Annotated in this window: 87 protein-coding genes and 2 pseudogenes; 59 read left to right on the forward strand and 30 right to left on the reverse strand. The window is 68.9% G+C overall.

Annotated features, from left to right (window positions below; all coding sequences use genetic code 11):
• The first annotated feature begins 57 nt into the window (after positions 1 to 57).
• Positions 58 to 912 (forward strand): hypothetical protein, encoded by an 855-nt coding sequence (locus DK459_RS19985; protein WP_024068980.1) that lies wholly within the window; start codon positions 58 to 60, stop codon positions 910 to 912.
• Between the two features lie 19 nt (positions 913 to 931).
• Here the strand turns inward: DK459_RS19985 and DK459_RS19990 are convergent, their stop codons facing one another.
• Positions 932 to 2,182, reverse strand: coding sequence for an NnrS family protein (locus DK459_RS19990; protein WP_054447673.1), 1,251 nt, complete (start codon positions 2,180 to 2,182; stop codon positions 932 to 934).
• A 241-nt stretch (positions 2,183 to 2,423) separates the two neighbouring features.
• On the opposite strand from DK459_RS19990, the gene DK459_RS19995 reads away from it, so the two are divergent.
• From DK459_RS19995 to DK459_RS20065, 15 genes are all read left to right on the forward strand, one after another.
• Positions 2,424 to 3,683, forward strand: coding sequence for a nitrate/nitrite transporter (locus DK459_RS19995; protein WP_058207323.1), 1,260 nt, complete (start codon positions 2,424 to 2,426; stop codon positions 3,681 to 3,683).
• Positions 3,684 to 3,702: 19 nt separating this feature from the next.
• Positions 3,703 to 5,088: a NarK family nitrate/nitrite MFS transporter gene (locus DK459_RS20000; protein WP_024068977.1), complete on the forward strand. Its 1,386-nt coding sequence runs from the start codon at positions 3,703 to 3,705 to the stop codon at positions 5,086 to 5,088.
• A gap of 149 nt (positions 5,089 to 5,237) precedes the next feature.
• Positions 5,238 to 8,993, forward strand: a complete 3,756-nt coding sequence (locus tag DK459_RS20005) for a nitrate reductase subunit alpha (RefSeq protein WP_110135017.1) — start codon at positions 5,238 to 5,240, stop codon at positions 8,991 to 8,993.
• Entirely contained in the window at positions 8,990 to 10,552 is a 1,563-nt protein-coding gene (gene narH / locus DK459_RS20010; RefSeq protein ID WP_020927845.1) for a nitrate reductase subunit beta, read from the forward strand. Before DK459_RS20005 ends, narH begins: the two co-directional genes overlap by 4 nt.
• A 14-nt stretch (positions 10,553 to 10,566) precedes the next feature.
• Positions 10,567 to 11,214 (forward strand): nitrate reductase molybdenum cofactor assembly chaperone, encoded by a 648-nt coding sequence (gene narJ, locus DK459_RS20015; RefSeq protein WP_020927844.1) that lies wholly within the window; start codon positions 10,567 to 10,569, stop codon positions 11,212 to 11,214.
• 17 nt (positions 11,215 to 11,231) lie between these two features.
• Complete coding sequence (narI, locus tag DK459_RS20020; protein WP_054447510.1) at positions 11,232 to 11,915, forward strand: respiratory nitrate reductase subunit gamma; 684 nt, start codon at positions 11,232 to 11,234, stop codon at positions 11,913 to 11,915.
• A gap of 17 nt (positions 11,916 to 11,932) precedes the next feature.
• Positions 11,933 to 12,691 carry a peptidylprolyl isomerase gene (locus DK459_RS20025; RefSeq protein ID WP_054447511.1) on the forward strand — a complete coding sequence of 253 codons (759 nt, stop codon included), beginning with the start codon at positions 11,933 to 11,935 and terminating at the stop codon, positions 12,689 to 12,691.
• Entirely contained in the window at positions 12,688 to 13,734 is a 1,047-nt protein-coding gene (gene moaA, locus DK459_RS20030) for a GTP 3',8-cyclase MoaA (protein WP_233256838.1), read from the forward strand. Before DK459_RS20025 ends, moaA begins: the two co-directional genes overlap by 4 nt.
• 3 nt (positions 13,735 to 13,737) lie before the next feature.
• Positions 13,738 to 14,394 (forward strand): carbonic anhydrase, encoded by a 657-nt coding sequence (locus tag DK459_RS20035; protein ID WP_053500338.1) that lies wholly within the window; start codon positions 13,738 to 13,740, stop codon positions 14,392 to 14,394.
• Entirely contained in the window at positions 14,391 to 14,888 is a 498-nt protein-coding gene (gene mobB, locus DK459_RS20040; protein ID WP_026384272.1) for a molybdopterin-guanine dinucleotide biosynthesis protein B, read from the forward strand. Before DK459_RS20035 ends, mobB begins: the two co-directional genes overlap by 4 nt.
• A gap of 100 nt (positions 14,889 to 14,988) precedes the next feature.
• The gene (locus tag DK459_RS20045; RefSeq protein WP_024068970.1) at positions 14,989 to 16,926 is read left to right on the forward strand and encodes a type IV pili methyl-accepting chemotaxis transducer N-terminal domain-containing protein; all 1,938 of its coding nucleotides are present in this window, start codon (positions 14,989 to 14,991) and stop codon (positions 16,924 to 16,926) included.
• A 13-nt stretch (positions 16,927 to 16,939) separates the two neighbouring features.
• The gene (locus DK459_RS20050) at positions 16,940 to 17,611 is read left to right on the forward strand and encodes a response regulator transcription factor (protein WP_006386087.1); all 672 of its coding nucleotides are present in this window, start codon (positions 16,940 to 16,942) and stop codon (positions 17,609 to 17,611) included.
• Between the two features lie 83 nt (positions 17,612 to 17,694).
• Positions 17,695 to 18,711, forward strand: a complete 1,017-nt coding sequence (locus tag DK459_RS20055; protein WP_024068969.1) for a peptidase U32 family protein — start codon at positions 17,695 to 17,697, stop codon at positions 18,709 to 18,711.
• The gene (locus DK459_RS20060) at positions 18,708 to 19,598 is read left to right on the forward strand and encodes a U32 family peptidase (protein WP_045953553.1); all 891 of its coding nucleotides are present in this window, start codon (positions 18,708 to 18,710) and stop codon (positions 19,596 to 19,598) included. Before DK459_RS20055 ends, DK459_RS20060 begins: the two co-directional genes overlap by 4 nt.
• On the forward strand, positions 19,595 to 20,029 hold the full coding sequence (locus tag DK459_RS20065) for an SCP2 domain-containing protein (protein ID WP_024068968.1): 435 nt from the start codon (positions 19,595 to 19,597) through the stop codon (positions 20,027 to 20,029). Before DK459_RS20060 ends, DK459_RS20065 begins: the two co-directional genes overlap by 4 nt.
• A 41-nt stretch (positions 20,030 to 20,070) precedes the next feature.
• On the opposite strand, the gene DK459_RS20070 is transcribed toward DK459_RS20065, so the two are convergent.
• On the reverse strand, positions 20,071 to 22,224 hold the full coding sequence (locus DK459_RS20070) for an ABC transporter permease subunit (RefSeq protein WP_110135018.1): 2,154 nt from the start codon (positions 22,222 to 22,224) through the stop codon (positions 20,071 to 20,073).
• A 95-nt stretch (positions 22,225 to 22,319) separates the two neighbouring features.
• Positions 22,320 to 23,345, reverse strand: a complete 1,026-nt coding sequence (locus DK459_RS20075; protein ID WP_006386082.1) for an amino acid ABC transporter substrate-binding protein — start codon at positions 23,343 to 23,345, stop codon at positions 22,320 to 22,322.
• 169 nt (positions 23,346 to 23,514) lie between these two features.
• Between DK459_RS20075 and DK459_RS20080 the strand changes: the two genes are divergently transcribed.
• The 3 genes from DK459_RS20080 to DK459_RS20090 are packed head-to-tail and all read left to right on the forward strand — an operon-like array spanning position 23,515 to position 26,845.
• Positions 23,515 to 24,654 carry an aminotransferase class V-fold PLP-dependent enzyme gene (locus DK459_RS20080; protein ID WP_054472346.1) on the forward strand — a complete coding sequence of 380 codons (1,140 nt, stop codon included), beginning with the start codon at positions 23,515 to 23,517 and terminating at the stop codon, positions 24,652 to 24,654.
• 35 nt (positions 24,655 to 24,689) lie between these two features.
• Positions 24,690 to 25,985, forward strand: coding sequence for an O-acetylhomoserine aminocarboxypropyltransferase/cysteine synthase family protein (locus tag DK459_RS20085; protein WP_024068964.1), 1,296 nt, complete (start codon positions 24,690 to 24,692; stop codon positions 25,983 to 25,985).
• 5 nt (positions 25,986 to 25,990) lie between these two features.
• The gene (locus tag DK459_RS20090) at positions 25,991 to 26,845 is read left to right on the forward strand and encodes an alpha/beta fold hydrolase (RefSeq protein ID WP_233256839.1); all 855 of its coding nucleotides are present in this window, start codon (positions 25,991 to 25,993) and stop codon (positions 26,843 to 26,845) included.
• 51 nt (positions 26,846 to 26,896) lie between these two features.
• On the opposite strand, the gene DK459_RS20095 is transcribed toward DK459_RS20090, so the two are convergent.
• Entirely contained in the window at positions 26,897 to 27,838 is a 942-nt protein-coding gene (locus DK459_RS20095; RefSeq protein ID WP_110135019.1) for an AraC family transcriptional regulator, read from the reverse strand.
• Positions 27,839 to 28,041: 203 nt separating this feature from the next.
• On the opposite strand from DK459_RS20095, the gene DK459_RS20100 reads away from it, so the two are divergent.
• The 5 genes from DK459_RS20100 to DK459_RS20120 are packed head-to-tail and all read left to right on the forward strand — an operon-like array spanning position 28,042 to position 32,518.
• Positions 28,042 to 28,599, forward strand: a complete 558-nt coding sequence (locus DK459_RS20100; RefSeq protein ID WP_110135020.1) for a carboxymuconolactone decarboxylase family protein — start codon at positions 28,042 to 28,044, stop codon at positions 28,597 to 28,599.
• Entirely contained in the window at positions 28,596 to 29,708 is a 1,113-nt protein-coding gene (locus tag DK459_RS20105) for an acyl-CoA dehydrogenase family protein (RefSeq protein WP_020927829.1), read from the forward strand. The genes DK459_RS20100 and DK459_RS20105 overlap by 4 nt, the downstream gene beginning before the upstream one ends.
• On the forward strand, positions 29,705 to 30,517 hold the full coding sequence (locus tag DK459_RS20110; RefSeq protein ID WP_006385334.1) for an ABC transporter ATP-binding protein: 813 nt from the start codon (positions 29,705 to 29,707) through the stop codon (positions 30,515 to 30,517). Before DK459_RS20105 ends, DK459_RS20110 begins: the two co-directional genes overlap by 4 nt.
• A complete protein-coding gene (locus DK459_RS20115) occupies positions 30,507 to 31,697 on the forward strand; it encodes an ABC transporter substrate-binding protein (RefSeq protein ID WP_054481476.1) in 1,191 nt (396 codons plus the stop codon). Before DK459_RS20110 ends, DK459_RS20115 begins: the two co-directional genes overlap by 11 nt.
• A complete protein-coding gene (locus tag DK459_RS20120; protein ID WP_081398483.1) occupies positions 31,694 to 32,518 on the forward strand; it encodes an ABC transporter permease in 825 nt (274 codons plus the stop codon). Before DK459_RS20115 ends, DK459_RS20120 begins: the two co-directional genes overlap by 4 nt.
• Before the next feature lie 77 nt (positions 32,519 to 32,595).
• Here DK459_RS20120 and DK459_RS20125 read toward each other — a convergent pair whose 3' ends face one another.
• Complete coding sequence (locus DK459_RS20125; protein WP_024068959.1) at positions 32,596 to 33,183, reverse strand: surface-adhesin E family protein; 588 nt, start codon at positions 33,181 to 33,183, stop codon at positions 32,596 to 32,598.
• 168 nt (positions 33,184 to 33,351) lie between these two features.
• Between DK459_RS20125 and DK459_RS20130 the strand changes: the two genes are divergently transcribed.
• Positions 33,352 to 34,725 (forward strand): hypothetical protein, encoded by a 1,374-nt coding sequence (locus tag DK459_RS20130; protein WP_053499273.1) that lies wholly within the window; start codon positions 33,352 to 33,354, stop codon positions 34,723 to 34,725.
• Here DK459_RS20130 and DK459_RS20135 read toward each other — a convergent pair.
• Complete coding sequence (locus DK459_RS20135; RefSeq protein ID WP_006385337.1) at positions 34,710 to 35,411, reverse strand: GntR family transcriptional regulator; 702 nt, start codon at positions 35,409 to 35,411, stop codon at positions 34,710 to 34,712. The two genes, DK459_RS20130 and DK459_RS20135, sit on opposite strands and share 16 nt — an antisense overlap.
• Positions 35,412 to 35,605: 194 nt before the next feature.
• Here DK459_RS20135 and araD point away from each other — a divergent pair, with 194 nt between their 5' ends.
• The 3 genes from araD to DK459_RS20150 all read left to right on the forward strand — a co-directional run bounded on the left by araD (position 35,606) and on the right by DK459_RS20150 (position 39,148).
• Complete coding sequence (gene araD / locus DK459_RS20140) at positions 35,606 to 37,336, forward strand: L-arabinonate dehydratase (RefSeq protein ID WP_006385339.1); 1,731 nt, start codon at positions 35,606 to 35,608, stop codon at positions 37,334 to 37,336.
• A gap of 47 nt (positions 37,337 to 37,383) precedes the next feature.
• Positions 37,384 to 38,094, forward strand: coding sequence for a ribonuclease activity regulator RraA (locus DK459_RS20145; protein WP_054443338.1), 711 nt, complete (start codon positions 37,384 to 37,386; stop codon positions 38,092 to 38,094).
• Positions 38,095 to 38,158: 64 nt separating this feature from the next.
• Positions 38,159 to 39,148, forward strand: coding sequence for a tripartite tricarboxylate transporter substrate binding protein (locus DK459_RS20150; RefSeq protein ID WP_024068956.1), 990 nt, complete (start codon positions 38,159 to 38,161; stop codon positions 39,146 to 39,148).
• Between the two features lie 12 nt (positions 39,149 to 39,160).
• Here the strand turns inward: DK459_RS20150 and DK459_RS20155 are convergent, their stop codons facing one another.
• Positions 39,161 to 40,135 carry a tripartite tricarboxylate transporter substrate binding protein gene (locus DK459_RS20155; RefSeq protein ID WP_110135021.1) on the reverse strand — a complete coding sequence of 325 codons (975 nt, stop codon included), beginning with the start codon at positions 40,133 to 40,135 and terminating at the stop codon, positions 39,161 to 39,163.
• 13 nt (positions 40,136 to 40,148) lie between these two features.
• Positions 40,149 to 41,051: a dihydrodipicolinate synthase family protein gene (locus DK459_RS20160; RefSeq protein ID WP_026383114.1), complete on the reverse strand. Its 903-nt coding sequence runs from the start codon at positions 41,049 to 41,051 to the stop codon at positions 40,149 to 40,151.
• Between the two features lie 277 nt (positions 41,052 to 41,328).
• Here DK459_RS20160 and DK459_RS20165 point away from each other — a divergent pair, with 277 nt between their 5' ends.
• Positions 41,329 to 42,051 carry a GntR family transcriptional regulator gene (locus DK459_RS20165; protein WP_370445610.1) on the forward strand — a complete coding sequence of 241 codons (723 nt, stop codon included), beginning with the start codon at positions 41,329 to 41,331 and terminating at the stop codon, positions 42,049 to 42,051.
• A 93-nt stretch (positions 42,052 to 42,144) separates the two neighbouring features.
• On the opposite strand, the gene DK459_RS20170 is transcribed toward DK459_RS20165, so the two are convergent.
• Both DK459_RS20170 and DK459_RS20175 read right to left on the reverse strand, forming a co-directional pair.
• Positions 42,145 to 43,131, reverse strand: a complete 987-nt coding sequence (locus DK459_RS20170; protein ID WP_024068954.1) for a tripartite tricarboxylate transporter substrate binding protein — start codon at positions 43,129 to 43,131, stop codon at positions 42,145 to 42,147.
• 82 nt (positions 43,132 to 43,213) lie between these two features.
• Positions 43,214 to 44,338, reverse strand: coding sequence for a muconate/chloromuconate family cycloisomerase (locus DK459_RS20175; RefSeq protein ID WP_006385347.1), 1,125 nt, complete (start codon positions 44,336 to 44,338; stop codon positions 43,214 to 43,216).
• Between the two features lie 106 nt (positions 44,339 to 44,444).
• Between DK459_RS20175 and DK459_RS20180 the strand changes: the two genes are divergently transcribed.
• Both DK459_RS20180 and DK459_RS20185 read left to right on the forward strand, forming a co-directional pair.
• Positions 44,445 to 45,329, forward strand: a complete 885-nt coding sequence (locus tag DK459_RS20180) for a LysR family transcriptional regulator (RefSeq protein WP_054498890.1) — start codon at positions 44,445 to 44,447, stop codon at positions 45,327 to 45,329.
• 99 nt (positions 45,330 to 45,428) lie between these two features.
• Positions 45,429 to 45,926: a hypothetical protein gene (locus DK459_RS20185; RefSeq protein ID WP_006385349.1), complete on the forward strand. Its 498-nt coding sequence runs from the start codon at positions 45,429 to 45,431 to the stop codon at positions 45,924 to 45,926.
• Positions 45,927 to 45,945: 19 nt separating this feature from the next.
• On the opposite strand, the gene DK459_RS20190 is transcribed toward DK459_RS20185, so the two are convergent.
• Positions 45,946 to 46,614 (reverse strand): class I SAM-dependent methyltransferase, encoded by a 669-nt coding sequence (locus DK459_RS20190; protein WP_006385350.1) that lies wholly within the window; start codon positions 46,612 to 46,614, stop codon positions 45,946 to 45,948.
• Positions 46,615 to 46,715: 101 nt separating this feature from the next.
• Positions 46,716 to 47,873 (reverse strand): hypothetical protein, encoded by a 1,158-nt coding sequence (locus DK459_RS20195; RefSeq protein ID WP_054498891.1) that lies wholly within the window; start codon positions 47,871 to 47,873, stop codon positions 46,716 to 46,718.
• Between the two features lie 302 nt (positions 47,874 to 48,175).
• On the opposite strand from DK459_RS20195, the gene DK459_RS20200 reads away from it, so the two are divergent.
• Positions 48,176 to 48,784 carry a class I SAM-dependent methyltransferase gene (locus tag DK459_RS20200; RefSeq protein WP_053501122.1) on the forward strand — a complete coding sequence of 203 codons (609 nt, stop codon included), beginning with the start codon at positions 48,176 to 48,178 and terminating at the stop codon, positions 48,782 to 48,784.
• A gap of 26 nt (positions 48,785 to 48,810) precedes the next feature.
• Here the strand turns inward: DK459_RS20200 and DK459_RS20205 are convergent, their stop codons facing one another.
• Both DK459_RS20205 and DK459_RS20210 read right to left on the reverse strand, forming a co-directional pair.
• Positions 48,811 to 49,386: a hypothetical protein gene (locus DK459_RS20205; RefSeq protein WP_006385353.1), complete on the reverse strand. Its 576-nt coding sequence runs from the start codon at positions 49,384 to 49,386 to the stop codon at positions 48,811 to 48,813.
• Between the two features lie 319 nt (positions 49,387 to 49,705).
• On the reverse strand, positions 49,706 to 50,644 hold the full coding sequence (locus DK459_RS20210) for a LysR family transcriptional regulator (RefSeq protein ID WP_006385354.1): 939 nt from the start codon (positions 50,642 to 50,644) through the stop codon (positions 49,706 to 49,708).
• Positions 50,645 to 50,783: 139 nt separating this feature from the next.
• Here DK459_RS20210 and DK459_RS20215 point away from each other — a divergent pair, with 139 nt between their 5' ends.
• Complete coding sequence (locus DK459_RS20215; protein WP_006385355.1) at positions 50,784 to 51,182, forward strand: RidA family protein; 399 nt, start codon at positions 50,784 to 50,786, stop codon at positions 51,180 to 51,182.
• An 81-nt stretch (positions 51,183 to 51,263) separates the two neighbouring features.
• On the opposite strand, the gene DK459_RS20220 is transcribed toward DK459_RS20215, so the two are convergent.
• Both DK459_RS20220 and DK459_RS20225 read right to left on the reverse strand, forming a co-directional pair.
• Entirely contained in the window at positions 51,264 to 52,805 is a 1,542-nt protein-coding gene (locus tag DK459_RS20220; protein ID WP_053499387.1) for a hypothetical protein, read from the reverse strand.
• A gap of 249 nt (positions 52,806 to 53,054) precedes the next feature.
• A complete protein-coding gene (locus DK459_RS20225) occupies positions 53,055 to 53,621 on the reverse strand; it encodes a hypothetical protein (protein ID WP_006385357.1) in 567 nt (188 codons plus the stop codon).
• A gap of 304 nt (positions 53,622 to 53,925) precedes the next feature.
• Here DK459_RS20225 and DK459_RS20230 point away from each other — a divergent pair, with 304 nt between their 5' ends.
• Positions 53,926 to 54,759 carry a DUF4189 domain-containing protein gene (locus tag DK459_RS20230; protein WP_006385358.1) on the forward strand — a complete coding sequence of 278 codons (834 nt, stop codon included), beginning with the start codon at positions 53,926 to 53,928 and terminating at the stop codon, positions 54,757 to 54,759.
• Between the two features lie 83 nt (positions 54,760 to 54,842).
• Here the strand turns inward: DK459_RS20230 and DK459_RS20235 are convergent, their stop codons facing one another.
• On the reverse strand, positions 54,843 to 55,769 hold the full coding sequence (locus DK459_RS20235; protein ID WP_038503604.1) for a LysR family transcriptional regulator: 927 nt from the start codon (positions 55,767 to 55,769) through the stop codon (positions 54,843 to 54,845).
• 93 nt (positions 55,770 to 55,862) lie between these two features.
• Here DK459_RS20235 and pcp point away from each other — a divergent pair, with 93 nt between their 5' ends.
• The 16 genes from pcp (at position 55,863) to DK459_RS20315 (ending at position 72,203) form a co-directional block, all read left to right on the forward strand.
• Entirely contained in the window at positions 55,863 to 56,510 is a 648-nt protein-coding gene (gene pcp / locus DK459_RS20240) for a pyroglutamyl-peptidase I (protein ID WP_006385360.1), read from the forward strand.
• A gap of 13 nt (positions 56,511 to 56,523) precedes the next feature.
• On the forward strand, positions 56,524 to 57,411 hold the full coding sequence (locus DK459_RS20245; protein WP_026383102.1) for an alpha/beta fold hydrolase: 888 nt from the start codon (positions 56,524 to 56,526) through the stop codon (positions 57,409 to 57,411).
• Between the two features lie 150 nt (positions 57,412 to 57,561).
• A complete protein-coding gene (locus tag DK459_RS20250) occupies positions 57,562 to 58,587 on the forward strand; it encodes a tripartite tricarboxylate transporter substrate binding protein (RefSeq protein ID WP_083301349.1) in 1,026 nt (341 codons plus the stop codon).
• Between the two features lie 105 nt (positions 58,588 to 58,692).
• The gene (locus DK459_RS20255; protein ID WP_024068942.1) at positions 58,693 to 59,532 is read left to right on the forward strand and encodes a transporter substrate-binding domain-containing protein; all 840 of its coding nucleotides are present in this window, start codon (positions 58,693 to 58,695) and stop codon (positions 59,530 to 59,532) included.
• A 31-nt stretch (positions 59,533 to 59,563) separates the two neighbouring features.
• Positions 59,564 to 60,424 (forward strand): transporter substrate-binding domain-containing protein, encoded by an 861-nt coding sequence (locus DK459_RS20260; protein ID WP_006385364.1) that lies wholly within the window; start codon positions 59,564 to 59,566, stop codon positions 60,422 to 60,424.
• A gap of 61 nt (positions 60,425 to 60,485) precedes the next feature.
• Entirely contained in the window at positions 60,486 to 61,730 is a 1,245-nt protein-coding gene (locus DK459_RS20265; RefSeq protein ID WP_110135022.1) for an aminotransferase class I/II-fold pyridoxal phosphate-dependent enzyme, read from the forward strand.
• Complete coding sequence (locus DK459_RS20270; protein ID WP_054498895.1) at positions 61,727 to 62,464, forward strand: amino acid ABC transporter permease; 738 nt, start codon at positions 61,727 to 61,729, stop codon at positions 62,462 to 62,464. Before DK459_RS20265 ends, DK459_RS20270 begins: the two co-directional genes overlap by 4 nt.
• Positions 62,454 to 63,272 (forward strand): amino acid ABC transporter permease, encoded by an 819-nt coding sequence (locus DK459_RS20275; RefSeq protein WP_054443344.1) that lies wholly within the window; start codon positions 62,454 to 62,456, stop codon positions 63,270 to 63,272. Before DK459_RS20270 ends, DK459_RS20275 begins: the two co-directional genes overlap by 11 nt.
• Positions 63,259 to 64,107 carry an amino acid ABC transporter ATP-binding protein gene (locus DK459_RS20280; protein WP_024068938.1) on the forward strand — a complete coding sequence of 283 codons (849 nt, stop codon included), beginning with the start codon at positions 63,259 to 63,261 and terminating at the stop codon, positions 64,105 to 64,107. The genes DK459_RS20275 and DK459_RS20280 overlap by 14 nt, the downstream gene beginning before the upstream one ends.
• 26 nt (positions 64,108 to 64,133) lie before the next feature.
• On the forward strand, positions 64,134 to 64,760 hold the full coding sequence (locus DK459_RS20285) for a cysteine dioxygenase family protein (RefSeq protein WP_024068937.1): 627 nt from the start codon (positions 64,134 to 64,136) through the stop codon (positions 64,758 to 64,760).
• Complete coding sequence (gene metC, locus DK459_RS20290) at positions 64,757 to 65,962, forward strand: cystathionine beta-lyase (RefSeq protein WP_110135023.1); 1,206 nt, start codon at positions 64,757 to 64,759, stop codon at positions 65,960 to 65,962. Before DK459_RS20285 ends, metC begins: the two co-directional genes overlap by 4 nt.
• Positions 65,963 to 66,084: 122 nt before the next feature.
• Entirely contained in the window at positions 66,085 to 66,432 is a 348-nt protein-coding gene (locus tag DK459_RS20295; RefSeq protein WP_006385371.1) for a VOC family protein, read from the forward strand.
• A 13-nt stretch (positions 66,433 to 66,445) separates the two neighbouring features.
• Complete coding sequence (locus DK459_RS20300) at positions 66,446 to 67,375, forward strand: CysB family HTH-type transcriptional regulator (protein ID WP_006385372.1); 930 nt, start codon at positions 66,446 to 66,448, stop codon at positions 67,373 to 67,375.
• A gap of 178 nt (positions 67,376 to 67,553) precedes the next feature.
• A complete protein-coding gene (locus DK459_RS20305; RefSeq protein WP_070540381.1) occupies positions 67,554 to 69,761 on the forward strand; it encodes a rhodanese-like domain-containing protein in 2,208 nt (735 codons plus the stop codon).
• A 249-nt stretch (positions 69,762 to 70,010) separates the two neighbouring features.
• Positions 70,011 to 70,886 carry a sulfurtransferase gene (locus DK459_RS20310; protein ID WP_223308532.1) on the forward strand — a complete coding sequence of 292 codons (876 nt, stop codon included), beginning with the start codon at positions 70,011 to 70,013 and terminating at the stop codon, positions 70,884 to 70,886.
• An 81-nt stretch (positions 70,887 to 70,967) separates the two neighbouring features.
• Positions 70,968 to 72,203, forward strand: coding sequence for a YeeE/YedE family protein (locus DK459_RS20315; RefSeq protein ID WP_110135244.1), 1,236 nt, complete (start codon positions 70,968 to 70,970; stop codon positions 72,201 to 72,203).
• 146 nt (positions 72,204 to 72,349) lie between these two features.
• Here DK459_RS20315 and DK459_RS20320 read toward each other — a convergent pair whose 3' ends face one another.
• Entirely contained in the window at positions 72,350 to 73,540 is a 1,191-nt protein-coding gene (locus tag DK459_RS20320) for a hypothetical protein (RefSeq protein WP_233256841.1), read from the reverse strand.
• Between the two features lie 179 nt (positions 73,541 to 73,719).
• On the opposite strand from DK459_RS20320, the gene DK459_RS20325 reads away from it, so the two are divergent.
• Positions 73,720 to 75,000 carry a hypothetical protein gene (locus tag DK459_RS20325; protein ID WP_233256842.1) on the forward strand — a complete coding sequence of 427 codons (1,281 nt, stop codon included), beginning with the start codon at positions 73,720 to 73,722 and terminating at the stop codon, positions 74,998 to 75,000.
• 150 nt (positions 75,001 to 75,150) lie between these two features.
• Positions 75,151 to 76,494 (forward strand): hypothetical protein, encoded by a 1,344-nt coding sequence (locus tag DK459_RS20330; protein ID WP_146221914.1) that lies wholly within the window; start codon positions 75,151 to 75,153, stop codon positions 76,492 to 76,494.
• Positions 76,495 to 76,513: 19 nt separating this feature from the next.
• Here the strand turns inward: DK459_RS20330 and DK459_RS20335 are convergent, their stop codons facing one another.
• The 5 genes from DK459_RS20335 to DK459_RS20355 form a co-directional block, all read right to left on the reverse strand.
• Positions 76,514 to 77,002, reverse strand: coding sequence for a heme-binding protein (locus DK459_RS20335; RefSeq protein WP_006385378.1), 489 nt, complete (start codon positions 77,000 to 77,002; stop codon positions 76,514 to 76,516).
• Between the two features lie 122 nt (positions 77,003 to 77,124).
• Positions 77,125 to 77,739, reverse strand: coding sequence for a response regulator transcription factor (locus tag DK459_RS20340; RefSeq protein ID WP_110135025.1), 615 nt, complete (start codon positions 77,737 to 77,739; stop codon positions 77,125 to 77,127).
• Positions 77,736 to 79,175 (reverse strand): sensor histidine kinase, encoded by a 1,440-nt coding sequence (locus DK459_RS20345; RefSeq protein WP_110135026.1) that lies wholly within the window; start codon positions 79,173 to 79,175, stop codon positions 77,736 to 77,738. Before DK459_RS20345 ends, DK459_RS20340 begins: the two co-directional genes overlap by 4 nt.
• 68 nt (positions 79,176 to 79,243) lie before the next feature.
• On the reverse strand, positions 79,244 to 80,410 hold the full coding sequence (locus DK459_RS20350; protein ID WP_020927788.1) for an HPP family protein: 1,167 nt from the start codon (positions 80,408 to 80,410) through the stop codon (positions 79,244 to 79,246).
• A gap of 106 nt (positions 80,411 to 80,516) precedes the next feature.
• A complete protein-coding gene (locus tag DK459_RS20355; protein ID WP_006385383.1) occupies positions 80,517 to 80,969 on the reverse strand; it encodes a MarR family winged helix-turn-helix transcriptional regulator in 453 nt (150 codons plus the stop codon).
• A gap of 97 nt (positions 80,970 to 81,066) precedes the next feature.
• Between DK459_RS20355 and DK459_RS20360 the strand changes: the two genes are divergently transcribed.
• On the forward strand, positions 81,067 to 82,851 hold the full coding sequence (locus tag DK459_RS20360; protein WP_060720236.1) for a chloride channel protein: 1,785 nt from the start codon (positions 81,067 to 81,069) through the stop codon (positions 82,849 to 82,851).
• Positions 82,852 to 82,924: 73 nt separating this feature from the next.
• Here DK459_RS20360 and DK459_RS20365 read toward each other — a convergent pair whose 3' ends face one another.
• Entirely contained in the window at positions 82,925 to 83,821 is an 897-nt protein-coding gene (locus tag DK459_RS20365; RefSeq protein ID WP_020927786.1) for a LysR family transcriptional regulator, read from the reverse strand.
• Positions 83,822 to 83,954: 133 nt separating this feature from the next.
• On the opposite strand from DK459_RS20365, the gene argC reads away from it, so the two are divergent.
• Positions 83,955 to 84,899 carry an N-acetyl-gamma-glutamyl-phosphate reductase gene (argC, locus tag DK459_RS20370; RefSeq protein WP_110135246.1) on the forward strand — a complete coding sequence of 315 codons (945 nt, stop codon included), beginning with the start codon at positions 83,955 to 83,957 and terminating at the stop codon, positions 84,897 to 84,899.
• A 77-nt stretch (positions 84,900 to 84,976) separates the two neighbouring features.
• Here the strand turns inward: argC and DK459_RS20375 are convergent, their stop codons facing one another.
• Positions 84,977 to 85,858, reverse strand: a complete 882-nt coding sequence (locus DK459_RS20375) for an MBL fold metallo-hydrolase (RefSeq protein WP_110135027.1) — start codon at positions 85,856 to 85,858, stop codon at positions 84,977 to 84,979.
• A gap of 96 nt (positions 85,859 to 85,954) precedes the next feature.
• Positions 85,955 to 86,878: a LysR family transcriptional regulator gene (locus DK459_RS20380; RefSeq protein WP_110135028.1), complete on the reverse strand. Its 924-nt coding sequence runs from the start codon at positions 86,876 to 86,878 to the stop codon at positions 85,955 to 85,957.
• 126 nt (positions 86,879 to 87,004) lie between these two features.
• Here DK459_RS20380 and DK459_RS20385 point away from each other — a divergent pair.
• From DK459_RS20385 to DK459_RS20400, 4 genes and pseudogenes are all read left to right on the forward strand, one after another.
• Positions 87,005 to 88,600, forward strand: a pseudogene (locus DK459_RS20385) (ATP-dependent acyl-CoA ligase); the annotation flags it as partial.
• A 33-nt stretch (positions 88,601 to 88,633) separates the two neighbouring features.
• A complete protein-coding gene (locus DK459_RS20390) occupies positions 88,634 to 89,947 on the forward strand; it encodes an MFS transporter (protein WP_020927781.1) in 1,314 nt (437 codons plus the stop codon).
• The gene (locus DK459_RS20395; protein ID WP_038503588.1) at positions 89,944 to 91,086 is read left to right on the forward strand and encodes a thiolase family protein; all 1,143 of its coding nucleotides are present in this window, start codon (positions 89,944 to 89,946) and stop codon (positions 91,084 to 91,086) included. The genes DK459_RS20390 and DK459_RS20395 overlap by 4 nt, the downstream gene beginning before the upstream one ends.
• Positions 91,083 to 91,424, forward strand: coding sequence for a hypothetical protein (locus DK459_RS20400; protein WP_020927779.1), 342 nt, complete (start codon positions 91,083 to 91,085; stop codon positions 91,422 to 91,424). The genes DK459_RS20395 and DK459_RS20400 overlap by 4 nt, the downstream gene beginning before the upstream one ends.
• 51 nt (positions 91,425 to 91,475) lie before the next feature.
• Here the strand turns inward: DK459_RS20400 and DK459_RS20405 are convergent, their stop codons facing one another.
• On the reverse strand, positions 91,476 to 92,300 hold the full coding sequence (locus DK459_RS20405) for a TlpA disulfide reductase family protein (RefSeq protein ID WP_054437957.1): 825 nt from the start codon (positions 92,298 to 92,300) through the stop codon (positions 91,476 to 91,478).
• Between the two features lie 142 nt (positions 92,301 to 92,442).
• Here DK459_RS20405 and DK459_RS20410 point away from each other — a divergent pair, with 142 nt between their 5' ends.
• On the forward strand, positions 92,443 to 93,516 hold the full coding sequence (locus tag DK459_RS20410) for a nitronate monooxygenase family protein (protein WP_024068924.1): 1,074 nt from the start codon (positions 92,443 to 92,445) through the stop codon (positions 93,514 to 93,516).
• Positions 93,517 to 93,674: 158 nt separating this feature from the next.
• On the opposite strand, the gene DK459_RS20415 is transcribed toward DK459_RS20410, so the two are convergent.
• From DK459_RS20415 to artA, 3 genes and pseudogenes are all read right to left on the reverse strand, one after another.
• The gene (locus DK459_RS20415) at positions 93,675 to 95,657 is read right to left on the reverse strand and encodes a LapD/MoxY N-terminal periplasmic domain-containing protein (RefSeq protein WP_024068377.1); all 1,983 of its coding nucleotides are present in this window, start codon (positions 95,655 to 95,657) and stop codon (positions 93,675 to 93,677) included.
• A gap of 17 nt (positions 95,658 to 95,674) precedes the next feature.
• Entirely contained in the window at positions 95,675 to 96,358 is a 684-nt protein-coding gene (locus tag DK459_RS20420; protein WP_085941773.1) for a transglutaminase-like cysteine peptidase, read from the reverse strand.
• A 134-nt stretch (positions 96,359 to 96,492) separates the two neighbouring features.
• Positions 96,493 to 99,390: pseudogene (gene artA, locus DK459_RS31035) on the reverse strand (RTX adhesin); the annotation flags it as partial.

A 99,390-nucleotide genomic window follows, 5' to 3' on the forward strand; every position in this document is an offset into this window, starting at 1 on the left:
GTTTTCCGACCAGGTACCGGCGCGCTTCGCGCCGGGCCGCTCGATAGGGTTTCATCCATGCAAGAGAACACGTCCGCCGCGTCCCGACCGCCGGCGCCGGGCTCATCGTCGCCCAGCCAGACCTGCGCCGCGCTGATCGACGCGCTGCGCACCGACCGCGCCGCGTTGCAGTTGTGGCAAACCGTGGCGCGCCAATACCAGGACAAGCATGCCGAGGTGCTGGCGCCGCTGGAGGTCACCGAGATCGAGCTCAAGGCCAAGTTGGTGTTCTGCTTCGACCATGCCGCCAAGCAGAAGGAGCTGACCAAGGCGGAACGCCAGCTGGTGTCCGAGATTGCCGCGCAATTGGGGCAGGAGACGCTGTTCTCGATCCTGCTGGACGGCACGCCGGCCGAATGCGACATGGAGCGCCTGAAGGCGGTCTACCGCAAGCACAGCGATTCCGACATCGACGCCGAAGTGGCCGAGGAACGCGAGGCCGAGGCGGCCGACAGGGCTGCCTCGGCGCAGGCGCCGGCAGACGAACCGGCCACCGCCGTGACGTTCGCGCCTGACGCGCTGGCGCAGGCCGAGGCCTTGCTGGCCCTGGGGCCGGACGGGTTGGACGGCGTCGCCGAAGACAAGCTGGCGCTGGCCATCCCGGTGCTGCAGGAACGACTGGCCGCCTTGAACCGCGAGCTGGCCGCGTTCGAGCGCGATTTCAAGGCCGAATACCGCTTCGACCCGGAACAGCCGATCGACCCGGCCGACCTGATGGAAGACCTGGATGCCGAAATCGCCGACGTCCAGGACTACATCGGCGAACTGGAGTTCGAGCTGTCGCAGTTCGTCGACATGCAGCAGCTCAAGGCCTGGCTCAAGGCCATGAAGAAGCAGCTGGAAGCGACCCGCCGGCGCGAGGCGCGCGGCTGAGGCCGGGGCCGCCCGTATTTCAGGGCGCCCGGCGCGGTCCGGCGGGCACGATCTTCATCATCGGCGCGGCGGGCTTGGCCACGGCGTCCGCGCGCGGCCGGATCATCCACGGGAAGAAGCGCCACAGGTACAGGCCGAATCCCAGCGCCCAGGCGCCGGCCGAGGCATGCAGCAGGCCCAGCGTGGCGCTGGTGGGCAGCAGGGCAGCCAGCCGCAGCAGCGCCGCCAGGATCACCAGCGCATAGCTCAACACCATGCTGCGGTCGGCGCGCAGCGGCCGGCCCAGGTGGCCCATGGCGGTGCGCGTGGCCATGCCGATGATCAGCACCGAGAACCCGGCTATGCCGATGACGTGCGCCGGCCAGGCGGGCCGCGCCACGTAGCCGGTCAGTTGCGCCGCGCCCACCAGCAGGCCGAGGCCCAGGCCCAGATAACCCGCATACAGGATCCACAGCAGAGGCACGCGGCGCGCGGCCCACGGCTTCCAGGCCAGCCACTGCACCAGCGCCAGGACGCCGGTCACCGCGAGCAGCAGCGCCGCGGCGCGAGGCGCGCCGGCCAGCAGGCAGGCGATGGCCAGCACGCCGGCGCCCAACTGCCAATGGCCGCTGCGGGTGTGGGGCGGAATCTCCAGGCCGGCGACGGCGCGCTTGGCGAAGAACGGCAGCACGCGGCGCGCGATCAGCAGCGTCAGCACCGCCATCACCAAAAGGCCGGTGTTGAAGTAGCGCATCAGCGCCAGGTAATCGCCCGCCAGCGCGGCGCGCAGATACAGCGCGTGGGCCGCGGCCAGCGCCAGCAGCAGCAATGGCACGCCGTAGTTGCGGCGATTGCGCGTGATCCAGACGGCGCGCGCCAGGGCAATGGCGGCGCACAGGAAGAACAGCAGGTCGGCCACGGCGGCGACGGTGAACGCCGTCATGCCGGGCGCCAGGTAGGCGCCGCGCGCCACCAGCCAGACCACACACAGCGCCGCCAGGGGAGCGCCGCGCAACGGATTGCGGCCGGTCCAGTTGGCGCCGGCGGTCATCAGGAAACCGACCGCGATGGTGGCCACGAAGCCCCACAGCATCTCGTGCGCGTGCCAGGGCATGGCGCTCAGCACGCCCGTCAGCCGGGCTGGCGCGAACACCCACAGCAGCACCGAGGCCAGCGCCCAGAAACAGCCGGCCAGGTAGAGGGGGCGAAAGCCCATTTCGGTGAAGGCGCGCCAGTTCGGCCGCGCGGCGCCGTCGGCGGCGGGTTCTTCCAGGGTGAGCAGGGTGGACATGTTGGCCTTTGCGCGGATGGCCGGCGGAGCGGCCTTGAATGTGTATTTGAAATACATATTAACGCCGCCGGACGCTTTCGGCCCATCGCGCGGATTTGATCCCGCGCAAACGCGGCGGCTTTTCCGGGGTGACTAGTCACATCGGCGGCGCCGATATGGTCGGCCGGCGAATGGTGGCGGCGGGCGCGGATGCCTAGGCTTGGGGCTGTCGTATTCCGTGTGCAAAAAAGCGAGAACCACCATGGCATCAACCCACCCCTCGGCCAGCGTGCCCATGCGGGTCCTGGTATCCAGCACCTTCGCCTTCACCATCTGCTTCGCGGTATGGATGATCTTCGCGGTGCTGGGCATTCCCATCAAGACGCAGCTCGGCCTGTCCGAGACCGAATTCGGCCTGCTGGCCGCCATGCCGGTGCTGACCGGCTCCCTGGTGCGCGTGCCGCTGGGCATCTGGACCGACCGCTACGGCGGCCGGCCGGTGTTCTTCGTGCTGATGCTGCTGGCGGTGGTGCCGATCTGGCTGCTGTCCTACGCCACCGAGTACTGGCAATTCCTGGTGCTGGCGCTGTTCGTGGGCCTGACCGGCGGCTCGTTCTCGGTCGGCACGCCCTACGTGGCGCGCTGGTTCCCGCGCAACAAGCAGGGCCTGGCCATGGGCGTGTTCGGCGCCGGCAATTCGGGTTCGGCCATCACCAAGTTCGTGGCGCCGGCGCTGATCGCCGCCGCCGGCGGCGCCTGGGTGATCGTGCCGCAGGTGTACGCGGTGGCGCTCCTGGTGACGGCGATCCTGTTCTGGCTGTTCTCGGCCTCGGATCCGTCGCACCGGGTGGCCGGCGGCGCCAGCCTGAAGGCGCAATTCGCGATGCTGAAGGATCCGCGCGTGTGGCGCTACTGCCAGTACTACTCGGTGGTGTTCGGCGGCTACGTGGCGCTGGCGCTCTGGATGACCAAGTACTACATCGGCGAGTATGGCTTCGACATGAAGCTGGCGGCGCTGCTGGCCGCGTGCTTCTCGCTGCCGGGCGGCGTGCTGCGCGCCATGGGCGGCTGGATCTCGGACCGCTACGGCGCCTACAAGACCACCTGGTGGGTGATGTGGGTGTGCTGGGTGGCGTTCTTCATCCTCAGCTATCCGCAGACCCACTTCACGGTCATGACCACCGGCGGCCCGCGCCAGTTCGACATCGCCCTGGGGCCGACCAGCTTCACCATCCTGCTGTTCATCGTCGGCATCGCCATGGCCATCGGCAAGGCCTCGGTCTTCAAGTTCATCTCGGATGAATTCGGCCAGAACATCGGCGCGGTCTCGGGCATCGTCGGCCTGGCCGGCGGCCTGGGCGGCTTCATCCTGCCGATCCTGTTCGGCGTGCTGCTGGACCTGACCGGCGTGCGTTCCAGCGCCTTCATGCTGCTGTACGGCACGGTCTGCGTCTCGCTCATCTTCATGCATTTCAGTTTCCGGCCCGAAAGCGCCGCCACCGCGCGGCGCCAAGCCGCCTGACCCCAACCGGAGAACACCTATGACTTCCCATGTCCTGGCGCGCTGGGAGCCGGAAAACCCCGGCTTCTGGAAACAGACCGGCGCCCGCATCGCCAACCGCAACCTGTGGATTTCCATTCCCGCGCTGATGCTGGCGTTCAGCATCTGGATGCTGTGGAGCGTGGTGGTGGTCAACCTCGACCGCGCCGGCTTCATGCTGTCCAAGAACCAGATGTTCTGGCTGACCGCGCTGCCGGCCCTGTCGGGCGCCACGCTGCGCATCTTCTATTCGTTCCTGGTGCCGGTGTTCGGCGGCCGCAAGTGGACCGCGATCTCGACCGCCTCGCTGCTGATCCCGGCGCTGGGCATGGGCTTTGCGTTGCGCGACCCGACCACCTCGTTCCCGACGCTGCTGATCCTGGCGCTGCTGTGCGGCCTGGGCGGCGGCAACTTCAGCTCCAGCATGGCCAACATCAGCTTCTTCTTTCCCAAGGACAAGAAAGGCCTGGCCACGGGCCTTAACGCCGGCATCGGCAACCTCGGCGTGTCGCTGGTGCAGTTCGTGGTGCCGGTGGTGATCTCGATGGGCGTGTTCGGCGCCCTCGGCGGCGAGCCGCAGACGATTACCGCCGGCGACGCACAGCGCAGCCTGTGGCTGCAGAACGCCGGCTTCATCTGGGTCATTCCCATCGCGCTGGCCTCGCTGGCGGCATGGTTCGGCATGAACGACATCGCCGATGCGCGCGCCTCGTTCGCCGACCAGGCGGTGATCTTCAAGCGCAAGCACAACTGGCTGATGTGCTGGCTGTATGTCGGCACCTTCGGCTCGTTCATCGGCTTTTCGGCCGGCTTCGCCATGCTGACCAAGACGCTGTTCCCGCAGGTCGATCCGACCACCTACGCCTTCCTGGGGCCGCTGGTCGGCTCGCTGACGCGGCCGGTGGGCGGCTGGGTCTCGGACAAGCTGGGCGGGGCGCGCGTCACGCTGTTCACCTTCATCGGCATGATCGCCGCGGTGCTGGGCGTGGTGATGTTCCTGCCGCTGAACGGGCAGGGCGGCGACTTCAACGGCTTCCTGGCCATGTTCATCGTGCTGTTCGCGCTGACCGGCGTGGGCAACGGCTCGACCTTCCGCATGATTCCGGTGATCTTCCTGCGCGAGCGCACCCAGGCCGCGCACGGCAAGGGCGAGGCCGCGCAGAAGCAGGCCCTGACCGACGCGGCGCGCGAATCGGCCGCGGTGCTGGGCTTTTCCGGCGCGATCGGCGCCTATGGCGGCTTTTTCATCCCGCGCAGCTTCGGCACCTCGCTGGAGCTGACCGGCAGCGCCCAGGCGGCCCTGTATTGCTTCATCGGCTTCTACGCCACCTGCGTGCTGATCACCTGGTGGTACTACGCGCGCCGCAACGCGCCCGTGCCCTGCTGACGGCAGGGTTGGCCGGGGTGACTAGTCACTCTGCCGCGCCCGCCCTGTGCCACCGGCGAATGGTCGGCGGGGCGGGCGACCACTAAAGTGATTTTGACAGCACAGATTGCAGTACGCGCCGGCCGGGCCGGCGCTCTTGGAGAAACGCAATGAGTCATTTTCTGGACCGGTTGAAGTTCATGTCGCGGGTGAAATCCACCTACGCGGACGGTCACGGCGAAGTGGTCAACGAAGACCGCAAGTGGGAAAACGCCTATCGCGCCCGCTGGCAGCACGACAAGGTGGTGCGCTCGACCCACGGGGTCAACTGCACCGGCTCTTGCTCGTGGAAGGTGTACGTCAAGAACGGCCTGATCACCTGGGAAACCCAGCAGACCGACTACCCGCGCACCCGCCCGGACCTGCCCAACCACGAGCCGCGCGGCTGTCCGCGTGGCGCGTCCTACAGCTGGTACGTCTATTCGGCGCAGCGCGTGAAGTACCCGATGATGCGCGGCCGCCTGATGGAAATGTGGCGCGAGGCGCGCAAGACCATGGACCCGATCGCGGCCTGGGAATGGATCAGCCAGGATCCGGCGCGCGCCAGGCGCTACAAGTCGGTGCGCGGCCTGGGCGGCTTCGTGCGCACGGACTGGGACACGGCGACCGAGATGATCGCCGCCGCCAACGCCTACACCATCAAGAAGTTCGGCCCCGACCGCCTCATCGGCTTTTCGCCGATTCCCGCCATGTCGATGGTCAGCTACGCCGCCGGCGCCCGCTACCTGAGCCTGCTGGGCGGCGCCTGCCTGAGCTTCTACGACTGGTACTGCGACCTGCCGCCGGCCAGCCCGCAGATCTGGGGCGAACAGACCGACGTGCCGGAATCGGCCGACTGGTACAACTCGACCTACCTGATGGTGTGGGGCTCGAACGTGCCCCAGACCCGCACCCCGGACGCCCACTTCTACACCGAGGTCCGCTACAAGGGCACCAAGACGGTGGCCGTGTCCAGCGACTTCGGCGAAATGGTCAAGTTCGGCGACATCTGGCTGGCGCCCAAGCAGGGCACCGACGCCGCGCTGGCGATGGCCATGGGCCACGTCATCCTCAAGGAATTCCACCTGTCGGGCGCCTCGGCCTATTTCCGCGACTACGTGCGGCGCTACACCGACATGCCGATGCTGGTGCTGCTCAAGGAGCGCGACGGCTTTTACGCGCCCGATCACTTCCTGCGCGCCTCGCAGCTGGACGGCGCGCTGGGCGAACAGAACAACCCCGACTGGAAGACGCTGGTGTTCGACGAAACCAGCGGCGACCTGGTGGCCCCCAACGGCAGCATCGGCTTTCGCTGGGGCGAGGGTGCGGTCAACGGCGGCGAGAAGGTCGGCCGCTGGAACCTGGAAGCGCGCGACGGCGGCAGCGGCCGCGCGATCGAGCCGCGTCTGAGCCTGGTCGATGGCGCCGACGCCGTGGTCGGCGTGGGTTTCCCGTACTTCGGCGCCGAGCACGACGAGGTGCTGGTGCGCAACGTGCCGGTGCGCCGCATCCGCCTGGCCGATGGCAGCGAGGCCCTGGCGGCCACGGTGTACGACCTGCAGATGGCCAACTACGGCCTGGATCGCGGCCTGGGCGGCGGCAACGTGGCCACGTCCTATGACGACGACGTGCCCTATACCCCGGCCTGGCAGGAAAAGCACACCGGCGTGCCGCGCGCGCAGGTGATCCAGGTGGCGCGCGAGTTCGCCCAGAACGCCCACGATACCGAAGGCAAGTCGATGGTCATCGTCGGCGCCGGCCTGAACCACTGGTATCACATGGACATGATCTACCGCGGCATCATCAACATGCTGATGATGTGCGGCTGCGTCGGCAAGAGCGGCGGCGGCTGGGCCCATTACGTGGGCCAGGAAAAGCTGCGTCCGCAGTTCGGCTGGGCGCCGCTGGCGTTCGCTTCCGACTGGGTGCGTCCGCCGCGCCAGATGAACGGCACCTCGTTCTTCTACGCCCATACCAGCCAGTGGCGCCATGAAAAGCTGAACGTGCAGGAAGTGCTGGGCCCGACCGCCGACCGCGGCCGCTATGGCGACCTCAGCATGATCGACCTGAACGCCCGCGCCGAGCGCATGGGCTGGCTGCCGTCGGCGCCGCAGCTGCGCACCAATCCGCTGGACCTGACCGCGCAGGCCGAAGCCGCCGGCAAGGACCCGGTGGCCCACGCCGTCGAGCAGCTCAAGTCCGGCGAATTGCGCATGTCCTGCGAAGACCCGGACGATCCCGCCAACTTCCCGCGCAACATGTTCGTGTGGCGCTCGAATATCCTGGGCTCCAGCGGCAAGGGCCACGAGTATTTCCTGAAGTACCTGCTGGGCACGCAGAACGCCGTGTTCGGCGACGAGGCCGACGCCATCAAGCCGGTCGAAGTCAACTACCAGGAAGACGCGGCCGAGGGCAAGCTCGACCTGTTGACGGTGCTGGATTTCCGCATGAGCACCACCTGCCTGTACGGTGACATCGTGCTGCCGACGGCCACCTGGTACGAGAAGGACGACCTCAACACGTCCGACATGCACCCCTTCATCCATCCCTTGAGCGAAGCCGTGCAGCCGCTCTGGGAAAGCAAGACCGACTGGGAGATCTACAAGCTGCTGGCCAGGAAGTTCAGCGACATCGGCGGCCCCTACCTGGGCAAGCGCCGCGACCTGGTGCTGACGCCGCTGATGCACGACACCCCGGGGGAACTGGGGCAGGCCTTCGAGCCCAAGGACTGGAAGCTGGGCGAATGCGACCTGGTGCCGGGCAAGACCGCGCCCAACATGACCGTGGTCGAGCGCGACTACAACGACATCTACCGCAAGTTCACCTCGGTCGGTCCGCTGCTGGACAAGCTGGGCAACGGCGGCAAGGGCATCAACTGGAACACCGAGCACGAAGTGGGCGAACTGGCCGGCATCAACGAGCGCGTCGAAGAACCCGGCGTGAGCCAGGGCCGGCCGCGGCTGGACACCGCCATCGACGCCGCCGAAATGATCCTGACCTTCGCGCCCGAGACCAACGGCCACGTGTCGGTCAAGGCCTGGGAAGCGCTGGGCAAGGTCACCGGCCGCGACCACACCCACCTGGCGGTGGGCCGCGAGCACGACAAGATCCGCTTCCGCGACATCCAGGCGCAGCCGCGCAAGATCATCTCGGCGCCGACCTGGTCGGGCCTGGAAAGCGAAGAGGTCAGCTACAACGCCGGCTACACCAACGTGCACGAGCTGATCCCATGGCGCACCCTGACCGGCCGCCAGCAGTTCTACCAGGACCACCGCTGGATGCTGGATTTCGGCGAGGGTTCGTGCGTCTACAAACCGGCCATCGACACCAAGACCGTGGCGCCGATGCTGGGCCGCTATCCCAACGGCGAAAAGGAATTGGTGCTGAACTGGATCACGCCGCACCAGAAGTGGGGCATCCACAGCACCTATTCCGACAACCTGCGCATGCTGACGCTGAGCCGCGGCGGTCCCCACGTGTGGATCTCCGAGGCCGAGGCCAGGCAGGCCGGGCTGGTCGACAACGACTGGGTCGAGGTGTTCAACGTCAACGGCACGCTGACCGCGCGCGTCGTGGTGAGCCAGCGCGTGCCGGTCGGCATGTGCCTGATGTACCACGCGCAGGAAAAGATCGTGAACGTGCCGGGCGCGGAGACCAGCGGCAAGCGCGGCGGCATCCACAACTCGGTGACGCGCACCGTGCTCAAGCCGACCCACATGATCGGCGGCTACGCCCAGCAGGCCTACGGCTTCAACTACTACGGCACCGTGGGCGCCAACCGCGACGAATTCGTGGTGCTGCGCAAGATGAAGAAAGTGGACTGGCCGGAAGGCCCGCTGGTCGAAGATCCCGCCGTCCAAACGCAACAGGAAGAGAAGCAATCATGAGGATACGCGCCCAAATCGGCATGGTGCTGAATCTGGACAAGTGCATCGGCTGCCACACTTGCTCGGTCACCTGCAAGAACGTCTGGACCAGCCGCGACGGCGTCGAGTACGCCTGGTTCAACAACGTCGAGACCAAGCCCGGCATCGGCTATCCCAAGGAATGGGAGAACCAGGAGAAGTGGAAGGGCGGCTGGCGCCGCACGGCGGCCGGCAAGCTGGAACCGCGCCAGGGCGGCAAGCTGCGCATCCTGGCCAACCTGTTCGCCAACCCCAACCTGCCGCAGATCGACGACTACTACGAGCCGTTCACCTTCGACTACGAGCACCTGAAGAACGCGCCGCTGTCGCAGACGCCGCCCACCGCGCGCCCGGTGTCGGTGCTGACCGGCAAGAAGATGGACAAGATCGAATGGGGCCCCAACTGGGAAGACGACCTGGGCGGCGAATTCGCCGCGCGCAGCCGCGACGCCCTGTTCGAGGGCGTGCAGAAGGAGATGTACTCGACCTTCGAGAACACCTTCATGATGTACCTGCCGCGCCTGTGCGAACACTGCCTGAACCCGGCCTGTGTCGCCAGCTGCCCGTCGGGCTCGATCTACAAGCGCGAGGACGACGGCATCGTGCTGGTCGACCAGGACAAGTGCCGCGGCTGGCGCATGTGCATCTCGGGCTGCCCGTACAAGAAGATCTACTACAACTGGCACAGCGGCAAGGCCGAGAAGTGCACCTTCTGCTATCCGCGCATCGAGGCCGGCCAGCCGACCGTGTGCTCGGAAACTTGCGTCGGCCGCATCCGCTACCTGGGCGTCATGCTGTACGACGCCGACCAGATCGAGCGCGCCGCCGCCGTCGGCAACGAGCAGGACCTGTACGAATCGCAGCTGGACCTGTTCCTGGATCCGCACTCGCCCGAGGTGATCGCCGCGGCGCGCGAGCAGGGCATCCCGGAATCCTGGCTGGAAGCCGCGCGCCAGTCGCCGGTCTACAAGATGGCGGTGCAATGGCGCGTCGCCTTCCCGCTGCATCCGGAATACCGCACGCTGCCGATGGTCTGGTACATCCCGCCGCTGTCGCCGATCCAGACCGCGGCCGAGGCCGGCAAGATGCCGCAGCGCACGCTCGGCACCAGCGCCATGATCCCGGACGTGGCCAGCCTGCGCATCCCGGTGCGCTACCTGGCCAACCTGCTGACCGCGGGCAAGGAAGCCCCGGTGCTGCAGGCGCTGGAGCGGATGCTGGCGATGCGCGCCTACAAGCGCGCCGAGACCGTGCACGGCGAACACGACACGGCCCTGCTGGAACAGGTCGGCCTGTCAGAAGAAACCGTGCAGGACATGTACCGCATCATGGCCATCGCCAACTACGAGGACCGCTTCGTGGTGCCCAGCAGCCACAAGGAAATCGTCGAGGACAGCTTCAACGAGAAGGGCAGCTGCGGCTTCACCTTCGGCAACGGCTGCTCGGGCGGCGTCTCGGAAGGCACGCTGTTCGGCCGCAAGCCGCAGGGCAGCGAGATCTTCATCGACATGCCGAAGTCGCGCAAGAAGGCCGCGGCCTGAGACCGGAGAACATCATGAGCCTTTATCGACTGCTTTCCGCGCTGCTCTGCTACCCCGAACAGGAACTGCTGGACGCCCTGACCGAGGTCGAGGCCGCCCTGGCCGCCCATCCCGAGGCCGAGGAAACCCTGCAACCGCTGATCGGCCACCTGGCCAGCCAGGACCTGATCGCGCTGCAGGAGACCTACGTCGCCACCTTCGACCGCAACCGCGCCCATTCGCTGCACCTGTTCGAGCACGTGCACGGCGAAAGCCGCGACCGTGGCCAGGCCATGGTCGACCTGCTCGAGACCTACCGCCAGCACGGCTTCGAACCGGTGGTGTCGGAACTGCCGGACCACGTGCCGTTGTTCCTGGAGTTCCTGGGCGTGATCGACCCGGCCGTGGCGCGGGACCTGCTGGACGACGCCATCCACGTGCTGGCCGCCATCGGTTCGCGCCTGGCGCGCAACGAGAGCCCCTACGCCAGCGTCTTCGTCGTGCTGCGCGGCCTGTCGCGGGTCACGCCGCGCGAGCAGACCGCGCCGCCGGTGCGCGACATGGACGAAGCCATGGAGACCTTCGGCGCCGGCGCCGACGGCGTCGAGCCGCTGCTGCGCCCGTTCTCGGGCGACGGCGCGCAGGCCGTGCGCTTCTATCCCCGCGCGCCGGCGACCCGCTAATTTCCAGGACACGCATCATGAATTCCCTGAACCAGTTCTTCTTCGGCATCTACCCCTACATTGCCCTGACGGTGTTCCTGCTGGGCAGCCTGGCGCGCTTCGAGCGCGAGCAGTACACCTGGAAGACCGACAGCTCGCAGCTGCTGCATCGCGGCCAGCTGCGGCTGGGCAACATCCTGTTCCACGTCGGCATCCTGGGGCTGTTCTTCGGCCACCTGGCGGGCCTGTTGACCCCGGTGGTGGTGTGGGACACGCTCGGCGTGTCGCACACGCTCAAGCAGACCGTCGCCATGGTGGCCGGCGGCGTCATGGGCGGGCTGTGCCTGATCGGCCTGCTGATCCTGATCCACCGCCGCCTGAGCGACCCGCGCATCCGCAAGACCACCCGGCCCGGCGACAAGCTGTTGCTGCTGTGGATCCTGGTGACGCTGCTGCTGGGCCTGTCGACCATCGCGCTGTCGGCCGGCCACATGGATGGCGAGATGATGGTGCGCCTGATGAACTGGGCGCAGCACATCGTGACCTTCCGCAGTGGCGCCGCCAGCTTCGTGGCCGACGTGCCGCCGCTGTTCAAGGCGCACCTGTTCATGGGCCTGACCCTGTTCGTGATTTTCCCGTTCACGCGCCTGGTGCACGTGTGGAGCGGCTTCGCGTCGCTGGGTTACCTGGGCCGCGCCTGGCAACTGGTGCGCCCGCGCTGAGCGGCAAGGAGGCCGACATGCCTGTGACCATCAATGGCGTCGAACTGACCGACGCCGACATGGAACAAGAACTGCCGCTGCATGCGGACGCGCCCAACCCGATGCGCGCCGCCACCACGGCGCTGGTGCTGCGGCGGGTGCTGCGGGACGAGGCCGCGCGGCAGGGGTTGGATCTCGCTTCGGAAGACGACGCCATCGGCGTCCTGCTGGAACGCCACGCGCCGGCGCCCGAGGCCGACGAGGCGGCCTGCCGCCGCTACTACCAGGCCAATCCGCAGCGCTTCATCGTGGGCGAGCTGATCGAGGCCGACCACATCCTGTTCCAGGTCACCCCCGGGGTGAACCTGGACATGCTGCGGGCCCACGCCAGCGCGGTGCTGGCGGACCTGCTGGCCGACCCCTCCGGCTTTGCCGAGGTGGCGCGGCGGCAGTCCAACTGCCCGTCGGCGGCGGTGGGCGGCAACCTGGGGCAGCTGGGGCGCGGCGACACCGTGCCGGAATTCGAGAAGGCCGTGTTCGCCCTGCCGGCCGGCGGCCTGCTGCCGCAGGTGCTGGAAACCCGTCACGGGCTGCACATCGTGCGGGTGACGCGGCGCATCGAAGGACGCCTGCTGCCGTTCGAGCAGGTGCGCGAATCGATCGCCTCGGCCCTGGCCGCCGCCAGCCGCGACACCGCCTGGCGCCAGTACGCCAGGCTGCTGGTGGATCGCGCCGACGTGCGCGGCATCGACCTGGGCGCGGCCGAGGACGACCGGGTGTTCGGGAGCCCGTCATGAACCCCGCGCCGGCCCTGGCGGCGGTCCCGGCGGCCCCGGTCGCCACCCTGGCGCCGGCCGCGGCGCGGGGGCTGATCGACGGCTTCGGCCGCCGCATCGACTATCTGCGGGTGTCGGTCACCGACCGCTGCGACCTGCGCTGCGGCTATTGCATGCCCAAGGGCTTCAAGGGCTTCGAGGAGCCGTCCAACTGGTTGCGCCATGACGAAATGGCGCGCCTGGCGGGCCTGTTCGCCGGCCTGGGCGTGCGCCGCTTGCGGCTGACCGGCGGCGAGCCGCTGCTGCGCCGTGGCGTGGCCGACCTGGCCGCCGCCATCGCGGCGCTGCCGGGGGTGGACGACCTGTCGCTGTCGACCAACGGCACCCAGCTGGCGCGCCATGCCGCCGCCTTGCGGGCGGCGGGCGTGCACCGCCTGAACATCAGCCTGGACACGCTGGACGCGGCCGAGTTCGGCCGCATCACCGGCCGCGATTGCCTGGATGCCGTGCTGGCCGGGCTGCGGGCCGCGCGCGAGGCCGGTTTCGCGCCGATCAAGCTCAACAGCGTGGTGCATGCCGCCACGCCCGAGGCCGACGTGCGCCGGCTGCTGGACTACGCGCTGGCGCAAGGCTTCATCCTGCGCCTGATCGAGCCGATGCCGGTGGGCGATTGCGGCCGCCGCTATGCCCATGCCGACCTCGGCGAGCTGGGCGCGCGGCTGGCGGCCGACGCCGGCCTGGTGCCGGCGCTGGCGGGGCAGGGCGCGGGCCCGGCGCGCTACTGGAGCAGCGGCGGCGGCGCGCCGGCGCTGGGCGTCATCACGCCCATGTCGCGCCATTTCTGCGCCGCCTGCAACCGCGTGCGGCTGGGCGTGGACGGCACCCTCTACCTGTGCCTGGGCCAGGAAGACCAGGTGCCGCTGGGGCGGCTGCTGCGCGAGGGCGCCAGCGACGCCGACCTGGAACGAGCGATCCGCGCCGGCATCGCCGCCAAGCCGGAACGCCACGAATTCACCACCCGGCCCGAGCGCATCGTGCGTTTCATGTCGCAGACCGGAGGCTGAACCATGCGCGACATCGAACGGCTGGTGGACGGCTTCCAGCGCTTCCAGCATCAATACTACGAAGAGGCGCCGTCGCTGTACCGCAACCTGCGCGACGGCCAGCACCCCAGCACGCTGCTGGTGGGCTGCTGCGATTCGCGGGTCGATCCGGCCATGCTGCTGGGCTGCGATCCGGGCGACATCTTTACCGTGCGCAACGTTGCCAACCTGGTGCCGCCGCCCGACCGCGACCAGGGCCACCACGGCGTGCTGGCGGCGATCCAGTTCGCGGTCGAGCAACTGGCGGTCAGCCGCATCATCGTGCTGGGCCATGCCCAGTGCGGCGGCATCCGCGCGCTGATGGAGCGGCCGGCGCGCGGCGGCGAGCCGGACTACCTGGACCGCTGGATGGATATCGCCGAGCCGGCGCGCCTGCGCGTGTTGAGCGAGATGCCGACGGCGTCGCTGGCGGAACACCGGCGCGCCTGCGAGCAGGCCTCCATCCTGATCTCGCTGCGCAACCTGGAGCGCCTGCCGTGCGTGCAGCGGCGCCTGCAGGCCGGCGACCTGACCCTGCACGGCTGGTACTTCGACCTGGTGGCGGGCGCTTTGCTGGCATACTCGGCCCGGGCGGACGCGTTCCTGCCCATTGTCTGTCCCTTGTTCACGGAGCCCGCATGACCCCCGTTTTCGGCATTGCCGGCCGCTCAGGCAGCGGCAAGACCACCCTGATCGAGGCCATGTTGCCGCTGCTGCGCGCGCGCGGCCTGAAGGTCAGCGTCATCAAGCACAGCCACCACGACTTCGAGATGGAGCCGCCCGGCAAGGACAGCGCGCGTTTCCGCCAGGCCGGGGCGCAGGAGGTGATGGTGGCGTCGCCGTTCCGCTATGCCATCGTGCACGAGCTGCGCGGGGCGCCGGAGCCGTCGCTGCAAGAGCAGTTGCTGCGCCTGGCGCCGGCCGACCTGGTGCTGGTGGAGGGTTTCAAGCAGGCGGCCATTCCCCGCATCGAGGTCTACCGTCCGGCGCTGGGCAAGCCGCCGCTGCATGCCGAGGACGCCGGCTTCCTGGCGATCGTGACCGACGCGGCGCTGGCCACGGACCTGCCTTGCCTGCCCCTGAACGACCCGGCCGCGGTGGCCGATTTCATCATCCGGGCGGTGCGGCAGGGTTGAGCGGAACGACTACACTGGAGTCTGCCAGCCGCGCGGCGTGCGCCTCAAGGCTGGCAATCGCCCAACCCGCTTCAGGCACGCCCGCGCGCAAGCCCAGTCCATGACCACACCCGATTCCCCCTCCGACGCCCAGGGCCTGCCGTCGCCACGCCACCGGCTGTCGACGCGCATCGTCGCCAGTTCGCTGCTGGCGTTGATCGTGGTGCTCGGCATGATCGGCCTGACGCTGTGGCTGTCGTGGCAGCTGGAAGGCGCGGGCGCGGCCATCAACGACACCGGCAGCCTGCGCATGCGCGCCAACCGGGTCGCGGTGGAGCTGATGCGGCCCGAGGCCGGGCGCCAGGCGCGCACCGAAGAGCAGGTGCAGTTGATGGACGACACCATCGCCCGCCTGGCGCGCGGCAATCCGGCCCGGCCGCTGTTCATTCCCAACGATCCGACCATCCGCCAGCATTGGCTGGGCGTGGCCGACTACTGGCGCGACATCATGCGGCCGGCGGCAATGCGCGCCATCGCCCGCGAGGACGCGGCCGAATACCTGGAGACGCTGCCCGATTTCGTTGCCCGCGCCGACGAGCTGGTGCGCATGATCGAGCAGGACAACGCCGGCAAGACCACCTCGCTGCGGCTGTCGCAGGGCGTGCTGGCGGCCATCGCCAGCGCCGGCACCCTGGCCATGATCTACCTGCTGTACCTGTGGATCATCGCGCCCGTGCTGCGCCTGCGCGACGGCCTGCAGCGCATGGCGGCGCGCGAGTTCAGCACCCGCCTGCCGGTCGAGAGCCAGGATGAATTCGGCGTGCTGGCGCGCGGCTTCAACCGCATGGCCGACGAATTGCAGAGCCTGTACACCGGCCTGGAACAGCGGGTGGGCGAAAAGACCGCCCAGCTCGCGGCGCAGAACCGCGACATCGGCGCGCTGTACGACATGGCGGCGTTCCTGAACCAGCCCAACGAGATCGAGGCAATGTGCCAGGGCTTCCTGCGCCGCGTCATGCTGCAGTTCGACGCCGAGGGCGGCAGCATCCGCGCGCTCGACCCGAACAACGAAAAGCTCAACCTGGTGGTGTCGGTGGGCCTGTCCGAGGAACTGGTCGAATCCGAGCACTGCATGCGGGTCGACGACTGCTATTGCGGCGTGGCCACGCGCCAGGCCGGCGTCGTCGTGATCCAGGATTTTCGCCAGGCGCCACCGCAGATGGACCTGAACTGCCAGCGCGACGGCTTCGCCAGCGTGGCGGTGTTCCGCATCGTCACGCGCGACGAGGTGCTGGGCTCGTACTCGCTGCATTTCCGCAGCCAGCGCAAGCTGGCGCCGTCCGACTCGCAACTGCTCGAAACCCTGGGGCAGCACCTGGGCGTGGCGCTGGACAACCGCCGCCTGGGCGCCCAGGCGCGCCAGCTGGCGGTGGTGCAGGAGCGCGGCCTGGTGGCGCAGGGGCTGCACGACAGCCTGGCGCAGGGCTTGAACTTCCTGAACCTGCAATTGCAGCTGCTGGACGCGGCCGTCAAGCGCGGCGACCAGGCCGAGGTCGAGGAAATCCTGCCGCTGCTGCGCACCGGCGTGGACGAAAGCTACAAGGACGTGCGCGAGCTGCTCACCAACTTCCGCGACAAGCTGGGCCAGGGCGACCTGAAGGCCGCCATCCAGGACACAGTCGAACGTTTCCGCCGCCAGACCGGCATGGCCACCGAGCTGGCCTTCAGCCAGGGCGTCGGCGCGCCGCTGGCCCCGGAGCAGCAATTGCAGGTGCTGTTCATCCTGCAGGAAGCGCTGTCGAATGTGCGCAAGCATTCCGAGGCCGACCGGGTCGACGTGGTGGTGCGCAACGACCGCGATTTCAACCTGCTGATCGCCGACAACGGCCAGGGCTACGATCCGGACGAAGTGGCGCAGCGCGGCGAGGCCCACGTCGGCCTGCACATCATGCGCGAACGCGCCGCCCGGATGCATGCCTTGATTACAATGAAATCCCGGCCCGGCGGCGGCACGCGCATTGCCTTGACGTTGCCCGACGCCGAACGCCAGGCCGCCTGACCCTTTCAAGACCATGCCCATCCGTATCCTGCTCGTCGATGACCACACCCTGTTCCGTTCGGGCATGCGCCTGCTGTTGCAGCGCCAGCCCGATTTCGAGATCGTGGCCGAGGCCGGCGATGGCGTCGAAGGCCTGAAGCGTGCCAAGGAACTCAAGCCCGACGTGGTGCTGCTGGACCTGAACATGCCGGGCCTGTCGGGGCTGGAGACGCTGCAACTGCTGACGCAGGATCTGCCTTCCTGTGCGGTGATCATCCTCACTGTGTCGGAAGAAGCCGACGAACTGGGCCAGGCGCTGCGCGACGGCGCCCGCGGCTATCTGCTCAAGAACATCGACGCCGAGGCCCTGACGTCGGCCATCCGCCGCGCCGCGGCCGGCGAACCCGTCATCGCCGAGAGCATGACGGCCAAGCTGGTCGAACAATTCCGCGGCCAGGCCAGCCTGGCCGCGCAGGCGCCGGCCGGCCAGGCCGAACGCCATCGCCTGACGGCGCGTGAACGCCAGATCGTGCAGTGCCTGGCGCGCGGCGCCAGCAACAAGGTCATCGCGCGCGAACTCGACGTCAGCGAAAGCACGGTCAAGATCCACGTGCAGAACGTGTTGAAGAAGCTGAACCTCACCAGCCGCGTGCAGGTCGCGGTCTACGCCGTCGAGCACGGCCTGCACGGCGACGATCCGGCCTGAAATCGCGCGGCGTGGCGCGCCGCCGCGGGACGGTTTGATCTGCGACAAGGCCACCCGCCGCGCCGGCCCCTAGACTGGCCGGCATGCAAACCCGAACCTCCCCCCTGGAACTCGTTGCGCCGGCCGGCAGCCTGGCCGCGCTGAAGGCGGCGATCGAGGCAGGCGCAGACACCGTCTACCTGGGCCTGAAGAACGCCACCAACGCCCGCAACTTCGCCGGGCTCAATTTCACCGAAAGCGACATCCGCGCCGGCGTCGAACTGGCGCACAGCCGGCAACGCAAGGTGCTGTTCGCCATCAACACCTTCGTGCAGGCCGGCCGCGGCCATGAATGGCGCGAGGCGGTCGATGCCGCGCACGGGCTGGGCGCGGATGCGGTCATCATGGCCGATGCCGGCCTGCTGGCGTACGCCCGCGACCGCTATCCCGACCTGCGCCTGCACCTGTCGGTGCAGGGCTCGGCCACCCACACCGACGCCATCGAACTCATGAAGGAGCAATTCGGCATCCACCGGGTGGTGCTGCCGCGCGTGCTGACGCTGGCCGAGATCGCCCGCATCTGCGCCAACGTCAGCGTCGAGGTCGAGGTGTTCGGCTTCGGCAGCCTGTGCGTCATGGCCGAAGGGCGCTGCCTGTTGTCGTCGTACGCCACGGGCGATTCGCCCAACAACAAGGGCGTCTGTTCGCCCGCCAGCGCGGTGCGCTGGGTCGAGCAGGACGGCCGCCTGGATGCGCGCCTGAACGGTATCCTGATCGACCGCTATGGGCCTGGCGAGGCCGCCGCCTATCCGACGCTGTGCAAGGGGCGCTTCGAGGTCGACGGCCATGCCGACCATGCGCTGGAGGAACCGACCAGCCTGAACGCCATCGGCCTCTTGCCCAAACTGGCCGAGATGGGCGTGGCGGCGATCAAGATAGAAGGGCGCCAGCGCAGCCCGGCCTACGTCACGCAGGTGGTGTCCACGCTGCGCGCCGCGCTCGACAGCGCGCACGCCGATCCCAACCGCTACTCCCCACGTCCCGAATGGAACGCGATGCTGGCGCGCCATGCCGAGGGATCCCAAGTCACGCAAGGCGCATTCGAACGTCCATGGAAATGAAACCCAAGGCTTTCCGCATCTCGGTCGGACCGTTGCTGTACTACTGGCCGCGCCAGCGCACGCTGGAGTTCTACGCGGCGCTGGCCGACAGCCCGGCCGACATCCTCTACATCGGCGAAACCGTCTGTAGCAGGCGCCATGAACTGCGCGCCGACGACTGGCTCGACCTGGCGCGCGACCTCGCCGCGACCGGCAAGGAAGTGGTGTTGTCCGGCCGCACCCTGATCGAGACCGGCGCCGAGGCCTCGGCGCTGAGACGCCTGTGCGAGCAGCAGGATTTCATGGTCGAGGCCGGCGAGGCCGGCGCCATGCGCCACCTGGGCGGCCGCCCGTTCGTGGCAGGTCCGCACATGAATGCCTACCACGGCGGCACGCTGGAATGGCTGGCCGCGCGCGGCGCGACCCGCTTCGTGGCGCCGCTGGAAATGCACGTCAATGCGCTGGCGCGGCTGCTGGCCGAGCGGCCGGCCGGGTTGCAGGCCGAGATCATGGTGTGGGGCCGCATGGCGCTGGCGTTCTCGGCGCGCTGCTTCACCGCGCGCCACTTCCGGTTGAAGAAGGACGAGTGCGGCTTCCGCTGCATCGAGCATCCCGATGGGCTGGACATGCGCACGCGTGAATCGCGCGAGTTCCTGGCGATCAACGGCATCCAGGTGCAGTCGGCCGCCTGTCTCGACCTGCTGGACCAGGCCGCGTACCTGGCCGACATGGGCGCCGACGTGCTGCGCGTCAGCCCGCAGTCGGCCGGCACGCTCGAAGCCATCGCGGCGCTGGACGCCGCGCGCGGCGGCCGCGCGCCGGAAACGGTGCAGCCGCCGGCCGGCATCGGCCGCTGCAATGGCTATTTCCATGGCCAGTCGGGGATCGCCTGGCAGGAGGGGCTATGAGCGACAGCCGATTCGCCGTGCCGGGCCTGGTCGCGCGCCTGGGGCGGCGGTTGCCCGCGCCGCTGGTGTCGCTGCACTTCGTCGCCGGGCTGGAGTTGGCGCGGCGCCTGAACTGGCTCAGCCCGCCACCGGAACTGGAGGGCCGCAGCTTCGCCATCACCATCGAGGACCTGGGCCTGTGCAGCCGCTTCACCGTGCGCGGCGGCGCCTTTCGCCCGATGTGGAACCGCGAGCCCTGCGAACTGGAACTGGGCGCGGGCGTTGGGGAACTGCTGGCGTTGATGCGCGGCGAGACTGATGCGGACACTTTGTTCTTCCAGCGTCGGCTGCGTATCTCCGGCGACACCGAACTGGGGTTGATCGTCAAGAACTGGCTGGATGCGGCGCCGCGTCCGGCGTGGCTGGAACGGCTGGGCGCAGGGGGCCAATAGGCTTGGCCGCGAAGGCGGCACCGCGCGCGTCGGCGCGGATATCAGGAAACCGCTCCTTCCATGCGCCGCGCCACGCGCGCCAACGCCAGGCTGGCGCTGAAGTACAGCAGCGCCACCGCCAGGTAGACCTCGACATGGTAGGCACGCCAGTCAGTGCCGGCGACCACCGCCTTGGCCGCGCCCAGCACGTCGAACACGCCGATGATGCTGACCAGCGAGGTGTCCTTGACCGCGCCGACGAACACGCCCAGCGCGGCCGGCGCCGCGATGCGGCGCGCCTGCGGCCAGATCACCGTCCAGTAGGCGACGGCGGGGCGCATGCCGAGCGCGCGCGCCGCCATCATTTGGCCAGGCGGAATTGCCTGCAGCGCGCCGCGCAGCACTTCGGCCAGCAGGCAGGCGGTGTGCAGCGTCAGCGCGGCCAGGGCCATGCCGAACTTGGACACGCCGCCGCCCAGCAGCAGCGGCAGCACGAACGACGCGAACAGCAATTGCGTCACCAGCGGCACGCCGCGCACGGCCTCGATCAGCGCTGCGGCGGCGAGCGACCCGCCGGGGCTGGCGGAACGGCGCAACAGCGCCAGGCCGAAGGCCAGCGGCAGCGCGGCCAGTAGCGCGGAGATCGCCAGGATCAGCGTCACCAACAGGCCGCTCCAGCGCAACGGGCCGATGGCGCCGCCACCCCAGGGCCAACCGGCCAGCGCGGCCAGCGTGACGGCAATCATCAGCGCGATCCACGCCAGGCGTGGCCGCGCCGCGAGCCGACCCACCCCCAGCGCGACCGCCACGCCGGCGAGCAGGGCGGCGCAGGCGACCAGCGCCTGCGCGCGGTCGGCGGGCGCCATGGCGCCGAACAGCAGCAATGGCAGGTTCTCGCCCACGGCGGCCCAGCAGGCGCCCGCGGCGGCGCAGGCGGCGGGGCTGCCGCTCCAGACGGCGCGCAGCAGCGCCCAATCGAGCAAGGCCCAGCCGGCGGCGCCCAGCAGCAATGCCATCAGCGCCGATCCGAACCAGCCGCCGATGCCGCGCTTGTCGTCGTCCAGCAGGCGCAACGCGGGGCGCTCGCCCAGGCGGGCGCCGTGGCTGTCGCCGGGGCCGTGGCGGGCATGGCGCGCGTTCCAGGCGGACAGCGCGCCGCCCAGCGCCAACGCCAGCCCCAGGTAGACGGCCACGGCCAGGGTGATGCCTTCCAGCGCCAGCCCGGTCTGGGTGATGGCGGTATTGATGACGGCCATCAGTTCCTGGTAGCCGATGGCGATGGCCAGGGTGCTGTTCTTGACCAGTGCCAGGCACTGGTTGGCATACGGCGGCAGCGCCACGCGCGCGGCGTAGGGCGCGACGACGTGGCGCAGCACGCCCCAGGGGGTCAATGCCATGGCCTGGCCGGCTTCCACGAGGCCCACCGGCACCGCCCGCACGGCGGCGCGCACGATGTCGGCGATGTAGGCCGCATGGAACACCACCAGCCCGATCACCAGCGCGGCGAATTCGATGCTGGGCTGCCAGCCGCCTTGCAGGCCCAAGCCGCGCTTGACGGGCAGATCAATGGTGACGCCGGGCAACAACGCCCAGGCCAGCGCCGTGGCCGCCAGCGCGGCCCAGGGCGCGGCGCGGCCGAGGCGATGACGCAGGCGCCAGCCGAGCAGCAGGGCGCCCGCCGCCGCCAGCGCATAGGGCAGCCAGCCGTGCAGCGCCGGCAATGCCAACCCGCGGTTCGACAGCAGCACGGACGGCAGCGGCGACCACGCCTGGCGCGCGTCCGGCAGGCGCAGCAAAAGGCCGTACCAGACGAACAATTGCAGCAGTACCGGGGTATTGCGCAAGGGCGCGATGACGAGCGCGGCGGCGCGCGATGCCAGCGGCCGCGACGACAGCCGCAGCAGGCCCAGGCCGATGCCCAGCAGGGTGGCGAGCGGAATCGCCACCAGCGCGACCGTCAGCGTGTTCACCAGCCCGGCGGCGAGCGACATCCAGTAGGGATCGTCGGGCGTCACCGGCAGCAGGCTTTCCGAAATGCGGAAGCCCGCCGGCTGGAACAGGAAGCCGAAGCCGCCGCGGATGCCGCGGGCCGCCTGCGTGGCTTCGATGTGCAGCAGCAGTAGCGCCGCCAGGGCGGCAAGCCCCAGGGTCCAGGCGGCGGCTGGCCACCAGCGCCGCAGCGCGGCGTTCCAGGGCGAGGAGTGAAGGGCGATCATGTCTGTCCTGGCCTGCGCCGGAAGGGGCCGGCGGCTTCTCAAAAAGCGCGCAGGCGGGCCGTCGGCCCGCCTGCCGGCAGCGCGTGCGTGAAGGTTTATTGGAACGGCGGCGAATACAGCAGGCCGCCCTGGTTCCATTGCCGGTTCAGGCCGCGATCGAGCTTGAGCGGCGTGGCCGCGCCCAGGTTGCGGTCCCACACCTCGCCATAGTTGCCGACGGCCCTGATCACGTTGCGGGCCCAGCCTTCGTCCAGCCCGAAGCCCTTGCCGATGCCGGGGTCCAGACCCAATAGGCGGCGCACCTGGGCGTCGCTGCTTTGCGCCTGGCTGTCCACGTTCCTGGAGGTGATGCCCAGTTCCTCGGCGGCCACCAGCGCGTTGACGGTCCAGCGCACGATGGCGGTCCAGTTGGGATCGTCCTGGCGCACGAAGGGGCCGAGCGGCGACTTGTTGATGCGTTCGGGCAGGATGACGAAGTCGTCCGGATTGGCGGCGCGCGCGGCGCGGCTGGCGGCCAGCGTCGAGGCATCCGACAGGTAGACGTCGCAGCGCCCGGCGTAGAAGGCCTGCTCCAGCTCGACCAGGTTCTCGATCACCACCGGCCGATAGTTGAGCTTGTGCTTCTTGAAGTAATCGACCAGGTTCTGTTCGTTGACGGTGCCGGGCTGCACGCAGACCTGCGCGCCGTCCAGTTCGGTGGCGCTTTTCACGCCCAGCTTCTTCGGCACCAGGAAGCCCTGGCCGTCGTAGAACACGATGCCGGCCGAGACGATGCCCAGGCCCGCGTCGCGGCTGGAGGTGATGGTGGTGTTGCGGTTGAGCACGTCGATCTCGCCGCCTTGCAGGGCGGGAAAGCGCTGCTGCGAACTGAGCGGCACGAAGCGCGTCTTCTCGGGATCGCCCAGCACGGCGGCCGCCAGCGCGCGGCACAGGTCGGCGTCCAGGCCGGTCCAGCGGCCCTGTTTGTCGGCGATCGACAGCCCGGCCGAGCCCTGGCTCACGCCGCACACCAATTCGCCGCGCTTCTTGATGGCGTCGACCGTGACGCCCGCCATGGACGCGCCAGCGCAAGCCAGCGCCGCCGCCGCCCCGGCGGCCTTGAGTAGAGAGATCAACCGCATGCCGTTCCCGTATTCGATGTATGCAAGAAAGGCATGAATTCTATGGTCGCGCGCCGCAATCGTGAGCGACTGTATCGTCATATGGTTATGAGAACTTAGCCTTATCCAAATTCGCGTCATATACCTAGAATCCGTCCATACCAAGTTGCATGATTGAAGAAGGTTGCGCATGAGCTGGCAGGACGAATTCCGGGAATGGTTTCCCATCACTCGCGACAAGGCATACGCCAACATCGCTTACACCAGCCCGCTGGCGCCCAAGGTGGCCGATGGCGTGGCCGCCTTCTTCGACGGCATCACCCATGCCCGCAGCGACAAGCCGCAATGGCTGCGCGATGCCGGCGCGCTGCGCGCGCGGCTGGCCCGGCTGATCGGCGGCGACGCGCGCCGGCTGGCCTTCACCAAGAACACCACCGAGGGCCTGAACACCGTGGCGCAGGGCCTGGCCTGGCAGGAAGGCGACAACCTGGTGGTCGACGACCAGGAACACCCCACCAACGCCTTGCCCTGGCTCAACCTGCGCCGTCGCGGCGTGCAGGTGCGGGTGCCGTCGGCACGCGCGCACCGCTATACGGTCGATGACCTGTGGCAGCACGTCGACGCGCGCACGCGGCTGATCGCGGTGTCGTGGGTGCAATACGGCACGGGCCTGCGCACCGACATCGCCGAGCTGGGCCGGCGCTGCGCCGAGCGCGGCATCTGGCTGGTGGTCGATGGCATCCAGGGCGCGGGCCTGTTGCGCGCCGAGGTCGATGCGTGGGGCGTGGACGCTTTCGCCTGCGGCGCCCACAAGGGCATGCTGGGGCCGCTGGGCGTGGGCCTGCTGCACGTGTCGCCGCGCCTGCTCGACGCGCTGGATCCGCCGTACGTCGGCCCGTCGGAAATCACCACGCTCGACAAGACCGGCCTGCAATGGCAGGTGGGGGTGTCCGACGCGGGCGACGCCCGCCGCCTGGAAACCGGCAACCTGAACTATCCCGGCATCGCCGGCTGGGCCGCGGCGCTGGACCTGATCGAATGGGCGCGGCCCGAACGCATCGAGCCATGGGTACTGGAGCTATCCGCTGCATTGAGCGACGGTTTGCGCGCCCAGGGCCTGCAGGTGGTATCGCCGGCCGACGCGGCGCTGCGCAGCACCACCACCGCATTGCGCGTGGCCGATCCGGCCGCGGCGCTGGCGCACCTGGCCCGCGAGGGTGTGGTGGCCAGCATCGTGGAGTATGGTTACGTGCGCCTGTCCGTCGGCGCCTATAACAATCATGGGGACGTCGACCGCATCCTGCGCGCCGCGCGCGGGTTCGCCGCCTGATCCTATTACCGATAACGCATTTCGAGGAGCACCACATGACCGAACCGAAGAAGCCCGAGTGGCGGCTGGAAACCATTGCCGTGCATGGCGGCTACAAGCCCGACCCGACCACGCGCGCCGTGGCCGTGCCGATCTACCAGACCGTGGCCTACGCCTTTGACGACACCCAGCACGGCGCCGACCTGTTCGACCTGAAAGTGGCGGGCAACATCTACACCCGCATCATGAACCCGACCACCGACGTGCTGGAACAGCGCGTGGCGGCGCTGGAAGGCGGCATCGCCGCGCTGGCGCTGGCTTCGGGCCAGGCCGCGGTGACCTACGCCATCCTGACGATTGCCGAGGCGGGCGACAACATCGTCTCGTCCAGCACGCTGTACGGCGGCACCTACAACCTGTTCGCCCACACGCTGCCGCAATACGGTATCACCACGCGCTTCGCCAACCCGAGCGACCTGGCCGCCTTCGAGGCGCAGATCGACGAGCGCACCAAGGCCATCTTCGCCGAGTCGGTCGGCAACCCGCTGGGCAACATCACCGACATCGCCGCGCTGGCCGAGCTGGCCCACCGCCACGGCCTGCCGCTGATCGTCGACAACACCGTGCCCTCGCCGTACCTGCTGCGCCCGATCGAGCACGGCGCCGACATCGTGGTGCAGTCGCTGACCAAGTACCTGGGCGGCCACGGCACCAGCCTGGGCGGCGCCATCATCGACTCGGGCAAGTTTCCGTGGGCCGAGCACAAGGCCCGCTTCAAGCGCCTGAACGAACCCGACGTCAGCTACCACGGCGTGGTCTACACCGAAGCCTTCGGCCCGGCCGCCTACATCGGCCGCGCCCGCGTGGTGCCGCTGCGCAACACCGGCGCGGCGATCTCGCCGTTCAATGCGTTCCAGATCCTGCAAGGCATCGAGACGCTGGCGCTGCGGGTGGACCGCATCGTCGAGAATGCGGTCAAGGTGGCCGGCTACCTGCGCGAGCATCCCAAGGTCGAGTGGGTCAACTACGCCGGCCTGCCGGACCACCCGGATCACGCCCTGGTGCGCAAGTACCTGGGCGGCAAGGCGCCCGGCCTGTTCACCTTCGGCGTGAAGGGCGGCCGCGAAGCCGGCGCGCGCTTCCAGGATGCGCTGCAACTGTTCACGCGACTGGTCAACATCGGCGATGCCAAGTCGCTGGCCACGCATCCGGCGTCCACCACCCATCGCCAGCTCAATCCCGAAGAGCTGCAGAAGGCGGGCGTGCGCGAGGAAACGGTGCGCCTGTCGATCGGCATCGAGCATATCGACGATCTGCTGGCCGATCTGGACCAGGCCCTGGCACAGGTGTAAGCGGCATGAGCATGATTTCCCGCAGGACCTTGTTGCAACTGGCGGCGGGGCTGCCCGCCCTGGCGGCTGCGCCGGCCGGCCTGGCGCGGCCCGCCTCGGAATCCGCAGCCCAAGCTACAGCCCAACCCGCGTCCGGCCGCGCCAAGACCTACGTGCTGGCGCACGGCTCGTGGCACGGCGGCTGGTGCTGGCGGCCGGTGGCCGAGCGGCTGCGCGCGGCCGGCCATCGCGTCCACGCGCCCAGCTTCACCGGCATGGGCGACCGTGCCCACCTGCTGCACAAGGGCATCACCATCGACACCTTCGTCGAGGACCTGGTGCAGGTGATCGAGAGCGAAGAACTGAACGACGTGATCCTGGTGGGCCACAGCTTCGGCGGCATCCCGATCTCGGGCGTGGCCGACCGCATTCCCGAAAGACTGGCGCACCTCGTGTACTTCGATTCGATCGTGCTGCAAAGCGGCCAGAACGCGTTTTCGGTGTACCCGAAGGCCGAGGCCGACGCGCGCATCGCCGCGGCCTCCAAGGCCACCAACGGCCTGGCCGTGCCGATTCCCGAGCCCTTGCCGGCGGCCTGGGGATTCAAGCCCGGCAGCGCCGACGAGGCCTGGGTCAAGCGTCGCCTGACGCGGCATCCGCTGGCCAGCTACACCACGCCGCTCACCCTCCGGCATCCCGTGGGCAACGGCCGCCCGCGCACCTACATCCATTGCACCCAGCCGGAACTGGAAGTGCTGGAGGCCTCGCGCCAATGGGTGAAGTCGCAATCGGGCTGGAACTGGGTCGACATCGCCGCGCCGCACGAGGCGCACATCACCCACCCGCAGTTGCTGGCGGAACTGTTGCTGGGGCTGTCGTAAGGCGCCGCGAGCCGGGACGCGAGGGGTCGCAAGGCAGGGGCGCGGCGGCCTTCAGCCGGGCGCGCCCGGCAAAGGCGAGCCCTTGCGCCAGGCCGAAGGCGCCACGCCCTCGGTGCGCTGGAACACGCGGCTGAAGGCGGCTTGCGAGCGATAGCCGACCCGTTCGGCGGCCTCGGCGATGGCCACGCCTTGCGCCAGCAGGCGCCGCGCCACGCGCATGCGCAGCAGTTGCAGCAATTGCGCGGGCGTGGTGCCGCTTTGCAGCGTGAAGCGGCGGTGGAAGGTGGCCTTGGACATGTGCACGTGGCGCGCCATGTCGTCCATGCTCCAGGGGTCCGCCGGCCGCGCCAGGATCGCCTGCAGCAGGCCCGCCATGGCCGGGTCGCGCGCCAGCACGAACAGGCCGTGGGCCTGGCGGTCGTGGATCGCCAGGTGGCGCAGCATGAAAAAGACCAGCATGTCGGTGAGCCGTTCCAGCACTACCGTCGAGGCGCCGCCGTCGCGCCGGGTTTCGCCCAGTATCAGGTCGAACACGCCGCGCGCGCTGGCGTAGCGGGCATCGTCGGCGCGCAGCACCAGCACGTCGGGCAGCGTATCGGCCAGCAGATCGGCCAGGCCGGGGCGGAACTGGAAGAAGCCGCAGGCCAGCCCGGTGCCGTCGGGCTGGCGCGGCGTGAGCGGCCGCATCTCGCGACACACCGGCGCCGCCGATCCGGGCGCGTCCAGCGGCGTCAGCGCGTGCGGCAGGTCGCGCAGGAAGAACACGCCGTCGCCGGCCGCCAGCGTCAGCGGCGCCTGGCCCGGCCCCAGGTCGACGCGGCAACGGCCGTGCAGGATCAGGTGGAAACTGGCGCGGGCCCGGCCGCTGGTGCTGGCCGACCAATTGCCGCAGTACTGCCCCAGGTGATACAAGCTGGACTGCACCTCCAGGCTCGACAGCAGCAGGGCGTCGACGGCGGCTTGATCGGCGTTCGGGGCGGGCGAGGGCGGCATGGCAAGGGCAGGCGAGTGGCGGCCGCGCTGGTATGGGGGAACGACCGGATCAGTTTGGCGCGATGATGGCGATCGCGCCTGGTTATAAGCGCATAGCTGAAAGTCGATAGGATCGAGCATCAGCTTGCGACCCCCGTGCATTGTCGCCCGGAGCGGGGCGCCCGCACAATCGAGTTTTCGTTGACAGTCTTCTGGAGACCTTCATGGCCCGTCTGCCCGTCCATACCGCGCAAAGCGCCCCCGAACCCACCCGCGCCGCGCTGGCCGCCGCCGAACAGGGCGCGGGCTACCTGTCCAACCTGCTGGGCGTGCTGGCCAACGCGCCGGTGGCGCTGGAAGCGTACCAGACGCTGTCGCAGATCAACGCGCGCGCCGGGCTGACGCTGCGGGAACGCGAGGTGGTGCAACTGGTGGCCGGCACCCGCCACGGCTGCACCTTCTGCGTGGCCGGCCACACCGCGCTGGCGCGCAACAAGGCCAAGCTCTCGCCCGAAGTGGTGGATGCGCTGCGCGCGCAAGGCACGCTGCCCGACGCCCGCCTGCAGGCGCTGGCCGCGTTCACCGAAGCCGTGATCCGTACCCGCGGCCGCGTCAGCGACGCCGAGCTGCAAGCCTTGCGCGAGGCCGGCTACAGCGACGGCAACGCGCTCGAAGTGATCGTCGGCGTGGGGTTGGCGACCATCTGCAATTTCGGCAACAACCTGGCGCAGACGCCACTGAACGAGCAGTTGGGCGCCTACGCCTGGAGCGGCGCGCAATGACGGCGCGGCAACCGGACCCGCGCCTGTCGCCCGGGCTGGCCGCCTGGCTCGACGCCCATGCCGGCGCGCTGGACGACGGCAGCCATGACGCCGCCGAGGTCCTGCCGCGATTGGCCGAGGCGGGCGTGTTCCGCCTGGGCGTGCCGGCCGAGCAGGGCGGCGCGCCGGGCACCGATATCGGCGACGCCATCGAGGCGGTGTCGCAGGTGGCCGAGCATTCCGTGGCCGCGGCCTTCGTGGCCTGGGGCCAGCGCGTTTTCATCGAATACCTGCTGCGCAGCCCCAACGCGGCCTTGTCGCGGGCGTGGCTGGCGCCCTTGCTGGCGGGCGAAACGGCCGGCGCCACGGCGCTGTCGAACGCCATGAAGTTCCTCAGCGGCATCGAATCGCTGCAGATCGGCGCGCGCCAGGACGGCACGGATTGGCGGCTGGACGGCCGCATGCCGTGGGTGACCAACCTGCGCAAGCAGGGCTTCCTGGTGGCCGCGGCCGTCTCGTCGCCGGACGGCACGCCGGCAGTGGTGGCCTTGCCGCACGACATCGACGGACTGACGCGCAGCGCCGACCTGAACCTGCTGGCGCTGCAGTCCAGCAACACGGCGGCGCTGGACGTGCGCGATGTACGCATCGGGCCCGAATGGCTGATCCATCCGGACGCGCGCCAGTATCTGCCGCGAGCGCGGCCGGCCTTCGCCGGGCTGCAGTGCGGCCTGTCCATCGGCCTGGCGCGGCGCGCCTTGCGCGCGGCTGGCGAGGCCGGGCAGGGCCAGGCGTCGCGCGGCATCCTCGCCGAACCCCTGCAGGCGCTGGCGCGGCAGCTCGACGAAGTGACCGCGCGCCTGGTAGCCGGCGTGCGCAGCGAACGCTTCGTGGCCGAACCGTGGCTGCTGTTCGAGAGCCGCATCGCCCTGGCCGAGATCGCCAGCCAGGCAGTGCAGCTGGAACTGCAGGCCAGCGGCGGCGCGGCCTACCTGAGACCGGCTGGCGACGGTTTTGCGCGCCGCTGGCGCGAGGCAGCCTTCCTGCCCATCGTCACCCCCAGCCTGGTGCAGCTCAAGACCGAGCTGGCCAAGCGCCAGGCCCGGCTCGCGGCCGAGGGCGCCGCATGAGCGCGCCGCCGCGCCCCGTGTTGCAGGCCAGCGCGCTGGCGCTGCGCTACCCCGGCGCGTCCATGGACGTGTTCCGGGACGTGGACCTGGCGCTGGATCGGGGCGAGGTGGTGGCGGTGCTGGGCGCCAGCGGCGCCGGCAAGTCCAGCCTGTTGCGGGTGCTGGCGGGGTTGCAGCCGGCCAGCGCCGGCACGCTGTTGATGGAGGGCGCGCCGTTGACCGGCGTGCATCCGCGCGTGGCGGTGGCGTTCCAGGATCCCAGCCTGTTGCCGTGGCTGTCGCTGGAGCGCAATGTCGCGTTCGGCCTGGATTTCGTCCACCAGCCCGTGCTGGACGCGGCCGAACGGCGCCTGCGGATCGACCAGGCCATCGACGAGGTCGGCCTGTCGCATGCGCGCCACCTGCGGCCGGCGCAACTGTCCGGTGGCATGGCGCAGCGCACCGCGCTGGCGCGCTGCCTGGCGCGCCAGCCGGCGGTGCTGCTGCTGGACGAACCCTTCGGCGCGCTCGACGAGGTCACGCGCGGCGACATGCAGGCGCTGCTGCGCAAGGTGGTGGCCGACTTCCATACCGCCGCCGTCCTCATCACCCACGATATCGACGAAGCGCTGCTGCTGGCCGACCGCATCGTGCTGCTGGGCGGCGCGCCCGGACGCATCCTGGGCGTGTGGTCGGTGGACCTGCCGCAGCCGCGCGCCGATCTCTTGCCTGAAATGGGCGCGCTGCGCCTGGAAATCCTGACCCGCCTGCGCGATGCGCTGCGGGTCGCACGCGGCCAAGCCGCCAAGGAGTCTATCGATGTGCCTTGAACACATGTCGCGTCGCGACTGGTTGAAACTCTCGGCCCTGCTGACGGTGGGCGGCGCCGCGCCGCTGCTATCGGCGTTCAACGCGCGGGCGCAGAGCGAGCCCGACGCCCCGGTGCGCATCGGCTACCTGCCGATCACCGACGCGGCGCCATTGCTGGTGGCGCATAACAACGGCCTGTTCGACAAGGCCGGGGTGAAGGCCGAAAAGCCGACGCTGCTGCGCAGTTGGGCGCAGGTGATCGAGGCGTTCATTTCGGGGCAGGTCAACGTGGTGCACCTGCTGTCGCCGATGACGGTGTGGGCGCGCTTCGGCAGCCAGGTGCCGGCCAAGGTGGTGGCCTGGAACCACGTCGGCGGCTCGGGTCTGACCGTGGCTCCGGCCATCAACGACGTCAAGCAGCTGGGCGGCAAGACCGTGGCGATCCCGTTCTGGTATTCCATCCACAACGTGGTGCTGCAATACCTGCTGCGCGAGAACGGCCTGGAGCCCGTGTCGCGCAAGGACGGCGCGCCGGCCGCCAACGAAGTCAACCTGGTGGTGATGGCGCCGGCCGACATGCCGCCGGCGCTGGCGCAAAACCGCATCGCAGGCTACATCGTGGCCGAACCCTTCAATGCCGTGGCCGAGACGCTGGGCGTGGGCAAGGTGCTGCGCTTTACCGGCGACGTCTGGCGCAACCACGCCTGCTGCGTGGTGTTCATGCACGAGCGCGACCTGCAGCAGCGCCCCGAGTGGTCGCAGAAGGTGGTCGACGCCATCGTCCAGGCGCAGCTGTGGATCCGCGACAACCGCGAAGAGACCGCCAGGCTGCTGTCCAAGGAAGGCATCAACCGCTACACCCCGCACGGCCTGCCGGCCTTGAGCAAGGTGCTGGCGCCGCCGCCGTCCGACCGCGAGCAATACCTGGCCAGCGGCGCGATCCGCCACGCCGACTGGGATGAGCGCCGCATCGACTTCCAGCCATACCCGTTCCCCAGCTATACCGAGGAACTGGTGCGGCGCCTGCGCGACACCGTGATCGAGGCCGATCGCGGCTTTCTGGCGAACCTGGATCCGGCTCGGGCGGCCGCCGAGCTGGTCGACGACCGCTACGTCAGGCGCGCCATCGAGGCGGCGGGCGGATTGGGACGCTTCGGCTTTCCCGAGTCGTACAGCCGGGCCGAGATGGTGCAGGCGTGACGGCGCGCCAGTCGCTGGCCGCGGGCGGCGCGCAGCCCGTCGCCGTGCCTGCGCGCACCCGCGCGCGACGCGACGGCCCGGCCGCGCGCGCCGTGCTTGGGCTGGCCGGCCTGGCGGCGCTGCTGGCGCTGTGGTGGCTGGGTACCGAGGTACTGGCGCCCGCCGGCGGCATGGCGCGGCGCTTTGCGCCCGCCGCCACCTTCGCCAGCCTGTGGCAACTGCTGACCGGCTCGGATCTGCCGCTGCACGTGCTGGTGAGCCTGCGGCGCGTGGCCGTGGGCCTGGGGCTGGCGCTGGCCATCGGCGTGCCGCTCGGGCTGGCCATCGGCAGCTACCGGCGCCTGGAGGCGGCGTTGTCGCCGGCCATGCAGTTCCTGCGCATGATCTCGCCGCTGTCGTGGATGCCGATAGCGGTGATGGTGTTCGGCGTGGGCGACGACCCGGTGTATTTCCTGCTGGCCTTTGCCGCGGTGTGGCCCATCGTGCTGAATACGGCCGCAGGCGTGCAGCAGCTGGACGCGCGCTGGCTGCAGCTGGCGCAAAGCATGGCCGCGACCCGCTGGGAAACCCTGCGCCACGTGATCCTGCCTGGCGTCCTGGGCCACATCCTGACCGGGGTGCGGCTGGCCATCGGCATTCTCTGGATCGTGCTGGTGCCGTGCGAAATGCTGGGCGTATCGGCGGGGATGGGCTATTTCATCCTGGACACGCGCGACCGGCTGGCCTATTCGGAACTGATGGCCATGGTGCTGCTGATCGGGGCGCTCGGCTTCGCGCTGGACGCCGCGGCGCGCGCGCTCTACCGCTATTGGCGCGGCTAGGCCCTGTCCATGCAACAGGCGCCTCGCATGGACATCCGGACGCGTGACCAGGACGCGCGGCGCGGTCGCGGCAGGCCCTAGTCCTTGCCCGCCGCCGTGCCCTGGGGCGGCGCGCGGCGGCCGTCGGCCGGGCAGATCACGGTGCGCAGCGAGCGTTGCACCGGGTCGCGCACCACCGGCGCGCTCGACATGCCCGCCACGGGCAGCGATTCCACCAGGCTGCCGGTGGCGTTGGGGCCGGCGTAATGCTGGGTCTCGGTGACGGTGTAGGTATTGTTGCTGCAGTTCATGATCACGGCCTGCGTCACCGAGCCATAGGGCTGGCCATTGGTTTCGGAGACCCGCGGCTGGGCGTAGAACCAGGCCACCGTGGCCAGCATCACCACCGGCCGTTCGGACAGCTGCGTGATGGAGGCGCCGTCATAGAACACCCCCGGCATGCTTTGCGGGGCCAGCGGCTGCCAGTCCGAGCCAGGGCTTGGCGCCAGACCGGTATTGTCCGCCTCGCGCGGCACGCTGGCGCCCGCGCAAGCGTCGGCCTGCGCGGCTTTGCCGCCACGCTGCGCCGCGGCGCAGGCGTCCGCCGCCGTGGCGGCCGGCTCGGCCCAGGCCGATCCCGCCAGCATGGCCAGGATCAGTATGTGTAGCGCTTGCCTTGCTGTCATGAGGGCGTTTCCCGAGCGGCGTCCGTGTGAGTGGCCCCAGTATAGAGAAAGATCCGGTCACAGCCGGAGCGCGGCGCGGTGTGCGGCGCGGAGGTATAGTCTCGTCCGTCCGGATGGTGCCCATGGCGACGTCTGGCGCTGTCCCGCATCGCAGGAGTGACGAGCACGATGAATATCAGGGGGTTCGCGGGTGTGGCCGCGATTGCCGCGACCGGCCTGCTGGCCTATGGCCTGCACCAGCTGGTGCCGGAAGGCCAGCCGTTGACGCGCAGCGAGGTCATCGGCGAACTCGACGGCCCGCCGCTGGCCGGCTATTCGCGCACGCGCCTGTACCGCTATGGCGATCACCAGTACCTGACCGGTCAATTGATCTCGGGCGAGCGCGACCTGGCCGGGTTGGGCCGCGCGCCGGTGCTGGACGCGCTGCTGCCCGCCGTGGCCGAGCGCCATGAACCCCGGCGCGCGTCGGCGCAGGGGACCGCGCCGGCATTGGCCGCCGGTCAGGCCGACCTGGCGCTGGATCTGTTGCGCGCCGGTGCGGCCTCGCGCGAGGTCCGCAACCTGGTCTATGGCGGCCGCGACAACGGCCGCTACGCGCTGCTGGGTTCGATTGGCGGCGACACCGGCGTGACGCTCATCGGCACGCCGGGCCAGACTCTGTATCTGGTGACCAGCACCTTGCGCCGTCCGGGCGACGGCGACCAACCGGCCGCGCGGGACGTCCTGCGTTCCGACGACCAGGGCGCCACGTGGCGCTACGATCCGGAGGTCGCGCTGGGCGCGCCGCAACGGCACACCATGTTCCTGAGCGAGGCGCGCGCCGTGGCGCTGGAGGACGGCGCGGACGGCGAGCGCCTTTTGGTGAGCGAAGACGGCGCCCGGCGCTGGTCGGCGCTGCGGTTGCGCGAACAGGTCTGGCCCGATGCCGGCAGCTACGCCAAGGCCTTTCATGAGCAGGCGGGCGGGGGCGAGCAACTGGCCTACGGCTGGTCGCTGTACCCGGCGGCGGCCGACCGCGCGGTGGGCTGGAGCTGGCGCGAAGGCGTCGCCGCCGACGGCGGCGCGCGGCGCATCGAGACGCGGCGCTTCGAGGTGCGGTTCCAGAGCGGCGCGTCGCCGGCATTCCGCATCACCCATGACGTGGCGCCGGTGCCGGCGCAAGACCCGCTATCGCGCCCGGTGCTGGGCCAGCCGGTGTATGCCACCCATGGCAACCGCATCTTTCGCCTGGAGCCGGACCAGGGCAACTGGCACGAACTGGCCGCCACACCCGACGTGCGGGGCCGGCCCACCTGGATCGGGCAGGCCTGGTTCGGCCGCAACGGCTGGGTGATCCAGACCTACGCCGACCACCTGTTTTCGTTTGGCGAATACACCCGCACGTATTTCCACACCCGCGACCAGGGGCGCAGTTGGCGGCCGTTCCAGCTGTCGCCCGACCAGGAGCGCGGGCTGCTCGGGCTGGACGCGGCGGGCGAGGGCCTGCTGGTGCATGCCGATCGCGACGGCAGGACCCTCATCGTGCGTTATGCGTTGGAGTAGGGCGCCAGCACGTAGTCCGGATAGCGCTTGCAGATCTCGGCCACCTGGCTGAGGGTGCCCGACAGGTGCTCGCGCAGCGCCTGCTGCGCCCGCGGCGCATCGCCGGCGGCGATGGCGTCCAGCACCCGCTGGTGGTCGTCCATGATGCGTTCGGCCTTGCCGGCTTCCGGCAGGTGCAGGCGGCGCAGGCGGTCGACGTGGCCGCTGTAGCGCTGCTCCATGTCCCACAGCGCCGTGACGCCGGCGGCCGTGTGCATGTCGCGATGGAAGGCCTGGTCGGCTTCCATGAACTGCTGGTATTGGCCGGCGGCGTGGCAGACGCGCTGGCGGTCGATGCTGGCCTGCAGACGCTGGACCAGCAGGGGATCGGGTTTCTGCGCCAAAAGGTGCACGATTTCCAGTTCGATCGAACGCCGCAGGAAATGCGCCTGGCGCGCCGCGGCGATGTCGATGCGGCTGACGACGGTGGTGTGCTGCGGATAGATCTCGACCAGCGCTTCCTCGGCCAGCTTCATGAGCGCGTCGCGGATCGGCGTCTGGCTCAGGCCGTAGGCCTCGGCCAGCTCCACGCGCGACAGCGGCGCGCCCGGCGCCAGCGCCAGCGACATGATCTGTTCGCGCAGATGTTCGAAGACCTGGGGCGCGGCATGCCGCGAGCGGTCCAGTCTGAGCTTGGGGCTGGGCATCGGAGCGGAATCCGGGAAATTCTCGGTAGGTCGGTCGGAAGCGTCGGTCGTCAAGGTCGATCGCAAGGGGCAGTCGTGGAAGCGGAGTGTAGCGGGTTTTCACCTAGCTGACGCACTAATGTATTAGTGTTTAAATGGTCCGGTCAACGATTTCTTCTCTTTCTCTTTTCGCATCCCTGGACCCGCACCCGCCTATGAAACGCACCTACGAAAGCCTGCGCAGCGCCGCCTGGATGGCCAAGGACGACCTGCGCTCGTTTGGCCACCGCTCGCGCATGATGCAGATGGGCTATGGCCCCGACGACTGGGCCGGCCGCCCCATCATCGCCATCATCAATACGTGGTCCGACCTGAACCCCTGCCACAGCCACTTCAAGCAGCGCGTCGAGGACGTCAAGCGCGGCGTGTTCCAGGCCGGCGGCTTCCCGGTGGAACTGCCGGCCATCTCGGTGTCCGAATCGTTCGTCAAGCCCACCACCATGCTGTACCGGAACATGCTGGCGATGGAGGCCGAGGAACTGCTGCGCAGCCACCCGGTGGACGGCGCGGTGCTGCTGGGCGGCTGCGACAAGACCACGCCGGGCCTCTTGATGGGCGCCATCAGCGCCGGGCTGCCCTGTGTCTACGTGCCCGCCGGCCCGATGCTGCGCGGCAACTGGAAGGGCAAGATCCTGGGCTCCGGCTCGGATGCCTGGAAGCTGTGGGACGAGCGCCGCGCCGGCAAGATCACGCAGGAACAATGGACCGAGGTCGAAGGCGGCATCGCCCGCAGCTACGGCACCTGCATGACGATGGGCACGGCCAGCACCATGACCGCCATCGCCGAGGCCATCGGCATGACGCTGCCGGGGGCCTCGTCGATCCCGGCGGCCGACGTCAACCACATGCGCATGTCGGCCGAATGCGGCCGCCGCGTGGTCGAGATGGTGTGGGACGACCTGACGCCGCAGCGCATCCTGACGCTGGCCTCGTTCAAGAACGCCATCAACGTGGCCATGGCCATGGGCTGCTCCACCAACGCCATCATCCACCTGGTGGCCATGTCGCGTCGCGCCGGCCATCCTGTGGGCCTGGACGACTTCGACGCCGCCAGCCGCAAGGTGCCGGTCATCGCCAATATCCGGCCCAGCGGCGACAAGTACCTGATGGAAGACTTCTTCTACGCCGGCGGCCTGCCGGCGCTGATGTCGCGCCTGGAAGGCCACCTGGACCTGTCCGCCATGACCGTCACCGGCAAGACGCTGGGCGAGAACATCGCCGGCGCCGAGGTCTACAACGACGACGTCATCCGCAAGCTCGACACCGCCATCTACGACGAGGGCGCGCTGGCGGTCCTGCGCGGCAACATCGCGCCGGACGGCTGCGTCATCAAGCCCAGCGCCTGCGCCCCGCAGTACCTGCGACACACCGGCCCGGCGCTGGTGTTCGACGACTATCCCAGCATGAAAGCCGCGGTCGACGACGAGAACCTGGACGTCACCGCCGACCACATCATGATCCTGCGTAACGCCGGCCCGCAGGGCGGCCCCGGCATGCCGGAATGGGGCATGCTGCCGATCCCCACCAAGCTGGTCAAGCAGGGCGTGCGCGACATGCTGCGCCTGTCCGACGCGCGCATGAGCGGCACCAGCTACGGCGCCTGCATCCTGCACGCGGCGCCCGAAGCCTACATCGGCGGTCCGCTGGCGCTGGTCAAGACCGGCGACCTGATCACCGTCGACGTGCCGGCCCGCAGCATCCACCTGAACGTCAGCGACGAGGAACTGGCCGCGCGCCGCGCCGCCTGGACGCCGCCGCCCAAGCGCTACGAGCGCGGCTACGGCTGGATGTACTCGCAACACATCCTGCAGGCCGACGAGGGCTGCGACTTCGACTTCCTCGAGACCAGCTTCGGCGCGCCCGTGCCGGAACCGGAAATCTTCTGAACCCGCCATCCCCTGAATCGCTTTCCCTGGAGTTTTCCGTGTCAGACATGAATCCCGCCACCCGCGCCAAGCTGGCCGGCATCAGCACCGCCACGCTGTGCACCGCCTTGTTCAAGCGCGGCCTGCGCAACCAGTTCATCCAGGACGTGCGGCCGCTGAACGCGACGCTGCCCAACATGGTCGGCCCGGCCTTCACGCTGCGCTACATCCCGGCGCGCGAGGACCTGAACACCATCAAGGTGTTCGAGGATCGCGCCCATCCGCAGCGCGCCGCGGTCGAGACCTGCCCGCCCGGCGCGGTGCTGGTGATGGACAGCCGCAAGGACCCGCGCGCGGCCTCGGCCGGCTCGATCCTGGTGACCCGCCTGATGAAGCGCGGCGTGGCCGGCGTGGTCACCGACGGCGGTTTTCGCGACTCGCCCGAGATCGCCGAACTCGGCTTTCCCGCGTACCACAACCGGCCGTCCGCGCCGACCAACCTGACGCTGCACCAGGCGCTGGATATCAATGCGCCCATCGGCTGCGGCGACGTGGCCGTGTTTCCCGGCGACATCGTCGTGGGCGACCGCGAGGGCGTGGTGGTGATCCCCGCGCACCTGGCCGACGAGATCGCGGACGAAGCGGTGGAGATGACCGCGTTCGAGGACTTCGTCACCAGCCAGGTGCAGGCCGGCGCCTCGATCCTGGGCCTGTATCCGCCCACCGACCCGGCCACCAAGGACAAGTTCGCCGCCTGGCGCAAAGAACTGGGCCGTTGAGCCCTGGCGCCGGCCGTCCGGCCGGCGACCCATGCCTATAAAACACAGAGGGCAGGAGACAAGCATGAACAAGCAACGTCGCAGCGCGCTGGCCGCGCTGCTGGCAGGACCGCTGCTGGGCGCGTGGGCGCTGCCGGCCACGGCCGCCGAGTGGCCGGCGCAGAAGCCGATTTCCTACGTGGTGCCGTTCACCGTGGGCGGCTCCACCGACGTGGTCGGCCGCGTGCTGGCGCAGAAGCTGGGCGACCGGCTGCACCAGAACGTCATCGTCGAGAACAAGCCCGGCGCCGCCGGCGGCATCGGCGCCACCTACGTGGCCAAGGCCGCGCCCGACGGCTACACGCTGTTCGGCGGCACCATCAGCACTCACGCCATCAACGCCAGCCTCTACAAGAACCTGAAGTACGACCCGGTCAAGGACTTCGAGCCGGTCTCGCTGATCGCCTATCTGCCGAACGTGCTGCTGGTCGACCCGAACCTGGGCGTGAACTCGGTGGCCGACCTGATCGCGCTGCTCAAGAAGGATCCGTCCAAGCGCACCTTCGCGTCGTCCGGCGCCGGCACCTCCACCCACCTGGCCGGCGAACTGTTCTCCGGCATGATCGGCGTGCCGCTCACGCACGTGCCCTACAAGGGCACGCCGCCCGCCATGGTCGATGTGTCCTCGGGCGCGGTCACCTTCATGTTCGACCAGATGACCGCCGCCTTGCCGCTCTTGCAGACCGGCAAGCTCAAGCTGCTGGCCGTCACCACCAAGGACCGCATCTCGCTGGCCCCGGACGTGCCGACCATGCAGGAGGCCGGCGTGCCTGGCTTCCAGATGGCGTCGTGGCAGGCGGTGTATGCGCCCAAGGGCACGCCCAAGCCCATCCTCGACAAGCTCGCCGCCGAGATTGCCGTGATCCTGAAGGAACCCGACGTGCAGGAAAAGCTCGGCAAGACCATGGGCATGGAGCTGGTCGGCAGCACGCCCGATGAACTGCGCGCCCTGATGGCCACGGAGATCCCGCGCTGGGCGGAGGTGGTGAAGAAATCGGGGGCGACGGTGGAGTGATGACCGCCAATATCAGGGTTTCAGGTTCAGCTTCGGCACCAGCGCGTTGAAGGCCTGTTCCTGCCGCGCCACGTCGGCCGCGAATTGCGGTTGGTCAGCGTATGACGGCGTCAGGTTCTGCTTGCGCATCAGGGCCTGGAAGTCCTGCGATTGGGCCACCTGGCGCGCGGCGTTGCGCCATTTCTCGATGGCGTCGGCCGGGGCCGACTTCGGCAGGCCGATGCCGCGCCAGACGCTGAACTGCAGATCGGCGCCGCGTTCCTTCATGGTCGGCACGTCCGGCAGGTTGTCGAGCCGTTTCGGCGCCATCACGGCCAGGGTGCGCAGCTTGCCGGTGTCCACGTGCTGCTGCAGTTCGGCATAGGCCACCGTGGTGGCCTGCACGTCGCCGGACAGCAGGCCCATGATGGCCGGGGCCGAGCCCTGGTAGGGCACGTGCACGAACTTCACGCCGGTCTGCTCGCCCAGCGCCGCGGCCGCCATGTGCGGCACGGTGCCGATGCCGGCGTTGGACACCGCCACCCGTTCCGGATTCTTCCTCGCGTAGTCGAGGAATTCCTCCACCGTCTTCCACGGCGCGTCGGCCCGCACCGTGACCGACGACGGATCGTCGGTGAAGCGGGCGATGGGCTGGAAGTCCTTGACGGTGGTCTTGCCGATGCCCATCAGCGGCACCACCAGCATTTCCGGCGTCATCAGCACCAGCTTGTAGCCGTCGGGCTGGGCGTTGGCCACGTACGCCCAGCCTATCGAGCCGCTGGCGCCGGGCTTGTTGATGACCACGGTCGGTTGCGCCAGCAGCGGCGGGCGCACCGCCTCGGCGATGGCGCGGGCGGTGTTGTCGCTGCCGCCGCCGGGCTGGTAGGCGACCACCAGCTCCATCGAGCGGCTGGGATAGTCGGCCGCCATCGCGGCGGGGGCGGCCGCGACGCAGGCCAGGAAGGAGAGGGCGCTGAAGGCCAGCGCGGGCAGGCGGGTGCGGGTCATGGTGGCTCCGGTATCAGTAGCCCAGGGCTGAAAGATCCGCCAGTGTCTGGCGGGTGATGGCAAGGGTGCGTTCGCGTTCGGCGCCGGCCAGGTCCAGGCGCGGCGGCTTGACGGTTTCGGCGCTGCCGGTGATCAGGTGCTCGGCCAGCTTGATGTGCTGCACCAGCTTGACCACGGTGTCCAGGTGGAAGAGCGGCGTCAGCGCCGCGTACAGCTTGCGGGCGCGCTTGAAGTCGCCTTCGACCGCCAGCCGCAGCAGGTCCACCGACGCTTTCGGCACGGCGTTGGCCATGCCCGAGACCCAGGCGGTCACGCCCAGCGCGGCGCTTTCCAGCACCAGGTCGTCGACGCCGCAGACCACCGCCAGGCGGTCGCCGAAGCGCGTGATCAGGTCGGTCACGCGGGTGGTGTCGTAGGACTCCTCCTTGATAGCGACGATGGTCGGTTCCTCCAGCAACTGCGCCACCAGGTCCGGCGTCAGGTCGACGCCGTAGCCGCGCGGGTTGTTGTACAGCAGGATGGGCAGGGGACTGGCCTGCGCCACGCCGCGGTAGAACGCCACCGTTTCGCGCTCGTCCGACTTGTACGTCAGGCCGGGAAACACCATCAGCCCATCGACGCCGATCTGCGCCGCCTGGCGCGCGAATGCCGCCGCGCGCGCGGTGCCGGTCTCGGCCACGCCCGACACCACCGGCACGCGGCCGCGCACGGTCTCGACCGCGATGCGCAGCACCTCCAGCTTTTCCTCGGGCGCGAGCTGGGCGTTTTCGCCCACCATGCCCATCATCACCACGCCGCCCACGCCATTGGCGATCAGGCGCTCCAGGCCCTGGCGGATGGCGTCCGCGTCCAGCGAGAAATCGGGCTTCAGTTTGGTGGTGACCGCGGGAAATACGCCTTGCCATTGAATGCTCATGCTGCCGCTCCTGTTGCGTGATCCGCCCGGTTTGTACTGTCGGGCTATTGATTGGATATTGGATCCAAAATAAAAGAGCCAGAAAAACGAGGCGCGAAGGCCCCGAACCGCGCCCCGGGAAGGGCGTCGATTTCTGCTGGATCATGGATCCAATATACTCACATTAAACGGGTTCCGGACACCGGCTGTCTCTCGGGGTTTTCCTGGGCGTGGGGCAGGTTGAGCGGATCCGCTGCCGTCCGGCGTCCGCCGGGCGGAATCTTCCACCGGATGTGACGTGTCCCAGAATTCCTCTCCCGCCAGCGCCACCCAACCCCGCGTCGCCGCCGGATCCGCCGGTCGCCTGGTGCGCAAGACCGCCGTCGACCTGGTGGTCGACGAACTGCGCGACCGCATCCTGTCTGGCGCGATCGCGCCGGGCTCCGCCCTGCGCCAGGAACTGCTGGCCGAGGAACTGGGGGTGAGCCGGCTGCCGGTGCGCGAGGCGATCCGCCAGCTCAGCGCCGAAGGGTTGGTGGACATGATCGCGCACCGCGGCGCCTACGTCTCGATGCTGTCGCGCGCCGAAGTGCAGGAATTCTTCGACATCCGCCTGCGGCTCGAACCCTGGCTGCTGCGGCTGGCGGTGTCGCAGCACACGCCCGAGGAACTGGACGAGGCGGCGGGCATCGTGGCGCGGATGGACAGCGCCGAACCGCAGCAGTGGGGCCGCTTGAATTGGCAACTTCACGAACTGCTGTACCGCGCCGCGCAGCGGCCGGCGGCGCTGGCCATGGTGCGCGCGCTGCATGAGAAATCCGAACGCTACTTCCGCTTCCAGATCGTCAACGCGCCGATCCGCCAGCAGGCCCACGACGAGCACAGCGCCCTGATCGCGTTCTGTCGCCAGGGCCGCGCCGGCGAGGCCGAGGCGGCCCTGGAACACCACATTGCCGAGGCCGCCGAGCAGATCCTGGCGATTGTCGATCACCTGCTCGATACGACCGCGGCGCCGGCGTAGCGGCACAGCCGACGCAAAAACGCCGGCCGGGGAAACTCCCTCGGCCGGCGCGCAGCGGGCGCGTGTCGCGCCCGCGCCGAGTCCGCGCGTGACTCAGTTGATCTTGATGTTGCGTTCCTTCACCAGCACCTTCCACTGCGCGGTTTCCTTGGCCAGGTAGTCGCGCAGTTCGTCGGGCGTGCCGCCGATGGATTCGGCGCCGATCGAATCCAGCGTCGCCTTGACCTTGGGCTCGTTCAGGGCCTGGCGCATGGCCGCGTTCAGTTTGGCCACGACCTCGGGCGGCGTGCCGGCCGGCGCGAAGGCGGCGAACCACGGCATCAGTTCGTAGCCGGGCAGGCCGCTTTCGGCCACGGTGGGCACGTTGGGCAGCGCCGCCGAGCGCTTGGCGGTGGTCACCGCCAATGCGCGCAGTTTGCCGGCCTCGATGTGCGGCTTGGCCGACGTTACGCTGTCGAACATGTAGTCCACCTGGCCGCCCAGCAGGTCGGCGATGGCCGGGCCGCTGCCCTTGTAGGGCACGTGCAGCATGTCGATCTTGGCCATGGAGACGAACAGCTCGCCCGCCAGGTGGATCGAGGTGCCGACGCCGGCCGAGGCGTAGGTGTAGTGGTTGGGCTGCGCCTTGGCCTTGGCTATCACTTCGTCCACGCTCTTCACATCGTTGCGCGCGGGGTTGGTGACCAGCACGTTCGGCACCACCGCCAGCAGCGAGATCGGCGCGAAGTCCTTGATCGGGTCGTAGTTCAGGTCGGCGTACAGCGCCGGGTTCACGGCCATGCCGTTGGCCACGATCAGGATGGTGTAGCCGTCCGGCTTGGAACGCGCCACGCTGGCCGCGCCGATGTTGCCGCCGGCGCCGGCGCGGTTCTCGACGATGAACGAGGTGTTCAGTTGCTTGCCCATCGACTCGCCCAGGGTGCGGGCGATGCTGTCCATGGCGCCGCCCGGCGGGAACGGCACGATCCACTTGACCGGCCGGTCGGGGTAGCCGTCGGCCATCGCGCCGCTGGCGGCGCCGAGCAGGGCCAGGCCCATGCAGGCCCGGGCGAGGTGTTTGAATGCGTGGCGCAAAACCATGTCGTGTCTCCGTGTGCTTGAATTATTTTTCCGCGCGCCGATGCGTGGCCGGCGCGCGGGAACAACCGTGGGGCAGGGCGCGTCAGCGGTCCCTGCGGTAGAAAGCCAGTTTGTCTTCGTCCAGTTCCAGGCCCAGGCCCGGGCCGGTGGGGATCTCCATCTCGAAATCGGCGTAGCGCGGCGGGTTGGCGACGATGTCGTCCTTGAGCAGCAGCGGGCCGAACAGTTCGGTGCCCCACGACAGCCGCGGCAGGCAGGCGAAGCCGTGCGCCGAGGCGATCGAGCCGACCGAGCCTTCCAGCATGGTGCCGCCGTACAGCGACATGCCGGCGGCGTCGCCGACCGCGGCGGTGCGCAGCATTTCGTGGATGCCGCCCGACTTGGCGATCTTCAGCGCCAGCACGTCGGCCGCGCCCAGGCGGGCGATGGCCAGCGCGTCCTCGGGGCCATTGATGGCTTCGTCGGCCATGATGGGCACCACGAAGCGCGCCGCCAGCCGCGCCATGCCGGCCAGGTTGGCGCGCGGGATGGGTTGTTCGATCAGGTCGACGCCGGCCGCTTCCAGGCGCGCGATGGCGCCGGCCGCGTCGGCCTCGTTCCAGGCCTGGTTGACGTCCACGGTGACGCGGGCGCGCTCGCCCAGCGCCTGCTTGATGCGCGACACGTGGGCCACGTCGTCGGCCACGGCGCGGCGGCCGACCTTGAGCTTGAAGGTGTTGTGGCGGCGGCTGGCGAGCAGCGACTCGGCTTCCTCGATGTCGCGCGCGGTATCGCCGCTGGCCAGGGTCCACAGCACCGGCAGGCTGGCGCGCACGGCGCCGCCCAGCAGGGTCGAGACCGACACGCCCAGGCGCTTGCCCTGGGCATCGAGCAGCGCGCTTTCCAGCGCCGACTTGGCGAAGCGGTTGCCGCGCGCCACGGTTTCCAGGCGCCGCATGGCGGCGTGGATGTTGGCCGCGTCCAGGCCGGCCAGCGCTGGCGCCAGGTAGGTGTCGATGGCCAGCTTGATGCCTTCCGGGCTTTCCTCGCCATACGACAGGCCGCCGATGGTGGTGGCTTCGCCGATGCCCTCGATGCCGTCGCTGCAGCGCAGGCGCACGATCACCAGCGTCTGGCGCTGCATCACGGCCATGGCCAGCTGGTGGGCGCGGATGGTCGGCAGATCCACCAGGATCGCCTCGACCGAGTTTATCGTTACCGGATTCATACTTTCCAAAGCAGGTTCTTCAGGGCAAGCGCAGTATCGCTTGCGTTACACGGCCAAGTCCAAGACTATATGGGTCTCCATTTATACCTATAGGGTTTGGATAGCCATGGAACTCAGGCACCTGCGGTATTTCCAGGCGGTGGCGCGCGAGGGCAGCTTCACCCGCGCCGCCGAAGCGCTGCACATGGCGCAGCCGCCGCTCAGCCGCCAGATCCGCCAGATGGAAGAGGAACTGGGCGTGGCGCTGTTCGAGCGCACCACCCGCGCGCTGCGCCTGACCGAGGCCGGGCGGTTCCTGCTGGAGCAGTCGCGCCTGCTGACCACAAGGCTGGACGAAGTGCTGGAGGGCACGCGCCGGCTGGGCCAGGCGCGGCGCCGCTGGTTCGGCATCGGCTTCGTGCCGTCGACGCTGTATGGCTTCGTGCCCGAGCTGATCCGGCAACTGCGCGGCGCCGACGCGCAGGTGGAGGTCGGCTTGATGGAGATGACTACGCTGCCTCAGCTGGAGGCGCTCAAGGCCGGCCGCATCGACCTGGGCATCGGCCGCATCCTGCTGGACGATCCGGCGATCGAGCGCCGCGTGCTGATGACCGAGCCGCTGATGGCCGCCGTGCCGCTGCGGCATCCGCTGGCCGGCTGCGACAGCGTGTCGGTCGACCGGCTGGCGCAGGAGCCGTTCCTGCTGTATCCGGCCCGGCCGCGGCCCAACTTCGCCGACCACGTGCTGGACCTGTTCCGCGCCGCCGGCCATGCGCCTCAGGTGGCGCAGGAGGCCAACGAATTGCAGACCGCCATCGGCCTGGTGGCGGCCGGACTGGGCGTGACGGTGGTGCCGGCCTCGGTGCAGCGCCTGCAACGGCGCGACGTGGCCCACGTGCGCATCGACGCCGAGGCCTTCGTGTCGCCGGTGATCGCCAGTTATCGCAAGGACGACGCCTCGCCGTTCCTGGCGCAGGCGCTGGCCCTGGCGCAGCAATTGGCCAAGGGGTAACAAAGCGTAGGCGCGGCGGTTGCGGCGGGTCGGCTTGCGGCACACTACGCGCTTGCCAATCCCGTGCTTCCAATAACAACCGTCATAGGGACCCTAGCAATGCTGATCGTCAACATCCAGAACAAGGCCAAATGGCTGTTTTCCCAACTGGGACAACTGGTCATCGCCGTGGGCCTGCTGTCGCTGGTCTTCAACTACGCCTACCGCTACACCGTCGATCGTGATATCAACTCGCCGGGCTTCTACCTGGCCACCGTGGCGCTGGCGCTGGTCGTGTTCCTGGCGGTCCGCAAGGACTACGTGCTCGTGAACCGCTATGCCTTCAGCGAAACCGAGATCGTGGTCAGCACGTTGCTGGGTGTGAAAAAGACCTACCCCACGTCGCAATATGAATTCGTGCCGTCGCTGCACAAGGCGGTGAACGTGCCCGAGCAGAAGGCCTCGCTGTCTTTCTACGTGCGCGATGCGCAGAGCAAGAAGCACATCCGCAACTACTCCTGGGCCGGCTTCTCGCCCGAGGATTTCCAGGCGGTTTCACGCCTGTATGGCTATCGCGGCGATACCGATTTCAAGCAGAAGGATTTCGGCCGCGGCTGATCCGGCGCCGCGCGTGCCGTCAGGCCTTGCGGCAGACCCAGCCCTTGAACGTCAGCGCGGCGTAGAACAGCTCGATATCGGTAAAGCCGGCGTCGCGCAGGATGGCCTCGTCTGCCTGCGGATCCAGCACGGGCAGCTTGTCGCGCATCGCTTGCATGCCGTCGCGCGCCTGCGCGGCCGGCACGCCGGCGGCGGTGATGAAGGCGGCATTGCGTGCCAGCCACGCATCGCGCCGTTGCAGCGGAAAACTGTGGTGGGCGACGATGAACGGGGCGCCGGGGCGCAGGCGGCGGCTCAATTCACGCACCGTGCGCAGGCGTTCCTGGGGCGCCAGGAAGTGCAGCGTCAGCAGGCAGGTCGCGCCGTCGTAGGGGCCTTCGGGGGCATCGTCGATATAGCCTTGGCGCAAAGTGGCGCGCGGCGCCAGCTCGCCCAGCGTGGCGCGGGCCTGGCGCAGCATGTCCGCGGAGGGATCGACGCCGTCCAGGCGCCAGCGCGGGCCGCTTTCGGCCAGTGCTTTCAGTTCCAGGCCGCCGCCGGCGCCCAGCACCAGGAGATGGCCGTCGGCGGGCGTCTGCTCGGCCATCAGCACGCCGATCATGCGGTGCAGGTCGCGCAGGCCCGGCACATGGCGGGCGACGCGGTCGGCATAGTCGTCCGAGGCGCCGGGGGTTTGGGCAAAGGTCATGCGCGGCTCCGCGAGAACACTCGGAACAGGGTGTGTTTCATGAAACATATGATGTTTCATGAAACGCCGCGCGTCAAGCGATGCGCCAGCGTGATGCGGGGTCAGGCCGCGAAGGACCGTGACGCCGCGGGGCGGGGAAAGTCGGGCAGCACGATATCGCTGTGGCCAGGACGCACCCAACGCACCCGTTCGCGGGTGGCGTCGATGCAGCCGCCCTCGGCGTAGACGCCCTGCGGATCGCGGATCCGCATCATGCGCGCCAGGACGGCAGCGGTGGCCTCGGGGTCGGCCAGCGTCCGGTGCACATGTTCCTTGACGATGGCTTCGTCGATGAAGGGCTTGCCGGCCGCGTCGGCGCGCAGGCCATGGCGCCAGTGGAAGATCTCGACGCACTTGGAGGCCAGCGTGTAGGGCGCGCCGCGTTCCCAGAAATTGTTGAACAGGCCCCCGCCCAGGTAGAAAACCCAGGAGCCTTCGTAGCCCTCGACGTCGGAGGACGCGGCGTCGGGATTGCGGAACCAGAGTCGGTCACCCGGCACGTAGAAGCGCTGCGGCAGCGGCGCGTCCAGCGCGCCGTATTCCTGCAGGAAGGTCTCGTGAAAGCTGCCGGACATGACCGCGCGCGTTTCCCACTGGCGTTGCAGGCGCTGGCCCAATTCGGGATTGGCATCGCGCAGTTCCTGCGCGATGCCGAGCACGGTGACGTATTCGGTGGCGCGATAGCACGAGAAGGCGTACAGCTGGCCCGAAGCCTCGGGTTGCGTGGCCTTGCGCAGGCCGTCGATCAGCGAGCGGCCCGGCAGCACCGTGAAGCCGCGCGCCTCGTCGTAGGTCCAGTAGTCTTCGGGCCGCTCGGCGTGTTCGGTGTCGAAGGCCAGCGCCGTTTTGGCGGCGGCGCGCACGATGTAGCGGCGGATGCGCACGGCCGATTCCAGTTCCGCGACCGTGGGAAAGGCGAAGGCGACCGGGCTGGCCAGCATCGCCAGCACGATCTCGCGATCGAGGTCGGCGTCGTTGGCGTCGGTGCGCAGGCTCAGTGCCCGCGCCACGCCCGTGGTGTCGTAGTCGGGCAGGTAGCTGGCGGCGAAACCCGGGGTGAGCGCGGCATGCGCGCCGGCGGCGCCGGGTTGCGCCTGGCAGTGGGCGGCGGCGCGCAGGCCCAGGTCGGACAGGAAATGTTGCGCCATCGCCAGCGCGCCGCTGGCGTGAATGACGATTCCGCCCGGATCGGGAAGGTGCAGCTGCGGGGTAGACGGCATGGGATACGAACCGGAAGGCAACGGACAGGATATGGATAGGCGCAAGCGGGGCCGGGTTCCCGCCGGGCGGCAAACGCGCGTGAACATCTGTTTCAGGCCGTGCACTCGCGTGGGGGCCGGCCCGTCGGTCTGAATCGATTGTAGGGGCGATGCCTTAATATCAGCTGTATGAATGCCGCACGCCGGGGGCATGATCGTCATGCCGTTGTCATGCGCGGGCGGGAGCCTCCGGCGCGTGGCATGATGGGCAAGGGCCGGCAGGTGCCGGTGCCAGACCTGATCGACGCCAGGAGACGACGCACATGGCCCATCCCTTGTCCGCCGGTGTGATGGCCTTGTACCAGGCGCATGCGGCGGCGTTCGAGCGCGACCGCGGCAACACACTGATCGAGCGCGCGTGGCTGGCGGATTTCCTGGCGGCGCTGCCGGCGGCCGCGCCGCGAGTGCTGGACATCGGTTGCGGCACCGGCATGCCGATCGCCGGCCACCTGATCGAGCACGGTTGCCGGATTACCGGCGTCGATAGTTCGACCGCGTTGCTGGCGCGCGCCGCCGCGCGCTTTCCCGAGCAGGCCTGGATCGCCGCCGACATGCGCCAGCTGCCTTGCGCCGGGCCGTTCGACGGCCTGATCGCGTGGCACAGCTTCTTCCATCTGTCGCCCGAGGACCAGCGGCCCATGTTCACGCAGTTCCGGCGCCTGGCCGCGCCGGGCGCGGCGCTGATGTTCACCAGCGGTACGACGCTGGGCGAGGCCATTGGCCAGCTCGACGGCCAGCCGCTTTATCACGGCAGCCTGGACAGCGCCGAATACCGCGAGCTGCTCGCGGCCAACGGCTTCGAGGTATTGCGCCACGTCGAATGGGACGCCGCTTGCGGCAACGCGACAGTGTGGCTGGCCAGGCGGACCTGAGCCAGGCGGGGCGACGGGCCGTCAGGTCATAGATGCGGATCGCGCAGGATCGCCCGGATCCTGAGGAAGGCGTAGGCGGCGCAGCCCAGTGCGATCAGCACCACGAGCCAGGCATACGCCTTCTTGCGCTGCTTGTTGGACCAGGCGCTATCGTAGGTGGCCACCGGATCCCACAACACCTTGCCGTCCATCTGGCGCACCCCATGAACCCTGATGGGCACGTGCACGCTGAACATCTGGCCCTCGTAGACGTTCTTCAGGTCGTTCGGCTCGCGGTCGGTCAGCAGTTCCAAGGTCCGTGGCAGGACGAGGCCGGTCACAACGGCGCCCGCCTCGAACGCCACGTCGGGATAGTCGTTCGAGAAATAGCAAAGGGGCCTGTAGCCGCTGTTCTGCCGGGAGCTGGCGGTCCGCGAGTAGGGGCATACGGCCAACCTGTCCACGCGCACGGCGATGGCGTGCAGCGTGGCGGGATCGGGCGGCAGGTACGCCTTGGCCGCGGCGTCGAAGAGATCGCGGGACAAAATCAGCAGCATCAGGCAGAGGATCAGCGCATTCAGCGGGCGCTTGAAGCGCGCCTTGATCTCGCTCCATTCGCTCATTGGCGTGGCCTCGCGGCGCGCGGCGCCAGCGCCGCCGGGGCGGGGCGGGACTTGGCGCGGCTGCGCATGCGGATGGCGTGTGTGTCCAGGTTCATGGCCCCTCGGTTCCCGGTATTGTTGCTGGCGGGTGAATGCTAGCGAATTTCCGAGGGGCGCGGCGGGGCAAGGTTAAACATAACGTTGGTCGATGTTTCAAATTGCCTGGCGGCGGGCTACGATTTGCGGCCGCGAAACCGCGGCTGGCAAGCCCCGCACGCAGGGGCCATGGCCAACAGGGCCAACGCATAAGGTCCTGCCTGGATTGCGGCCGGAACCCGTATCAGCCTGCAGTGTCCGCTCGGCCCGCGCCGCTCACCGGCGCATGCTCCGCCATCAGTTCCGCCACCCAGTCAATGAACACCCGCAGCTTGGCGCTGACGTGCCGGTTGGGCGGGAAGGCGATGTACAGCGGCATCGAATCAAGCCGCCAGTCCTCGAACACCGGCACCAGTTCGCCGCGCGCCGCGTGGTCGCGGGCCATGTAGTCCGGCAGCCACAGAATGCCCATGCCGGCCAGCCCCGCCGCCAGGTAGGCGTTGCCGTCGTCCACCGCGACCACATAGCGTCCGTGCGCGTGGATGCTTTCGTCGCCGCGATGCATGGCGTAGGGCAGGGGCTTGCCGCTGCGCGACCAGAGGAAGCCGACGATGCGGTGGTGGCTGTCCTCGAGATCGCGCGGATGGCCGGGCGCGCCGGCCCGTTGCAGGTAGGCGGGCGCGGCATAGACGCGCAATTGCAGATCGCCGACGCGCCGCGCCATCAGGGATTGGTCGGTCAGCTCGCCGCCGCGCACCACGCAGTCGACGTTCTCGCCGATCACGTCGACGATGCGGTCGCTCACGCCCATATCGAGCTGGATGTCCGGGTAGCGCGCGTGGAAGGCGGGCAGGGCGGGCACCAGGATCATGCGCGCCAGCGGACTGGGCACGTCGACCCGCAGCCGGCCGCGCGGCACGGCGGCGGCGCTGGACAGGCTGGTCTCGGCGTCGTCCATGTCGGCCAGCAGGCGCAGCACGCGTTCGTAGTAGACGGCGCCGTCGGCGGTGACATTGACCTTGCGCGTGGTGCGATTGAGCAGCCGCACACGCAGGCGGGCCTCGAGCTGCTGCACCAGCTGGGTGACGCTGGTCTTGCTCATGTGCAGGGTGTCGGCCGCCTTGGTGAAGCTGCCGGTTTCCACCACGCGGGCGAAGGCCTGCATTGCGTCGAAACGGTCCATCGCCACTCCAGGGGATCAGGGAATTGTTTGCATTTTACAAACAGTGATGGACACGCTTGCCCGTTTATCGGCGGCCGCGCCGTCCGTACAGTGCCTGCATCATCAATACGGGCTTAAGGCCCGGGACAGGAGAATGAGTATGGCAACGCGTGATGTGGTTTTTCCGGCCGGGCGCCAGGCGCTGTATGAACGCAACCGCTATTCGCCGGCGGTGCGGTCGAATGGCTTTCTGTTCGTGTCGGGCCAGGTGGGCAGCCGCGAGGACGGCTCGCCCGAACCCGACCTGCAGGCGCAGGTGCGGCAGGCGTTCGACAACCTGAACGCGATCCTGAAGGCGGCGGGCGCCAGCTTCGAGGACGTGATCGACGTGACGGTGTTCATGGTGGATCCGGCGTCCCGCTTCGAGACCATCTGGCAGGTGGTGCCCGAATACTGGGGCCAGGCGCCGCATCCGACGCTGACGGCGGTGGGCGTGACCTGGCTGTACGGTTTCGATTTCGAGATCAAGGTGATCGCGAAGCTGCCGCGTGAGGCCTAGCCGCCGGGGGCGGCGGGGCAAAAGCGACGGGGCAGGCCGGCGCAATCGCCGGGCCTGCCCCGTTTCGGGTGCGTCGCCGTATCAGCCGCGCAGACGCGCCACGGCTTGCGCCAGGTCTTCCTGCTTGCGGATCAGGGCGGCCTCGACCTGGTCGCGCGGGGTGCGGGTGTCGTCGCGGTGGCTGGTCAGATCGGCCGCGCGCAGCAGACCCATCAGGTCCTGGGTGCGGGTCTGGGTGGTGGGCGTGATGCGGCTCTGGTCGACCAGCTTGCCCTTGACGAACTTGCTCACCAGGGTCGACATCGTGCTGGACTCGGTGAACGAGGCCTTGGCCAGTTCGCCGTCTTCGTAGGCGATGTCGGTGCGGTTGCTGTAATCGTCGCGGATCTGGTGGAACGCGTAGTTCTGCGACTCGGGGTCCTTGGTCAGGTTCAGCTTCTGATCGGGCGAGAGCGCGCGGTGGAAGCTGGCGTTCAGCGACGATTGCTGCTGTTGCGTGATCGCCAGGTCGAGCTGGGGCCGGCCGCTGGAGGTGGTGTTCTGCGAGGTCTCGTAGGAGAAGGTGTCGAATTCGCGCGGCTGCAGCGGATTGGACGCAACCGGCGCCTGGTTGATCGAGGCGGAGAAGTCGGCCAGGCCGGACAGCATGGTGCGATGCACTTCGGCCGGCATGCCCAGGCGCGTCGTGGCGGTGCCTTGCGGCGCCCAGTCGCCGTAGCTCTTGTGCAGGTCCGCGAAACCCGACTTGAACAGGGCCATCAGCGTGGCATCGCCTTCGCCGCGCTTCTGGGCGCTGTCGAACTTGCTCAGGTAGTTGTTGATGGCGGTCGTCTGCTGCTGGGCGCTGCCGTACTGGCTGGGCTGGCTGGCGTCGACGTTGATCTGGGCCGAGCCGGCCACGGTCTTGACCGTCAGCGAGCGTTGACCCGCATCGGCCTGGAAATTGAAGCTGACGCGGTCGGGGCCCTCGGCGCCGACCGTGGCTTCCAGCGACACCGACGACAGCACGCTGGTGTTGAACTTGGCCAGCGCGCCCAGCGCCAGCTTGGGCGGCACCGAGGCCAGGCCGTCGACGGCGTCCTGGAACGACTTGGACAGGCCGGCGATGGCGCTGCGTTCTTCTTCGGTGAGCTTGGCGTCGCCCACGTCGATCTGCACGCCCAGGCCCTTTTCATTGCTTTCCAGGGTCACCGTGACCTTGGCGCCGCTGGCAGTGGTGATGCGTAGCGCGACCGAGTTGTCGGCCACGGCCGCGCCCTGGGGCGCGGCGATGCCGTCCACCGGGGCGGCGGCGCGGGCCGAGGGAATCGTCAGCGTGTAGTTGCCGCCATCGTTCTGCATGCGGCCCAGCAGGGCCGCGGCCAGGCCCTTGAACTGGCCGGTCAGCGAGGCGGCGCGGACGTTGTCGGACATCAATGAGGACAGGGCATCCGGGGCCTGGACCTGGCCGGCGGCGACCGACTCGGGAGAATAGGTCAGCACGTTGGCCGGCTGGCCCAGCGTCACCGAGGTGGACGCGGGGATGTCGGGGCTGCGGTTGACGGTGGTGACACGGGACACCCCGGTCGCCGGCGCCTGCGGGGCGATGACGAGCGGCGGGGTGTAGCTGGAGATCGTGGTCATGTCAGTGGTAGTCCTGGCGGGCAACAACTGCCCAATGAGGCTTGCCGGGGAGTATCAACATGACTAACGGCGGGCGTGGCGGAAAATTAATCTGCCGGTGATATTTATTTTTGCTTTTTTGAAGGCATTTATATTCAGTTAAGTGACAGCTTTGGGGGGATTCCCAAAATAATGTCGACAAAACAAATGCCGCGCATTGCGAGATAATCGATTCGCACGGGCGACGGCTGTCATGCGCCGCCGCGGGCCTTATTTCACGACATAATTCTTCGCTTCATTTTCACCGGCCCATTTACGCAGCGCGGCGATGAATTCCGGGCAGACATTGCCGTCGACGGTGGAATCGACAATCACGCTGTCCTTCATGCGCATCAGCACCTTGCATTCATAAATGCGGGTGCGGCCCTGGTAATAGCCGCTGCTGCTTTGCTGGAATACCGGCGTCGCGGCGGTCGTGTTGGTGGCCGGGATCATGCCGACGACCTGCTGGCTGGTGCCGGTCGTCACCCATTCCTGGTAAGGCGCGGCCTGGTAGTCGGACCACTCCAGTTCCATGGTGTTGCCGACGGCGCGTTTCCGGGACGGCTCGCCCAGCGCCGCGATGGCGTCGTTGATCGAGCGGCCCTGCATGTTGCGGGCGACGTTGACGCTGGGAGAGAACGACAGGCCTTCCGAGAAGACCCGGCTGAGCGAGGGCAACGAGGAACTGCCGCCGGAGGGCATCGGGGCGCATCCGGCCAGGCTGGCGGCGGCGATCAGGCTGGCGGCCAGGCGCAGCGTCGGACGGCGGGCTGAAAGGGGCAGGGGGAAAATCATGGCTTGCGGTCGGCGCTCCGTGTCGGTCGGCGCGGCGGCTGCGATTGCGAACCTGGCGCCAGACGTTTTGTTTCTCTTCGTGACAGACCGGGGCGGCCAGCCCTGCGACGGGAGAATGATTGCAGACTGACAGCCTGCTTACGAAATGTCCGCCATTTTTACCGATAAACGGGGCCAGCTTCCTTGCGCCAATGGTGAAATTTGTTACTCAATATGCCCGCGTCGTATCGGCAAAGGGGACGGACCGACCGATCCGCTTTGCTAAGATCGTGGCCGCTGAATCCACCCGATCCGGACACCGACCATGCTATTTGCCCGATTTTCCCCGACTATCCGCGCGGCGCTCGGCGCGCTGGCGTTGATGGCCGGCCTGTTCGCGCCGCAGGCGCATGCCGACAAACTGTATGGCGGCATTGCGACGGATGGCAAGCACGCCAAGATCTATTGGGCGCTGCCGGAGGACTCGGAGAAGGCGGCCGAAGCGGCGGCGTTGGCGGCCTGCCGCAAGGGCGGCGGCAAGGACTGCAAATCGCTGAGCTGGTTTTCGGACAGTTGCATGACTTATGCCCGCAATACCTCGAACGACCTGTTCCCCGGCAACAGCGTGTCGCCGGAAATGGCGGCAAAGAAGGCGATCCGACGCTGCACCGCAGGCAGCCCCAACGGCAAATGCTGGTTGACCACGATGCCGCTGTGCGTCGGGCCGGGCTACAGCGCGCAGGACATGGAGGCGGCCAGAAGGGCCACGCCCGCTGAGTTGGAAGCCCTGTCCGCCAAGCTCAACGACCGCGAATACTGGGGCGCCGTCGCCGAGAAAGACTCGGGCGACCTGACCTACTCGGACGGCTACCCCAATGAGAAGGACGCCATCAACCAACTGCTGGAGTGGGATGAATGCACCGGCTGCACCAAGGTGCTGACCTACCGCGACACCTGCGTCGGCATGGCCTGGGCCAAGGGCGTGAAGGGGCGCGGCACCAGCTACACCGCGCTCGATCCGGATCCGAAGACGGCGCGCGATGCGGCGCGCAACACCTGCAGCGCCAAGAGCGGCCTGCCCAATTGCGTGGCGATGGTGCGCTGCTCGGGCCGCCCTTACATCAGCGGCTATGCCGGCGAGGACGAAAAAGCCAATTGAGATCGCCATGAGGCGGCAGCGCGCCGCCCGGCACGCCAAGCCGGCGCCCGTGGACGGGGCCGGCTTTTTTCATGGCCGCACGGTCAATCCGCCAGGCGCGCGGCGGCGTCGCGGACCACCTGTTGCAGCCACGCCAGCGCCGCGTCGCCGGGCGCGCGCCGGCTGCACACCATGTCGATATCGAAAGGGCCGGGGTCGACCTCGGGCGGCAGCGGCCGCAGGGTCAGGCCGGGGCCGGCCAGCCGCAAGGCGGCGCGCCGCGCCAGCGTGGCCACTAGGTCGGTGCCTTGCACCGCGTGCGGCAGCGCGACGATATGGGCGAAGGTGCAGGCCACCCGGCGCCGCTGGCCCAGCCGCGCCAGGCTGGCGTCCACCACCCCGCGCGCCGAGCCGTCGTCGCTGGGCGTGAACAGCGCGTGCGGCAGCGCCACGTAGCGCGCCAGGTCCAGCTTGCGGCCGCGCAGCGCCGGATGCTGCCTGTCGGCGATGCAGACGAAGTGTTCCTGGTATAGCCGTTCGCGCAGCATGCGCTTGGGCGGCGCCAGGTGGCCGCCGATGGCCAGGTCGACGCTGCCGTTGTCCAGTTGCTCGTAGAGGGCGGCGCGGTCGAGCCGCGCGATGCGCAGGTCGATGCCGGGCGCGTCGCGCCGCAGCGCCGCGACGAGGTGCGGCACGATCACCACGTCGGCGTAGTCGCTGGCCGCCACGGTGAAGCGGCGGCCGGCAGCGGCCTGGGGATCGAAGCCGGCGCCTTGCGTCAGCGCCTGGCGGATCTGGTCCAGCGCCGCGCTCACGGCCGGCATCAGCGCGACGGCCTTGGGCGTGGGCTGCATGCCGTCGGCGGTGCGCAGGAACAGCTCGTCTTGGAACAGCAGACGCAGGCGCCCCAGCGCGCTGCTGACCGAGGGCTGCGCGCGGTTGATGCGCTGGCCGGCCAGGGTCACGTTGCGGGTGTCGTAGAGCGCCTCGAAGGCGACCAGCAGGTTCAGGTCGATGGCGGAAAGATTCATGACATCAATAGTACGAATAGCGATTATGGATTTCAACAATTCCAGGGCGCGGTCCTACCATGGCGGACAGCAATTGAATCGAAGGACTGCGCAATGACGACCGTACTGATTACCGGCATCGAACCGTTCGATGGCGAAACCCTGAATCCCTCCTGGGAAGCCGCGCGGCGCCTGGATGGCGCGCAAGTGGCCGGCGCCACCCTGGTGGCGCGCCAACTGCCGTGCGTGATCGGCAAGGTGGTGGGCGTGCTGCGCCAGGCCATCGAGGACACGCAACCGGACCTGGTGATCTGCCTGGGCCAGGCGGGCGGCCGCAGCGACGTGTCGGTCGAACGCGTCGCGATCAACGTGGTGGACGCGCGCATCCCCGACAACGAAGGCCGCCAGCCGATCGACGAACCGGTGGTGGCGGGCGGCCCGGCGGCCTATTTCTCGACCTTGCCGATCAAGGCCATCGTGCGCGACCTGCGGCGCGCGGGCGTGCCGGCGTCGGTGTCGTCGACGGCGGGCACCTACAACTGCAACACCATCTTCTACGGCCTGTCGCACTACATCGCCACCGAGCGTCCGGCGTTGCGCGGCGGCTTCGTGCACGTGCCGTACCTGCCCGAGATGGCGGCCCACCATCCCGGCCAGCCCAGCCTGGCGCTGGAGACGCTGATCGAAGGCGTGAAGGTGATGGTGGCGACTTCGCTGGCCGTCACGGCGGACGTCAAGGAAGGCGGCGGCGCGCTGCATTGAACGGAGACGGACGATGGATACCTTCAAGGACGCCGACGCCTTCGCGCTGGACAACGTGCCGTTTCGCCACCGCCAGGTGCGCGTGGACGGCCTGGGCTATCACGTGGTGGAGGGCGGCGCCGGGCCGGCGCTGATCCTGCTGGCCGGCTTTCCGCAGAGCTGGTACGCCTGGCGCCGGGTGATGCCGCTGCTGGCGCCGCATTTCCGCCTGTACGCGATCGACCTGCCGGGCCAGGGCGATTCGGACAAGCCGCTCGATGGCTATGACACCCGCAGCGCCGGCGAACGCCTGCGGGCGCTGTTCCACACGCTGGGCCTGACGCGCTATGCGCTGGCCGGGCACGATATCGGCGCCTGGATCGCCTATCCCTACGCGGCGCGCCACGCCGACGAAGTCGAGCGCCTGGTGCTGCTGGACGCCAACATTCCGGGCGTGACGCTGCCCGCCAGCTTCGAGCTGGGACCGGACAACTGGAAGCGCTGGCATTTCCTCTTCAACACCGTGCCGGACCTGCCCGAAGCGCTGCTGCAGGGACGCGAGCGGGTGCTGATCGAGTGGTTCTTCAGCCGCAAGACCGCCAACAAGCCGGGCGTGTTCAGCCGCGCCGACCTGGATGAGTACGAGCGCGTCTACCAGACGCTGGGCGGCTTGCGCGGCATGCTGGGCTATTACCGCGCGGCGCACCAGTCGGCCGAGCAGAACCGGGCGCTGCGCGAGACGCCGTTGACGCTGCCGGTGCTGGCGCTGGGCGGCGAGCATGGCAGCGCGCCCGATCTGTACGAGGCGCTGGGGCCGCTGGCGCGCGACCTGCGCGGCGGGGTGCTGGCCGATTGCGGCCACTATCTGCCGGAGGAGCAGCCGCGCGAACTGGCGCGGCGCATGCTGGCGTTCCTGGCGTAGCCGGGCGCGAGCGTCCCGGCGAAGGGCCGCCCCGGCAGAGGGCCGCCCCGGCAAGGGGCCGCCCCGGCATTTCCACATTGCGCATCGGTATTTGTCCGGCGCACGGCGCGCTCCTATCCTGGCCTGCTCCGAATTTCCGCAGGGAGCAGGATGATGGGCAATCGACGCAGATCCGTACTGAAGGCCGCGCTCGGCCTGGCCGGCGGCGTGGTGGTGGGCGCGGGCTTGTTGAGCAACATGACCGGCGCCGCGCCGGCCGCCACCGACGACGCCACGCGCTATCCGAGCCGGCCGGTCAAGCTGATCGTGCCGATCGCGGCCGGCGGCAGCGCCGACAAGCTGGCGCGCACCGTGGCGCAGAAGCTGAGCGAGAAGTGGGGGCAGAGCGTGGTGGTGGAGAACCAGCCCGGCGCCAGCAGTGCCATCGGCAATGCCGCGGTGGCGCATGCGCGCGGCGATGGCTACACGCTGCTGCTGGGCGGCGACGCCTTGTCGCTGAACGCGCTGCAACCCGGCAAGCCGTTGTACGACCCGTTGCGCGATCTGCGCGGCGTGACCAAGGCGGTGGTCAATCCGCAGTTGCTGGTGGTGCGCCCGGGCCTGGGCGTGAAGACCTTCCAGGAATTCGTGGCGCTGGTGCGCAGCCGGCCCGGCGAGATCTCGCTGGCGCTGCCCGGCGGCAACGGCAGCCTGCAGCACTTGGCGGTGGAACTGCTCAACGAACGCATCGGCGCCAAGACCAACCAGATTCCCTATCCGGGCGGCGGGCCGGCCACGCTGGATGTGCTGGGCGGCCACGTGGACGCCATGCTGATCACGCTGGCCGCCGCCACCGAGAACGTGCGCTCGGGCAAGCTGGTGGCGCTGGCGGTGACCACGCCATACCGCTCCAAGGCGCTGCCCGAGGTGCCGACCATGCAGGAGGCGGGGCTGGCCGACTACGCGGTCGAGAGCTGGCAGGGCTTCGTGGTGCCGGCCTCGACCCCGGCGGCGTTGGTCGAGCGCATCCATCGCGACGTGATGGCCGTGCTGCGCGAACCGGAGACCGCCACGCTGCTGGAGAACCTGGGCTTCGCCATCGCCGCCAGCACGCCGGAAGCCGTGGACCAGACCGTGCGCGACGACATCGCCACCTACCGGCGCGTGATCGCCACGGCCGACGTCAAGCTCCAGTAGGCGCGCCGCAACAGCGGTTTCATATTCATATCTGAAAGTCTTCTTTGTGTTGTGCGGCGCCGGACCGCAGCATAGAACTTCGTTCAATGCCTACGACACAACAACATGAAGACTCGCAATATCTCCGGCCGTATCCTGCAGGCGGCCGTCGCGCTGGCCCTGGCGGCCGGCGCCACCGGCGCCCATGCCGACGCCACGCTGGACAAGATCAAGGAACGCGGCACCGTCACCATCGGCGTATTGGCCAACGGCGGCGTGTTCGGCTCGATCGATCCCGCCACCCAGCAACTGGTGGGATGGAACCCGGAACTGGCGCGCGAACTGGCCAAGGGCCTGGGCGTGAAGGCCGAGCTGGTGCAGGTGCAGACGGCCACCCGCACGCAGTTCCTGATCTCGGGCAAGGTCGACCTGCTGATCGCATCGATGGAGCTGAACCCCGAACGCGCCGAGATCCTCGGCTACGCGCCGACGCCGTTCTTCCGAGTGGGCGGCGCCGCCGCCACGCGCAAGGACAGCGGCATCGCCAAGTGGGAAGACCTGCGCGGCAAGCCGGTCTGCGTGTCGCAGGGCAGCAGTTTTGCGCGTCCCCTGCAGGCCGACTACGGCGCCGTGGTCAAGGGCTACAAGAGTTCTTCGGACTCGCTGCTGGCGCTGCGCGGCGGCCAGTGCGTGGCGGCGGTGCACGATTCGACCCTGATCCATCCGCTGCTGCGCACCAATCCCGAATGGGCCGACTACCACGCGCCCATCGCCACGGAAGTGCTGCCGGCCAATTCGGTGGTCTGGACCCGCAAGGGCGAGGCCGACACCATCGCCGCCGTCGACAAGGTGATCCAGGGCTGGCACCGCAGCGGCTGGCTGATCGCCACCGAGAAGCGCCTGGGCATCCAGCCGGCGCAGCCGCTGCTGCAGGAACTGCACGACAAGTACAAGCAGGGCAGCTGAGCCTCGCGCCCGCCCGTGTTGGAAAAGACCGATGAATAGACAAGCAATCAAGTGGGCCGCCGCGCTGGCGCTGGCGTCCCTGGCGACGGCGGCGCACGCCGACGCCACCCTGGACCGCGTCAAGCAACGCGGCAAGCTGGTGGTGGGCGTGGACGGCGCCAGTCCGCCGTTCGGCCTGCTCGATCCGGCCACTGGCAAGGTCGGCGGCTTCCAGACCGAGCTGGGCCGCGATATCGCCACCCGGCTCGGCGTCACGCTGGAGACGGTGCCGGTGACGGCCGCGACCCGGGTGCAGTTCCTGCAGGCGGGCAAGGTCGATCTGCTGATCGCCAACATCCAGTGGACCCAGGAACGCAGCGAGATCCTGAGCTATGCGCCGACCCCGTACAACCTCGTGGGCGGAGCGGCCATGGTGTCCAAGCGCAGCGGCATCAAGCGCTGGGAAGACCTGAAGGGCAAGGTGGCCTGCGTGTCGCAAGGCAGCAATTTCGCCAAGCCGCTGCAGGAAACCTATGGGGCGGTGGTCAAAGGCCTGCGCAACATCCCTGAATCGCTGCTGGCGCTCAAGGGCGGCAGCTGCGATGCGTCGGTGCACATCCAGCCGGCGCTGTACGAGACGCTGCACGGTCCCAACGGCAAGGAATGGGACGGCTTCGAGCTGGCCACGCCGGACCAGCTGATCCCGTCGCCCACCGTGATCTGGACCCGCCGCAACGAGGCCGACACGCGCGCCTTCGTCGATGGCGTGATCCGCGACTGGCACAAGTCCGGCCTGCTGGTGAAAGAGGCCGACAGGTTCGGCGTGCCGGCCGATTACCTCAAGCAGGCCAACGCCGACGCGCAGGCCGGCAAGTTCGACAGCGCTCCCCCCGAGGCCCAGGCCAAGCCATGACGACGGCCGCCAGGGACACGCTCGATCCCCTGAACCTGATGAATCCCGGAAAGGTCCTGTCATGACTGAATCCCTGTTTCCCGGCGTGTTCGCGCGCCGCGTCCGCGGCGTGGAACTGTCGCCGATTGCCGCGGCCGGCGCGCGCGCCGCGCGGCTGGCGGCCGAGGGCCGCTCGATCGTGGCGCTGACCTCGGGCGAGCCCGACTTCGACACGCCCCAGGCCATCAAGGACGCCGCCGCGCTGGCGCTGGCGCAAGGCCAGACCAAGTACACGCCGACGGCCGGCACCGCCGCGCTGCGGCGTGCCGTGGCCGATGGCTACCGCCAGCGTCACGGCCTGCCGACCGAGTCGGCCAACGTCATCATTTCCAACGGCGGCAAGCAGGTGATCTACCTGGCCCTGGCCGCCACGCTCGACGAGGGCGACGAGGTGATCGTGCCGACACCGTACTGGCCCACCTTCCTGGATTCGGTGCGGGTCAACGGCGGCACGCCGGTGCTGGCGCCGACCGCCCAGGCCGATGGCTTCAAGCTCACGCCGCAGGGCCTGCGCCAGGCGCTGACGCCGCGCACCAAGTGGCTGATCCTGAATTCGCCCGGCAATCCGTCAGGCGCGGTCTACAGCGAGGCCGAGCTGGCGGCGTTGGCCGCGGTGCTGCGCGAACATCCGTCGGTGCTGGTGCTGTGGGACGAGATGTACGAACAGATCTGGTTCGACGAGGCGCCCGCGCACCTGCTGCGCGCCGCGCCGGATCTGGCGCGGCGCACGCTGGCGGTCAACGGCGTGTCCAAGGCCTACGCCATGACCGGCTGGCGCATCGGCTGGGGCGTGGGGCCGGCGGCGCTGATCGGCGTGCTGGAGGCGGTGCAGTCGCAGGTGTCATCGGGCCCCAGTTCGCTGGGCCAGGCCGCCGCGCTGGTGGCGTTGCAGGGCGTGGCCGATGACTTCGTCGAGAACGCGCGCCTGGCCTATGCGCGCCGGGCGCGCGTGATCGTCGACGGCCTGGGCGCGGTGCCGGGCCTGAGCGTGGCGGCGCCGCGCGGCTCGTTCTTCGCCTGGATCGGGGTGGCCGGCCTGATCGGCCAGGTCAGGCCCGATGGCGCCGTGATCGCCGACGATGGCGACGTGGCCGACTGGCTGCTGGAGGCCGAGGGCGTGGCGGTGGTGCGGGGCGCGGCCTATGGCTTGTCGCCGTACCTGCGGCTGTCGTTCGCCGCCTCGGACGCCAAGGTGGCGGAGGCTGTCGCGCGCATCGCCCGCGCGGTCGCGGCGCTGCGGCCGGCGGCGCTGGAGGCGGCCGCATGATCGAACAGGCATTGCAGGCCTGGGTGCATTTCTTCAAGCCCCTGGGCCTGAACTACGGCTTCGTGCTGGATCCGGGCGAGCTGTCCGCCTTCGGCCACGGCCTGCTGGTGACGCTGCAATTGTGCGCCTGGACTATTCCCGTCAGCCTGCTGTTCGGCGTGCTGATCGCGGCCGGGCTCACCAGCGGGCGGCCCTGGCTGGCGCGGCCGCTGCAGGCCTTCGTCGAGCTGACCCGCAACACGCCGACGCTGGTGCAGCTCTATTGCGCCTTCCTGGTGCTGAACATGCTGATCACGCAGAAGCTGGGCGGCGGCAGCCCGATCACGCCGTTCATGTGGGTGGTGATCGTGGTGGCGCTGCACAAGGGCGTGTTCCATGCCGAGGCGCTGCGCGCCGGCATCGAGGCGGTGCCGTCGGTGACGCTGGAGGCGGCGCGCTCGCTGGCCTTCTCGCGCCGCCAGATCCTGGCGCAGGTGCAGCTGCCGCTGGCGCTGCGCTTCGCGCTGCCGGCGCTGGTCAACAATCTGGTGGACCTGGTGAAGATGACCGCGATCGCCTCGGCCATTGCGGTGGGCGACGTGACCTACGAGTCCCTCATGATCTGGTCGCACCGCGACAACGTGCTGGAACTGCTGCTGCTGATCCTGCTGTATTTCGGCCTGCTGACCTGGCTGGTGAGTGTCGCCGGACGCTGGCTCGAAGCGCGCCTGAGGATGCCTGGCTATGGCCAATGAACTGGTATTGAATGCGGCCGCGGCGCGCCGGGCGGGTGGCGGATGGCTGGCATGGCTGCGCGATCCGTGGGTGGTGCTGCTGCTGGCCCTGGTGATCCTGGGCGTCGCCTGGGCGCTGACCGATACCGCCCCGCCCGCGGTGCGGCACCTGTGGCACTGGTCGCCGGCGCTGCTGCGCGGGCTGGGCATGAACGTGCAGATCAGCGTGCTGGCGATGGCGCTAGGCACGGCGCTGGGGTTGGTGGTGGGCGCGCTGTCGCTGTCGCCGTCCAGGCCGCTGCGGCGCCTGACGCGCGCCTATGTGCTGGCGTTCCGCAACGCGCCGATCCTGGTGCTGGTGTATTTCACCACCTACGTGTTCCCGTTCGAGCTGAGCCTGGGCGGCTGGAACCTGCCGTTTCCGGACTGGATCAAGGTGGTGATCGGGCTGGGCCTGCCGGCCAGCGCCAATGTCGCCGAGATCTTCCGCGGCGCCATCCAGTCGATCCCCGAAGCCCAGTGGGAGGCGGCGCAATCGCTGGCGTTCCGGCGCGCGCAGATCTTCCGCATGATCGTGCTGCCGCAGTGCGTGCGGCGCATGCTGCCGTCGTGGATGAACCTGTACGCCAGCATCACCATGAGTACCTCGCTGGCCTCGCTGGTCGGCGTGCACGACCTGGTCGACACGGCCACGGTGGCCAGCAACACGGTGGCGCGCAGCGACTTCACCGTGCTGGTCTATTTCACGCTATTGGCGCTGTTCTTCGCCTATTGCTATCCCATCGCGCGCTGGACGCGCCATCTGGAACGACGCTATGCGCATCATTGACAACGGCGCCCGCGCCGCCGAGCTCCCGCTGGTCAGCCTGCGGGACGTGCACCTGGCCTTCGGGCAGACCGAGGTGCTCAAGGGGATCGACGTCGAGGTCCGTCCGGGCCAGGCTGTCTCCATCATCGGCCCATCGGGCTCGGGCAAGTCCACCATCCTGCGCTGCATCACCGGCCTGCTGCGGCCGCAGCGCGGCGCGATCGAGGTCGGCGGCGTGCGCGTCGATGCGCTCAAGACCGAGTCCGAGCTGATCGCCCTGCGCAAGCGCGTGGGCTTCGTGTTCCAGCAATACAACCTGTTCCCGCACCTGAGCGTGCTGGAGAACCTGGTGATCTCGCCCATCAAGGTCAACGGCCAGCCGCGTGCCCAGGCCCAGGCGCTGGCGCGCGAGCTGCTGGCCAAGGTGCGCATGGACCACAAGGAAAACGCCTATCCGGGCGAACTGTCGGGCGGCCAGCAGCAGCGCGTGGCCATTGCCCGCGCGCTGGCCCTGCGGCCCGAACTGATCCTGTTCGACGAAGTGACCTCGGCGCTGGACCCGGAAATGGTGGGCGAAGTGCTGACCGTGATCCGCGACCTGGTGCAGGACGGCCTGACCTGCGTGCTGGTGACGCACGAAATGCGCTTCGCCCAGGAGGTGAGCGACGCGGTGTACTTCACCGAGGCCGGCCGCATCGTCGAGCACGGGCCGCCGGCCCGCATTTTCGGCCGGCCCGACAGCGAGCGCACCCGCGCCTTCCTGCAACGCGCCTCGGCCGAGCCGCCGGTGCGGCGCGCCCAGGCCGATCCGATCGACGCCTACCTGACCTTTGACCCGCTGCGTCTTGCAGTGTGACGCTTTTCCGAACCTCCGGAGCCGATATGACAGCCGCTAATTCCGTTACCCTTGAACGCCGCCAGCGCGTGCAGGACACCCTGGCCGACATTCGCGGCCTGCTGGCCGCCGCGCCGCTGACCCGCGACCTGCTGGCACAGATCACCGGCCGCCTCGAACAGCTGGCGCAGCAGCGCGCGCTGTTTCCCGCCGCCGAGTTCCCGCCGCCGGCGCCGGGGCAGGGCGTGGGCGCCTCGACCCGCTACCGCCTCAATCCCGACGCCGCCGCGGGCGAACCGGCGCTTTACCTGAACTCGATCAACCCCGGCAAGACCACCTTGCCGCACAATCACACCACCTGGGCGGTGATCGTGGCGCTGTCCGGCCAGGAACTGAACCGCGTCTACCGTCGCAGCGACGATGGTTCGCAGCCCGGCCGCGCGACCCTGGAACAGGTGCGCGAGGTGGTGGTGCAGCCGGGGCAACCGGTGTCGTTCCTGCCGGACGACATCCACAGCATCCATGTCACCGGCGACGAGCCGACGCTGCATTTCCACCTTTACGGCCAGCCGCTGGAAACGTTATCGGGCCGCATCGGCATCGACCTGGCCACCGGCGAGATCGTCAACTACAACGCCACCCAGATGAAGCCCGGCCAGGAGCAGCGCGCATGAGCCTCGACCACGCCCGTGTCCAGACCCGGCTGGTGCATGCCGGCAGCCCCGACCTGAAGCAGGGCGCCGGCCCGGTCAACGTGCCGGTGGTGCGCACCAGCACCGTGCGCTTTGCCGACACCGCCACCCATGCCGCGCTGAACGCGCAGCGCGCCGCCGGCGAGCGCGTCGCCACCTATGGCCGCCATGGACTGGACACGCACCAGGCGCTGGAAGCGGCGGTCGCGTCGCTGGAAGGCGGCCACCGCAGCATCCTGGCGCCGTCCGGCCTGTCGGCCATCGTGCTGGTGCTGCTGGCCACCCTGGCGCCGGGCGAGCATGCGCTGGTGTCCGACAGCGTCTATTCACCGGTGCGGCGCGTCGACAAGGCGCTGCTGCAGCGCTACGGCATCGAGGTCGAGTACTTCTCGCCCGGCCGCGACGATCTGGCTGAACGCTTCCGCCCCAACACGCGGCTGCTGTACATGGAGTCGCCCAGCTCGCTGCTGTTCGAGGTGCTGGACCTGCCGGCGCTGGCCGCCCAGGCGCGCAGCTGCGGCGTGCTGGTGGCCACCGACAACACCTGGAGCGGCGGCCTTTACTACCAGCCGCTGGCGCTGGGCGCCAACATCTCGATCCAGGCCGCCACCAAGTACCTGGCCGGCCATTCCGACGTGATGATGGGCGTGGTCACGGTCGACAGCCCCGAGCTGGCGCGGCAGGTCGGCGCCACCTACGACGCGCTCGGCCTGGCGGTAGGCGCGGACGATGCCTACCTGACGCTGCGCGGCCTGCGCACGCTGGACGTGCGGCTGGCGCGCCACCACCAGAACGCGCTGAGCGTGGCCGAATACCTGTCGCGCCATGGCGATGTGGAACGGGTCTTTTACCCGGCGTTGCCGCAGGATCCAGGCCACGCGCTGTGGCGGCGCGATTTCAGCGGCGCCAGCGGCCTGGTGTCGTTCGCATTGCGGGCCGAGCAGCCGGGCGCGGCGGCGCGCTTCATCGATGCGCTGCGCTATTTCTCCATCGGCGCGTCCTGGGGCGGCTACGAAAGCCTGGCGCTGGAAGCGGCGCCGGAAAGGCTGGCCGAGCACAGCGTGTGGCAGGGCGGCCATGAAGTGGTGCGCCTGCACATCGGCCTGGAGCATCCGCTGGACCTGGTCGAGGACCTCGACCGGGCCTTCGGCGCGGTCCGCGACGGCCTGCGCCGCAGCGCCTGACGCATATGCAAATGACCACATTTCCTTAGGGATTCTGATTATGTAGAAGCAATTACAACGTCTTTTTCCGGTTGGACCTTCGGGGTCTAGAATTTGCCTTGTTCCAAGGTTGGCGGCAGGGCATGTCCTCTATTTCTTCGATCGGATCGGTACAGCTTTCCTTCGCGGCGCGGCAGCTGGATGCCGTGCGCGAGTTCTACCGCGGCACCCTCGGGCTGGATGAAATGCCGGTCCCGGAGGGGCGCCTGCTGTTCGCGCTGGGCGACGCGACCCTGTCGCTGTCGCCGGTGGCCGAGGTCAGCCGCGAGCTCAGGGCCGACTACCTGGCCATCCGCACCCGCGCCTACGACGATATCCTGCTGCGGCTGCGCGACGCCGGCTTTCACCCGGTCTGTTCGCTGCCCGACGCCTCGCCGCGCGTCATGTACGTCAAGGACCCCAGCGGCAATCAACTGGCATTTCTCGGCTAGGCGGCGGCATCCCATGAACTTCCAGCAACTGCGTTCCGTGCGCGAGGCCGTGCGCCGCGATTTCAACCTGACCGATGTGTCCGAAAGCCTGCATACCTCGCAGCCCGGCGTCAGCCGCCAGATCCGCGAGCTGGAGGAGGAGGTCGGCGTCGACATCTTCGTGCGCTCGGGCAAGCGCCTGATCGGCCTGACGCCGCCGGGCGAGCAGATCCTGCCGCTGGTCGAGCAGATCCTGCAATGCGCCGACAACATCCGTCATGCCGGCGCTGAGTACGCCGACAGCCGCAAGGGCGTGCTGTCGATCGCGGCCACGCATTCGCAGGCGCGCTACGCCTTGCCGCCGGTGATCAAGGAATTCCGCCAGCGCTATCCCGAGGTGGTGCTGCACCTGCACCAGGGCTCGCCCAAGCAGGTCTCCGAGATGTTGCTGGAAGGCGAGGCCGATATCGGCGTGGCGACCGAGGCGGTGGCCGACTATCCCGGCCTGCTGAACCTGCCGTGCTACCGCTGGAGCCACAGCATCATCGTGCCCAAGGGCCATCCGCTCGCCGCGATGGACGGCGGCATCAGCCTGTCGCAGCTGTCGCGCTATCCCATCATCACCTACGGGCGCGGCTACACCGGCCGCGCCCACATCGACGAGGCCTTCGCCCGCGCCGGCATCACGCCCGACATCGTCATGACCGCGATGGACGCCGACGTCATCAAGACCTATGTCGAGCTGGAACTGGGCGTGGGCATCGTGGCCGCGGTGGCCTGGGACGCCGAGCGCGATACGCGGCTGTGCGCCATCGACGCGCGCCACCTGTTCGAGATCAACCTGACGCGCCTGGCGATCCGCCGCGGAGCCTGGCTGCGCGGCTATGCCTTCCACTTCATCGAGATGTTCGTGCCGACATTGACGCGCGCGGTGGTGGACCAGGCGCTCAAGGGCGAAGCCTGAGACCAGGCGCGGGCGCGCGGCTGCGTGGCCTGCGCGCCTGGCGCGATGCCGCGCCGTGCCGGCCGGCGGGCATGCGCGCATCGCCGTCCGCATAACCATAGACGCATTTCTACGTTGTCCGCGCCCGGTCGCGGACGTAGGCTGATCCGGTTCTTCAACCCCAGGAATTCCGGATCCCATGAGCACCCATCCCGATGCGGCCGCCGCCGCTTTCCGCCACGATACCGAACGCGCCCGCGCCGTGCGCGACTTCATCGCGCAGGTCAAGGCGCTGGTGCCGGACCCCGCGCGCGCCACGCCCGAACAACTGGCGCCGGTGGCCCGCCTGCTCGAAGCGCTCGGGCGCCGCGCGGAATTGTTTCCCGCCGAGGCCTTTGCCGTCGTGCCCGGACGGCCCACCTCGATCTACCGCCTGGCCGAGGACGCCGACGGCGGCTACGCGTTGTACCTGTCGCTGGGCGAGCCCGGCAAGGCGCAGCCGCCGCACGACCACACCACCTGGGCCATCATCGCCGGCGTGGCGGGCAACGAGCGCAACGAGGTCTATGCGCGCAGTGCCGGCAATGAGCCGGGGCGCGACGTGCTGACCCACGTACGGCGGGTGGATGTGGCGGTGGGCGATTCCATCGTGCTGGGACCGGCCGACGTGCACACCATCGAACTGGTGGGCGACGCGCCCGGCGCGCACCTGCATTTCTACGGCCTGGCGCTCGACCGCCTGCACGGCCGCGTGGTGTTCGAGAGCACCGCCGGCGGCGCCTATCGCACCTTTTCGCCGCCCGCCGCGATCTACCATGCGCGCCTGTCGCCCGCCGGGTTGCAGGAGGCTTTGCGCGGCGAGGCCGAGATCGCCGTGCTGGACGTGCGCGAAGCAGGCCGCTACGCCCGCCGCCATCTGCTGTACGCGGTGCCGGCGCCGCTGTGGCGCCTGGAGGTGCTGGCCGACCGCCTGGTGCCGCGCCGCGACACCCGCATCGTGCTGGTGGACGACGACGAGACCCTGGCGCACCAGGCCGCCGCCAAGCTGACGCGCCTGGGCTGGACCGACATCTCGGTGCTGGCCGGCGGCACCGACGGCTGGGAGCGGGAAGGGCGCGAACTGTTCTCTGGCACCAACGTGCCCAGCAAGGCGTTCGGCGAAGTCATCGAACACGAAAAGCACACGCCGTGGATCGACGTCGACGAACTGCACGAGCGGGTCGCGCGCGGCGACGACATCGTGGTGGTCGACAGCCGCACGCCCGAGGAATTCCACAACTTCACGCTGCCGTTCTCGCACAGCCTGCCGGGCGCCGAGTTGGTCTACCGCATCCGCGAACTGGCGCCGGATCCCAGCACCTTCGTGGTGGTGAACTGCGCCGGCCGCACGCGCAGCATTGTTGGCGCGCAGACGCTGATCGACGCCGGCATCCCGAACCGCGTCGCGTCGCTGCGCAACGGCACCATGGAATGGCTGCTGTCCGGCCGCGAGCTGGCCTATGGCCGCCAGCCGGCGCTGCCCGAACCGTCGGCCGACAGCGCCGCCGCCGCGCGCGAGCAGGCGCGCGGCGTGGCGCAGCGTGCCGGCATCGGCCACATCGACGCGGCCACGTTGCGCGCCTTCGAGGCCGAGCAGGGCACGCGCACGCTGTACAAGTTCGACGTGCGCACCCGCGAGGAGTACGAGACCGGCCACCTGCCGGGCTGGCGCTGGGCGCCTGGCGGCCAACTGGTGCAGGCCACCGACGAGTACCTGGCCACCCGCCGCGCGCGCGTGGTGCTGGCCGACTGGGACGGCGTGCGCGCCCAGACCACCGGCGCCTGGCTGGCGCAACTGGGCGCGGTCGAGGTCTACCTGTACCAGCCGCCGGCGCTGGCGCCGTTGGAACGCGGCGCCGAACCGCGGCGGGTGCTGCGGCACCGGCCCGACGTGCCGGCGCTGCGGCCGCAGGCCTTGCAGGCGGCTATCGACGCGGGTTCGGCGGAGGTCTTCGACATCGAATCGCGCTTGGCCTACGAGCGCGGCCACGTGCCGGGCGCGCGCTACGCCGCGCCGGATCGCCTGCATGAGTTCCTGCCGGCCGACACGCAGCGCACGATCGTGCTGACCTCGCCCGACGGCGTGCTTGCCGCCGTGGCGGCGGCCGAACTGGCCTGGCGCACCGGCCGCCCGGTGCGCTACCTGCTGGGCGGCACCCGCGCCTGGCAGGCGCAGGGCCTGCCGCTGGCGCAAGGCGCCGATGGCGTGCTGACGGGCGACGACGACCAGAGCATCAGTCCGTACCTGTTCGACGATCTCTCGGCGCGCGACCAGGGCTTTCGCGACTACCTCGATTGGGAATTGGGGTTGGTCGCGCAGCTGGAGCGGGACGGCAGCGAGGATATCCGGCTGATTGCGGCGGCATAGGCGCGGCGGCGCGCGAGCGATGGGCGGCCGACACGGTACCGCCCATCGCCTGCCTGCGCGGCCGCGCCTTTTGCGCTTGGCGCCGCGATCTGCGCGTTGCGGTAATCAGGTTATGACCACTTAATTGTTCCTGACTGTAAGCTGAACAAATATGCTCCGGTTTCCCAGGCCTGATCGTGCCTGCTACCGGAGAACGTGATGTCCCTTTCCAAATTGCTGGCGGGCGCCTTCGCCGCGCTGGCCGCGCTGATGGCCTTTCCCGCCACGGCGCAGCATGCCAAGTATCTGGTCACCACCGAGTGGCTGGAGAAGAACCTGAACGACCCCAAGGTGCGCGTCATCGAGGTGAGCGTCAACCCCGGCCTGTTCGAGCGCGGCCACATCCCGGGCGCCAGCAACGTCAACTGGCACACCGACCTGGTCGACACCGTCAACCGCGACATCGCGCCGCCCGCGCAGTTCCAGGCCCTGTTGCAACGCACCGGGGTCAACAGCGACAGCACCACAGTGCTGTATGGCGACAACAACAACTGGTTCGCCGCGTGGGGCGCCTGGATCTTCGACATCTATGGCATCGAGAACGTCAAGATCCTGGACGGCGGCCGCAAGAAGTGGGAAGCCGAAGGCCGGCCGCTGTCCAACAGCGTGAAAATCCCGGCCGCGGGCAATGCCCGGCCGAAGGATGCCAACACCGCGTTGCGCGCCCACTTGCAGGACGTATTGGCCGTGGCGCGCAAGGACAAGGCGGGCGTGCTGGTCGACATCCGCTCGGCCGATGAATACAACGGCAAGATCTTCGCGCCCAACGGCGTGCCGGAACTGGCGGTTCGCGCGGGCCACGTGCCGGGCGCGGTCAATGTCACCTGGAGCAAGCTGGTGGCGGAAGACGGCACCTTCAAGTCGGCCGATGAACTGCGCGCCATCTACCAGGCGGCGGGCGTGGACGGCAGCAAGCCCATCATCACCTATTGCCGCATCGGCGAGCGCTCCAGCCATTCGTGGTTTGCGCTGCGCAAGCTGCTGGGCTACGACGTGCGCAACTACGACGGTTCGTGGACCGAGTACGGCAACAGCGTCGGTTCGCCGATCAGCAATCCGTCCGGCACCGTGTGGGGCAAGACCTGAGTGAGCGCCCAGGCAACCCCCGCGTCGCCGGCTTCGCCGCCGACGGCGTTCACGGCGGCCGCGACCCCGCCGGCCGTCCCGGTGATCGCCAATGCGGCAGCCGTGGCGCTGCTGGCGGCCATTGGCGTGGCCGCCTGGTGGCTGGCGTCGCAGCCCGAGGGCGGCCGCGGCCTGTCCCTGTCGCTGCTGCTCGGCGCCGCCTTCGGCATCGTGTTGCAGCGTTCACGATTCTGCTTCTACTGCATCGCGCGTGACGCGATCGAGCGCCGCGACCCGGCCGGCGCCTATGCCGTGCTGGTGGCGCTGGCGGTCGGCACGCTCGGCTATCACGCGGTGTTCGGCGCGTTCCTGCCCATACCCGCGGCCGAGCGCCTGCCGCCCGGCGCGCACATCGGGCCGGTCAGCCTGGCGCTGGTGGCCGGGGCGTTCGTGTTCGGGGTCGGCATGCGCATCTCGGGCTCCTGCATCAGCGCGCACTTCTACCGCCTCGGCGAAGGCGCGCTGGCCTCGCCGTTTGCGCTGCTGGGCGCGGGGCTCGGCTTCGTGCTGGGCTTCGCGTCGTGGAACGCCTTGTACCTGGCGATGATCCAGCAGGCGCCGGTGCTGTGGCTGCCGCACCATCTGGGATACGGCGGCACCGTGCTGCTGCAGGGCGCGGCGCTGGTGCTGCTGGCGCTGGGCCTGGGCCGGCTTGGCCGGCGCGCCCCGCCTCTGCGCCCGGTCGACGGGGCGCCTGCCGGCGCCGCCATCGCCACAGCGAGTTTCCCCGAGGCCGCGCCAGCCACCACGGCGTTGTCCTCGCCATGGCAGGCCATACTGCGGGATCGTTGGCCGCCGGCGGTCGGCGGCCTGCTGGTGGCGGTCATCGGCGTCATCGCCTATCTGCGGATCGCGCCGCTAGGCGTGACCGCAGAACTGGGCAGCGTGGCCCGCACCGCGGCCTCCGCCGTCGGCGCGCTGCCGACGCGGCTGGAGGGACTGGACACCTTCGCCGGCTGCGCCACCGCGGTCAAGCAGGCGCTGCTGTCCAACAACGGCGCCTTCGTGTTGGCGCTGGTGGCCGGCGCCTGGGCCGCCGCGCTGGTCGCCGGCGCATTCCGCCCGCGGCGGCCGACGGTGCGCGAGATCCTGCGCAACTTCATCGGCGGCATCCTGATGGGGTGGGGCGGCATGACCGCGCTGGGCTGCACCGTTGGCACGTTGTTGTCCGGCGTGATGACGGGCGCGGCGTCGGGGTGGATCTTCGGCGCGGCGTGCGTGGCGGGGATCTGGGCGGCGCTGAAGCTGCGGCCGACCCGGCCTACGCTGTCACAATAGAACGAGTCCTATGTCGCGTTGCAGACTGGAGGGGGCACCCGACGGTTCCATCGTCTCTGTCGGAAAACCAGGGTCATCCACCAGACCGAAATCTGCTGGAATCGCCGTATTCGGAAGCCATCTTCGTTCACTCCAATCGTCAAGAACTACGGTTTCACTTCGCTATTGCCCAATGCAGATGAAGCTGCCACGGGGATGATCTCCGCATCTGCCCACGGGGGCAGGCGGATGGCGGACCATGTTGTGGTAGCGATATCCAGCAGAGCCATTCCTCCGAGCCTGTTGCCCCGCGTGGAGGGCTGATCCATGTAGATCGCCGCGATATAGTCGCCGCCGGGCGCGCATAGCAATTCGCGAGGCTCAAATACCGACTCTGAATTCCCATGCATTAACTGCCACCCTTGCCGCACGCCTTGCGAGGACAGGCGGATCACACTCAATCCATGGCGACGCGTTTGTCCCTGGAGGCAAAGATGGCCAGCCCGGTCCTGGGACGGCAGCTCGGCATGCAAGATTCCATCAAAGGCACATGGGACCGGCACCCTGTCGTCTCCACGTCTCATTCGATAAATCTCGCTACGCCCATAGCGATTGTGGTAATCGGTGAAGAGCCCGGACGGGCCGTAGGACTGGAAGAGAATTTCGTCGTCCGAAACGTATTGCGCCTGTCCCCCTTCGACAAACTTGAACAAACCCGAGAAAGGGCGTTCCGTGCCGCGCGAGAAGTCAAACTCCCACAGATCGAACTCCAGAAGGCGCACGCGCCGACTTGGTGGCAACAGGCGCGCACTGCGCCAGAATGCGATCCTCGTCTCGTCCAGAGACATGAAAGGGGATAACTTGTTTCCTCGCGCCGCCGGAATGATCGCCAGCACACCGCCTTCGCTGGGCATCAGCGCAATTTCAGATTCATCCAGCGAGCGGCGCTCCTCGTCTTCGGAGTCACCGGGAATCTTCCGACGAGACATTACGATGTAGCGCCCTTGCGGCGAATAGTGCGCGTACGTGTAGCGAAAGCCTTCAGGCAATCCGTAGCGATACAAACGGCCTGTCTTCAACTGGTAACGCATCACGTCACAGCGCTGATGAATCCGCTCAACGCACTCGACGAACAACCAGTCGCTGCCATTCGGATGAATGCTCAGCGAACGGATCTCACGGCCGCCATTGGGCGGCGAGAAGCGCGTCTGCGCGGTGGGCGTCGCCACCTCGGCCGCGGCCCTCGCTTTCACTTCGGTAGTCGAGGGTGGTGAGGCGAGGAAAGACCACCACAATGGCAAGACGCAAGCCGCCGTCAAAGCCGCGGCGAAGGTCCACCCTCGATTTCGTTTCATCATTGCGTCCGCTTGCCTTCAGACGCCCGCAGGACAGCGGGACGATGCCCAACAACGTATATCGATCGTCAAGGTGACGAAAGCGCCGATTCGGCTAAAGCGGACCAACCTCCGTCAAGCCGCCGTTGTCGTCGACGGGCGCCCGAACTCACGCGAGGCGCTATTAATAGGAATTGTTCCTATTGTGGCCGTTCGAGTCTGGAGTTGTAGCGGGCATCGAGATACGTTGCCGAGGATTGTTCCGCCGCTTTGGCGGGCTTCTGACCTGTGCGAAGGCGACGATGAAGCGAAATCGAGCGTGGATTTTCGCGGCAGGCGCGACGGTGGTCTGCGTGCTGCCCCTGTGGTGGTCGCTCTGGACTTCGGCTTCCCTGGGCGCGCACGAGAAAAAAGCACCCGCCGCTGTGGTGGAAACGCCGACCACGCGGACACCGTTCTCGCCACCCAATGCTGGCAGGGATATCCGCTCCCTGAGTGTGCATCCGAACGGCGTGGATTGGCTGTTTGTCGAATGCGCCCAAAGCGGCGACAACCGCTGCGACGTCATGCGTTACCAACTCGATTCCGGCCGGCTGTATCGCTACGCGCTGCCGCCCGCTTATTCCTATACCTATGCGCGCTATTCGCCCAAAGGCAATTTCATTGTGATGTCGCGCATGCCCGTCTATGGAGATACCGAAGAGGACCTGCGCCGTTCGCTTCATGACCTGCAAATCGTACTGATGCGCGCGGACGGCAGCGCCTTCGAGGTTGTGCCGGTTGCGCCGGGCAATAAGTTGTCGCCGTTCATGTCTCCCGACGAGTCGCGGATCGCATTCTGGCGCAGCGAGCGCCTGGTTCCTCCGGGCCGGCGAGTGCGGCTGCTGGAGTTCGATATCTGGGAGTTCGACCGGCGCGGCATGCATGAACAGCCGTTCGCGGGCATCTTCAAATTTGTGGAAGGTGGCCAGGCGCAGTACATCTCGGACGATGAAATCCTGCTCGAATCCTTTGGTCCGTCCGGCCTGTTTTCACGCTATCACGAGATATACGCGGGCAGCGCAATCTATCGGATGCGTCGGGGGAATGAGGTGGTGCCGATCCCCGTTGTGTTCGACGGAATAGAGCATGCCCAGATGCCATTCATGGACCGCGCGGGAAATCTCTGCCTCTGGGGGCAGACGCCGCGCTATGGACTCACCATCATCCGAATTTCCGTGGACGGGCGGCGCCAAGCCTGGCAGGAGGTGCCATTGTCGTCGGAGCCATGGTTCGAGCCGAGGGAGCTCGTTTGCGATTCGAGCGGGAGGTATATCGCATCTATATATCGAGATCACCCGGTACGTTTTGGCGGCGGTACGGGCGGGCTCGCCATGCTCGATATCGCTACCGACACATGGTCCACGGTTCCACTTCCCCCACCGTGGAAGGCAGAAGAAATCCCAGTCGCAGTTTCGCACGAAGAGGCGCGCGTCAGGCCTTAGTGCTTTAACACAGAGGAAACCGAAATGGCATCCGAGGACGGCAGCATCAGAATTCAAGATCCGAGCTCGAACCCTTCCAGTTGGCTACCGGTATATGGCAGGTGGTGCGGGCCGGATTGGTCCGCCGGGGAGCGGGGGACGACGAAGAGCATGGCCGAACTTGTTCGAGAACGCGTTTTTCAACGTATCGGTCCCGCCGGCGGATCCAAGGTCGAGAGCCCGTTGGATCTGCTCTGCAAGGAGCATGACTTGGCCTACTTTGAGGCAGAAAGTCACCCTGGCAGTGAAGCAACGCAGAAATTTGAAGCGGATATGGATCTGCTGAGAAAAGTTGCCGCACTCGACGAAACTCTGCTCACGAAAAGCGAGAAAACCTACAGCAAACTGATGGCGCTCGCTTTCGCCGAGAAAATCTTCAACGTCGATGTCCCCGCTCTTGGATACGAGGTGGTCGTGACGGCGATGAAGGATCTGCTGCTATCGCTCCATGGCCTCTTCGAAAAAATTGAGGGTCTGTCCTATATGGATCAGTTCGGCGCCATGATGTGGGGAGCGGTCGATGAAGGAGACCTCCACGGCGGGTTCGGTGATCAGGAATTCTGGGATATCCCGTTCACACGGTTCACGCTGACCGCGACCGATACGGCGGGGCGCAGTGCGCTAATTTCGTATTACGCGGATCCGTATCGGCAAGCTCACGGTATCGCTGCTGTTGTCGCTGGCGAAATAGTCGAAGGATCGGCCCGAACGATAACAATCTATGACGATGGCTTTGTCACTGCGCAATCCGGTGTGCAGGACCCTGTCGTGCTGGCGGAGCCATTGACCATGGCCTGGCCTGGGCTGTATCTCGACGATTTTCAGGTCTTCCCTGACGTGATCCCTGTCAGATCGCCCGCGGCGACATCGGAGCCTCCCGCAAGCGATCCGGATGTGGCGAATATGCCGATACCTTCGATCATCGACGTCGGGCCCATAACCTTATATCCATTGCCGTCGGTCCCTTTACCTTCGTTACCCGAACCAACCGCTCCTCCTGAGGGGCAATCGGCGCCGCCCGACAGAACTGATGGCGGTCCGTTTTACGCGGTGTTGGTAGACCCCCCGTTTCCTGACGACGGAACGGGTTTGAAGGGGCCGCCACCGCCACCCATTGTGGTCTACGGCAGCCCCAGCAATGACTGGTTCAACGCGACTTGGGACCTGTTCCAATGCGATAGCCCCGACTTTTTCACGAAGAGTTTCTGCGATGGCCTGCTGCGTGACGCTAATCCCTTGGCGACTGATCGGGCCGCCGACCTTCGGATAGGGCAGGACCTCGATCAGCTCGTTGCATCCGATGCGCACCGGATGGAGATACAGGCGCAGCAAGACAAGCAATCCAGCGCGCCGCTATCCGATACGGACAATGCGTGGCCGTTCGACGGAAGCTGGGCGCTCGCGGACGCGAGTTGCGCCGTGGTGGGCAATAACGTCGATGATGTCGGCTGGTGATCCGGCGCGCGCGCACCGCTTACTTGAACAACGCCGCGTTCTCTTCCAGCACCGTGTCCGCGCATTGCGCGTCCAGGTTGCCGCCCGGCGCGCCGGCCACGCCGATGGCGCCGATGACGTTGTTGCCGGCCTTGATGGGCACGCCGCCGCCCAGCAGCAGGTAGCCGGGGATGTCGGTCAGGTTGGCGGCGCCGGGGTTTTTCTGCGCGTTCTCCATGATGGCCAGGGTCGGCGCCTTGGCGGAGGCCGAGGTGAAGGCCTTGGCGCGGCTGGCTTCGATGGTGTGCGGGCCGGCGTTGTCGGCGCGCACGAAGGCCTTGAGCAGGCCGGCGCGGTCGACCACCGAGGCGCTGACGTTGTAGCCCTTGGCCTGGCAGGCGGCGACGGCGGCGCTGGCCAGCTTCTGGGCGTCGGCGGTCGAGATATTGCTTTCGGTGAGCACGGCGGCTTGGGCGGCGCCGCTGACGGCGAGCGTGGCAACCAGGGCGGCGAGCGGGTGGCGGGTCATGGTCTGCGTCCTTTTTTCGTGTGGGGATCAGGAGCAGTCAGTGTGGCCAAAAGGGCGGCGGCGCGGTATACGCCCGATTACCCACGCGCCTCCGTAGCGCTACGGAGGCGGCGGGGCGGGCTTCAGTCCAGCAGCGTGGCGTACTGGCGGATCAGCTGCGCCAGCGAGTCGGCTTCGAGCTTGGCGAAGACGTTGGCGCGATAGGTTTCGACGGTACGCGGCGACAGGTCGAACTCGCGCGCGATTTCCTTGTTGCTCATGCCCTGCACGATGCGCTCGAGCACTTCGTGCTCGCGCGTCGACAGGCGCGCCAGGCGGTCGGCGGCGGCCTGGGTCACGGCCAGCCGCTCGCGGCGGGCGATGTGGCCGCGCACAGCGGCCTGCACGGCGTCCAGGAACACGTCGTCGTCCACCGGCTTTTGCAGGAATTCCATGGCGCCACCCTTGAAGGCGCGGCGGCACAGGTCGACATTGGCGTGGCCGGTCAGCATCACCACCGGCAGGTCGGACGTATCGGCCAGCCACGCCAGCACGTCGAGCCCGCTGATGCCGGGCATGCGGATGTCCAGCACCACGCAGCCGATGGCCTGCGGCGCCAGCTGCGCCAGGAATTGCTGCGGGTCGGCATGGCTTTCGCTGCGCAGGCCGACGGTGCGCAGCAGCAGCGCCAGCGCGTCGCGCACGGCGTCGTCGTCATCGACCAGGTAGACCAGCGGCGATTGGGCGGACAGGTTCATGCGGCGTCTCCGGCCAGCGGCAGCGCCAGGGTGAAGCAGGCGCCAGCGGGTTGCAGGTTGCGCGCGGCGAGGCGGCCGTCCATGGCGCCGGCCAGCGTTTCGCAAAGCGCCAGGCCCAGCCCCATGCCCTGGGCGCGGGTGGTGTAGAACGGCGTGAACAGCCGGGGCAAGGCGTCGGCGGCGATGCCGGGGCCGTTGTCGCTGACGCTGAAGACGTAGGTGGCGCCGTCGGCGCGGCCTTCGAGCGCGATGTGGCGGGCGCCGGAGGCGCCGGCCAGCGCGTCGGCGGCATTCTGCACCAGGTTGTGCAGGATCTGTTCCAGCGCCACCCGGTCGGCCAGCGGCCGGGCCTGGGGGCTGGCGTTGCGCCAGCTCAGCTGGATGCCCTGGCGCGCCAGCTCGGGTTCACGCAGGAAACGCAGCGAGGCCACCAGCGCGTCCGGGTCCAGCGCTTCGCGCCGGCCCGGCGCGCTGGGCTGCACCAGGGCGCGCATGCGAGTGATGATGTCGGCGGCGCGCTTGGCCTGTTCGGCGCTGGCCAGCAAGGCGCGGCGCACCGTGGGGCGTTCCTCGTCGTCGTCCAGCAGGCGTTGCGCGGCGCGCGTCTGCGCCAGGATCGCGGTCAGCGGCTGGTTCAGCTCGTGGGAGATGCCGGCCGCCATTTCGCCCAGGGTGCTCAGGCGCGCCATCGCGGCGACGCGCGCCTGTTCCTGCTGGCGCCTGGCCTCGGCGCGCGAGCGTCGGCCGGCCGACACGCCCGCCACCAGCAGCGCGCTGGTCAGGGCCCACAGCAGCCACGGCAGCCAGGGCCAGGTGGCCGGCGTCAGCGTGCGCGCGCTGTGCAGCATGAAAGGCTGGCTGGCCGCGCCCAGCGGTTTGGCCAGCGCCAGCGGCCAGCCGGACGGGGCGGGTTCGGGCTGGCGTTGCAGCAGCGCCAGCGGCTGCGGGCCGATGGCAAGCGTCAGGTTGGCCAGGCCGGCGGGAAAGTCGGCCGCGGCGAGCAGGTCGCGCGCGTCCACCAGCAGGCTCCAGCTGGATGGCGACACCAGCCAGTAGCGGGCGGCGTCCAGCGGCAGCGTGACGGGGCGGCCCAGGCCGCGGGCCTGCGCCACGGCGGCGCGCAGGCCGGGCGGCTCCGGGGCGCTGCCGGCCCAGGCGCCGTCCGGCAGGTAGCCGAGCGCGCGCAATTGCGGCATGGCCGGACGCAGGCTGGGAAACAGCCGTTCGGGCGCGGGCGGATGCGACAGCGCGGCCAGCGTGGCCAGCACGGCTTCGTGCTGCACGGTCTTCTGGCTCAGCATGCGTTGCGCCACGCTGGTGTCCTGGAAAAAACGGTCGTACTGGTCGACGTAGTGCTGGCGGCCGATCCAGAGGGCGCCAAGGCAGAACAGGACCAGCCAGTAGAGGAGGGCGCGGTGGCGCAAGGGGGGCTTCACGCTGGAATTATGCCCTGCGGGCCGCCCGCCCCGGAATCCGTAGGGCTACGGAGGCGGGCGCCGCCGCTTCAAGCGGCCAGGCGGTCGCTGTCGTCGGTGTCGGGCGCGGTCTGGGAAGCGGCCGACAGCGCCATCTGGTGCAGCGCGGCCACCAGGTCGGATTGGGTCACCAGGCCGACCAGCACGCGGTCCTCGCCCAGCACCGGCACGCAGTGCAGGCTGTCGGACATGGGGCGGGCCAGTTCGATCGCGGGCAGGTCGGGGTGGGCGAACGGCACTTCCGAGCGCATGCAGTCGGCCACCAGCAGGTCGGCGGGCGCGCCGCCGGCCGCGGCCACCTGGGCCGGCCGGCTCTTGCGCGCCAGCACGTCGCCCTGGGCCAGCATGCCGGCGTAGTGGCCGGCGGAATCAAGCACCGGCAGCCATTGCAGCCGGTGCTTGTCGAACAGGCGCACGGCGTAGTCCAGCGGATCCTGCTGCTGCACCGAGACCACGTCGCGCGACATGATGTCGGCGCAGCGCACGTCGCCAAAGCGGCGGCGGCTGGCGCGCAACTCGGCCGCCAGCACGATTTCCTCGAGGTCTTCCTTGCTGATGTCGAGCAGCTCGCCGCGCTGCGCCAGGGCCTGGTCGAGATCGGCGCGCGAGAAACCGAGCCGCGCGCTGGGCGCCGGATCGCGGGTCTGGTGATTGGTGGCCGGTTCGGCGTGGCGGCGCGGGTAGTTGCGCTTGAGCAGGCCGTTGAAGACCACGGCGATGCTGAGCAGGATGGCGGAATTCAAGGCCACCGGCCACAACGCGAAGCCATAGCCCAGCGCCGCCACCTGCGGTCCGCCCAGCACCGCGGTCAGGGCCACGGCGCCGCTGGGCGGGTGCAGGCAGCGCAGCCAGAACATGGTGGCGATCGCCAACGCGGCGGCGGTAGCCGCGGCCACGCCGGGGTCGGCGATCGATTGGGCGCAGAACACGCCGATCAGGGCCGAGACGAAATTGCCCGCCATGATCGACCAGGGCTGGGCCAGCGGGCTGGCGGGCGCGGCGAACAGCAGCACGGCGGAAGCGCCCATGGGTGCGATGAACCACGGATTGGCGCTGCCCAGCGCATGGTGTCCGACCCATTCGGTGCAGAACAGCCCGACCAGCGCGCCTACCGCGCCATAGAGCTTCTCGCGTGTATTGACGCCGACCGGCGCTGGCGCGAACGCACCCAGCCAGCGCTTGATTGCCACACCCAAAACCTTCTCCTCGCCGTTCCAGATATATCGGGGGACGACAATTTATCACGCGGCGCGCCGGGCGGCGGCATGAGCTTATGCCTGCAAGTGATAAGAAACGCGGGAATCAGCGGTCGGCGGGATCGTCGCCGATGCGCGCCAGCAGCCGTGTCAGCAGCGGGCGCATGGCGCGCAATTCTTCCAGGTGGGAAGCCGACAGGCTGGCCAGGATGCGCTCGGCCTTGTCGGTCAGCACCACTTCGACGCGGCGGCCATCGGCGGCATCGGGTTCGCGGCTGACCAGGTCGAGCCGCTCCAGCCGGTTGACCAGTTCGGCGGCGGTGTGCGGTCGCACCAGCAGGCGTTCGGCGATCTCGCCCACGTACAGGCCGCGTCGGCCAGGCGCGCCGGGGCGGCTGCCCTTGATGGCCAGCAGCGCCTGGTGCTGCTGCGGCATCAGTTCAAGGCCGGCGGCGGCGTTTTCGCTGAAGGCGGCGAACTTGCGCAGCGCGTAGCGGAAATCGGCCAGCAGTTCGTAGTCCGAGGCGGAGGGCAGGGCGGGGGGCTTGGAACGTTTCACGGGCCGATTCTAATATATGTCGTGATACGATATATTTGATCTTTCGCAAATCTCCCTCCCGCCCGGCTTGCCGTTTTCTTCCCTTTCCCCTCGAATCATGCCTCCCGTTTCTTCTTCCGCCCGCGCCTTGCGGCTGGGCGACTTCACCACCGACAAACGTGTCGTGCTGCTGATGGCGCTGGCCGTGCCGACCGGCCTGGCCAGCGTGGCCGCGGCCTGGGCCCTGCTGCGCCTGATCGCGCTGTGCACCAACCTGGCCTACCACGGCCTGTTTTCGTTCGCCGACCTGCCCATCACCACCGGCCGGCTCGGGCCGGCGTCGGTGCTGATTCCCGTCGTCGGCTGCCTCATCATCGGCCTGATGGCCCGCTATGGATCCGAGAAGATCCGCGGCCACGGCATTCCCGAGGCGATGGAAGCCATCCTGATAGGCAAGAGCCGCATCGCGCCCAAGGTCGCGGTGCTCAAGCCGGTGTCGTCGGCCATTTCCATCGGCACCGGCGGCCCGTTCGGCGCCGAGGGTCCCATCATCATGACCGGCGGCGCCATCGGCTCGCTGCTGGCGCAGACGATCCACTTGAATGATGGCGAGCGCAAGACGCTGCTGGTGGCGGGCGCGGCCGCGGGCATGACGGCGATCTTCGCCACGCCGCTGGCCGCGGTGCTGCTGGCGGTGGAGCTGCTGCTGTTCGAATGGAAGCCGCGCAGCTTCCTGCCCGTGGCCACCGCCGCGCTGGTGGCCGCCGCCGCGCGCGCCTTCGTGCTGGATGCCGGGCCGGTCTTCAGCTACGCCGGCGCCATGTCGTTCACGCCATGGCACTTGCTGGCGTGCGCCGCCGTGGGGGTGTTGGCGGGGCTGGGCTCGGGCGTGCTGACGTCGCTGGTGTACGCGGCCGAGGACCTGTTCGAGAAACTGCCGCTGCACTGGATGTGGTGGCCGGCCCTGGGCGGCCTGGCCATCGGCATCGGCGGCCTGATCGACCCGGCCGCGCTGGGCGTGGGCTATGACAACATCCGCCACCTGCTGGCCGGCGACCTGGCGCTGCAGGCGGTGTTGCTGCTGCTGGTGGTGAAAGTGGCGATCTGGTCGATCGCGCTGGGTTCGGGCACCTCGGGCGGGGTGCTGGCGCCCTTGCTGATCTTCGGCGGCGCCCTGGGCGCGTTGGCCACGCCGTGGCTGCCGCAGGCGGCGCCGGGCTTCTGGGCGCTGGTGGGCATGGCAGCGATGATGGGCGGCACCATGCGCGCGCCGCTGACGGCCACGCTGTTCGCGGTCGAGCTGACCGGCAACCTGGGCGCGTTGCTGCCGGTGCTGGCCGCCTGCGTGTTCGCCTACGGCGTCACGGTATTGCTGCTGCGCCGTTCCATCCTGACCGAGAAAATCGCGCGCCGCGGCCACCACATCAGCCGCGAATACCGGGTCGATCCATTCGACCTGCTGCGCGCCAGCCAGGTCATGACCACGCCGGTGCAGACCCTGCCGGACGCCTTGACGGTGGCGCAGGCGATCGCGCATTTCACGACCGCGCAGCCGGTGCACACGAGCTATCCCGTCATCGATGCCGAGGGCGTGGCGGTGGGCGAGGTGACCCGCGCCGACAGCCTGGCCTGGGCGCTGGAGCCGGCGCGGCAAGAGCAGACCCTGGCGCAGGCGCTGCGAGGGCGCGAACTGGTCTACGGTTATCCCGAGGAACTGGCCAGCCAGATCGCCGACCGCATGGCGCTGTCCGGCGCCGGCCGCGTGCCGATCCTGGAGCGCGGCACCGGCCGGGTGTTGGGCATCGTCGGCCGCAAGGACCTGTTCCGCAGCCGCGCCCGGCGCCTGCGCGAGGAAAGCGAGCGCGCGGCATTCCTGCGGCGGGCGCCATCCTCCGGAGCCTGATGCGCCTGGCGCGCCAGCGGCCACGGCGCGAATCGCGAAGACCGGTGCGCGACGCCGCCCCCGACTGGCTGGATCATTGGTGGCCGCCGGCCGCGCGCAACAGCCACAACGCATCGAGCACGTGCTGCGTGGCGCGCTCGACCTGGCCATCGCGATGCGCGATGCCCAGCGGCCGCCACAGTGCCGGACGCAAGGGCCGCATGACGATGCGCGGATCGGGTTGCGGCGCGGTGGCTTCGTGCGGCAGCAGGGTCGCGCCGTATCCGGCCGCCACCAGGCTCTTGATGGCGTCGTTGTAGTTCAGCTGGATGCGCGGGCGCGGGTTCAGGCCGGCGCCGGCGAACCATTCGCCGGTCTGGCGCGACAGCCGGGTGCTGGCGTCGTTCAGGATCAGCGGCCGTTCGCCGAGCCACGCGGGCGTGACGCGCGCCGGCGCGTCCCAGGCGGCGGGCAGGAAGGCCATGATGGGATCGCGCCGCCACGGGCGCAGCACCAGGCCGGGCACGGGCGGTTGCGGCAGCGCCACCAGGCCCACGTCGAGCGTGCCGTCGCGCAATTGCTGCAGCGTTTCCTGCGAGGTCAGCACCGCCACCTGCACGTCGATGCCGGGATGTTCGCGCCCCAGGGTTTCCAGCGCGCGCGGCAGCAGATGGGCGATGGCGCCGGTGGACGCGCCCAGCCGCACCCGGCCGCCCAGGCCCTGCACCTGCCGCTGCACGTCGTCGAGCGCCTGGTCGGCGTCGGCCAGCAGGCGGCGGGCGCGTTCCAGCAGGGTGTCGCCGATGGGCGTGGGCCGCACCTGGCCGCGGGTGCGCGTGAGCAGCGGCGCGCCGATGCGGGCTTCCAGGTCGGCCACGTGCAGGCTGACGGTGGGCGGCGCCAGGTGCAGCGCGCGGGCGGCCTCGGCGAACGAGCCCAGGTCGGCGATGGCGACCAGGGTGCGCAGGCGGTCAAGGTTGATTTCACGCATGGCGGTATCGTTCAGGAAATCTGAATTCAACCGTCATGATATTCGACTTTTCCTATGCCTGGCATTGCGCAATGATGGCATCCATCCCCGCAATCCTCCGGCAGCGCGCCGGTTCTTCCGCAAAGGCACGCACATGACGCATCCTCTTGTATTCATCGATGGCGACCAGGGCACCACCGGCCTGCAGATCCACGAACGGCTGCGCGGCCGCGCCGACCTGCGCCTGCTGACCTTGCCCGAGGCCGACCGCAAGGATGCGCGGCGCCGCGCCGAGGCCATCAATGCCGCCGACATCGCCATCCTGTGCCTGCCCGACGAACCGGCGCGCCAGGCGGTGGCGTCCATCGCCAACCCCGAGGTGCGGGTGATCGACGCCAGCTCGGCGCATCGCACCACGCCCGGCTGGGTCTATGGCTTCCCCGAAATGGAGTCGGCGCAGGCGCGGCGCATCGCCGAAGCCAAGCGGGTCAGCAACCCGGGCTGCTATCCCACCGGCGCCATCGCCTTGCTGCGGCCGCTGGTGCGGGCCGGCCTGGTGCCGGCCGACTATCCGCTGGCGATCCACGCCGTGTCCGGCTATTCGGGCGGCGGGCGCGCCAGCGTCGACGCCTACGAGGCGCCGGGCGTCACGGGCGGGCTGGCCTTCCAGGTCTACGGATTGGGCCTGGCGCACAAGCACACGCCCGAAATCGAGCGCCACGCCGGTCTGTCGCAACGGCCGGTGTTCGTGCCGTCGTACGGCGCGTTCCGGCAGGGCATCGTGCTGACCGTGCCCTTGCAACTGCGCCTGCTGCCGGCCGGCGTCACGGCCGCGCAATTGCACCAATGCCTGGCCCGGCACTATGACGGCAGCCGCCACGTGCAGGTGGCGGCGCCGCAGGAGGCCGCCGCGCAGACCCATCTGGATCCGCAGGCGCTCAATGGCACCAACGACCTGCGGCTGGCGGTGCATGGCAATGAAGCGCAGGGCCAGGTGCTGCTGAGCGCCGTGTTCGACAACCTGGGCAAGGGCGCGTCGGGCGCGGCGGTGCAGAACCTGGACCTGATGCTGGAGGCGCTGGTGCCGGCCGAGGCCTGAACGCAATTGGGGCGCGCCATCGGACGCGCCCCTTGGCGCCGGCCAGCACGGCCGGCGCCGTTTCCCCTTTCAGTGCTTCACCACTTCATTTCGCCCTTGGCCACCTTGGCGCTGATCTCCAGCGAAGCGGCGGCGCCGGCTTGCGGGTAGCGCGCGCGCATCGCCTGGATCAGCGCGGCGCCGTCCTTGGCCTGGGCCGCTTCGGCCTCGAAGGCGCGCAGGTAGCCCTGGGTGTAGTGCACCGAATCCAGCGTCAACGGCGCGCCGGGAGCGTAATGGCCCGGCACCACGGTGGTGGGCTTGAGGCCCTCGATGCGGGCCAGCGTTGCCAGCCAATCGGCGCGCGATTGCGGCGTCTGCGTGTCGGCGGTCCACACGTGCAGGTTGCCGAACACCACGACGCCGCCGACCACCGCCTTGCGCGACGGGATCCAGACGAAGCTGCGGTCGGGCTGCGGGCCGTCCAGCCCGGTGATCCGCAGCGTTTCGCCTTCCAGCGTCAGGGTGTCGCCTTCCAACACTTGCGGAATGACCGCCTTGCGCGGCGCGTCGGCGCCCAGCTTCGGACCCCAGAACGCCAGCTTGGCGTCCACGGTGTCGCGGATATGGCGCACGGTGGGGGCGGTGGCCACGACCTTGGCCTGCGGAAACGCCGCCAGGACGGTGTCGAGCCCGAAGTAGAAGTCCGGGTCGCCGTGGCTGATGTAGATGGTGGTCAGCGTCTTGCCGCTGGCGCGCACCAGTGCCACCAACTGTTCGGCCTGCGACTTGCCGAACTGGGCATCGATCAGGATCGCCTCGCGTTGGCCGCTGACGAGCACGGACGAAACCTGGAAGATGGCGTCGTTGCCGGGGTTGTAAGGCGTGAGGGTCAGTTCGGTGGCGGCGGCCAGGCCGGGAGTGGACAGGGCCAGCGCCAGGACGGGCAGCAGGCGGCGCAGGGTGGGCAGGGGAGACATGGCGGTTTCCTGGAAAGAGAGGGAATGACGGCAGTCTAGTTGCGCCATTCGGTCAGATAAACCGCGATGCCTGCGCGAGTCTGTTGCGTTGATCGGTCAAATAGTGGCGGGCGGGGCGTCTCTGGCCGGATCCGCCAGGGTCTGCACCACCAGCGTGCGCAGCCAGCGCGTGCCGGGGTCGCTTTCGAAGCGCGCGTGCCAGTGCACGGTGACGCTCAGGGGCGGCAGCGCCAGCGGCAGCGGCCGGATCTCGAAGGCGCCGTCGCGGTTGAACCACACCGCCGCGCGATACGGCAGCGTGACCGTCAGGTCGGTGCGCCGCACGATTTCGGCGGCGGCCGAGAAATGCGGCAGTGTCAGGTAGGGCTGGCGGTGCAGCCCGGCCTCGCCGAGCACGTCGTCCAGCAGGCGGTGGGCGCTGGCGCGCGAGGCCACCAGGATGTGGTCCAGGCGCTTGAACTGGCCGCGGGTCAGGCCGGCCGCCAGCACGGGATGGCCGCGACGGCCCATGCAGGCGTAGCGCTCGCTGAACAGGTCGGCATGGCGCGTGTGGCGGCCCAGGCCGGCCAGGTTGCCGATGGCCAGGTCGATTTCGCCGTCCTTGAGCGCCTGCGGCAGTTGTTCCAGCGGCACCTCCACCACCTCGACCTGCAGGCGCGGCGCCAGGGCGTGCACGCGCTCCATCAGGCTGGGCAGGAACACCATTTCGCCGATGTCCGACATCGACAGACGAAAGCGCCGCGTGCTGCTGCCCGGCTCGAAATGCTGCCGCAGGCTGACGGCCTCGGCAAAGCTGTGCATGCCGCGTTCGATCGGATCTGCCAGGGCGAAGGCCACCGGCGTGGGCCGCATGCCGGCGGGCGTGCGCACGAACAGCGGATCGTCGAATTTCTCGCGCAGCCGCGCCAGGGCATAACTGACCGCGGGCTGCGTCAGCTGCAGGCGCTGGGCCGCGCGCGTGACGCTGCGTTCGTGCATCACGGTCAGGAAAACCCGCATGAGATTCAAGTCGAAGTCCATGCCCGCCCTTGTTATCAGTCAACCTTATGCAATGAATAATACCCATAAATTTGACACATAAATAGTTGATTCCTAGACTAATTTTCACGAGCCGCGGCACCGACCGCCGGCCGCCGACAACAAGGGGAAAAGCACGCCATGCAAGCGTTGACATTGCCGTCGCTGTTGCGCGACCAGGCCGCCCGCCAGGGCCGGCGTCCATGGGTCCAGGCGCCGGGTGGGGCGTTGAGCTATGCCGAGGCGCCGCAGCACGCCGCGCGCTGGGCAGCGCTGCTGGCCGCGGCCGGAGTGGCGCGCGGCGACCGCGTCGGGCTGATGGCGGGCAACCGCATCGAGTTCCTGTCGGTGGTGCTGGGCTGCGGCTGGCTGGGCGCGGTGGTCGTGCCCATCAACACCGCGTCGCGCGGCATGCAGTTGCAGCACATCCTGGCCAACAGCGGCTGTGTGCTGCTGGTGGCGGACACGGCCTCCTGTCCGGCGCTGGCCGGGCTGGACGCGGCGGGCCTGGCGTTGCGGCGCATCTGGCTGCTGGACGACGTCCCGGCCAGAGACGCCGGCGCCGACGCCGGCCTGCCGGCGCCCGCCACCCCCGTGCCGCCGTTGCCCGACGCGCCCATCCCGGCGGCCGAGCTGGGGCCGGGCGACACGCTGGCGATCCTCTACACCTCCGGCACGTCGGGCCTGTCCAAAGGCGTGTGCTGCCCGCATGCCCAGTTCCATTGGTGGGGCGTCATCGCCGCCCGCAACCTCGGGATCGGCGTCGACGACGTGCTCTACACCAGCCTGCCGCTGTTCCACACCAACGCGCTCAACGCCTGCTTCCAGGCGCTGGCGACGGGCGCCGCCATCGTCTGCGACGAGCGCTTCTCGGTCAGCCGTTATTTCGAGCGGCTGGCGGCCACCGGCGCGACCGTGACCTATCTGCTGGGTGCCATGGTGCCGATGCTGCTGGCACGCGAACCGTCCGCCGCCGAAAGCGGCCACCGCGCCCGCATCGCGCTGGCGCCAGGCGTGCCGGAACGCTTCCATGCCACCTTCACGGGCCGCACCGGCATCGCGCTGCTGGAAGGCTATGGCTCCACCGAGACCAATTTCGCGTTGGGCGGCACGCTGGCCGAGCAGCGTCCCGGCACCATGGGGCGCGTGGCGCCCGAGTTCGAGGCCATCGTGGCCGATGAGCACGACGCGCCGCTGCCCGATGGCCAGGCCGGCGAACTGCTGCTGCGCGCGCGGCCGCCGTTCGCCATCGCCACCGGCTATTTCGGCATGGCCGACAAGACGGTCGAGGCCTGGCGCAACCTGTGGTTCCACACCGGCGACCGCGTGGTGCGCGACGCCGATGGCTATTTCCGTTTCCTGGACCGCATGAAGGACGCGATCCGCCGGCGTGGCGAGAACATCTCGTCGTACGAGGTCGAGCAGGTGCTGCTGGCGCATCCGTCGGTGGCGGTGGCGGCGGTCTACGCGGTGCGCTCGGAACTGGCCGAGGACGAGGTCATGGCGGCGCTGGTGTGCAAGCCGGGCTGCGCGCTCACGCCCGAAGCATTGCTGGACTTCTGCCAGCCGCGCATGCCGTATTTCGCCGTGCCGCGCTATCTGCGCGTGCTGGACGACCTGCCGCGCACCGAGAACGGCAAGGTCCGCAAGTTCCGGTTGCGCGATGAGGGCGTGACGGATGACACCTGGGACCGCGACGCCGCCGGCTACCGCGTGGCGCGCTGAATCCCGTCCATATATAGAACAAGGGGCAAGAGCATGACGTTGGCATACCAGGGCGCGGCGCAGAGCGCCGACGAGCAGGCCCGCAGGAAGCGCACGCGGCGGGTGGTGATGGCGTCCGTCGCCGGCAACGCGATGGAGTGGTACGACTTTTTCATCTATGGCACCGCGGCGGCGCTGGTGTTCGGCGAGCTGTTCTTTCCCAAGGGCACCGACCCGCTGCTGGGCACCATGGGCGCCTTCGCCGGCTTTGCCGTGGGCTTCCTGGCGCGGCCGCTGGGCGGCGTGGTGTTCGGCCACATCGGCGACCGCTACGGCCGCAAGCTGGCGCTGGAATGGACGCTGGGCATCATGGGCGCGGCCACTTTCCTGATCGGGCTGTTGCCCACCTACGAACAGGTCGGCATCTGGGCGCCGGTGGCGATGGTGGTGCTGCGCGTGTTGCAGGGCGCGGCGGCCGGCGGCGAATGGGGTGGCGGCGTGCTGCTCATCAGCGAGGCGGTGGGCGGCAGGCGCCGCGGCTATTTCTCGTCGTTCAGCCAGTTGGGCGTGGCCGGCGGCTTCGTGCTGTCATCGGGCGTCTTCATGCTGGCGCAGCAGCTGCCGCAGGACGCCTTCATGAGCTGGGGCTGGCGCCTGCCGTTCCTGTTGAGCGTGCTGATCTTCGGCATCGGCCTCTACATCCGCAAGCACATCCCGGAAAGCGACGAGTTCGTGCAGGCCAAGAAGACCGCCAAGCGCGGCATGCCGGCGGTGGAAGTGTTCCGCCGCTATCCGCGCCAGGTGTTCACCGCCATGGGGCTGCGGGTGGCGGAGAACGGCGGTTCGTACATCTTCCTGGCGTTCGCGCTGGCCTACGGCAAGTTCCTGGGGATTCCCAACGACGTGATGCTGGGCGGGGTGCTGGCGTCCATGTTCATCGAACTGGGCACGCTGGTGTGGTTCGGCCACCTGTCGGACCGGATCGGCCGGCGCACCGTCTACCTGATCGGCTCGGCCGGGCTGATGCTGGCGGCGTTTCCGTTCTTCTGGCTGGTGCAGACCAGGGAGCCGGTGTGGATCTTCCTGGCGTTCTTCCTGGGCAACACGGTCTGCCACGCCGCCATGATCGGCACCCAGCCGGCGTACTTCGCCGAGCTGTTCCCGCCCGAGGTGCGCTACACCGGCCTGGCGCTGGGCCACGAACTGGCCTCGGTGTTCGCCGGCGGCCTGTCGCCGCTGATCGCCATGGCGCTGCTGCGCAAGTATGAATCGGCCACGCCGGTGGCGTGGTTCCTGGTGGGCATGGCGGCAATCACGGTCATCACGCTGTTGCTGACGCGCGAGCCCGCGCGGCAGGAATCGGCATGAACGCCGGCCCCGGCATCGTCGGCGTGGGCGAGACGCCCGCGCTGCGCCATCCCGAGCCCGGCTGCGACACGGCCACGCTGATCGCGCAGGCGCTGCGCCTGGCGCTGGACGATGCCGGGCTGCGCCCGGCCGACGTCGACGGCCTGGGGCTGGCCTCGTTCACGCTGCGCCCCGATCGCGCTATCGACATGGCGTGGCGGCTGGGCCTGACGCTGAACTGGTGCATGCAGGACGAGATGGGCGGCGCCAGCGCCATCAACATGCTGCGGCATGCCTGGCTGGCGCTGCGGGCCGGGCAGGCGCGCACCATCGTGCTGGTGGCTGGCGACCATTTCAGCGGCGCGGATTTCGCCGAACTGGTGGGGCGCTACAACCGCAGCGCGCAGGATTACCTGAGCCCGCTGGGCTGCGCCGGGCCGAATCCCTTGTTCGCCATGCTGACGCAGCGGCAGATGGCGCAAACCGGCCTGCGGCGCGAGGACTATGGCGCGCTGTGCGTGGCGCAGCGCGCCTGGGCGGCGGGCAATCCCAACGCCGCCTATCGCCAGCCGCTGACGCTGGCGCAGTACCTGGAGGCGCCGATGGTGGCCGAGCCGCTGGGCCGGCTCGATTGCGTGCCGGTGGTCAGTGGCGCCTGCGCGCTGGTGCTGCAAGCGCGGCCGCAGGGCGTGCGCGTCACGCTGCGGGCCAGCGGCGCGCGCTACAACGCCGACCAGCAGGAGGGCGACGGCCTGGTGACGGGCATTGCCGGGTTCGCGCCCGCGCTGTGGGCCGAGGCCGGCCTGGGGCCGGACGAGATGGACGTGATCGGCGTGTACGACGATTATCCGGCGATGGCCGTGGCCCAGCTGTGCGACCTGGGCCTGGCGCCGGCGGATGACCTGCCGGGCTTCATCGCGCGCCGCATCGCCACGCGGGACCTGCCCGTGAACACCGCGGGCGGGCAGCTGTCGGCGGGGCAGGCAGGCACGGCCGGGGGCATGCATGGGTTGGCGGAAGTGGCGCGCCAGCTGTTGGGCCGGGCCGGCGCGCGCCAGGTGGCGGGCGCGCGCCATGGCGTGGCGACCGGCTACGGCATGGTGCAGTTGCGCTACGGCATGTGCGCCAACGCGGCGGTGCTGGCCAGGGAGGACGCATGAGTTTCAGCGTGATGGAATGCGGGCAATGCGGGCACCGGGTCTACCCGGCGCGGCTGTGGTGCCCGGCCTGCGGGCACGAGCGGGCCCGCGAGGTCGCGGTGGAGCAAGCCGAGCTGCTGGCGTGGACGCGCGTGTCCGGCAAGGCGGGCGAGGGCGGCAGCGTCTTCGCCACCGTCAATGCGCTGCCGCGCGGGCCGCTGCTGGTGGTGCGCCTGCCGCAGGCGCCGCGGCACGGCGCGGGCCAACGCCTGCGCCTCTTTGGGCGAACCGAGCAGGGAGTGGCGCTGCCCTGGGCACAGGCGTTGCCCGGGATCGAAGCCGCCCCGGGCAAGGACTGACGTCCCGGGATGCTGCTGGCGGGGCCGGCTGGAACCTGCCGGCCCCGCGGCTCACTGGCCGGGGTCGGCCGCCCGGATCGCTTCCAGCCGCTGCGCCAGCGTGGCGTTCGACAGTTCGCCGACGCGCAGGTCCATCAGCCGGCCCTGGGCGTCGAGGAACAGCGTCGCGGGCAAGCCGCGGTTGCTCATCTGGCGCGAGGCGTCGCCGGCCGGGTCGAGCAGGGCGTTGGCCAGGGACGGCGCGTGTTCGTCCAGGTACTGGCGCACGGTGCTTGCCGCTTCGCCCTGATTCAGAAAGACGAAATGGATGTCGGGGTTGGCCGCCTGGGCCTGCTCGAAGGCCGGCATCTCGCGGCGGCATGGCGGGCACCAGCTGGCCCACAGGTTCACGACCGTGGGCTTGCCCTGGAAGGCGGCCAGCGTAGCGGGCTTGCCGTCGAGCTGTTGCAGCGACAGGGCCGCTAGTTGGGGCTGCGGCTGCGCCGACGGCGCCAGCAGGCGGCCGCCGCCCAGCCAGACGGCCGCGCCCAGCGCCATCGCGGCCAGCACGGCGCGGCGCGGGGCGCGGTCGCGCAGCACGGCGTAGGCGCCGTAGAGCAGCGCCGCGGCCAGGCCGGCCGGGCCGGTCCAGCCGCCGTCGCGCAGGTCCAGGATCTTGATTGGATCCTGCAGGAAGTGATCGCGGTATTGCCAGACGAAGGCCAGCCGGGCCACCAGCAGGCCCAGCAGCAGGCAGCGCCACAATGCGCGGCCGGCGTCCTCGGCGCGCGCGCCGGCCAGCAGGCGGCCGGCGACCAGGCCGACGACGACGGCGGCCGCCAGCAGCGCCAGTTCGATGGGAAAGACCAGGGGGCCAAGACGGAGGGCGGGACTCATGCGGCGCGCTCCCGGCGCGCGGCCAGGGCGGGGCGGCCGTTGCTGCGAAATTCCATGGCGTGATGCGAGTAGGGGGAAGGCCCAAGCCTAGCATGTCGTTGCGATATGCTCTGACGTCCTCCATTGCCGTCGTGTGCCCCAGATGAAACCGCTGCCTTCGCTGTTGCCCCTGATCCAAGCGCCGATGGTCGGCTCCTTCAGCCCGCTGGCGATTGCCGCCTGCCGCGCCGGCGCGCTCGGGTCGCTGGCCTGTGCCGCGCTCGGTCCGGACGCGCTGCGCGAGCAGATCGCCGCCATCCGCGCCGAGACCGACGCGCCGTTCAACCTGAATTTCTTCAGCCACACCCCGCCGGCCACCGACGAGGCGGCCCAGGCCCGCTGGCGCGAGACGCTGGCGCCGTACTACCGCGAGGCCGGGCTGGAGCTGTCGGCCGCCGGCAGCGGCCCGGGCCGCGCGCCGTTCGACGAGGCCATGTGCCAGGTGGTCGAGGAACTGCGGCCAGCGGTGGTCAGCTTCCATTTCGGCTTGCCGGACGAGGCGCTGCTCGAGCGGGTGCGGCGCGCCGGGGCCATGGTGCTGTCGTCCGCCACCACGGTCGAAGAGGCGCGCTGGCTCGACGCCCGTGGCGTGGATGCCATCATCGCCCAGGGCGTGGAGGCCGGCGGCCATCGCGGCATGTTCCTGACCGACGACATCGGCGCCCAGCCGGGCCTGTACGCCTTGCTGCCCCAGGTGGTGGACGCTGTCGGCGTGCCGGTGATCGCGGCCGGCGGCATCGCCGATGGGCGCGGGATCGCCGCGTCCTTCGCGCTCGGCGCGGCGGCGGCGCAGCTGGGCACCGCCTATCTGCTGACGCCGCAGGCGGGCCGCTCGGCCATCCACCGCCAGGCGGTGCGCGCGGCGCGCGACGACGCCACGCGCCTGACCAATCTGTACACCGGCCGCCCGGCGCGCGGGCTGTTGACGCGCTTCATGCGCGAACAGGGGCCGATGAGCGCGGTGGCGCCCGCGTTTCCACTGGCGACCGGGGCGGTCGATCCGCTGCGGGCGGCGGTGGAAAAGCGCGGCAGCGGCGATTTCTCGCTGCTCTGGTCGGGCGAAGCCGCCGCGCTGGCGCGCGAGACCGACGCCGAGGCCCTGACCCGCCAGTTGTGGGACGACGCGCTCGACTGCGCCGCCGGCCTGCGCGCGGGCATGGCGGCGCGGGCGGGCTAGTGTGCTGTCCCGTAGATGCGTCCGCATGACGAAATTCATCCCTTGGCGTCAGGGCTAGGCGCAAACCGCAGTGCTACCCGTAGGTATCGCGAGGATTTGCAACGACGCCATGGCGTCAAGGGGTGGATTTCGTGCGGGCGTATCTGCGGGACAGCACACTAGTGCATTGCCGGCGAGGCCGGCAGTTTGACGCCGGGGCCGCGCATCACGCGGATGCCCAGGTCGGCCAGGATGCGTCGCGTTTCGCTGTCCGGCACGTCTTCCGCGTAGACGTCGATGCGCAGTTTACGGGCGGTTTCCAGCACCGAGGCAGTCAATTGCTGGCTGCCCGGACTTTGCGACATGCCGCCGACGAAACCGCCGCCCAGCTTCACATAGGACAGGGGCAGGGTGTGCAGTTGCGCCACCGCGCCGAACTGCTGCGCCAGGCGGCGCACGCCGATATGCGCGCCGAACTCGGTCGCCACCCGCGCCAGCGTGGCGATCTGTTCGTGGCATTCGACCAGCCCGTGCGCGTCGATTTCGAGAAACAGGCGGCGCGCCAGCGCCTTGCGTTCGGTCAGCAACAAGGCCAGCTGGCGGAAGTACTTCTGGCCGCGCAGCGAGGGCAGGGCGACGCGCAACGTCAACTCGCCATCGTGGCTGGCGAGCCAGTCCAGCCCCAGGGCGACCGCCTCCAGGTCGCAGTCGGCAACCAGGTCCAGCCGCACGGCGGGCGGAATGAAAAGCGTGGCGGGGATCGGCGCCTGGTCGGCGGCGATGCGCAACATCAGCATGGCTTCCGTGCGGATGGGCGCGCCGCCGGCGTCGCACAGCGGCTCGGTGGCCAGCTCGAAACGGTGCGCTTCCAGGGCCGACAGGATGGCATCCTTCCAGGCCCGTTCGCCCGACTCGGACGGCGACTGGGCATCCGCCGCGCCGGCGATCACGACCTGATCATTGCCGGCGCTCTCGGCCCGCATCAGGCCGAAATCGAGCCGTGACAGCACCGGGCCGGCCTGGTTGCCGCGGCTGTAGTCGGCCATGGCCTGGGCCCAGCGGCACAGGTGGCCTTCACCCACCGGGATGCGCGAGGCGTGCAGGTCGGCCCGCAACTGCTCGGCGATCATCATGGCCTGCGGCGCGGCGCAGCCCGGCAGCAGCAAAGCGAAATCCGATCCGTTCAGGCGTGCCAGCAGCGGATCGGCCACGTGCAGGGACTTGAGCGAGGCCTGGATGCGTTCGCAGGCGGTGCGCAGCCACTGGTCGATGAATTCGCGCGGCATGTGGCGGTTCAGGTCGGCCAGGTCGCGCTGGCGGAACACCAGCACGTGGCCGCCGTCGATGCCGGTGCGGGCCGATGCCGGGCCGGCGGCGGGACCGGCGTCGAGCGCGCGGCGGAATTCGTTGACGAAATACTTGCGATTCGGCAGGCGCGTGACGGGGTCCTGGTTCAGTTCCAGCTCCAGGGATTCGATCTTGGCGTTCTGTTCCTCGACGCTGGCGTAGACCCGTTCACGGGTCTGGTTCAGCGCCTGGACCACGCCGGACAGCTCGGGCACGCGCGCTTCCATCTGCTGCGGCGGCGAGTCCTGGCCGATGCTGCGGACGTGGTCGCTGACCTCGCGCAACAAGCGGTTCTTGATCCATCCCACCAGCGCGAAGGCGAACAGCGCCCAGATCAGGCCGGCTCCCAGCACCAGCGCGATCATGCGCAGGCTGCTGCGCCACAGGGCTTCCCAGGCGTAGGCGTCGTTGGCCACCAGCGTCACTTCGCCGATCTGGCGCCAGCCGTCGCTGACCGCGTGCGAGGCCGAGCGCGCATCCAGCGGCGCCAGCGCGCGGAACCAGGCCGGCACCGAGGCCGCCGTGGCGGTCGACTGGCGTTCGATCAGGACCTTGCCTTCCGGGTCGGCCAGCCGCACCAGCGAGAAATGGCCGCCGTCGTACAGCGCCGACACCAGCAGTTCCTGCACCACCGGGTCATTGTTGGCCGGCTGCGACAGCGACAGTGCCAGCGACACGGCGGCGTCGGTGGCCTGCACCTGCAATTGCCCGGACAGGTATTCGCGCGCGGCGTTGACGCTGAGCGCCAGGGTGCCCAGCAGGATGACGCCGATCGCGAGGGTTACGCTGAGCAGTAGCTGTCGAAGTATGGACATAGTCTTGGTTCCGGACGTCAGGGGCGTATGCCTTCCCGTTCCATGCGTTGGAGTAGATCGCGCCAGCGGCTGAGACGGTCAACCGGTGCGGCGGGTTTGCCGTCGACGTAGACGCCATCGGCGTTGAAGCTGAAGACCGGCGTCAGGTCGCGCCGTTGCGACGCCGGCAGGATGGTCGAGACCAGGCTGTCCAGCACCAGCGGTACCGCATTGGGTGTTTCGTAGTAGCCCAGCACCATGTGGGCGATCTGGCTGCTGCTGGCCGGGCCGCCCACGCGCGCGCGGACATAGATGAAGCGCAGTTTGTTGGCCGGCACGCCCATCGACAGCAGGGTGAAATACTTGCCGATGACATAGTCTTCGCAATCGCCCGCGCCCTTGCCCAGCGATTCGAGCGGGGTGGCCCAGTAGTCATCCTTGCCCCAGATCGTGATGTCCTCGCCGGACAGCAGTGCGCGGTTCCAGAAATCGTTGGCCAGCGTCAGCCGGTCCTTTTCCAGCGGCGGCGCCGCGCCGCGCAGCAATTGCAGCCAGTTCGTTACCGCCTTTGCGCCGCGCGCGCCATAGCGGCTGGCCGACAGGCTTTGCAGCTTCTCGGCGTTGATCTCCAGGGCGGAACTTCCGCCCCAGCCGCAAGCCAGGCAGAGCAAAACCAGTCGGCACAGATTCAGCGTGGCGCGGAAACGGCGGGTTGATCGCATGAAACGGATTTTCACATTTTTCCGGGTGATCCAGTCGATATCCGGAAAAAAACCCCGCGCCGCCTGCGCGCCGCGTCGCCATACCTTGTCATCCGAACGGGCAGGGCCGCGCAATGGCCCTGCCCGCAGGCTGCTTAGCTGTGGTCGACGTTCAGTTTGCCCTTCTGCAACAGGTCATTGATGATGGCCTGGTTGTTCAGCTGGCCGCCCTGCGTCAGGTCGACGTTCTCCAGCACGATCTTCTGGTCCGCGCCCTGGGTGCCAAGCTTGCCCTGGGTGTTGACGTCGATGACCGTGTTGTTGCCTTCCTTGTGGAAGTTCAGGTATTGCGTCAGGGTGCCATCCTTTTCGCCGACCAGCAGGTCCTTCAGGTCCAGGACGTCGCCGCCATCGGCGGGCTTGTCCAGCGAGAAGTCCTTGATGGTGTCGACGGCCGGCTTGGCGGTCGTGCCCTGGTCGCCCAGTTCCCACTTGAAGGTATCGCTGCCGGCGCCGCCGATCAGCGTGTCGTCGCCCTTGCCGCCGATCAGCAGGTCGTTGCCGTTGCCGCCTTCCAGCGTGTCGTTGCCCGAGCCGCCATGCAGCACGTCGTTGCCTTCGCCGCCGTACAGCTTGTCGTCGCCGGCGCCACCATAGATGATGTCGTTGCCATCGTCGCCGTACAGGGTATCGTTGCCGCCCTGGCCGTAGATGATGTCGTCGCCGGTGCCGCCGTGGATCGTGTCATCGCCGCCGCGCGGGTCGTCGGCCAGGTTGAAGTCGGCGTGGTGGTCCTTGATGTACTGGTACAGGTCGCCGTTGGTGGGCGCATGTCCGTCGCGCATCTCCAGGAACACTTGCAGCGCTTTCAGGCCCGAGCCCTGCACCAGGTCGGCGGGGCGGCCGCCCACCGAGGCCCAGTTCAGCACGTTGCCATCGGTGTTGAGGGTGTCGCCGAAGATGATGTCGTGGCCCGCGCCGCCGTTGATGATGTCGTTGCCGACGGCGGCCGGATCGGTGCTGGACGAACCGCCCTGCAGTGCCGCCGCCAGGTCCTTGGCGGTGTTGACGATCTGCGGCTGGCCGACAGCGCCGGTGATGTTCGTGCCTTCGATCCGGACCGTGCCCGTTCCCGTGGTGCTCGAGTTGTCAAAGAACTTCAGGTAGGCCTCGTTGACCCCCGTGCCGATGCCGATGGCGTGCACGGTGCTCTTGCCGCTCAGGCCCTTGAACTTGTCGACCGCGTCCTTCATGTCGTAGTAGTTCGTGGTGCTGCCGCCCGACCACCAGTCGCCGTTGCTGCCACGGTTGCTGAAGGTCGGATCGCCGTCCGTCAGGAAGTACGTGACGTTCTCGAAGGCCTGGCCGTTGGAGGAGGTCGGCTGCTTGTTGAACCACTTCACGGCTTCGTCGAACGCGCCTTCGTAGTTGGTGCCGCCGCTGGCGCTGAGCTTCTCGATGGCCTTGATGAGGTCGCCGACGTTGCTCGCGTTCAAGCCGTTGATCGTGTACTTGGTGCTGGCCGTCGATTCGAAGCCGATCAGCGCCACGTTGACGATACCGTCATGGCCCTTGAGGGTGTTCGCCAGGTTCTTGAGCGCGTCGATGGTCAGCTGCATGCGCGTCAGGCCCTTGGTGCCGGAGGCTTCCGACATACTGCCCGACGTGTCCACCACGATCGCGATGTTGTAGTTCTTGCCCGGTTCGACCGTGGTGACGGTGCCGCCCTTGTCGCCAAGGATGACGTCGTCGCCGCTGCCGCCGTTGATGGGCGGCTTGGTGCCGGTGCCGCTGCCGTCGTTGTCGCCCGAGATGAAGTTGTTGGTCTTGATGGCGAAGTTGTAGTCGCCCGACGTGTCCTTGCCGCCGTTGGCGGTGCCGCCATCGTCGCGCACCTGGAAGCCGAACGAGGTGTCCTGGCCCGAGGCTGAAGGCGTGTAGACCAGTTTGCCCGCGGCGATGTCCGCGGCCGAAACCACGGTATTGACCGAGATTGCCTGGCCGTTGAGCGTCAGGGTGCCGTCCGTCGGCAGGCGTGTGATGATGACGCTGTCGAGCTGGTTGCCCTCGGCGCCGTCATTGAAGTTGAACTCGGCGGCGGTGAAGGTGTGGCTGCTGCCGGCATCGACGCTGGTGGCGTTGTCGGCGGCCACCGGCGCGTCGTTGGTGCCGATCACGTCGACCGTGATCAGCTGCTTGCCGGTGCCATCGGCCGAGACGACCTCGAAGGTTTCCTTCAGCACGGCGCCCGGCGGCAGATCCTGGACCACCTTCAGGCTGTTGTTCAGCGTGTAGGTCCAGTTGCCATTGGCGTCGATCGAGAACGTGCCGTACTTGCCCGCCACGTTGCTCTGGGCGATCAGCGCGCTCTGGCCGGCGTCGGCGTCCGAGACCGTCAGCTTGCCGGTGGTGACCAGCGTCTTGTCCTCGATCACGGCGCCGGTGGACTGGCCGGTGATCTTGGCGATGTCGTTGGTGCCGGTGACGGTAACGGTGATGTCCTTGACCGCCGTGCCGCCATGGCCATCGTCCACCGTGACCTTGATGGTGTCGGTCACGGTTTCGCCTTCCTTCAGGGCCTGGACCTTGGTGCTGGCGTTGTCCAGCGTATAGGTCCACTTGCCGTTCTGATCGACGGTGAAGGTGCCGTACTGGCCCTTGCCCTCGTTGTTGATGGACCAGGTGTGCGTGTCGTTGGTGTCGACATCGGTCTTGGTCAGTTGGCCGGTGGTGACCAGCGTGCCGTCTTCCTTGACGGCGCCGGTGGCGGTGCCGCCGATGGTCGGGGCGTCGTTGGTGCCGGTGATGTCGATGGTGATGACCTGCGTGGCCTTGCCGCCGTTGCCGTCGTCCACGGTCACCGTGATGGAGTCAGTGGCCTTCTGGCCTTCGGCCAGGGCCTGGACCTTGGCGCTGTTGTTGTCCAGCACATAGGTCCACTTGCCGCTCTGGTCGAGCGTGAAGGTGCCGTACTGGCCCTTGCCCTCATTGTTGACGGACCAGGTGTGCTTGTCGTTGACGTCGACGTCGGTCTTGGTCAGTTGGCCGGACGT

The organism is Achromobacter sp. RW408 (assembly GCF_003184165.1).
GTDB lineage: Bacteria > Pseudomonadota > Gammaproteobacteria > Burkholderiales > Burkholderiaceae_B > Achromobacter > Achromobacter xylosoxidans.

Excerpts from the sequence above, each read along its gene's own strand:
- argC (WP_110135246.1), top strand. The coding sequence starts at position 83,955 with ATGACGCATCCTCTTGTATTCATCGATGGCGACCAGGGCACCACCGGC.
- DK459_RS20265 (WP_110135022.1), top strand. The coding sequence starts at position 60,486 with ATGACTGAATCCCTGTTTCCCGGCGTGTTCGCGCGCCGCGTCCGCGGC.
- DK459_RS20340 (WP_110135025.1), bottom strand. The coding sequence starts at position 77,739 with ATGAACCTGTCCGCCCAATCGCCGCTGGTCTACCTGGTCGATGACGAC.
- DK459_RS20335 (WP_006385378.1), bottom strand. The coding sequence starts at position 77,002 with ATGACCCGCCACCCGCTCGCCGCCCTGGTTGCCACGCTCGCCGTCAGC.
- DK459_RS19995 (WP_058207323.1), top strand. The coding sequence starts at position 2,424 with ATGGCATCAACCCACCCCTCGGCCAGCGTGCCCATGCGGGTCCTGGTA.
- DK459_RS20380 (WP_110135028.1), bottom strand. The coding sequence starts at position 86,878 with ATGGACTTCGACTTGAATCTCATGCGGGTTTTCCTGACCGTGATGCAC.
- DK459_RS20210 (WP_006385354.1), bottom strand. The coding sequence starts at position 50,644 with ATGGACCGTTTCGACGCAATGCAGGCCTTCGCCCGCGTGGTGGAAACC.
- DK459_RS20195 (WP_054498891.1), bottom strand. The coding sequence starts at position 47,873 with ATGCCGTCTACCCCGCAGCTGCACCTTCCCGATCCGGGCGGAATCGTC.
- DK459_RS20180 (WP_054498890.1), top strand. The coding sequence starts at position 44,445 with ATGGAACTCAGGCACCTGCGGTATTTCCAGGCGGTGGCGCGCGAGGGC.
- DK459_RS20190 (WP_006385350.1), bottom strand. The coding sequence starts at position 46,614 with ATGACCTTTGCCCAAACCCCCGGCGCCTCGGACGACTATGCCGACCGC.
- DK459_RS20060 (WP_045953553.1), top strand. The coding sequence starts at position 18,708 with ATGAAACCCAAGGCTTTCCGCATCTCGGTCGGACCGTTGCTGTACTAC.
- DK459_RS20270 (WP_054498895.1), top strand. The coding sequence starts at position 61,727 with ATGATCGAACAGGCATTGCAGGCCTGGGTGCATTTCTTCAAGCCCCTG.
- DK459_RS20405 (WP_054437957.1), bottom strand. The coding sequence starts at position 92,300 with ATGAGTCCCGCCCTCCGTCTTGGCCCCCTGGTCTTTCCCATCGAACTG.
- DK459_RS20285 (WP_024068937.1), top strand. The coding sequence starts at position 64,134 with ATGACAGCCGCTAATTCCGTTACCCTTGAACGCCGCCAGCGCGTGCAG.
- DK459_RS20220 (WP_053499387.1), bottom strand. The coding sequence starts at position 52,805 with ATGACCACGATCTCCAGCTACACCCCGCCGCTCGTCATCGCCCCGCAG.
- DK459_RS20250 (WP_083301349.1), top strand. The coding sequence starts at position 57,562 with ATGATGGGCAATCGACGCAGATCCGTACTGAAGGCCGCGCTCGGCCTG.
- DK459_RS20045 (WP_024068970.1), top strand. The coding sequence starts at position 14,989 with ATGACCACACCCGATTCCCCCTCCGACGCCCAGGGCCTGCCGTCGCCA.
- moaA (WP_233256838.1), top strand. The coding sequence starts at position 12,688 with ATGAACCCCGCGCCGGCCCTGGCGGCGGTCCCGGCGGCCCCGGTCGCC.
- DK459_RS20200 (WP_053501122.1), top strand. The coding sequence starts at position 48,176 with ATGGCCCATCCCTTGTCCGCCGGTGTGATGGCCTTGTACCAGGCGCAT.
- DK459_RS20100 (WP_110135020.1), top strand. The coding sequence starts at position 28,042 with ATGGCCCGTCTGCCCGTCCATACCGCGCAAAGCGCCCCCGAACCCACC.
- DK459_RS20390 (WP_020927781.1), top strand. The coding sequence starts at position 88,634 with ATGACGTTGGCATACCAGGGCGCGGCGCAGAGCGCCGACGAGCAGGCC.
- DK459_RS20280 (WP_024068938.1), top strand. The coding sequence starts at position 63,259 with ATGCGCATCATTGACAACGGCGCCCGCGCCGCCGAGCTCCCGCTGGTC.
- DK459_RS20295 (WP_006385371.1), top strand. The coding sequence starts at position 66,085 with ATGTCCTCTATTTCTTCGATCGGATCGGTACAGCTTTCCTTCGCGGCG.
- DK459_RS20275 (WP_054443344.1), top strand. The coding sequence starts at position 62,454 with ATGGCCAATGAACTGGTATTGAATGCGGCCGCGGCGCGCCGGGCGGGT.
- pcp (WP_006385360.1), top strand. The coding sequence starts at position 55,863 with ATGACGACCGTACTGATTACCGGCATCGAACCGTTCGATGGCGAAACC.
- DK459_RS20145 (WP_054443338.1), top strand. The coding sequence starts at position 37,384 with ATGAATCCCGCCACCCGCGCCAAGCTGGCCGGCATCAGCACCGCCACG.
- DK459_RS20415 (WP_024068377.1), bottom strand. The coding sequence starts at position 95,657 with ATGTCCATACTTCGACAGCTACTGCTCAGCGTAACCCTCGCGATCGGC.
- DK459_RS20395 (WP_038503588.1), top strand. The coding sequence starts at position 89,944 with ATGAACGCCGGCCCCGGCATCGTCGGCGTGGGCGAGACGCCCGCGCTG.
- DK459_RS20130 (WP_053499273.1), top strand. The coding sequence starts at position 33,352 with ATGAATATCAGGGGGTTCGCGGGTGTGGCCGCGATTGCCGCGACCGGC.
- DK459_RS20420 (WP_085941773.1), bottom strand. The coding sequence starts at position 96,358 with ATGCGATCAACCCGCCGTTTCCGCGCCACGCTGAATCTGTGCCGACTG.
- DK459_RS20330 (WP_146221914.1), top strand. The coding sequence starts at position 75,151 with ATGGCCGAACTTGTTCGAGAACGCGTTTTTCAACGTATCGGTCCCGCC.
- DK459_RS20000 (WP_024068977.1), top strand. The coding sequence starts at position 3,703 with ATGACTTCCCATGTCCTGGCGCGCTGGGAGCCGGAAAACCCCGGCTTC.
- DK459_RS20375 (WP_110135027.1), bottom strand. The coding sequence starts at position 85,858 with ATGTCTCCCCTGCCCACCCTGCGCCGCCTGCTGCCCGTCCTGGCGCTG.
- DK459_RS19985 (WP_024068980.1), top strand. The coding sequence starts at position 58 with ATGCAAGAGAACACGTCCGCCGCGTCCCGACCGCCGGCGCCGGGCTCA.
- DK459_RS20300 (WP_006385372.1), top strand. The coding sequence starts at position 66,446 with ATGAACTTCCAGCAACTGCGTTCCGTGCGCGAGGCCGTGCGCCGCGAT.
- metC (WP_110135023.1), top strand. The coding sequence starts at position 64,757 with ATGAGCCTCGACCACGCCCGTGTCCAGACCCGGCTGGTGCATGCCGGC.
- mobB (WP_026384272.1), top strand. The coding sequence starts at position 14,391 with ATGACCCCCGTTTTCGGCATTGCCGGCCGCTCAGGCAGCGGCAAGACC.
- DK459_RS20070 (WP_110135018.1), bottom strand. The coding sequence starts at position 22,224 with ATGATCGCCCTTCACTCCTCGCCCTGGAACGCCGCGCTGCGGCGCTGG.
- DK459_RS20095 (WP_110135019.1), bottom strand. The coding sequence starts at position 27,838 with ATGCCGCCCTCGCCCGCCCCGAACGCCGATCAAGCCGCCGTCGACGCC.
- DK459_RS20065 (WP_024068968.1), top strand. The coding sequence starts at position 19,595 with ATGAGCGACAGCCGATTCGCCGTGCCGGGCCTGGTCGCGCGCCTGGGG.
- DK459_RS20055 (WP_024068969.1), top strand. The coding sequence starts at position 17,695 with ATGCAAACCCGAACCTCCCCCCTGGAACTCGTTGCGCCGGCCGGCAGC.
- DK459_RS20035 (WP_053500338.1), top strand. The coding sequence starts at position 13,738 with ATGCGCGACATCGAACGGCTGGTGGACGGCTTCCAGCGCTTCCAGCAT.
- araD (WP_006385339.1), top strand. The coding sequence starts at position 35,606 with ATGAAACGCACCTACGAAAGCCTGCGCAGCGCCGCCTGGATGGCCAAG.
- DK459_RS20115 (WP_054481476.1), top strand. The coding sequence starts at position 30,507 with ATGTGCCTTGAACACATGTCGCGTCGCGACTGGTTGAAACTCTCGGCC.
- DK459_RS20005 (WP_110135017.1), top strand. The coding sequence starts at position 5,238 with ATGAGTCATTTTCTGGACCGGTTGAAGTTCATGTCGCGGGTGAAATCC.
- DK459_RS20160 (WP_026383114.1), bottom strand. The coding sequence starts at position 41,051 with ATGAGCATTCAATGGCAAGGCGTATTTCCCGCGGTCACCACCAAACTG.
- DK459_RS20225 (WP_006385357.1), bottom strand. The coding sequence starts at position 53,621 with ATGATTTTCCCCCTGCCCCTTTCAGCCCGCCGTCCGACGCTGCGCCTG.
- DK459_RS20360 (WP_060720236.1), top strand. The coding sequence starts at position 81,067 with ATGCCTCCCGTTTCTTCTTCCGCCCGCGCCTTGCGGCTGGGCGACTTC.
- DK459_RS20025 (WP_054447511.1), top strand. The coding sequence starts at position 11,933 with ATGCCTGTGACCATCAATGGCGTCGAACTGACCGACGCCGACATGGAA.
- DK459_RS20185 (WP_006385349.1), top strand. The coding sequence starts at position 45,429 with ATGCTGATCGTCAACATCCAGAACAAGGCCAAATGGCTGTTTTCCCAA.
- DK459_RS20105 (WP_020927829.1), top strand. The coding sequence starts at position 28,596 with ATGACGGCGCGGCAACCGGACCCGCGCCTGTCGCCCGGGCTGGCCGCC.
- DK459_RS19990 (WP_054447673.1), bottom strand. The coding sequence starts at position 2,182 with ATGTCCACCCTGCTCACCCTGGAAGAACCCGCCGCCGACGGCGCCGCG.
- DK459_RS20085 (WP_024068964.1), top strand. The coding sequence starts at position 24,690 with ATGACCGAACCGAAGAAGCCCGAGTGGCGGCTGGAAACCATTGCCGTG.
- DK459_RS20110 (WP_006385334.1), top strand. The coding sequence starts at position 29,705 with ATGAGCGCGCCGCCGCGCCCCGTGTTGCAGGCCAGCGCGCTGGCGCTG.
- DK459_RS20075 (WP_006386082.1), bottom strand. The coding sequence starts at position 23,345 with ATGCGGTTGATCTCTCTACTCAAGGCCGCCGGGGCGGCGGCGGCGCTG.
- DK459_RS20260 (WP_006385364.1), top strand. The coding sequence starts at position 59,564 with ATGAATAGACAAGCAATCAAGTGGGCCGCCGCGCTGGCGCTGGCGTCC.
- DK459_RS20305 (WP_070540381.1), top strand. The coding sequence starts at position 67,554 with ATGAGCACCCATCCCGATGCGGCCGCCGCCGCTTTCCGCCACGATACC.
- DK459_RS20205 (WP_006385353.1), bottom strand. The coding sequence starts at position 49,386 with ATGAGCGAATGGAGCGAGATCAAGGCGCGCTTCAAGCGCCCGCTGAAT.
- DK459_RS20155 (WP_110135021.1), bottom strand. The coding sequence starts at position 40,135 with ATGACCCGCACCCGCCTGCCCGCGCTGGCCTTCAGCGCCCTCTCCTTC.
- narJ (WP_020927844.1), top strand. The coding sequence starts at position 10,567 with ATGAGCCTTTATCGACTGCTTTCCGCGCTGCTCTGCTACCCCGAACAG.
- narH (WP_020927845.1), top strand. The coding sequence starts at position 8,990 with ATGAGGATACGCGCCCAAATCGGCATGGTGCTGAATCTGGACAAGTGC.
- DK459_RS20175 (WP_006385347.1), bottom strand. The coding sequence starts at position 44,338 with ATGAATCCGGTAACGATAAACTCGGTCGAGGCGATCCTGGTGGATCTG.
- DK459_RS20400 (WP_020927779.1), top strand. The coding sequence starts at position 91,083 with ATGAGTTTCAGCGTGATGGAATGCGGGCAATGCGGGCACCGGGTCTAC.
- DK459_RS20125 (WP_024068959.1), bottom strand. The coding sequence starts at position 33,183 with ATGACAGCAAGGCAAGCGCTACACATACTGATCCTGGCCATGCTGGCG.
- DK459_RS20310 (WP_223308532.1), top strand. The coding sequence starts at position 70,011 with ATGGCCTTTCCCGCCACGGCGCAGCATGCCAAGTATCTGGTCACCACC.
- DK459_RS20245 (WP_026383102.1), top strand. The coding sequence starts at position 56,524 with ATGGATACCTTCAAGGACGCCGACGCCTTCGCGCTGGACAACGTGCCG.
- DK459_RS20170 (WP_024068954.1), bottom strand. The coding sequence starts at position 43,131 with ATGGTTTTGCGCCACGCATTCAAACACCTCGCCCGGGCCTGCATGGGC.
- DK459_RS20230 (WP_006385358.1), top strand. The coding sequence starts at position 53,926 with ATGCTATTTGCCCGATTTTCCCCGACTATCCGCGCGGCGCTCGGCGCG.
- DK459_RS20050 (WP_006386087.1), top strand. The coding sequence starts at position 16,940 with ATGCCCATCCGTATCCTGCTCGTCGATGACCACACCCTGTTCCGTTCG.
- DK459_RS20135 (WP_006385337.1), bottom strand. The coding sequence starts at position 35,411 with ATGCCCAGCCCCAAGCTCAGACTGGACCGCTCGCGGCATGCCGCGCCC.
- DK459_RS20090 (WP_233256839.1), top strand. The coding sequence starts at position 25,991 with ATGAGCATGATTTCCCGCAGGACCTTGTTGCAACTGGCGGCGGGGCTG.
- DK459_RS20320 (WP_233256841.1), bottom strand. The coding sequence starts at position 73,540 with ATGATGAAACGAAATCGAGGGTGGACCTTCGCCGCGGCTTTGACGGCG.
- DK459_RS20080 (WP_054472346.1), top strand. The coding sequence starts at position 23,515 with ATGAGCTGGCAGGACGAATTCCGGGAATGGTTTCCCATCACTCGCGAC.
- DK459_RS20255 (WP_024068942.1), top strand. The coding sequence starts at position 58,693 with ATGAAGACTCGCAATATCTCCGGCCGTATCCTGCAGGCGGCCGTCGCG.
- DK459_RS20410 (WP_024068924.1), top strand. The coding sequence starts at position 92,443 with ATGAAACCGCTGCCTTCGCTGTTGCCCCTGATCCAAGCGCCGATGGTC.
- narI (WP_054447510.1), top strand. The coding sequence starts at position 11,232 with ATGAATTCCCTGAACCAGTTCTTCTTCGGCATCTACCCCTACATTGCC.
- DK459_RS20150 (WP_024068956.1), top strand. The coding sequence starts at position 38,159 with ATGAACAAGCAACGTCGCAGCGCGCTGGCCGCGCTGCTGGCAGGACCG.
- DK459_RS20215 (WP_006385355.1), top strand. The coding sequence starts at position 50,784 with ATGGCAACGCGTGATGTGGTTTTTCCGGCCGGGCGCCAGGCGCTGTAT.
- DK459_RS20235 (WP_038503604.1), bottom strand. The coding sequence starts at position 55,769 with ATGAATCTTTCCGCCATCGACCTGAACCTGCTGGTCGCCTTCGAGGCG.
- DK459_RS20365 (WP_020927786.1), bottom strand. The coding sequence starts at position 83,821 with ATGCGTGAAATCAACCTTGACCGCCTGCGCACCCTGGTCGCCATCGCC.